This is a genomic window from Tepidiphilus olei, from assembly GCF_006980705.1.
In the GTDB taxonomy this organism is placed as follows: Bacteria; Pseudomonadota; Gammaproteobacteria; order Burkholderiales; family Rhodocyclaceae; genus Tepidiphilus; species Tepidiphilus olei.
Map to the genome: position 1 here is coordinate 113173 of NZ_SBHO01000002.1, position 114220 is coordinate 227392.

The 114220-nt window shown below is 65.3% G+C and carries 103 protein-coding genes, 1 tRNA gene, 2 pseudogenes and 1 riboswitch (2 of these 107 running past the window's edge); of the genes and pseudogenes, 58 read left to right on the plus strand and 48 right to left on the minus strand.

The window, feature by feature from the left end; genetic code table 11:
• The 3 genes in view from EPD80_RS03670 to fdnG are tightly spaced (at most 10 nt apart) and all read right to left on the minus strand, a layout consistent with a single transcriptional unit that may run on beyond the window.
• On the minus strand, positions 1-175 hold the 5' portion of the coding sequence (locus tag EPD80_RS03670) for a formate dehydrogenase subunit gamma (protein WP_142803967.1). Its footprint begins 461 nt before the window's first position; only the first 175 of its 636 coding nucleotides appear in the window; the start codon lies at positions 173-175; its stop codon lies beyond the left edge, outside the window.
• Complete coding sequence (gene fdxH / locus EPD80_RS03675; protein WP_142803968.1) at positions 168-1067, minus strand: formate dehydrogenase subunit beta; 900 nt, start codon at positions 1065-1067, stop codon at positions 168-170. Before fdxH ends, EPD80_RS03670 begins: the two co-directional genes overlap by 8 nt.
• Positions 1068-1077: 10 nt before the next feature.
• On the minus strand, positions 1078-4143 hold the full coding sequence (gene fdnG / locus EPD80_RS03680) for a formate dehydrogenase-N subunit alpha (RefSeq protein ID WP_142809531.1): 3066 nt from the start codon (positions 4141-4143) through the stop codon (positions 1078-1080).
• Between the two features lie 232 nt (positions 4144-4375).
• On the opposite strand from fdnG, the gene EPD80_RS03685 reads away from it, so the two are divergent.
• Positions 4376-5362 (plus strand): zinc-dependent alcohol dehydrogenase family protein, encoded by a 987-nt coding sequence (locus EPD80_RS03685; protein ID WP_142809533.1) that lies wholly within the window; start codon positions 4376-4378, stop codon positions 5360-5362.
• Positions 5363-5498: 136 nt separating this feature from the next.
• Here the strand turns inward: EPD80_RS03685 and fdhD are convergent, their stop codons facing one another.
• The 7 genes from fdhD to EPD80_RS03725 are packed head-to-tail and all read right to left on the minus strand — an operon-like array spanning position 5499 to position 12185.
• Positions 5499-6323 carry a formate dehydrogenase accessory sulfurtransferase FdhD gene (fdhD, locus tag EPD80_RS03695; protein ID WP_221928825.1) on the minus strand — a complete coding sequence of 275 codons (825 nt, stop codon included), beginning with the start codon at positions 6321-6323 and terminating at the stop codon, positions 5499-5501.
• A 3-nt stretch (positions 6324-6326) separates the two neighbouring features.
• Positions 6327-7100, minus strand: coding sequence for a LamB/YcsF family protein (locus tag EPD80_RS03700; protein WP_221928826.1), 774 nt, complete (start codon positions 7098-7100; stop codon positions 6327-6329).
• Positions 7066-8913 (minus strand): 5-oxoprolinase subunit PxpB, encoded by a 1848-nt coding sequence (gene pxpB / locus EPD80_RS03705; RefSeq protein WP_142809537.1) that lies wholly within the window; start codon positions 8911-8913, stop codon positions 7066-7068. The genes EPD80_RS03700 and pxpB overlap by 35 nt, the downstream gene beginning before the upstream one ends.
• 24 nt (positions 8914-8937) lie before the next feature.
• Positions 8938-10233: a TRAP transporter large permease gene (locus EPD80_RS03710; protein WP_142809539.1), complete on the minus strand. Its 1296-nt coding sequence runs from the start codon at positions 10231-10233 to the stop codon at positions 8938-8940.
• Positions 10223-10750 (minus strand): TRAP transporter small permease, encoded by a 528-nt coding sequence (locus EPD80_RS03715; protein WP_142809541.1) that lies wholly within the window; start codon positions 10748-10750, stop codon positions 10223-10225. Before EPD80_RS03715 ends, EPD80_RS03710 begins: the two co-directional genes overlap by 11 nt.
• Positions 10751-11725: a TRAP transporter substrate-binding protein gene (locus EPD80_RS03720; RefSeq protein WP_390613069.1), complete on the minus strand. Its 975-nt coding sequence runs from the start codon at positions 11723-11725 to the stop codon at positions 10751-10753.
• Entirely contained in the window at positions 11715-12185 is a 471-nt protein-coding gene (locus EPD80_RS03725) for a hypothetical protein (protein WP_142809545.1), read from the minus strand. Before EPD80_RS03725 ends, EPD80_RS03720 begins: the two co-directional genes overlap by 11 nt.
• Positions 12186-12336: 151 nt before the next feature.
• On the opposite strand from EPD80_RS03725, the gene EPD80_RS03730 reads away from it, so the two are divergent.
• Positions 12337-13275, plus strand: a complete 939-nt coding sequence (locus EPD80_RS03730; protein WP_142809547.1) for a hypothetical protein — start codon at positions 12337-12339, stop codon at positions 13273-13275.
• Between the two features lie 167 nt (positions 13276-13442).
• Positions 13443-14093, plus strand: a complete 651-nt coding sequence (locus tag EPD80_RS03735; RefSeq protein ID WP_142809549.1) for a DUF2238 domain-containing protein — start codon at positions 13443-13445, stop codon at positions 14091-14093.
• On the opposite strand, the gene mnmA is transcribed toward EPD80_RS03735, so the two are convergent.
• Both mnmA and EPD80_RS03745 read right to left on the minus strand, forming a co-directional pair.
• Positions 14053-15225 carry a tRNA 2-thiouridine(34) synthase MnmA gene (gene mnmA, locus EPD80_RS03740; protein ID WP_142809551.1) on the minus strand — a complete coding sequence of 391 codons (1173 nt, stop codon included), beginning with the start codon at positions 15223-15225 and terminating at the stop codon, positions 14053-14055. The genes EPD80_RS03735 and mnmA overlap by 41 nt on opposite strands.
• Positions 15226-15234: 9 nt before the next feature.
• On the minus strand, positions 15235-15696 hold the full coding sequence (locus EPD80_RS03745) for an NUDIX hydrolase (protein ID WP_142809553.1): 462 nt from the start codon (positions 15694-15696) through the stop codon (positions 15235-15237).
• A gap of 218 nt (positions 15697-15914) precedes the next feature.
• Here EPD80_RS03745 and EPD80_RS03750 point away from each other — a divergent pair, with 218 nt between their 5' ends.
• A complete protein-coding gene (locus tag EPD80_RS03750) occupies positions 15915-16544 on the plus strand; it encodes a glutathione S-transferase family protein (RefSeq protein ID WP_142809555.1) in 630 nt (209 codons plus the stop codon).
• 15 nt (positions 16545-16559) lie between these two features.
• On the opposite strand, the gene EPD80_RS03755 is transcribed toward EPD80_RS03750, so the two are convergent.
• Positions 16560-17135, minus strand: coding sequence for a chalcone isomerase family protein (locus tag EPD80_RS03755; protein WP_185957696.1), 576 nt, complete (start codon positions 17133-17135; stop codon positions 16560-16562).
• A gap of 188 nt (positions 17136-17323) precedes the next feature.
• On the opposite strand from EPD80_RS03755, the gene ylqF reads away from it, so the two are divergent.
• Entirely contained in the window at positions 17324-18232 is a 909-nt protein-coding gene (gene ylqF / locus EPD80_RS03760) for a ribosome biogenesis GTPase YlqF (RefSeq protein WP_142809558.1), read from the plus strand.
• On the opposite strand, the gene EPD80_RS03765 is transcribed toward ylqF, so the two are convergent.
• Positions 18214-19098: an energy transducer TonB gene (locus EPD80_RS03765; protein ID WP_142809559.1), complete on the minus strand. Its 885-nt coding sequence runs from the start codon at positions 19096-19098 to the stop codon at positions 18214-18216. The genes ylqF and EPD80_RS03765 overlap by 19 nt on opposite strands.
• A gap of 116 nt (positions 19099-19214) precedes the next feature.
• Here EPD80_RS03765 and EPD80_RS03770 point away from each other — a divergent pair, with 116 nt between their 5' ends.
• Complete coding sequence (locus EPD80_RS03770; protein ID WP_142803660.1) at positions 19215-19781, plus strand: hypothetical protein; 567 nt, start codon at positions 19215-19217, stop codon at positions 19779-19781.
• A gap of 3 nt (positions 19782-19784) precedes the next feature.
• On the opposite strand, the gene EPD80_RS03775 is transcribed toward EPD80_RS03770, so the two are convergent.
• Positions 19785-20657, minus strand: a complete 873-nt coding sequence (locus EPD80_RS03775; RefSeq protein WP_142809562.1) for a 23S rRNA (adenine(2030)-N(6))-methyltransferase RlmJ — start codon at positions 20655-20657, stop codon at positions 19785-19787.
• Positions 20658-20676: 19 nt separating this feature from the next.
• Positions 20677-21657 carry a cysteine synthase A gene (gene cysK, locus EPD80_RS03780; RefSeq protein ID WP_142809564.1) on the minus strand — a complete coding sequence of 327 codons (981 nt, stop codon included), beginning with the start codon at positions 21655-21657 and terminating at the stop codon, positions 20677-20679.
• Between the two features lie 270 nt (positions 21658-21927).
• Between cysK and EPD80_RS11450 the strand changes: the two are divergent.
• Positions 21928-22211 (plus strand): annotated as a pseudogene (locus EPD80_RS11450) (hypothetical protein); the annotation flags it as partial.
• 54 nt (positions 22212-22265) lie between these two features.
• Positions 22266-22341, plus strand: a tRNA-Asn gene (locus tag EPD80_RS03785).
• A 165-nt stretch (positions 22342-22506) separates the two neighbouring features.
• Here EPD80_RS03785 and EPD80_RS11455 read toward each other — a convergent pair.
• A pseudogene (locus EPD80_RS11455) lies at positions 22507-22694 on the minus strand (IS481 family transposase); the annotation flags it as partial.
• A gap of 403 nt (positions 22695-23097) precedes the next feature.
• Here EPD80_RS11455 and EPD80_RS03795 point away from each other — a divergent pair.
• The 4 genes from EPD80_RS03795 to ttcA all read left to right on the plus strand — a co-directional run bounded on the left by EPD80_RS03795 (position 23098) and on the right by ttcA (position 26887).
• On the plus strand, positions 23098-24510 hold the full coding sequence (locus EPD80_RS03795; RefSeq protein WP_142803698.1) for an NfeD family protein: 1413 nt from the start codon (positions 23098-23100) through the stop codon (positions 24508-24510).
• A gap of 101 nt (positions 24511-24611) precedes the next feature.
• Positions 24612-25403 carry a slipin family protein gene (locus tag EPD80_RS03800; protein ID WP_142809566.1) on the plus strand — a complete coding sequence of 264 codons (792 nt, stop codon included), beginning with the start codon at positions 24612-24614 and terminating at the stop codon, positions 25401-25403.
• 117 nt (positions 25404-25520) lie between these two features.
• On the plus strand, positions 25521-25949 hold the full coding sequence (locus tag EPD80_RS03805) for a pyrimidine dimer DNA glycosylase/endonuclease V (protein WP_142809568.1): 429 nt from the start codon (positions 25521-25523) through the stop codon (positions 25947-25949).
• Positions 25950-26005: 56 nt separating this feature from the next.
• Positions 26006-26887, plus strand: a complete 882-nt coding sequence (ttcA, locus tag EPD80_RS03810) for a tRNA 2-thiocytidine(32) synthetase TtcA (protein WP_142809857.1) — start codon at positions 26006-26008, stop codon at positions 26885-26887.
• Here the strand turns inward: ttcA and EPD80_RS03815 are convergent.
• Positions 26877-29189, minus strand: coding sequence for a TonB-dependent receptor (locus tag EPD80_RS03815; protein WP_142809570.1), 2313 nt, complete (start codon positions 29187-29189; stop codon positions 26877-26879). The two genes, ttcA and EPD80_RS03815, sit on opposite strands and share 11 nt — an antisense overlap.
• A 374-nt stretch (positions 29190-29563) precedes the next feature.
• Here EPD80_RS03815 and EPD80_RS03820 point away from each other — a divergent pair, with 374 nt between their 5' ends.
• The 3 genes from EPD80_RS03820 to EPD80_RS03830 all read left to right on the plus strand — a co-directional run bounded on the left by EPD80_RS03820 (position 29564) and on the right by EPD80_RS03830 (position 31207).
• Entirely contained in the window at positions 29564-30163 is a 600-nt protein-coding gene (locus EPD80_RS03820; RefSeq protein WP_142803702.1) for an SCO family protein, read from the plus strand.
• 62 nt (positions 30164-30225) lie between these two features.
• On the plus strand, positions 30226-30708 hold the full coding sequence (locus EPD80_RS03825) for a copper chaperone PCu(A)C (protein ID WP_260677371.1): 483 nt from the start codon (positions 30226-30228) through the stop codon (positions 30706-30708).
• The gene (locus tag EPD80_RS03830; RefSeq protein WP_142809572.1) at positions 30698-31207 is read left to right on the plus strand and encodes a Crp/Fnr family transcriptional regulator; all 510 of its coding nucleotides are present in this window, start codon (positions 30698-30700) and stop codon (positions 31205-31207) included. The genes EPD80_RS03825 and EPD80_RS03830 overlap by 11 nt, the downstream gene beginning before the upstream one ends.
• Here the strand turns inward: EPD80_RS03830 and cfa are convergent.
• A complete protein-coding gene (cfa, locus tag EPD80_RS03835) occupies positions 31200-32393 on the minus strand; it encodes a cyclopropane fatty acyl phospholipid synthase (RefSeq protein WP_142809574.1) in 1194 nt (397 codons plus the stop codon). The two genes, EPD80_RS03830 and cfa, sit on opposite strands and share 8 nt — an antisense overlap.
• A gap of 54 nt (positions 32394-32447) precedes the next feature.
• Complete coding sequence (locus EPD80_RS03840) at positions 32448-33914, minus strand: catalase (RefSeq protein WP_142809576.1); 1467 nt, start codon at positions 33912-33914, stop codon at positions 32448-32450.
• A 279-nt stretch (positions 33915-34193) separates the two neighbouring features.
• On the opposite strand from EPD80_RS03840, the gene EPD80_RS03845 reads away from it, so the two are divergent.
• Positions 34194-36083, plus strand: a complete 1890-nt coding sequence (locus EPD80_RS03845) for a potassium transporter Kup (RefSeq protein ID WP_142809578.1) — start codon at positions 34194-34196, stop codon at positions 36081-36083.
• A gap of 58 nt (positions 36084-36141) precedes the next feature.
• On the opposite strand, the gene ahpF is transcribed toward EPD80_RS03845, so the two are convergent.
• Positions 36142-37722: an alkyl hydroperoxide reductase subunit F gene (gene ahpF, locus EPD80_RS03850; protein ID WP_142804235.1), complete on the minus strand. Its 1581-nt coding sequence runs from the start codon at positions 37720-37722 to the stop codon at positions 36142-36144.
• 157 nt (positions 37723-37879) lie between these two features.
• Positions 37880-38443, minus strand: a complete 564-nt coding sequence (gene ahpC / locus EPD80_RS03855; protein ID WP_116491858.1) for an alkyl hydroperoxide reductase subunit C — start codon at positions 38441-38443, stop codon at positions 37880-37882.
• Positions 38444-38710: 267 nt separating this feature from the next.
• Between ahpC and EPD80_RS03860 the strand changes: the two genes are divergently transcribed.
• Positions 38711-42607, plus strand: coding sequence for a DUF3683 domain-containing protein (locus EPD80_RS03860; RefSeq protein ID WP_142809860.1), 3897 nt, complete (start codon positions 38711-38713; stop codon positions 42605-42607).
• 40 nt (positions 42608-42647) lie between these two features.
• On the opposite strand, the gene EPD80_RS03865 is transcribed toward EPD80_RS03860, so the two are convergent.
• Positions 42648-43178, minus strand: coding sequence for a hypothetical protein (locus EPD80_RS03865; protein ID WP_142809580.1), 531 nt, complete (start codon positions 43176-43178; stop codon positions 42648-42650).
• A 126-nt stretch (positions 43179-43304) separates the two neighbouring features.
• Positions 43305-43940, minus strand: coding sequence for an orotate phosphoribosyltransferase (pyrE, locus tag EPD80_RS03870; protein WP_142809581.1), 636 nt, complete (start codon positions 43938-43940; stop codon positions 43305-43307).
• 88 nt (positions 43941-44028) lie between these two features.
• Between pyrE and EPD80_RS03875 the strand changes: the two genes are divergently transcribed.
• Genes EPD80_RS03875 through EPD80_RS03885 form a run of 3 tightly spaced genes read left to right on the plus strand, consistent with a single transcriptional unit; the run spans position 44029 to position 45741 of the window.
• Positions 44029-44823, plus strand: coding sequence for an exodeoxyribonuclease III (locus EPD80_RS03875; RefSeq protein WP_142809863.1), 795 nt, complete (start codon positions 44029-44031; stop codon positions 44821-44823).
• A gap of 27 nt (positions 44824-44850) precedes the next feature.
• On the plus strand, positions 44851-45408 hold the full coding sequence (locus tag EPD80_RS03880; RefSeq protein ID WP_142803710.1) for a hypoxanthine-guanine phosphoribosyltransferase: 558 nt from the start codon (positions 44851-44853) through the stop codon (positions 45406-45408).
• Positions 45409-45420: 12 nt separating this feature from the next.
• Entirely contained in the window at positions 45421-45741 is a 321-nt protein-coding gene (locus tag EPD80_RS03885) for a DUF1840 domain-containing protein (protein ID WP_142803711.1), read from the plus strand.
• 4 nt (positions 45742-45745) lie between these two features.
• Here the strand turns inward: EPD80_RS03885 and murB are convergent, their stop codons facing one another.
• Together murB and EPD80_RS03895 are read right to left on the minus strand one after the other, a co-directional pair.
• A complete protein-coding gene (gene murB / locus EPD80_RS03890; RefSeq protein WP_142809583.1) occupies positions 45746-46792 on the minus strand; it encodes a UDP-N-acetylmuramate dehydrogenase in 1047 nt (348 codons plus the stop codon).
• A complete protein-coding gene (locus tag EPD80_RS03895; RefSeq protein WP_142809584.1) occupies positions 46777-47262 on the minus strand; it encodes a PACE efflux transporter in 486 nt (161 codons plus the stop codon). The genes murB and EPD80_RS03895 overlap by 16 nt, the downstream gene beginning before the upstream one ends.
• Before the next feature lie 256 nt (positions 47263-47518).
• Between EPD80_RS03895 and EPD80_RS03900 the strand changes: the two genes are divergently transcribed.
• The 5 genes from EPD80_RS03900 to EPD80_RS03920 all read left to right on the plus strand — a co-directional run bounded on the left by EPD80_RS03900 (position 47519) and on the right by EPD80_RS03920 (position 52188).
• A complete protein-coding gene (locus EPD80_RS03900) occupies positions 47519-48292 on the plus strand; it encodes an ABC transporter ATP-binding protein (RefSeq protein WP_142809865.1) in 774 nt (257 codons plus the stop codon).
• Positions 48289-49023 (plus strand): ABC transporter ATP-binding protein, encoded by a 735-nt coding sequence (locus EPD80_RS03905; protein ID WP_142803715.1) that lies wholly within the window; start codon positions 48289-48291, stop codon positions 49021-49023. Before EPD80_RS03900 ends, EPD80_RS03905 begins: the two co-directional genes overlap by 4 nt.
• 10 nt (positions 49024-49033) lie before the next feature.
• The gene (locus EPD80_RS03910) at positions 49034-49900 is read left to right on the plus strand and encodes a branched-chain amino acid ABC transporter permease (RefSeq protein WP_142809586.1); all 867 of its coding nucleotides are present in this window, start codon (positions 49034-49036) and stop codon (positions 49898-49900) included.
• An 11-nt stretch (positions 49901-49911) separates the two neighbouring features.
• Positions 49912-50871, plus strand: a complete 960-nt coding sequence (locus EPD80_RS03915; protein WP_142803717.1) for a branched-chain amino acid ABC transporter permease — start codon at positions 49912-49914, stop codon at positions 50869-50871.
• A gap of 114 nt (positions 50872-50985) precedes the next feature.
• Entirely contained in the window at positions 50986-52188 is a 1203-nt protein-coding gene (locus tag EPD80_RS03920) for an ABC transporter substrate-binding protein (RefSeq protein WP_142809588.1), read from the plus strand.
• A gap of 40 nt (positions 52189-52228) precedes the next feature.
• Here the strand turns inward: EPD80_RS03920 and EPD80_RS03925 are convergent, their stop codons facing one another.
• Complete coding sequence (locus EPD80_RS03925) at positions 52229-53833, minus strand: peptide chain release factor 3 (protein WP_142809590.1); 1605 nt, start codon at positions 53831-53833, stop codon at positions 52229-52231.
• A 50-nt stretch (positions 53834-53883) separates the two neighbouring features.
• On the opposite strand from EPD80_RS03925, the gene EPD80_RS03930 reads away from it, so the two are divergent.
• The 4 genes from EPD80_RS03930 to EPD80_RS03945 all read left to right on the plus strand — a co-directional run bounded on the left by EPD80_RS03930 (position 53884) and on the right by EPD80_RS03945 (position 60675).
• A complete protein-coding gene (locus EPD80_RS03930; protein ID WP_142809592.1) occupies positions 53884-55089 on the plus strand; it encodes an exo-beta-N-acetylmuramidase NamZ family protein in 1206 nt (401 codons plus the stop codon).
• 72 nt (positions 55090-55161) lie between these two features.
• Positions 55162-57222, plus strand: a complete 2061-nt coding sequence (locus tag EPD80_RS03935) for a diguanylate cyclase (RefSeq protein ID WP_185957697.1) — start codon at positions 55162-55164, stop codon at positions 57220-57222.
• Positions 57219-58193 carry an ABC transporter substrate-binding protein gene (locus EPD80_RS03940; RefSeq protein WP_185957698.1) on the plus strand — a complete coding sequence of 325 codons (975 nt, stop codon included), beginning with the start codon at positions 57219-57221 and terminating at the stop codon, positions 58191-58193. Before EPD80_RS03935 ends, EPD80_RS03940 begins: the two co-directional genes overlap by 4 nt.
• 16 nt (positions 58194-58209) lie before the next feature.
• Entirely contained in the window at positions 58210-60675 is a 2466-nt protein-coding gene (locus EPD80_RS03945) for a putative bifunctional diguanylate cyclase/phosphodiesterase (protein WP_185957699.1), read from the plus strand.
• On the opposite strand, the gene EPD80_RS03950 is transcribed toward EPD80_RS03945, so the two are convergent.
• Positions 60666-61334 carry a hypothetical protein gene (locus EPD80_RS03950; protein ID WP_142809600.1) on the minus strand — a complete coding sequence of 223 codons (669 nt, stop codon included), beginning with the start codon at positions 61332-61334 and terminating at the stop codon, positions 60666-60668. The genes EPD80_RS03945 and EPD80_RS03950 overlap by 10 nt on opposite strands.
• A gap of 127 nt (positions 61335-61461) precedes the next feature.
• On the opposite strand from EPD80_RS03950, the gene EPD80_RS03955 reads away from it, so the two are divergent.
• The 5 genes from EPD80_RS03955 to EPD80_RS03975 all read left to right on the plus strand — a co-directional run bounded on the left by EPD80_RS03955 (position 61462) and on the right by EPD80_RS03975 (position 71002).
• Complete coding sequence (locus EPD80_RS03955; protein ID WP_142809602.1) at positions 61462-62094, plus strand: TetR/AcrR family transcriptional regulator; 633 nt, start codon at positions 61462-61464, stop codon at positions 62092-62094.
• Positions 62091-63215, plus strand: coding sequence for an efflux RND transporter periplasmic adaptor subunit (locus tag EPD80_RS03960; RefSeq protein WP_142809604.1), 1125 nt, complete (start codon positions 62091-62093; stop codon positions 63213-63215). The genes EPD80_RS03955 and EPD80_RS03960 overlap by 4 nt, the downstream gene beginning before the upstream one ends.
• Before the next feature lie 11 nt (positions 63216-63226).
• A complete protein-coding gene (locus tag EPD80_RS03965) occupies positions 63227-66349 on the plus strand; it encodes an efflux RND transporter permease subunit (RefSeq protein WP_142809606.1) in 3123 nt (1040 codons plus the stop codon).
• Positions 66342-67814, plus strand: a complete 1473-nt coding sequence (locus EPD80_RS03970) for an efflux transporter outer membrane subunit (protein WP_142809608.1) — start codon at positions 66342-66344, stop codon at positions 67812-67814. Before EPD80_RS03965 ends, EPD80_RS03970 begins: the two co-directional genes overlap by 8 nt.
• Before the next feature lie 95 nt (positions 67815-67909).
• Positions 67910-71002, plus strand: coding sequence for an EAL domain-containing protein (locus tag EPD80_RS03975; protein ID WP_142809610.1), 3093 nt, complete (start codon positions 67910-67912; stop codon positions 71000-71002).
• 24 nt (positions 71003-71026) lie between these two features.
• On the opposite strand, the gene metH is transcribed toward EPD80_RS03975, so the two are convergent.
• From metH to EPD80_RS04005, 6 genes are all read right to left on the minus strand, one after another.
• Positions 71027-74710, minus strand: a complete 3684-nt coding sequence (gene metH, locus EPD80_RS03980; protein ID WP_142809612.1) for a methionine synthase — start codon at positions 74708-74710, stop codon at positions 71027-71029.
• A gap of 52 nt (positions 74711-74762) precedes the next feature.
• Positions 74763-74829: riboswitch (S-adenosyl-L-homocysteine riboswitch) on the minus strand.
• 9 nt (positions 74830-74838) lie between these two features.
• Entirely contained in the window at positions 74839-75984 is a 1146-nt protein-coding gene (hemW, locus tag EPD80_RS03985) for a radical SAM family heme chaperone HemW (RefSeq protein ID WP_221928832.1), read from the minus strand.
• Positions 75981-76592 carry an RdgB/HAM1 family non-canonical purine NTP pyrophosphatase gene (gene rdgB, locus EPD80_RS03990; protein WP_142803732.1) on the minus strand — a complete coding sequence of 204 codons (612 nt, stop codon included), beginning with the start codon at positions 76590-76592 and terminating at the stop codon, positions 75981-75983. The genes hemW and rdgB overlap by 4 nt, the downstream gene beginning before the upstream one ends.
• The gene (gene rph / locus EPD80_RS03995; RefSeq protein ID WP_142803733.1) at positions 76589-77302 is read right to left on the minus strand and encodes a ribonuclease PH; all 714 of its coding nucleotides are present in this window, start codon (positions 77300-77302) and stop codon (positions 76589-76591) included. Before rph ends, rdgB begins: the two co-directional genes overlap by 4 nt.
• Before the next feature lie 3 nt (positions 77303-77305).
• Complete coding sequence (locus tag EPD80_RS04000) at positions 77306-78223, minus strand: PP2C family protein-serine/threonine phosphatase (RefSeq protein ID WP_221928833.1); 918 nt, start codon at positions 78221-78223, stop codon at positions 77306-77308.
• Positions 78223-79161: a serine/threonine protein kinase gene (locus EPD80_RS04005; protein ID WP_142803735.1), complete on the minus strand. Its 939-nt coding sequence runs from the start codon at positions 79159-79161 to the stop codon at positions 78223-78225. The genes EPD80_RS04000 and EPD80_RS04005 overlap by 1 nt, the downstream gene beginning before the upstream one ends.
• A 62-nt stretch (positions 79162-79223) precedes the next feature.
• Between EPD80_RS04005 and EPD80_RS04010 the strand changes: the two genes are divergently transcribed.
• The 10 genes from EPD80_RS04010 to EPD80_RS04055 all read left to right on the plus strand — a co-directional run bounded on the left by EPD80_RS04010 (position 79224) and on the right by EPD80_RS04055 (position 87247).
• The gene (locus EPD80_RS04010) at positions 79224-80075 is read left to right on the plus strand and encodes a YicC/YloC family endoribonuclease (protein WP_221928834.1); all 852 of its coding nucleotides are present in this window, start codon (positions 79224-79226) and stop codon (positions 80073-80075) included.
• A complete protein-coding gene (locus tag EPD80_RS11560) occupies positions 80072-80398 on the plus strand; it encodes a nucleotidyltransferase family protein (RefSeq protein WP_142809616.1) in 327 nt (108 codons plus the stop codon). Before EPD80_RS04010 ends, EPD80_RS11560 begins: the two co-directional genes overlap by 4 nt.
• On the plus strand, positions 80364-80738 hold the full coding sequence (locus tag EPD80_RS04020) for a HepT-like ribonuclease domain-containing protein (protein WP_142809618.1): 375 nt from the start codon (positions 80364-80366) through the stop codon (positions 80736-80738). The genes EPD80_RS11560 and EPD80_RS04020 overlap by 35 nt, the downstream gene beginning before the upstream one ends.
• Complete coding sequence (gene gmk, locus EPD80_RS04025; RefSeq protein ID WP_185957700.1) at positions 80735-81355, plus strand: guanylate kinase; 621 nt, start codon at positions 80735-80737, stop codon at positions 81353-81355. Before EPD80_RS04020 ends, gmk begins: the two co-directional genes overlap by 4 nt.
• Positions 81356-81359: 4 nt before the next feature.
• Entirely contained in the window at positions 81360-81578 is a 219-nt protein-coding gene (gene rpoZ, locus EPD80_RS04030; RefSeq protein WP_142809620.1) for a DNA-directed RNA polymerase subunit omega, read from the plus strand.
• 5 nt (positions 81579-81583) lie between these two features.
• Positions 81584-83812, plus strand: coding sequence for a RelA/SpoT family protein (locus EPD80_RS04035; protein ID WP_142809622.1), 2229 nt, complete (start codon positions 81584-81586; stop codon positions 83810-83812).
• Between the two features lie 358 nt (positions 83813-84170).
• Positions 84171-85220 carry an ABC transporter substrate-binding protein gene (locus EPD80_RS04040; RefSeq protein WP_142809624.1) on the plus strand — a complete coding sequence of 350 codons (1050 nt, stop codon included), beginning with the start codon at positions 84171-84173 and terminating at the stop codon, positions 85218-85220.
• A gap of 9 nt (positions 85221-85229) precedes the next feature.
• A complete protein-coding gene (locus tag EPD80_RS04045) occupies positions 85230-86033 on the plus strand; it encodes an ABC transporter ATP-binding protein (RefSeq protein WP_142809626.1) in 804 nt (267 codons plus the stop codon).
• Positions 86014-86793 (plus strand): ABC transporter permease, encoded by a 780-nt coding sequence (locus tag EPD80_RS04050; protein WP_142809628.1) that lies wholly within the window; start codon positions 86014-86016, stop codon positions 86791-86793. Before EPD80_RS04045 ends, EPD80_RS04050 begins: the two co-directional genes overlap by 20 nt.
• Before the next feature lie 136 nt (positions 86794-86929).
• Positions 86930-87247 (plus strand): hypothetical protein, encoded by a 318-nt coding sequence (locus EPD80_RS04055; protein ID WP_142803972.1) that lies wholly within the window; start codon positions 86930-86932, stop codon positions 87245-87247.
• A 9-nt stretch (positions 87248-87256) separates the two neighbouring features.
• Here the strand turns inward: EPD80_RS04055 and metW are convergent, their stop codons facing one another.
• Together metW and metX are read right to left on the minus strand one after the other, a co-directional pair.
• A complete protein-coding gene (metW, locus tag EPD80_RS04060; RefSeq protein WP_142809630.1) occupies positions 87257-87886 on the minus strand; it encodes a methionine biosynthesis protein MetW in 630 nt (209 codons plus the stop codon).
• A gap of 2 nt (positions 87887-87888) precedes the next feature.
• Entirely contained in the window at positions 87889-89016 is a 1128-nt protein-coding gene (metX, locus tag EPD80_RS04065; protein WP_142809632.1) for a homoserine O-succinyltransferase MetX, read from the minus strand.
• Positions 89017-89250: 234 nt separating this feature from the next.
• Between metX and EPD80_RS04070 the strand changes: the two genes are divergently transcribed.
• The 4 genes from EPD80_RS04070 to EPD80_RS04085 are packed head-to-tail and all read left to right on the plus strand — an operon-like array spanning position 89251 to position 92823.
• Positions 89251-89679, plus strand: a complete 429-nt coding sequence (locus EPD80_RS04070; RefSeq protein ID WP_142803975.1) for a MarR family winged helix-turn-helix transcriptional regulator — start codon at positions 89251-89253, stop codon at positions 89677-89679.
• Positions 89672-90775, plus strand: coding sequence for an HlyD family secretion protein (locus tag EPD80_RS04075; protein WP_142809634.1), 1104 nt, complete (start codon positions 89672-89674; stop codon positions 90773-90775). The genes EPD80_RS04070 and EPD80_RS04075 overlap by 8 nt, the downstream gene beginning before the upstream one ends.
• Positions 90762-92315: a DHA2 family efflux MFS transporter permease subunit gene (locus EPD80_RS04080; protein ID WP_142809636.1), complete on the plus strand. Its 1554-nt coding sequence runs from the start codon at positions 90762-90764 to the stop codon at positions 92313-92315. The genes EPD80_RS04075 and EPD80_RS04080 overlap by 14 nt, the downstream gene beginning before the upstream one ends.
• 58 nt (positions 92316-92373) lie before the next feature.
• Positions 92374-92823: a universal stress protein gene (locus EPD80_RS04085; RefSeq protein ID WP_169115431.1), complete on the plus strand. Its 450-nt coding sequence runs from the start codon at positions 92374-92376 to the stop codon at positions 92821-92823.
• Here EPD80_RS04085 and EPD80_RS04090 read toward each other — a convergent pair.
• Complete coding sequence (locus EPD80_RS04090) at positions 92820-93695, minus strand: ribose-phosphate diphosphokinase (protein ID WP_142809871.1); 876 nt, start codon at positions 93693-93695, stop codon at positions 92820-92822. The two genes, EPD80_RS04085 and EPD80_RS04090, sit on opposite strands and share 4 nt — an antisense overlap.
• Before the next feature lie 65 nt (positions 93696-93760).
• Between EPD80_RS04090 and EPD80_RS04095 the strand changes: the two genes are divergently transcribed.
• Positions 93761-94579 (plus strand): acyl-CoA thioesterase, encoded by an 819-nt coding sequence (locus EPD80_RS04095; protein WP_142809637.1) that lies wholly within the window; start codon positions 93761-93763, stop codon positions 94577-94579.
• A gap of 8 nt (positions 94580-94587) precedes the next feature.
• Here EPD80_RS04095 and EPD80_RS04100 read toward each other — a convergent pair whose 3' ends face one another.
• From EPD80_RS04100 to EPD80_RS04115, 4 genes are all read right to left on the minus strand, one after another.
• On the minus strand, positions 94588-96120 hold the full coding sequence (locus tag EPD80_RS04100; RefSeq protein ID WP_142809639.1) for a thymidine phosphorylase family protein: 1533 nt from the start codon (positions 96118-96120) through the stop codon (positions 94588-94590).
• Positions 96121-96202: 82 nt separating this feature from the next.
• Positions 96203-97210: a TRAP transporter substrate-binding protein gene (locus EPD80_RS04105; RefSeq protein WP_142803981.1), complete on the minus strand. Its 1008-nt coding sequence runs from the start codon at positions 97208-97210 to the stop codon at positions 96203-96205.
• A gap of 53 nt (positions 97211-97263) precedes the next feature.
• Positions 97264-98547 carry a TRAP transporter large permease gene (locus EPD80_RS04110; protein WP_142809641.1) on the minus strand — a complete coding sequence of 428 codons (1284 nt, stop codon included), beginning with the start codon at positions 98545-98547 and terminating at the stop codon, positions 97264-97266.
• The gene (locus EPD80_RS04115; RefSeq protein ID WP_142809643.1) at positions 98544-99179 is read right to left on the minus strand and encodes a TRAP transporter small permease; all 636 of its coding nucleotides are present in this window, start codon (positions 99177-99179) and stop codon (positions 98544-98546) included. The genes EPD80_RS04110 and EPD80_RS04115 overlap by 4 nt, the downstream gene beginning before the upstream one ends.
• A 383-nt stretch (positions 99180-99562) precedes the next feature.
• Here EPD80_RS04115 and EPD80_RS04120 point away from each other — a divergent pair, with 383 nt between their 5' ends.
• The 5 genes from EPD80_RS04120 to EPD80_RS04140 are packed head-to-tail and all read left to right on the plus strand — an operon-like array spanning position 99563 to position 106553.
• Positions 99563-100036, plus strand: a complete 474-nt coding sequence (locus EPD80_RS04120) for a formate dehydrogenase subunit gamma (RefSeq protein ID WP_221928836.1) — start codon at positions 99563-99565, stop codon at positions 100034-100036.
• The gene (locus EPD80_RS04125; RefSeq protein WP_142809647.1) at positions 100033-101589 is read left to right on the plus strand and encodes a formate dehydrogenase beta subunit; all 1557 of its coding nucleotides are present in this window, start codon (positions 100033-100035) and stop codon (positions 101587-101589) included. The genes EPD80_RS04120 and EPD80_RS04125 overlap by 4 nt, the downstream gene beginning before the upstream one ends.
• Before the next feature lie 28 nt (positions 101590-101617).
• Positions 101618-104635 carry a formate dehydrogenase subunit alpha gene (gene fdhF, locus EPD80_RS04130; protein WP_142809649.1) on the plus strand — a complete coding sequence of 1006 codons (3018 nt, stop codon included), beginning with the start codon at positions 101618-101620 and terminating at the stop codon, positions 104633-104635.
• A 60-nt stretch (positions 104636-104695) separates the two neighbouring features.
• Positions 104696-106096 (plus strand): class II fumarate hydratase, encoded by a 1401-nt coding sequence (gene fumC / locus EPD80_RS04135; protein WP_142809651.1) that lies wholly within the window; start codon positions 104696-104698, stop codon positions 106094-106096.
• A gap of 25 nt (positions 106097-106121) precedes the next feature.
• Entirely contained in the window at positions 106122-106553 is a 432-nt protein-coding gene (locus tag EPD80_RS04140; RefSeq protein WP_142809653.1) for an A1S_2505 family phage non-structural protein, read from the plus strand.
• 9 nt (positions 106554-106562) lie between these two features.
• Here the strand turns inward: EPD80_RS04140 and EPD80_RS04145 are convergent, their stop codons facing one another.
• Positions 106563-107093 carry a DOMON-like domain-containing protein gene (locus EPD80_RS04145; RefSeq protein ID WP_142809655.1) on the minus strand — a complete coding sequence of 177 codons (531 nt, stop codon included), beginning with the start codon at positions 107091-107093 and terminating at the stop codon, positions 106563-106565.
• A gap of 146 nt (positions 107094-107239) precedes the next feature.
• Entirely contained in the window at positions 107240-107656 is a 417-nt protein-coding gene (locus tag EPD80_RS04155; RefSeq protein ID WP_037990295.1) for a hypothetical protein, read from the minus strand.
• A gap of 92 nt (positions 107657-107748) precedes the next feature.
• Between EPD80_RS04155 and EPD80_RS04160 the strand changes: the two genes are divergently transcribed.
• From EPD80_RS04160 to nusB, 4 genes are read left to right on the plus strand one after another with little or no spacing between them, the layout of a single operon-like run.
• Positions 107749-108372 (plus strand): riboflavin synthase, encoded by a 624-nt coding sequence (locus tag EPD80_RS04160; protein WP_142809657.1) that lies wholly within the window; start codon positions 107749-107751, stop codon positions 108370-108372.
• Entirely contained in the window at positions 108369-109511 is a 1143-nt protein-coding gene (gene ribBA / locus EPD80_RS04165) for a bifunctional 3,4-dihydroxy-2-butanone-4-phosphate synthase/GTP cyclohydrolase II (RefSeq protein WP_142809659.1), read from the plus strand. Before EPD80_RS04160 ends, ribBA begins: the two co-directional genes overlap by 4 nt.
• Positions 109512-109514: 3 nt before the next feature.
• Positions 109515-109985, plus strand: coding sequence for a 6,7-dimethyl-8-ribityllumazine synthase (gene ribH / locus EPD80_RS04170; protein WP_142809660.1), 471 nt, complete (start codon positions 109515-109517; stop codon positions 109983-109985).
• On the plus strand, positions 109982-110464 hold the full coding sequence (nusB, locus tag EPD80_RS04175; protein ID WP_142809662.1) for a transcription antitermination factor NusB: 483 nt from the start codon (positions 109982-109984) through the stop codon (positions 110462-110464). Before ribH ends, nusB begins: the two co-directional genes overlap by 4 nt.
• A 13-nt stretch (positions 110465-110477) precedes the next feature.
• Here nusB and EPD80_RS04180 read toward each other — a convergent pair whose 3' ends face one another.
• The 5 genes from EPD80_RS04180 to EPD80_RS04200 form a co-directional block, all read right to left on the minus strand.
• On the minus strand, positions 110478-110831 hold the full coding sequence (locus EPD80_RS04180) for a DUF5368 domain-containing protein (RefSeq protein ID WP_142809664.1): 354 nt from the start codon (positions 110829-110831) through the stop codon (positions 110478-110480).
• A gap of 27 nt (positions 110832-110858) precedes the next feature.
• Positions 110859-112214, minus strand: a complete 1356-nt coding sequence (locus EPD80_RS04185; protein ID WP_142809666.1) for an NAD(P)/FAD-dependent oxidoreductase — start codon at positions 112212-112214, stop codon at positions 110859-110861.
• A 339-nt stretch (positions 112215-112553) separates the two neighbouring features.
• Positions 112554-112802 (minus strand): sulfurtransferase-like selenium metabolism protein YedF, encoded by a 249-nt coding sequence (gene yedF, locus EPD80_RS04190; RefSeq protein ID WP_142809667.1) that lies wholly within the window; start codon positions 112800-112802, stop codon positions 112554-112556.
• On the minus strand, positions 112799-113983 hold the full coding sequence (gene yedE, locus EPD80_RS04195; protein ID WP_142809670.1) for a selenium metabolism membrane protein YedE/FdhT: 1185 nt from the start codon (positions 113981-113983) through the stop codon (positions 112799-112801). Before yedE ends, yedF begins: the two co-directional genes overlap by 4 nt.
• A gap of 75 nt (positions 113984-114058) precedes the next feature.
• Positions 114059-114220, minus strand: partial view of a DEAD/DEAH box helicase gene (locus tag EPD80_RS04200; RefSeq protein WP_142809873.1) — the 3' portion only. It continues 1353 nt past the right edge of the window; the window shows 162 of its 1515 coding nt (coding positions 1354-1515); its start codon lies beyond the right edge, outside the window; it ends in the stop codon at positions 114059-114061.

Below are 114220 nucleotides of genomic sequence, written 5' to 3' on the forward strand. Positions count from 1 at the left end.
GCACCCTCGCCCAGTACCCGCCACCGAGCAAATGGCTCAGGAAGAAAAAAGCCGGGTGATAGAAAGCCAAACCCGAGAGCGCGAGCAAGATGAAGGTGATCGCCACCACCCAGTGATTGCTGCGCTCGCTGGCGCTGTAGCGCGGTAGGGTCCGCGGCCGGGCCGTCTCACTCATGGGACACCTCCTTCTCGGCGTTGCGCTCGTCTTCCTCGCTCGTCTCGGCCGGACCGACGCGCATGTAATGGAAAAACCCGACCAAGGCGGCGAGCGCCATCGCCGCCATGCTCAAGGGCTTGGCCACCCCTTTCCACAGCGACACGGCCGGGCTGATCTGCGGATCCTTCGGCAGCCCGCTGTAGAGGGTGGGCTGGTCTGCATGGTGCAGCACGTACATCACGTGCGTACCTCCCACGCCGGCGGGATCATAGAGCCCGGCGTTGGCGTAGCCGCGGGATTTGAGGTCGGCGATGCGCGCCTGAGCGTGCTCCGTCATTACCTCTTTCGTGCCGAACTCGATCGCGCCCGTGGGACAGGTCTTGACGCAGGCCGGCTCCTGCCCCACGGCGACGCGATCGGAACACAGGGTGCACTTGTACGCCTTGTGATCCTTCTTCGAGATGCGCGGTACGTTGAAGGGGCAGCCGGTGACGCAGTAACCGCAGCCGATGCAGTGCTCCTGGTGGAAATCCACAATGCCGTTGGCGTACTGCACGATCGCCCCGGGCGAAGGGCATGCCTTCAGGCATCCCGGATCCTCGCAGTGCATACAGCCATCCTTGCGGATGAGCCACTCGAGATCCCCTTGAGGAGTCTCGTATTCGGCAAACCGCATCACCGTCCACGAATGCTCGGTGAGATCGGCCGGATTGTCATAGACGCCGACGTTGGTACCGACCTCGTCGCGCAGGTCGTTCCACTCCATGCACGCCGTCTGGCACGCCTTGCAGCCGATGCACTTGGAGACGTCGATGAGCTTGGCCACCGCGCCCACGCTCGGCTCGCGCACCGAAGGGGTGGGCGACGTGGTGGCGGAGCGCCGCTTGATGTCGAGAGATTGCAATGCCATGGCTGCGCTCCTATGCCTTTTCCACTTTCACGAGGAAGGACTTGAATTCCGGCGTCTGGATGTTGCCATCGCCCACCGACGGCGTGAGCGTGTTCGCCAGAAATCCCGGTTTGGTGAGGCCGGTAAACCCCCAGTGGATCGGGATACCCACCTGATGCACCGTCTTGCCCTCGATCGTCAGCGGTCGGATGCGCTTGGTCACCAAAGCGACCGCCTTGATGTAGCCGCGCTTGGAAGAGACCTTGACCTGCTGACCATTGGTGATGCCCAGCTCCTTGGCGAGCGCCTCGCCGATCTCGACGAACTGCTCCGGTTGGACGATGTTGTTGAGCAACACGTGCTTCGTCCAGTAGTGGAAGTGCTCGGTGAGCCGGTAGGTGGTCGCCACGTGCGGAAATTCCTCCACCTTGCCCATGTCGGCGAGGTCGCGCGCGAACACCCGAGCCGCCGGGTTGCTGGTGGCCGCCGGCGTGTTCGGATGCAACGGGTTGTAGCCGAGCGGCGTCTCGAACGGCTCGTAGTGCTCGGGGAACGGCCCCTCGGCCATGCCGGCGCGGGCGAAGAAGCGCGCCACCCCTTCCGGGTTCATGATGAAAGGCCCCATGCCCGAGTCGGGCGGCTCGTCGGCCTTGAAGTCCGGCACGTCCGCCCCGGTCCAGGCCCTCCCGTTCCAGTAGATGAGCTTGCGCTGCGGATCGAACGGACGCCCTTGCAGGTCAGCCGAGGCACGGTTGTAGAGGATGCGCCGGTTCGCCGGCCAGGCCCAGGCCCAGCCGAGCGTCTGGCCGATACCGGTGGGGTCGCTGTTGTCGCGCCGCGCCATCAGGTTCCCGTTTGGCCCCCAGCACCCTGCGAAGATCCAGCAGCCACAGGCGGTGCTGCCGTCGTCGCGCAACTCGGCGAACCCGGCGAGCTGCTCGCCGGCGCGACGCACGATCTTCGTCGGATCCTTCGCGTCGGGCAGATCGACCAGCGCCTTGCCGGAGTACTCCTTGGCGAGCTCCTCGGGCGTAGGACGGGCTGCGTTGACGTAAGGCCACGCGAGATCGAGGATGGGGTCGGGAAAGACCCCGCCCTCGCGGCGGTAGCGCTCGCGGATGCGCAGGAAGAGCTCGGCCATGATTTCGATGTCGCTGCGCGCCTCGCCCGGTGGTTCCGCCCCCTTCCAGTGCCATTGCAGCCAGCGCCCGGAATTGACGAGCGAGCCGTCTTCCTCGGCGAAACAGGTGGTGGGCAACCGGAACACCTCGGTCTGGATCTTCGAGGGATCGACCGGGTTCGATTCGCCCGCGTTGCGCCAGAACTCCGAGGTCTCGGTGGCCAGCGGATCCATCACCACCAGATACTTGAGCTTGGCGAGCCCCTCCAACACCTTGGCCTTGTTCGGCGCCGCCGCCAGCGGGTTGAACCCCTGACAGATGTAGCCGTTCATCTTGCCCTGCGCCATGAGCTCGATGACTTGCAGCAAGTCGTAGGGCTTGTCCAGCTTGGGCAGGTAATCGTAGGCCCAGTTGTTCTCGGCCGTGGCGGCTTTCCCCCACCAGGCTTTCATGAGGCTCACGAAGAACTTGGGATAGTTCTGCCAGTAGCTCATCTGGTTGGGGCGCAGCGGCTTGAGCGTGCGTGCAGCCAGATACTGCGGCAGTTCCTGCTCGGCTTCGTTGGGCAGCGTGAGATAGCCGGGCAGGAGGTTGGACATCAACCCCAGGTCGGTGAGCCCTTGGATATTGGAGTGCCCGCGCAGCGCGTTGATCCCTCCGCCGGGCATGCCGATGTTGCCCAAGAGCAACTGCATCATCGCCGCCGTACGGATGATCTGCGCTCCGATCGAGTGCTGCGCCCAGCCGAGTGCATAGAGGATGGTGGCAACGCGGTTGGCCGGCGCGGTGGAGGCGAGCATCTCGCAGATCTGCAGGAATTTCGCCTGCGGCGTACCGCAGACGCGCTCGACCATTTCCGGCGTGTAGCGCGCATAGTGCTGCTTCATGAGCTGATAGACGCAGCGCGGATGCTGCAAGGTGGGATCGGTTTTGACGTAACCGTCCTCGCCGCGCTCATAGTCCCAGCTCGATTTGTCGTAGCGGCGCTTTTCGGGGTTATAGCCGGAGAAAAGGCCGTTCTCGAACGAGAAGTCTTCCCGCACGATGAACGACAGATCGGTGTAATTGCGCACGTATTCGTGCTGGATCTGGTCTTTTTCCAGCAGATAGCGAATCACCCCACCGAGGAAGACGATGTCGGTGCCAGTGCGGATCGGCGCATAGACGTCGGCCACCGAAGCCGAACGCGTGAAGCGCGGATCGACGACGATGAGCTTGGCACCACGGTGCGCCTTGGCTTCGGTCACCCATTTGAATCCACAGGGGTGCGCCTCGGCGGCGTTACCGCCCATGATGAGGATGATGTCGGCGTTCTTGATGTCGACCCAATGGTTCGTCATCGCTCCACGGCCGAACGTCGGGGCAAGACCTGCCACCGTCGGGCCGTGTCAGACACGCGCCTGGTTGTCGAACGCGAGCATCCCCAAACTGCGCACGATCTTGTGCGTCAGATAGGCGGTTTCATTGCTGGACGCCGAAGCCGCGAGCATGCCGGTGGTGAGCCAGCGATTGACGGTCTTGCCCTCGGTCTTTTCGACGAAATTGGCGTCGCGGTCGGCTTTCATCAACGCGGCGATGCGATCGAGGGCTTCGTCCCAGGAGATCGTCTGCCATTTGTCCGAACCCGGCGCACGGTACTGCGGCTGCTTGAGCCGGTTCGGGCTGTGAATGAAATCGATGAGCGAGGCGCCTTTCGGGCACAGCGTGCCCCGATTGACCGGATGGTCGGCATCCCCCTCGATGTGCACGATGGTGGCCTTGGCGTTCTTCGCGCCATCACCCAAGCCGTACATCAGGATTCCGCATCCCACCGAGCAGTAGGGACAGGTGTTGCGCGTCTCGGTCATGCGCGCGAGCTTGTATTGGCGAACTTCGGCCAGAGCCGTCTGCGGCGCCAGGCCCAGCGCCGCCATGCTCGATCCCGATAGCATGGCGGCGCTGACCTTGAAGAACTGCCTTCGGTTCATCCCGTTCATGGGTCTCCCCTGGGGTTGTTTTTTTACCCGTGGCGGTCCGTTTTGGGTACCGCCCCCTTTACTCGCCCGAACGGCCCCGCCAGGGAAGTCCGCCAAGGTCGAGTCGCGATCGACACTGCCGCGATTTTCGCTTTGTAGGGCATCGCTCGGACCCTGTCAACCCCGCGCCAAGTAAGGAAAACCCTGAGACCCAGGCCTATACTGAGTATCTCGTCGCCTTGGGAGAACACCGATGAAAGCGATGCTCCTCACCCGTCCCGGCGCGGCGCTCGAATGCGTCGAGCGCCCTTCCCCTCGGCCCGGCCCTGGTGAGATCCGGCTGAAAGTGCTCGCCTGTGCCATCTGCCGTACCGACCTGCACGTGATCGACGGCGAGCTGCCCCACCCCAAGCTGCCGCTCGTACTCGGCCACGAGATCGTCGGGCGCGTGCTCGAAGTGGGCGCCGGAGTGACGCGCTTTCGCGTGGGCGATCGCGTGGGGGTGCCCTGGCTCGGAGGCGCCTGCGGGCATTGCCGCTACTGCCGGCGCGGGCAAGAGAACCTGTGTGAATCGGCCGTCTTCACCGGCTACACGCGCGACGGAGGTTTTGCCGAGGAGACGCTGGCCGACGCCCGCTTCTGTTTTCCCATCCCCGAACGCTATGGCGACGCCGAGGCCACGCCTCTGCTGTGCGCCGGGCTCATCGGCTGGCGTACCTACGCCAAGGCGGGTGCGAATCCCGAACGCGTCGGTATCTACGGTTTCGGCGCGGCGGCGCATCTCATCGCCCAGGTGGCCATCCACCAAGGCAAGCGCATCTACGCCTTCACCCGCCCAGGAGACGTCGCCGCCCAGGAATTCGCCCGCCGTCTGGGTGCGTGCTGGGCTGGAGGTTCGGACGAACCGCCGCCCGAGCCGCTCGATGCCGCGCTCATCTTCGCGCCGGTGGGCGAGCTCGTACCGCAGGCGCTGCGCGCTACCGACAAAGGCGGCACGGTGGTGTGCGGCGGCATCCACATGAGCGACATCCCCTCCTTTCCCTACCGCTGGCTGTGGGAAGAGCGCACGCTCACGTCGGTGGCCAATCTCACGCGCGCCGACGGCGAGGCGTTCATGCAGCTCGCCGCCGAGGTGCCGCTGCATCCGGCCGTCACGTGTTACCCCCTGACGGCGGCCAACGAGGCCATCGCCGACTTGCGCGCGGGTCGCGTGAATGGCGCGGCGGTGCTCATTCCGTAGCTGGGGAGACGCTGAAGAAATGAGCGAGCGGGATGAAGCGCAAGGCGCACGGAGCACAGCGACCGAGACATATCGAGTAGATAGGCGAGGGAGCGAGCACCGCGCAACGCAGCGATTCGCCCGCGCAGCCAATTATTCAGCGTCTCCCCAGACGATCCACCCGGCTATAGACCGTCGCCTCTCGGCCGCGCACGAAGCCCAGCAGCGTGATGCCCGCCTCCTCGGCCAAGCGCACCGCCAAGGCCGTGGGCGCGGACACCGCCGCGAGCACGCCGATGCCGGCCACCGCCGCTTTCTGCACCAGCTCGAAACTCGCTCGGCTCGACATCAGCGCGATCGCCGCGCCCCCCGGGCGGAGCAACCCGGCGCGCGCCGCCGCTCCGATCGCCTTGTCGAGCGCGTTGTGCCGACCCACGTCCTCGCGCACCACCAAGAGCGCGCCATCGGCCGCGGCAAGCGCCGCCGCATGGGTCGCACCGGTGGCCCCATGGAAGGGTTGACGTGCGCGTAGGGCATGCATGGCCGAGAGCACGGCCGCAAGCGGCACCACTCCGCCCTGCGGCACGCGCGGCACCGGCCGCACCGCCTCGGTGAGCGACTCGATGCCGCACAGGCCGCAACCCGTACGCCCACTCAAGGCACGTCGCCGCGCTTTGAGGTGCACGAAGCGCTCGCTGGCGATTTCCAGCCGTACGATCACGCCCGCTCGATTCGATTCGAGTTCGAGCTCGTAGAGCTCGGCCGGCGCCTCGACGATCCCCTCGGCGAGCGAGAATCCCAGGGCGAAGTCTTCCAGGTCGGCAGGCGTGGCGAGCATCGTTGCATAGGCGATACCGTTGTATTCGAGCGCCACCGGCATTTCCTCGGCGAGCACGTCGTGCTCGGGGAAATGCTCGAGCCGAGCGTCGTGCACCCGGTGCACCGCCCGCACTTCGAGCGCGGGATTCTTACGCTCGTCCACGCTTCAGCCTCCGACGAGTTCGGCAAGCGGTGCCAAGGCGATGCCCTGTGCCTCGAGCCATCCGTGCAAAGCGCGGGCCGTCGCGATCGCCCCGGGCGAGTCGCCATGCACGCACAGGCTATGAAATGGCATGCGCAGCACGCTTCCATTGGCGGTGACGATGCCGCCCTCTGCGAAAAACCGTGCCACCTGGGCCACACACTCGGCTGGATCGTGCAGCAGGGCATCGGGGTGCGAGCGCGGCACGAGCGTGCCGTCAGCGGCGTAGCGCCGGTCCACATAGACCTCATACGCGACACGCAAGCCCCGCTCCTCCCCCGCCTTCGCGAGCTGTGAAGCCACCGGCGCGAGCAGGATGGACGACCGATCCCAGGCGGCTATCGCCTCCACCACCGATTCGGCCACGGCGCGGTCGACACAGGCCAGGTTGTTCAAGGCGCCGTGCGGTTTGACGTAGGCGAGTTTCATTCCCTCGGCGCGAGCGATCGCCTCCAGCGCGCCGATCTGCGCGAGCAGCATGGCGCGTATTTCCTCGGCTGACATGGGAATGACCCGGCGCCCGAACCCCTGGAGATCGGGATAACCGGGATGGGCCCCGACCTCCACCCCCAGCGAACGCGCCAGGCGCACAGTATGCGTCATCACCATAGGATCGCCCGCATGCCCGCCACAGGCGACGTTGGCGCTCGCCACCAGCGGCAGGAGCGCCGCGTCGTCACCCATGGCCCAAGGACCGAAACTCTCACCGCAGTCCGCATTCACGTTGATCGCGTGCATCACACACCCCATCGATGAGATTGAGTTCGAGCAGCCGCTCCGGGCTCAGGAAATCCAAACCGCCGCGACGAACCTGCCGAATCAAGGACTCCTGCGCATGATGCCACTGCCGGCGCAGCTGCAGCGCCTCCTCGACGTCCACCGCCACGAAACGCACGCGCCGTCCGGGAAGGGCGAGGGCCAAGCGCTCGAGATCGGGTTCGATCACCGTGGCGATCTTCGCATAACCGCCAATGGTCTGGGCATCGCGCAGCAACACGATGGGCTGCCCGTCGGCCGGCACCTGTACACAACCGGCCATCGAAGGCTCCGAGACGATGCCGTGCGCCGCCGGAGTCTCCGCCCGCAGCGCCGGCCCTTCGAGCCGAACCCCCATGCGGTCGGCGCGGGCAGTCACGGCAAATTCTTCACTCGTCCACGTGGCTCGCATGGCCTCGGGGAAACGATGGGCCTGCGGTCCCCACACGAAGCGAAGCCGCAGCGGTTCCTCGCCTTCGATCTCCGCCAACAAGGGATCCGGAGCCACCAAACGCCCCGGTACCCCCTCGCCGTCTGCCGCAAAGGTCGCACCCGGCGTGATCGCCCCCCAGCCGAGCCATCGATCGCTCGCGGCACTGCCCAGCACCGTCGGCACCTGCAGGCCAGCGACGGCGAGATACACCGCCCGCATCGCGCCCAGGCGCTCGATCACCAGGCGCTCGCCCGCGGTCAGGGTAAGCCCCTCGTGCCGCAACCAGCGCGCTGGCCGTGCACCCTCGGCCCCCTCGACGCGTACGCGCGCCACCCCGGCGATCCCTATCGTCAAATCGCCCCCCTCGGCACGCAGCACCGAGCCGGGCAGGCTCATTTCAAAGGCAAGGCCGAGCGCCGGATCGCCGGCGAGCGCCGCCGCCAATGCGAGCCAGCTCGGCGCCAACGCCCCGGCGGAGGAAACGCCCAGATGCCGCCAACCGAAACGGCCCCGATCCTGCAGCGTCGTTCCCGGCGCGACGCGCTCCCATACGAGCCGTGCCCCTGCGGGCGGCGGTACCTCCGCCGGCGTCCGAACTGCGGCCGGCGTGCCCCCCGTGCAAAATTCCTCGGGCCAAGAAGGGACCTCACCGCCATAGCGCGCCGCCAGCGCGGCAAACGTGGCGGCGTCGACCGGCTCGAAGCGGATCTCGTCACCCGGCGCGAATAGCCCCGGCGGCGACCAGGCCAGGGAAAAGAGTGGCAGAGGACAACGCCCCAAGAGATGCCATCCCCCCGGACTCGGCGAAGGATAGATCGCCGTATAGGCATCGGCCACCGCCAGACTGCCCGGCGGTACTTGCGTGCGTGGCGTCTCGCGCCGCGGTAGGCGCAAGCGCTCGGGCAGACCGCCCATATAGGCGAATCCCGGCAAAAAACCGATCGCCTCGACGCGATAGCACCCATCGGCGTGCGCACGCACCACCGCCTCCGGGCTCATGCCCAGACGCTGCGCAACTTCACCAAGATCCGGTCCGAATTCCGGCACGACATCCCCATAGCAGACGGGAATGCGCCAGCGACGTCCGGGCTCTGCGGACTCCTCGCCCAGTGCCGTGGCGACCTCGAGCATGGCCTCGATGCGCTGCCGCACCGTGCGCGGATCGGTTCGTTCGGGATCGAAGAAGATTCCCAGGGAACGCATGGCCGGCACCAGATCGAGGATGCCGTCGAGCTTCCCCGCCATCCAGGCCCGATGCAAAGCACGATAAAACGCAGGGACACGCGCCCCCTCATCGATCCGAATCAACCAAGCAGAGTCGGCGTAGGGGAACCAGCGAAGTATCTTGTCGTTCGAAAGCAAGGCTCATCTCTGGGGCAAACCGTGTCAGGGCCCGACCATGGTGGTCGGCAGCCAAGTCACCATGCGGGGAAAAACCGTGATGCCCATCAAGGCCAGCCCCAAAATCAAAAAAGAAGGAATCGCATAGCGTATGATCCGTCCGAGACGCACACGGGTGATCCCTTGGAGCACGAATAGATTGAATCCCACCGGTGGCGTAATCTGGGCCAATTCCACCAAAATCACCGCAAACACCCCGAACCAGAGTAAATCGATGTCTAGGGCTTTGAGGGCTGGCAACAACAAAGCAATAGTGAGCACCACCATGGAGATCCCATCGAGGACACAGCCCAGCAAAATATAGAGCAGAGCCACGGCAAGCAGAAAGCCCGAAGGTGAAAATTCCTGGGCACTGACCCATTGCGCCAAGGCACGAGGCAGACCCAGGTAGCCCATGGCCAGAGTAAGGTAGGCGGAACCGAAGAGAATCAAGGCGATCATGCCGTAGAGCCGAACTGCTGCGTTTATGCTTTCGAGCAACCCTCGCCACCCCAAGGATCCCTGGGCCGCTGCAATGAGCAGACTGCCCAGGACGCCCAACGCCGCCGCCTCGGTGGCCGTAGCAATGCCCGTATAGATGGAAACGACGACCATCGAGATCAGCGCGAGCACTGGCAGGATACGCAGCGACGTTCGTATGGCGTCTCGTTTCTCCTCGACCTCGGCACAAGGTATGTCATTAGAATTGATCACCCCCCACCAGGCTACCCAGCCATGAAACAGAAGGGCGATCATCAGGCCGGGAACGATCCCGGCGATGAAGAGCTTACCGATGGAGACGTCTGTCGCAACACCGTAGACGATCATGATGATCGAAGGCGGTATCAACAATCCCAAGGTACTGGCACCGGCAAGCGTGCCGATTACCATGCTATCCGGGTATCCTCTTTTAGTCAATTCCGGTACGCAGATGCGACCGATGGTCGCACAAGTGGCAGCCGAAGATCCAGAAACGGCAGCAAAAATGGTGCATGACAGAACATTTACATGCAACAGTCGACCTGGCACGTATTGAAGCCACGGGGCCAATCCTCGAAACAGATCGGCCGCCATGCGCGTTCGCAGCAAGATTTCACCCATCCACAGAAAAAGCGGCAAGGCGGTAATCGTCCATGTCGCGCCCATGCCCCAGAACGAGATCGCCAACACCGCCAGAGGATCTCGCCCCATCCACCACAGAGCGATGACACTCGCAGCCACCAAGGCGAGTCCAACCCACACCCCCCCAAGGAGCAGAAAAGCAAGCGCAATCACCGCCACCCAGGAGGCTTCATTGCCCATGCACGGACTCCTCCCCGGTGCCGTCTAGGCTCGCCCCGGGGGTACGCCATGCCGACAAAGCGCTGTCCCATACCGCCAAAGCGAACATGACCGCCCCTCCCGCCAGCCCCAGTTGTGGAATCCACAACGGCGTGGCGTCCACCCCTGGAGAGACGTCATGGATCATCCAGGATTGCCAGGGCAAACGCAGACACGACCATGCGATCAGCGTGGCAGTCAATGCCGCCACGCCCAGGATCGCTCGCTCCCACCACTGCGATGCTCCCCCCTTCAAGCGATCGACGAGCACCGTGATACGGATGTGTGCTCCAGCCCGCCAAGCCGGGGTCAATGCGAAAAAACCCGCTGCGCCCACCGCATAAGCCGCATAGTCGTCGGCGCCACGCAGGTACCATCCCATCGGTCTCAGGAGAATCCCCGAGGCCACCAGCAATAGCGTCACCACCAACGCGCCACCGGCCAGCCATCCACTGAGTGCATAGAGGAAATTCAAGACCCCCCGCAAGCTGGCCGACATTCAACGGCTCCTGTAGGCATCCAAGATTTTCTTGCCAGCTTCACCAGCCTGTTCCAACCACTCTTGGGCCATGCGCATACCGATTTCATCCAATTCCCTACGCAAGGTCTCGCTCGGCTCGACCACCTTCATCCCGTTTGCCTTCAACTGCTCCACATACCAGGCAGTTTTTTCCTCCGAAATTTTCCAACCTCGTTCCTCGGCCGCTTTGGCCGCCTCGAGCACCGCTCGTTGCGCATTTGGGTCGAGCTCCATGAAAGCGCGTTGTGACACGAACACCACGTTTTTCGGCAACCATGCTTTGACGTCATAAAAATACGAAAGATACTCCCAACTCTTACGGTCGTAACCGGTAGCCGAAGAAGTGAAATTGGCATCCAACATGCCCGTGGCCAATGCTTGCGGCAGATCGGCCTCCTGAATGGTGACCGGCTGCGCCCCCATGTGCTCGATCATCTTGGCCACCGTGGGACTGTAGGCGCGGATCTTCCACCCCTTGAGGTCGGCGAGCGAATTCACCGGCTTCTTTGTGTAGAGCCCTTGAGGCGGCCACGGTACGGCATAGAGAATTTTCATGCCCTGCTTGGCAAAGGCCTCTTCGATCGCCGCGCGGGAAACTTGCCACAAGCGCTTGGCGTCAGCATAGCCGGTAGCCACGAAAGGAACGGTGTCCAATGCGAACAAGGGATTTTCGTTGGCCAAGCTTGAAATGATGACTTCACCAATCTGGGCTTGACCGGTTTGCACCGCTCGTTTGATTTCATTGGCTTTGAATAAAGATCCGCCCGGATGGACCTGGATACGTAGCGCACCATCCGTTGCCGCTGCGACATCCTCGACGAAACGCTGGATGTTTTCAGTGTGCAAGTTTCCCGGCGGATATGGAGTTGGCATATCCCAGACGGTCGATCTGGCCATTGCCGAACCCAGGGAGAAACAACCCAAAAGGATCGAAATGAACAAATTACGAATCATGGTCGACTCCATCAATAATCTCCCGAAAAAGATTAGAGTAATTTTTCTTTGTTTGCAATGTTGCTCGCAACACCGCACAGAATACCGGTCGTGACCGAGCACTGGAGATACCTCTGCGTAGCGCATGGCGCGGTGTCCCTGCCATGCGCACGATATGGCATTGCCGCCCGAAGGACAGTATCAGACCCTTGGTGCGTTTGCGGCGGTCATGCATGGGGTCGTGCATGGTACAGCAGCGCGCCAGCTCCTCGGCCTTGCCCGCGTAGGGAAGATGTGCCTCGTCGGGCTCTGCCGCAGTCACCGCAAAGCAGGCATTGTGCTGGGCGAAGTACCGCGCCAGGAAGGCATTGGCGCTGGCCAGGGTGCGCTGGAACTGCGTCGGCGCTTCGTCCTGCGGATCGTGCCGGGTGAAGCTGCCGTGCTGGTCGCTGGTCGCTGTAGAGCGCCGCCGGGCGGCCATGGACAGACGCGCAACACCTCCGCATCGACCCGATGCGGACATTTTTGCCCAGAGCGGACATTACTATTTTGCTCTTACACCCTCGCCACCCCCTATTGCAGTGCATCAAGCATGGGATTACACTCATTTCTTTTCGCAACAAGTTGCAACAATGGCTCAAGATACCGTAACCTCACCACCCAACGGTATGCGGCGCGTCATCGATGGCGTCGAGCGGGTCTATTACGACGGTTACTGGGTCAAGACCTATCCCATCCCCAAAGACACCGTCCAGGCCAAACGCACCCTCATCGCGGCCCTCACCCGGCGGCTCTTCAATCACGTCGAACACGGCCTGAACGTGCCCGGAAAACGGCTCGACGAGGCCCGTGCCGCCTATGAAGCCGAAACCAATCCACAGAAGAAACGCGTCAAAGGCGCGATGCTCGCCGGGGCGCTCTTCAATCGCGCCACCGATATCTTCACCAAGCTCACGGAGCTCGAAGAGCTCGGCGTCAAGATCAAGCCCGACAACGAACTGATGCGTGAATGCGGCCGCTGCCTGCAAGAAGCGCTCTCCTTAGGGCGGCTCGTGCTCCACCGTAGCGGCGAAGAGGGCATCGACGAACTCTGGGGCGAACCCTTCCGCGCCTTCTCCATCCCCATCGAAGATTTCTACGAAAGCCGCTACCTCAAAATCGCCTGGTCGATGCGCGACATCGACCGGATCGCTCAAGTGATGTCCGCCACCATCGGACACCACCCTTTCTTCCAGGGCGTCACGCCCTACGTCGAAGCCTACGCCCGCGCCGCTAAAATCAAGACCGAAACACTGCGCACCGACAAAGAAATTTTCGACGTCTGGGCCGACTTCGTCGTCGCTGGCGAAAATCTCACCAATTACAAGCCCAAGCTACCTGCCCCTCCCACGCGTGAAGAGCTGCTACTCATCACCGATGGAGAGCGCCTCATACTCGATGGCAAGGAACTCATCGGCCACATCACCCGCGCCCGAACGCCCATGCCCAAGAGCACGCAAAACTACATCGCCCGCTGCGAACATTTCGCCACGGGGGCGCTTGCCATCACCCGGCACCGGCTGGTCGCCTGAAACAACCGGGCACCACGAAAAGCCGTTGCCAGCGGCTGCAGGGCAAGGCATCCGGTGCACGGAAGATGACGTCGATCACACAGCGAGACGAGCGTCCGAGCCCCGGAGAACGCCGCCATACAGCCGCGCAGCAGCTTATTCGAGCCGCCTACAGGGAACACCCGGAAATGAGCACTTCGATTCTTCCCAAGCCTCTCATCGCGCTCCTGCTCATCGTCCTGCCGGTGCTCGCCTGGTCATGGCACGAACCCGCCGATCGCCTCACCTGGTGGCTCGAAGCCATGCCGGTCGTGCTCGCGCTGCCGCTGCTGCTAGCCACCGGCCGGCGCTTCCCCCTCACGCCGCTGCTGTATGGGGTCATCTCGATTCACATGGTCTTCCTGCTCGTGGGCGCACACTACACCTATGCCCAGACCCCTGTCGAATTCTGGCTCAAGGATCTCCTCGCGCTGGAGCGCAACCCTTACGATCGCCTCGGCCATTTTCTACAGGGTGCCACGCCGGCCCTGCTCGCCCGCGAACTCTTCGTGCGCCTGGCGATCGTGCGCGGCAGAGGCTGGCAGCAATTCCTCGCCATTGCCGTCGCACTCGCCTTCAGCGCCTTCTACGAACTGCTCGAATGGGGCGCCGCGGTGGCCTATGGCGCCGAAGCCGAACACTTCCTCGCCATGCAGGGTGACATCTGGGATACCCAATGGGACATGGCTACCGCGCTGATCGCCGCCATCTCGATCCTCCCGCTCAGTGATAGGCTGCACCGTCGGCAGATATCCACCCTCACCGTTCAGTCGGATCCTGCCGCCCCACCGTCTCGATGATCCCCCCGCCCAGACACACGCGGGACTCATACACCACCACGCTCTGCCCCGGCGTGAGCGCCCACTGCGGCTGCGCGAATACGATCTCGGCGCAATCCCCCTCCACCCGCTCGATCTCGCAGGGGGCATCGCTCGAGCGGTAGCGCGGTTTGGCCGTATACACCCAATGCGTGTGCGGCGCACGGCCCGCGATCCAGTGGCAGCGCACCGCCGTGAGCCGATCGTGCCACAGCGCCGGGTGCTCGCGCCCCTGCACCACGTAGAGCACGTTGGCCGCCACGTCCTTGGCCGCCACGTACCACGCCTCGTGCTCGTCGGGATTCGCCCCCCCCTTCACCCCGCCGATGCCCAACCCCTTGCGTTGCCCCAATGTGTAGTACATCACTCCCTGGTGCGTCCCCAACACGCGCCCATCGTCGAGCGAGCGGATCTCGCCGGGGCACGCCGGCAGGTAGCGCTGCAAGAACTCCCGAAACGGCCGCTCGCCGATGAAACAGATCCCCGTCGAATCCTTCTTCTCCGCCACCGGCAGCTCCAGCGCCCGGGCGATTCTGCGCACTTCACGCTTGTAGAGGCGCCCCAACGGAAACATCGAGCGCGAAAGCTGCGCCTGGTCAAGCCGGTAGAGGAAATAGCTCTGATCCTTCGTGCCGTCCTCCGCCTTGAGGAGTTGATACGTCGCCCCCTCCTCGTCCTCCCAGCGCCGCACCTGCGCGTAGTGCCCCGTGGCGATGCGCTCGGCCCCCAGCGCCATGGCATGATCGAGGAAACAGGCGAACTTGATCTCGGCGTTGCACAGCACGTCCGGATTGGGCGTGCGCCCCGCCGCGTATTCGGCGAGGAATTCCGAGAAGACCCGCTCCTTGTATTCCTTGGCGAAATTGACGACTTCCAGCTCGACGCCCAGCAGGTCGCACACGCTCACCACGTCGATCAGATCCTGGCGCGTGGAGCAATATTCCTCGTCGTCATCGTCTTCCCAATTCTTCATGAACACGCCCGTCACACGCCAGCCGCGCTCCTTCAGAATCCAGGCCGCCACCGACGAATCCACCCCGCCCGAGAGCCCAACCACCACGTGGCGCCCTTCGCCCGGCTCGACGCCGATCGCATCCCAATCGAGTTGCTCCATCACGGCTCCTCAGCCCGCCAAATGGCGGATCAGATCCAGGCTGTAACGCCGCCCCTCGCGCCAATCGCGCACGCAGGAAAGCACCATGGGGCTGCGCAGACGCTCTTCGCGCCCCGCCGCCTCCACTTCTTCCGGCGACAGCCACAGCGTGCGCAAAATCCCCTCGTCCAGCGCGCGATCGGGCTCCTCGCCCGTCACCTTGCCGGAAAAGGCGAAGCGCAGATAGGTGAGCGCCCCGTCCGGTCGGGTCCAGTGATACACCCCCACCACGGCGTTGGGCACGAACCGCAGACGGGTCTCTTCCAGTGTTTCACGCGCCACGGCGTCGACGAGCGACTCCCCCGGCTCCAAATGTCCCGCCGGCTGGTTCAAGCGCACGCCGAACTCCGTCTCTTCCTCGACAAACAAAAAGCGCCCCTCGCGCTCGATCACCGCCGCCACCGTCACGTGCGGCCGCCACACTTCGCCCATCGCGCGCCTCAGACTTTACCGAAAAGAGCATTATATAAGACCGGCGAAGCAGCCTATGGGCGCCCGAACGACCGCCCGACACGGCTACAGGACGGCGTCGTGCGGTGCTCGAACGCCCCCCGATCGGAGGGCTTCGCAACCGACCCCGCTCGTAGTGGTTTTTCGCGAGACTCGGAAGTGTGCGATCATCTTCTACTCCAACACGTGAGGAGACGACGATGAAACTCTATGACTATCCGCCTGCGCCGAACCCCCGACGCGTTCGCATCTTTCTCGCGGAGAAAGGCATCGAAGTGCCGACCGAAGCCGTGGATCTACGTCAGGGGGCGCAACTCAGCGAAGCGTTTCGCCGAATCAACCCGCAGTGCGTGGTCCCCTACCTCGTGCTCGACGACGGCACCGGCATCAGCGAATCGATCGCCATCTGCCGCTACTTCGAAGCGCTGCAGCCTGACCCGCCGCTCTTCGGCAAGACCCCGCTCGAGCAGGCTCTGGTGGAAATGTGGAGTCGGCGCGCCGAGTTCGAAGGCTTGCTCGCCGTCGCCGATGCCTTGCGCAATTCCGCACCGGCTTTCAAGAACCGCGCACTCCCAGGCGCCGATGACTTCGAGCAGATTCCGGCCCTCGTCGAACGCGGACAGCGCCGCACGAAACGCTTTTTCGATGTACTAGAAGAGCGTCTCGCACACTCGACTTTTCTGGCGGGCGATTTCTTTTCAGTAGCCGACATCACCGCGTTCGTCACGGTAGACTTCGCCGGCTGGATCAAGCTCACCCTGCCAGAAACGCACATCAACGCTCGACGCTGGTACGAGACGGTACGGGCACGGCCGAGCGCGTCCGCCTGAGCGTCACGAACGAAATCACCGACCGACCAAAGCCCCCTTCAGGGACTCCTGCGCAGGCGAAGGACCCAGCCAGATCGCCAGCAGTACCGGGAAGAAACCCGGCTCACGCACCGGCTCCATCAACGCCTGTCCATCGACGAGAATGGAAGTTTCTCCATGAAGGTTCTCGGTGATTTCCACGGCGGTCCCTGCTTTCATCTCGCCTGCCGCTTCCATCGCCGCCCTGAGTCTGGCCAAAGGATCACGAAACGGGGCGAGCGCATCCGGCGCATGATTCTTCTCGAGTCCCTCCCACAGCGCTTCGGCAAAGGTGCGTCCGTCCAAGCGTCGCAGCAAGCGAATCGCAATCACCCGCGGCGGTGGAGACGACAATGCCGCCTCGGCCGTTTCCGCCCGCTGCGGCAGATACAAAGCGATGGCATAGACGTCGAAGACGAGTCTCGTACGCACCCCCGAACCGTTGCGCACGAGCACCTGTCCTTCACGTTCGAGGGTTGGTGCGAATTCCCCCTGCCCCTCTCCGCCCCAAGCCAATGACCCGAAGCACGACAAACCGCACAAGATGAGCATCCAGCGGCGCAAGGTATCCATACAAAACTCCAACAAACGTTTGAATCGAATAAATGCTAGTGACAATGCTTTCATTCGTCAACGCCCTCATGCGTAGGGTAGCTCGCAGAATCATCGCACCAAGATAGGCGAGCATCCGAGCACCGCGCAACGCCGCCATACGGCCGCGCAGTAGGTCATTCGCGACGCTCCGTAGTATGATCGGCCCCATGCCCATCCAATGGTTTCCCGGCCACATGCACGCGGCGCGGCGCAAGCTCGAAGAGACGCTTGCCGACGTCGACGTGCTCATCGAAGTGCTCGACGCGCGCATTCCCGCAGCGAGCCGCAACCCCGTGCTCGAGACGCTGCGCCGCAGCCGACAGCGCCCCTGCCTGAAACTGCTCAACAAAGCCGACCTCGCCGATCCGGCCCGTACCGCCGAATGGATCGCCGCCTTCGAGCGCGAAGAGGGTGTGCGCGCGCTCGCCGTCTGCGCCAAGAATCCAGCCGACGTACGTCGCATCCTGCCCGCCTGCGAGCGGCTCGCTCCGCACCGCAGCGAACCGACCAAACCGCTGCGCTTGATGATCGCCGGCATCCCCAACGTCGGCAAATCCACGCTGCTCAACGCCCTCCTCGGGCGCAAAGCCGCCAAGGTCGGGGACGAGCCGGCGGTGACGAAAAGCGTGCAACGCTACGATCTGCCGGGCTTGCGCAGCATCACCGACACCCCCGGCCTGATGTGGCCCAAGATCGAATTCGACGCCGACGGTTACCTGCTCGCCGCTTGCCACGCCATTGGGCGTAACGCCGTGGCCGAAGAGGAAGTCGCGGCCTTTCTCGCCGAGACCCTGATCGCCCAAGGCTACGCCGATCGGCTCACCGCACGCTATCGTCTCGACCCCACGGGGATGAACGGCGACGAGATCGTTGCAGCCATCGGCGAGCGGCGCGGCTGCCGACGCAAGGGCGGCGAACTCGACCGGGAAAAGGCGGCCAATATCCTCCTGCAGGATTTTCGCGAGGGCAAGCTCGGCCCCCTCACCCTGGAGACACCCGCCTCACGCGCCGCCATGATCGCCGCGCACGAGGCGGCCCTGCTCGCCGAAGCGGACGATCAGCCGACCAGGCGATAGCCGATCGGCACCGTGAGTTCACCGTGGGCACACACGGCTGCGTCCCCCTCTAGCGCCGCGAGCCCCTCCCGCACGAGCGCGAGCGCCGCATCGTCGAGCCAGGGCGAACCCGACGAGCGCTCGAGCCGCACGAGCGCTTTCCCATCGCTACAGGAGAGCCGCACCCAGACGGTGCCCTCCACACCCAGACGGCGCGCCTTGGGCGGATAGACCTTGTGGGCTTCGAGCCAGGCGCGCAGCCGCTCGGCCCAAGGCGCCCCTCCTTCGGATTCACCGTCGCCTTTCCCTTTCCTGCCACCGCCGACCAACGAGCCGCTCATCGCCCCTGCCGGTGGCGTCGGCGCGCCCTCCCCCTTCGCACCCGCAATCTCACCGCCGCCCCGCGCCCCATCGCCCTCCAAGGGATCCTGCACCGACACCTCGCCTTCCTCGCCAGCAAGCGCCGCCGCAGGTTGCTTTTCCTTTTCTGGTCGGGGAGCGTGAATCCTGGGCGATGGCACCTGCTCCGGCCTCGCTGCCGTGGCGCGCGCGCGAGGGGCCTCGATGGAACGTACCGCCGCCAGGGGTTCGGCAGGCGGCTGTCGTCGTGGCTCCTGGACCGGCGATTCCGCGGCAGCTGTCTCACGCCCCTGCTCCCCGCTCACCGGTTCTCCCCCCGCGACCCCCGTCGGCTCCTCCGTAAACGGCCCGATCAAGGACACGGCAAACGGCGGCGGCTCCCGAGGAGGCCAAGCGGACGAAAACCCCAGCGCCAGCAGTCCGTAGGCGAGCACGTGAAGCGCGAACGTCGCCACCCAGGCCGCCAACACGAACCGCCACTGCCCCGCCGCGCGTCGACGCTTTCCGCCGAACGAATCTTCTCGCATGATGCGTTTCAAAGAAAGCCAAACGGGAATTATCGCATCCGCAAGGTACGCACAGGCGCTCCATCGGCGTCCTGGATTTACGCTATCATTGAACATACCCCAGAGGGAGCGAGACCATGACCGACAAAATCCCCGATCCAGTGCCCCAACACCCGCTGCTCGAGGGAAAACCCGAGATCGCGCGGGGGCGCTACAGCATCGTGCTCGACAAGGGGGACGGCGAGCGCGTCTATAAAATCATCACCCATCCGGACGAATACCTGCTCTACGCCGCCGACGACCGCCCTCAAGGGCCGCACTTCCCCATCGTCTACACCTATCACGGCATCATCGGACGCGCCAGCAACGGCTTTCCCATGCACCTCTTCGAGGTGGAGAAACTCTACCCCATCCCCGAGACGAGCCCCGCCGCCGACACCGCCCGGCGCCTGGTCCACGCCTGGTGGGACCTATGCCAGCAGTGGCAGCAGCTCGGCCAGATAATGGGCCGCATCGCCTTGCAGCAGCTCACCGAGCTCAAACCCCCGCCGTTCGACGCCGGCATGAAACAGGCTGTCGAAGCGCTGGCGCGATTCGCCGAGACCTACCGCGTGATTCCCGACCTCCTCAGCCGTGACAACCTCATGATGCGCAAGGACGGCACGCTCGTCTTTTCCGACCCCATCCGCCCCGGCAAGGATTGACGCTCACGTAATTTTTGCCTCGAGCGTCCACCGCCCCTGCCCTGGCGCCGCCTCCAGCCGGCCGCTGAGCCAGGGCAGCCCCTCTTGCAGGCGTTGTGCCAACACATACGGCGGATGCAGCACCACGAGGCCGCTCACCGTCATGCCGCGGCCGCCCACGGGTGGCGGCGCCACCTGCAGTTCCACCCGCAGATGATCTTCCGGCGCCAGGTTCGCCAGACGCCGGCGCAGCTCCTCCGCCTCCACCCGCCGCAGGCGCGGATACCATACGAGCACCGTCGCCTGCGGAAATTTCGCCAGCATCGCCCGCACGGCGGGGATGAGCCGCACGTAGTCGCCGCGCACTTCATAGGGCGGATCGACGAGGATCACCCCCCGACGCGAGGGCGGCGGCAGCACCTGCAATGCCCCGGCAAAACCGTCGGTCGCCAGGCAGCGCACCTGCGCATCCCCGGCGAAGAGCCGCTCGAGCGCGGCGAAATCGCGCGGATGACGCTCGAAGCACACCAGACGATCGCCCCCCTTGCCACGGGCACCGGCGCGGGCGAACTGCCGCGCGATCGCCGGCGAGCCGGGGTAGAGCTCCAGTCGCCCGGTGGGGTTGAACGCCGCCACGGCCTTCAGATACGCGGAGAACACTGCCGGTGCCTCGGCGCGCGCCGCCCACAGGCGCGCGATCCCTTCGCGGAATTCATGACTCGCCTGCGTACCCCCCACCCCAGCGCCCAGCCGATAGAGGCCCGCGCCGGCGTGGGTGTCGACGTAGGTCCAGGGCGCGGGCTTGGCGTTGAAGTAGGTCAATACTTCGGCCAGCACCCAGTGCTTGAGCACGTCGGCGTGATTGCCCGCGTGAAAACCGTGGCGATAGCTCAGCACCGTTTCGTCTTTTCACTCGTCATCGAATCGGCAAGCCCGAGGCATCGAACATTCCCTCGAAAAGCGCCGAGCTCAGGTAACGCTCGCCCGAATCGGGCAGGACGACGACGATGGTCTTTCCGGCGTATTCGTCCCGTTTGGCCAGCCGCAGCGCCGCTGCCACCGCCGCGCCGCTCGAGATGCCGGCGAGGATTCCTTCCTCGCGGGCGAGTCGCCGGGCAGTCTCCATGGCCTCTTCGTCGCCCACCCGCTCGATCAAGTCGATGAGTGACAGGTCCAGCACCTCCGGCACGAACCCCGCACCGATGCCCTGGATCTTGTGCGGCCCTGGCTTGATCGGCAAGCCTTCACGCGCCTGCGTGAGCACGGGACTACCCGCCGGCTCCACCGCCACCGACACGATGGGTTTGCCCCGAGTCTTCTTCAGGTAACGGCTCACGCCGGTGATGGTGCCACCGGTGCCCACGCCGGCGACGAAGACATCCACCTGCCCGTCGGTGTCCTTCCAGATCTCGGGTCCCGTGGTCTGCTCATGAATGGCCGGGTTGGCCGGATTGCGGAACTGCTGCAGCATCACGTAGCGCTGGGGGTCGGAAGCGGCGATCGCCTCGGCACGCTCGATCGCACCCTTCATGCCCTTGGCCCCTTCGGTGAGCACCAGCTTGGCGCCAAAGACGGCGAGTAGTTTCCGGCGCTCCAGACTCATCGTCTCGGGCATGGTGAGCGTGAGGGGAATCCCCTTGGCCGCGGCCACGAACGCGAGCGCGATCCCCGTATTGCCACTCGTGGGCTCGATGAGCTCCTTGCCCGGACCGAGCAACCCCTGGCGTTCGGCATCGGCCACCATGGACGCACCGATGCGGCACTTCACGGAAAACGCGGGATTGCGCGCCTCGATCTTGGCGAGCACCGTCGCCTTGGCCCCGGCGGTGAGGCGGTTCAAGCGCACGAGCGGCGTGCGCCCAATAGATGCGGGATTGTCGGCAAACCAGTTGGCCATCACTCCGTCTCCTTTGACATGCGGTGCCCCCATGATACCGCGCGCCGTACCGTCGCCCTACAACCCACCGCTCGAAGCTCATGACGGTTCGGGCATAACGCCAAAGGCGTACAATTTGCCGTAAAGGCAAAATGGAGGAACCTCGATCAACCTCCATTATTCAGGAAATTTCGAGCTAGGGAGACGCTGCCAGGTCTTTTTTGACGGCGTTTTGCAGGCCCATATTCCAGGAGCATGGATTTTTTGCGCCACGAATGCCTACAACAGTACGATACCCATCGCCTGGCCCAGGCAGTACGGTCGCACTGGGCTGTCGAGAACAGTCTGCATTGGGGCATCGATGTCGCTCTTTCCGACATCAGATGCGCGCCCGTACCGGCCATGCCGCTCATAACCTCGCCATGCTCAAGCACGTCACCCTCAATCTCATCCGCCTCGATCAACCCCCGCGCATGGGTGGCATCAAGGCTTGCAGACTCATCGTCGCTACCTCAGACTCCTACCGAGCTCATTTGTGTTCCAATTGGCGTAACGTTCATGCGATTGCCCTGTAAGATGTGCGATTTGCTTGACACTGGCAGACTGTGCGCTATAATTCGAAGCTCTTTTCCCCGATAGCTCAGTCGGTAGAGCAACGGACTGTTAATCCGTGGGTCGCAGGTTCGAGCCCTGCTCGGGGAGCCAACAAAATCAATGGCTTACGTGCTTGCCGTCATACTCTCAAAAGGGTAGTGTAGGGCAACACAAATTTTCCCAACGCGACTGCTTTGCTTCGGCGTATCGTTTCCCCTACGCAAAATTCAGAACTGCCCTACCATTTCGGCTACGAAACCGACCGAGTGCTGCCCAGCTCTCGAAGCGGTGAGTGGCAAGCATCTCGTCGAAGCGTTCGACCATGCCGTTCGTTTGCAGACGGCGAGGTTTGGTCAGCCGATGCTCGATCTCGAGCGCCTAGCACAGAACATCGAAGGCATGCGTTCCCGCGGGAGTGCGTTCTCCGCGGATAATGTGAAGCGGTCGGTGAATTCCTCGCGGTTGTAAAAGTGAGGATCGTACGCAAGCGAAAGGGGCTGCCTCGAGGAGCGAGCGCAGGAAGCGCTAGGTCTTCAGCGTCGGTACCCGTTGTTACGTCGAATGGTGTCCTCCGACACCCCCGAGTTTCCGGGCAAGGCGGCGCACCGTCAGGTTCGAGCTTTGGATATGGCGCCGGGTCGCAGGGGTCGTGGTGACGCTCTCGTACAGTCGGACCCTCATGACTTTTGCCTCTCGATCGCTTCGCTCGACTCGCGCATCACCTCACGACCCAAGAATGATGCACGACGTCGCGGGTCGATGCGATCGTCCGGGGCCCGACATGCGATTGCCCTGAGCATGATTGCTGGCAAAGCCCGCACGCCTGCACTATGATGACAAAGTTTCGGGCTTTCGACGGCGGCACTCATGGTCAGACGGCTGCTCTCAACGGCGATCCTCTTCTTCTCAGGGGTGATCTTGCTCGGCCTGTCGCTGGCGCACTCGCCAACGACGGCCACCGTCGTGAGCCTGCGCATCGACGGCCCCATCGGCCCGGCAACGGCCGATTTCATCACCCGGGGATTCGCGCTCGCTGTCGAACGCCAGGCGGGGTTGATCGTGATCGAAATGGACACGCCCGGAGGGCTGGACACCTCCATGCGCGCGATCATCAAGCAAATCCTCGCCTCTCCGATCCCGGTCGCGACCTATGTCAGTCCCGAGGGCGCGCGAGCGGCGAGCGCGGGCACCTTCATCCTCTATGCCAGCCACATCGCCGCCATGGCTCCGGCAACCAATTTGGGCGCCGCCTCACCGGTGGCGATCGGCGCACCTCCCGCGGCCTCCGATCCCATCGAACCAGGCTCGAGCGACAGAGCGAAAGCGCCTGGCTCTCCCGCAGACGACGAGGAAGGAACGGCGCAAAACCCCAGAGGAAACAAAGCGCCTGCGCGCGCCAACGTCTTGATGGAGAAAGCAACGAGCGACGCCGCGGCCTACCTACGCAGCCTGGCGCAGTTGCGCGGACGCAACGCGGATTTCGCCGAGCGGGCGGTGCGCGAAGCAGCGAGCCTCTCGGCCAACGAAGCCTTGGAAGCAGGAGTGATCGACCTCATCGCCGTCGACCTCCCCGAACTGCTCGCTCAAATCCATGGCCGGGAGATTCGGCTCGATTCCGGCAACATCGTCACGCTCGCCACTGCCCAAGCCCAGATCGAACGCATCACCCCAGACTGGAAGAATCAGATTCTGTCGCTCATCTCCAATCCTCAGGTCGCGCTGGTCCTCATGATGATCGGCATCTACGGCCTCTTTTTCGAGCTCACCAGCCCTGGTTTCGCCGTTCCCGGCGTGGCGGGACTGATCTGTATCCTGATCGCGCTCTATGCTTTTCATCTCTTGCCGGTGAATTGGGCTGGGGTCGCACTCATTGCGCTGGGCACCATCCTGATGATCGCAGAAGCCTTCGTCCCCAGTTTCGGCGCGTTTGGCATCGGCGGGATGATCGCGTTCATCGTCGGCGGTCTGTTCCTGATGGATAGCGGCGTTCCGGGCTTCGACATCCCGATCGCTTTTCTCGTCGCACTGGCCCTGTTCAGCGCCTCGATCCTGATCGCGATCGGCTATTTCGCCGTGCGCGTGCGTAAGCAACGGGTGAAAAGCGGCCCCGAGGAGCTCGTCGGGGCCGAAGGGGTGGTAATCAGCACGGGGCAAGACGGTACGTATGCGCGCTTGCACGGGGAACTCTGGCGCGTCGAGAGTCCGGTCGCCCTGCAACCCGGACGACGCGTCAGGGTAACCCGCGTGAACGGCCTCGTGCTCGAAGTGGAACCCGCATAGCGCCAACGGCCTCCAAAACGCCACGAGCGGCAGGCTTGGCATCCCGCGATATGCCTGTCATTTTCCTCACGAATCCCCCCGACGACATCCAGGAGCGCGACATGATCCCAAATCTCGATTTCATCTTTAGCAGCCTCGTCGTTTTGTTCCTAGCACTGCTCGGCGGTTCGCTGCGCATCCTGCGCGAGTACGAGCGCGGCGTGATTTTCATGCTCGGCCGATTCTGGAAAGTCAAAGGCCCGGGCCTCATCATCGTCATCCCAGGCATCCAGCAAATGGTCCGGGTAGACCTACGCGTCGTGACGATGGACGTCCCCAGCCAGGACGTGATCTCGCGCGACAACGTCTCGGTCAAGGTCAATGCGGTACTCTACTTCCGCGTCCTCAATCCGGAACGCGCCATCATCCAGGTCGAAAACTACTTCGACGCCACGAGTCAGCTCGCGCAAACGACCTTGCGTGCCGTATTAGGCAAGCACGAGCTCGATGAAATGCTGGCGGAGCGGGAAAAGCTCAACCTCGACATCCAGCAAATCCTCGATGCCCAGACCGACGCCTGGGGAATCAAGGTGACCAACGTCGAAATCAAGCACATCGACCTCAACGAGAGCATGATCCGCGCCATCGCCCGCCAAGCGGAAGCCGAGCGCGAACGGCGCGCCAAGATCATCCACGCCGAAGGGGAAAAACAGGCCGCCGAGACCTTGTTGGCCGCCGCCGAAATGCTGGCCAAACAGCCCATGGCGATGCAGTTGCGCTACTTGCAGACCCTCACGCAGATCGCCGGCGACCGGACCTCGACCGTGGTTTTCCCGGTACCGATCGAACTCATGAACCTCATGGGGCACAAGATCACCCAGCCGGAATCGTCTGAAAGTCCGGCTCGTCGATAGGCGCATCGCGTGGGGGTGCCTGGCAGGGTCCACATCGAGAAAAGGGAAGAGCATCCAGGCACCGGCAAACGCCGCTGCGCCGTAGATCATTCGCGTTGCCCCGGGTATAATCCGAGCATGCGCCTGTGGTCCCTACACCCATCGCTACTCGACGTCAAAGGGCTCGTCGCCCTGTGGCGCGAAGGGCTGCTCGCGCAGGCGGTGCTCGCCGGCGCCACGCGCGGCTATCGCCACCATCCGCAGCTCGTGCGCTTTCGAACCCATCCCATGCCGCTCGCGGCGATCGCGGCCTACCTGCACGCGGTGGTCGACGAAGCCGAGCGCCGCGGCTACCGTTTCGATCGCGCGAAGCTGCCGCACCGCGAAGACGTCGCCCCGATCGAGATCAGCGAGGGGCAGCTCGCCCATGAGTTCGCCCATCTATTGCGCAAACTCGAACAGCGCGACCCGGAGCGCGCGGCCCGGCTCGACGGCACTGCGCCGTTGCCGCATCCGCTGATGCGCGTGGTGCCCGGCCCGGTGGCCGAATGGGAAATCGTGCGCTGAATCGGGCGCCGGCTCGTGCTATCCTCGCAAGCCCCGTCGTTTCCTCCCTCTTGCCGATGATCCCCGAGCATTCCGACACGCCCTCGCAAAAACTCCTCAAGCTGGAAAAACGCCTGCTGCGCCAGGTGGGGCAGGCGATCGCCGACTTTGGCATGATCGACGAAGGCGACACGGTGCTGGTGTGCGTCTCCGGCGGCAAGGATTCGCTTGGACTGCTCGCGCTGCTGCAAAAGCTCCAGGCGCGCGCGCCGGTGCGCTTTCGCCTCATCGCCATGAACCTCGACCAGCGCCAGCCGGGATTTCCCGAGGACGTGCTGCCGCGCCATTTTGCGCAGGTCGGCGTGGAATACCGCATCGTGCGCGAGGATACCTACTCCATCGTCAAGGAGAAGATCCCCGAGGGGAAGACCACCTGTTCGCTGTGCTCGCGGCTGCGCCGCGGCCTCATCTACCGCACGGCACGCGAACTGGGCGCGAACAAGGTGGCGCTAGGGCACCACCGCGATGACATCCTCGAGACTTTTTTCCTCAACCTCTTCTTTGGTGGACGCCTGAAGGCGATGCCTCCCAAACTGCGCAACGACGACGGCGACCTGGTGGTGATCCGGCCGCTCGCCTATTGCGCGGAAGAGGATCTGGCGCGCTACGCCCGCGGGATGAATTTCCCCATCATTCCCTGCTCGCTGTGCGGCACCCAGGAAAACGCCCAGCGCCGGCAGGTAAAGGCCATGTTGCGTGCATGGGAACGGGAAGACCCGCGCCGCATCGCCTCGATCTTCACCGCGCTCGGCCACGCCGTGCCCTCGCACCTGCTCGACCGCGCGCTCTTCGATTTCTCCGCCCTCGACACGGAGGCCGGAAACACGGAAGCGGCGCCCGACGAAGCCGTCGGCGCCGCGCCCGTGCATTTCTTTGGTACCCCGACGATCAGAACTTGAGGTTGATCGCGGCGTAGAGCGAACGCCCCATACCCGGCACGGCGATGCCCCAGGAGGGTATTGTGGGGTTGATGCTCATGGTACGCCCTTGGCCGACGTAGGCCCCGCCGGTGGGCAGGTAATAGAGCTTGTCGAAGAGGTTCTCCACGCCCAGGTCGAGCCGCACGTCTTTCCAGGCATGGCTCGCGCGCAGGTGCACCAGACCATAGCCCGGCGTCTTGATCTCGTTGCGCGCGTCCGACACGTCGTCCTTGCGCGAGACGAGTTCCCAGTCGAGCGCGTTGCTCCAGCCGGCGAGCTGGTGCGTGAGGGTGAGCGTGGCGTGCCAAGGCACGACGTTGTAGAGATCATCACCCGTGTCGCGGTTCTCGCCGTTGGTGTAGCTCAGCACCCCCTCGAAGCCGAAGGCACCCAAGCCGGTGCGCGCGAGCGGCATCTTGCCCGAGAGATCAAACCCGTAGAGGCGCGCCGACTGGTTCTCGTAGCGCAGCACGACGAACTGGCGACGGGCAAGCGAGGTCGCCGGGGCGTTCTTGGTCGCGTCCCACTGCACGGCGTCGATGTAGTCGTCGACGTAGCTCAGATACGGGCTGAAGCGCAGGCCCCATTGGCGATCGGCAGAGTGCCAGTCGACCGTACCCGAGAGGGTGTAGGCTTTCTCCGGTTCGAGGTCGGGATTGCCGACGTAACCGTTGCCGTCGCCGACGAAGTTGTTCATCACCGCCGCCATGGCCCAGGTCGACCACGGATAGCGCTCGTAGAGGCTGGGCGAGCGGACCTTGCGCGCGAAGCCGAGCTCGAACTCGCGTGTCTCGTCCAGCGTATAGCGCGTGAGCGCGGTGAAGTCGAGGTTGTCGTCGGTACGTTTGCGCTCGCGCGCGTTGAAGGCGGCCGCATCACGCATCTGATTGCCCATCATGTTGCCGTAGCCATGCACGGGATCGGCGTCGGTGGTGACGTGTTCGTAGCGCACGCCGGCAAGCGCCATCCAGCGGTCGTTGAGTTTCGTCTCCCACTCGCCGAAGAGGCCGGCGCGGTCGCGCTCGCCGTTCTTGATGTTCCAGAAGGTGCCGGGCCACATGCCGCCGCCGGAAGGCGGCCACCAGTCATCCAGCGTGTAGTGCTGGTACTCGCCCCCCACCCGCAGCACGTCGCGCTCGCCCAGGGTGATGTTGGCGGTGAGTTTCGCCCCCGTGGTCTTGCTCTCGGTATTCATCGGCATGCCGGCGGCGCAGGTGCCATCGATCGGCGAACACGGTCGTCCATCGGTCTCATTGTTCGGAATCATGGAGCGCTGGCTGTACCAGTAGCGCTTGTCCTTGCCGAAATCCATGGAGTGGTCGACGCTCTGGTGATAGACCCGGCCATCGAGCGAGCCCCAGCCGAACTGCCCGAGATAACGCAGGTTGAAGAGATTGGAATCGTTGTCGAGCATGTCCATGCGTTGGTTGGGATAGAGCTGATCGGCGACGTTCTGGATGGCGACCGAGGCATCGACGAGGTGCGCGCCGTTCTTCAGCGCGAAACCCACGAGGTGGTTGCTCAGCTCATAGCTGGTGGAGCCGACTTCGTCGCGGGCGAGCGTGTGACCGAGGCGGCCGGTGGCGGTGAAGTCCTTGAAATCGCCACCTGCAGAGTAATTGTTGGCTTTGGCATAGGCCCCGAGATAGCGCACGCTCACCTGCTCGCCGGCGATCGTGGCCGCGCCATGGACCCCGAAGCCATCGCCGTTGCTGCGGTAATAGGTACCGGCCTCGCCGGTGACGAGCGTGCCCTGGCCGGGCGCAGCAAAGCGCGGTTTGGGCGTCTCGACGACGATCGCCCCGCCGATCGCGTCGCCCCCCACGCTCACCGGCGTGACCCCGGTCCACACCTGGATGGTCTCGACTTGGCTCGGAGCGAGATAGGAGAAGGCCGGGTTCATGTGGTTGGGGCAGGCCGAGAGCAGGTCCATGCCATCGACCTGAAGCCGCAGCCGCTCGTCGGCCAGCCCACGGATCGCCGGCAGGCTGGAAGCGCCCCCTGCGCCATAGAGCGTCACGCCCGGCACCTTACGCAACAGGCTCGCCGTGTCAGCGGTGGCGGCGCGCAGCGGGGCGAGCTCCTGCGGGCCGAGCATCGTCGTCGGCGGGGCAGCCTGTTCCCGGGTGTCGGAGACGATCACCGGCGCGAGCACCTTGCCTTCCGGCGAGGCCGTTTCGCTCTGGGCCCAGGCCGAAGGCAGGCCGGCGAAGACGAGCGCTAGGGCGAGCGACAGGGCTCTGCGCCGCGGCGGATACGAAGAAACGGGAGAGGCGGTCATGAAACGAGGCTCCTTTCGATGCAGCAACAAACGGGGTCGCCGGCAAAGCAGCGACGGGCGGCGCCATCGTAACGTTTCGTTTCCCGCGGCTCAATTGAGAATCGTCAACTTTCGCCGTCATCGGGTTGACTTCGCGCAAACTCCCTGCGCGCACGCATTGTCAATACCGTGGATTCCCCCTAACATGCGCTCATCGACACGACCTTGCGTCGGGCAAGACCCGGGGACGTGGTGCGTGCAGGGCGAAGTCCCACACACACGGGACATGCGGGACGACGCACGAGCAGCGACGGGCATCCGGGCAGCGGAGCGCAACGGCATGCCGCCACGCCGTAGGTCATGCGAGACGCCCACGAGGAGAGGTCCAAGACACGATGACGATACGCCCTGGCCTACGCCGATGCTTCTTGCTCGCACTGCTGCCCCTCATGCTGCTGGCGGCCTGCGAGCAAGCCACCACGACTGCATCTTTTCACGCGACCGAGATTCGCGACGCCTCGTTCGGCCGCGAGCTGCAATTGCCCGACACGGAGGGACGTCTGCGCACGCTCGCCGACTTCCGCGGTGAAGTCGTGGCGGTCTATTTCGGCTTTCTGCAATGTCCCGACGTATGTCCGACGGCGCTGTCGCGTGCGGTGGCAGTGAAGCAGTTACTGGGCGAAGACGGCAAGCGCTTTCGCGTGGTCTTCATCACGGTGGATCCCGAACGAGACACGCCCGAAGTCGTGCGGGCCTATCTCGATGCCTTCGACCCCTCCTTTGTCGGCCTGGTGGGTAGCCCGGAGGAAGTGGCCCGTACTGCCAAGGAATTCCGCGTCTATTACCGCAAGGTGCCCACAGGGAGTTCGTACACGATGGACCACACCGCCACCACTTTCGTCTATAATGCCGATGGCAAACTTCGGCTAGCCGTGCCCCATGCCCTGTCGGCAGAAGATTTCGCCGCGGACGTGCGGCGCCTGCTCGCCGAATGAACGGCCATGCCGTCTTTGCCTTGAGGGAATCTGTGTCTTCACCACAAAAGAAGGAGTCGACGATGCTGACCACCAAAACCCGCCGTTCTCTCGGTCTCGCGCTGATGTTCGGTGCGTTCACGCTGCCCGCCTGGGCGCAGACGGTCAAGGTCGAAGACCCTTGGGTCCAAGCCACGGTGGCCGGGCAAAAAGCCACGGCCGCGTTCATGAAGCTCACCGCCGATGCGCCGGTCAAACTCACCGGCGGCAAGACGCCGGTCGCCCCCGTGGTGGAAATCCACGAAATGGTGATGGAAGGCGAAGTCATGAAGATGCGGGCCATCGACGGCGGGCTGCCGCTGGAGGCCGGCAAGACGATGGAGCTCAAACCCGGTGGTTACCACGTGATGCTCATCGATCTGCCCAAAGCGGTAGAGGTCGGGCAGAGAGTGCCGCTCACCCTCATCTTCACCGATACCGAGGGCAAGGAATTCACGGTCGAGGTCGAGGCGCCGGTGCGCCCACTCAAACGCGATCACGGCAAGAAATCCGGCCATGAAATGTGAGACCCTCCTCACCGAACGGCGCACGGGCAGGCGCGGTCAGTGCCTGCTCGGTGCCGGAGAGAGCGGCCCGGCCTGGCGCGTCGTCGAGGGAATCGTGCGGCTCGATCTACCCGTTGCCTTCGGCGACGAGCCCGACGAGGAACATTTCGTCGGCATCGCCTACGGGGGCGACCTGATCGGAGCGGAAGCACTCATGTTCGGCCGCTATGCGTACACCGCCACGGCCGTCACCCCCGTCGTGCTCGAAGGCTGGAGCCAAACGGCGGCCAAGGAGCCCACGGCCCTGCTCTATGCCCGCTTCGAGCACCGTATGGGGGAAGTGCTGCGCCTGCGTGTAGGCAAGGCCCCCGAGCGTATCGCCCGGCTCTTCACGCTCGCGCAGGCAGCCGGAGCCGAGCCACCGCACCTGCGCCTGCGTGACATCGCCGCCATCACCGGCTTGCGCATCGAAACCGTGTCGCGTACCCTCAAAGCCATGGAGGCCGGCAGCCTCAGCTGAGGCGCCGGTAGCCGCCGGGCACGCCGTTCGGCGAGAAAACGAACTGCCACAGCTGGTTGGTACGGGCGCGGAAGGTGCCGGCGCAGGCGAGCAGGTAATAGCGCCACATGCGATAGAAGCGCTCGCCGTAGCGTTCGCGAAAGCGCGGCCAGGCGGCTTCGAAGCGCTCGTACCAGGCCATCAGGGTCTTGTCGTAGTCGGCGCCGAAGTTGTGCAGGTCTTCCATCACGAACCAGTGCTCGCTTGCATCCGCCACCTCGCCGATCGAAGGCAATTCCCCGTTGGGGAAGATGTATTTCTCGATCCAGGGGTCGGTGCCCCCACCGCGGCGGTTCTTGCCGATGGTGTGCAGGAGGAAGAGCCCGTCGTCGCGCAGGCTGCGGCGCGCCATGGCGAAATAGGCTTTGTAGTTGCGCACTCCCACGTGCTCGAACATCCCCACCGAGGCGATGCGATCGAACCGTTCCTTGCCGTCGACGTTGAACGTGCGGTAATCCGCCAGGATGAAACGCACCGGCAGTCCCGTGCAGCGCTTCTGCCCCCAGGCGGCCTGTTCTTTGGAGATGGTCAGCCCCACGCATTCGACGCCATAGTGCTCGGCGGCATAGCGCATGAGGCTACCCCAGCCGCAACCGATGTCGAGCAGCCGCATGCCCGGCTCCAATCCCAACTTGCGGCAGATGAGGTCGAGCTTGGCGACCTGCGCCTCTTCCAGCGTCTTGGCGTTGGCCCAATAGCCGCAGGAATAGGCCATGTACGGATCGAGCATCGCCTCGAAGAAGTCGCTGCCCAGGTCGTAGTGCACCTCGCCCACGTGCCAGGCGCGGCGCACGGACTGCAGGTTGATGAGTCGCGCTTTCAACGCCCGCCACACGAGCGAGGGATTTTTCACCCGCTCGTCGAGCCGCGCGCGCAGCACCCGCGCGAAGAATTCGTCGAGCCGCTCGCATTCCCACCAGCCGTCCATGTAGGCTTCGCCCAGGCCGAGGCTGCCTTCGGCGAGCACCCGTTCGAGCACTTTGGGGTGTTTGATCTGAAAATCCCACGGCCGATCGCCGTCGAGCGTGACATCGGCCTCCTCGAACCAGGACTGCACCAGGGCCCGCAAACGGTCGGCATTACGCAACTGCCCCCTCGTCGGCTTTGATCGTTCTTCGACGACGCCTTGCTGTTGTACTGTCGCCATACGCCCCTCCAAGATGGAACGAAAGGCGGAGCGCTTCGGCCCCGCCTTCCTTCATCATAGACGATCGAGCGCGCGCCGCACGCCGTCGGCGTAGGCCGGGTCGATCCGGGCAAAGAGCGCGAGCTGGCGCTCGATGATGTGCTCCGGCACTCCTCTCATCGAACGGGCGATGTTGCCGTAGAGCCGCTCCTTGTGCGCCTCGTCGAAGAGCGCCCACAGGGCGCGCGGCTGCGAAAAGTCGTCGTTGCCGTCGCGATGGCTGTAGCGGTCGATCATCCCCTGCACCGCGAGCGGCGGCTCCTTGACGTCTGGCCGCTCGACCGGGCCGCCGAAGGAGTTGGGCTCGTAGTAGGCGTCCGGGTTTTCGTGGAAGTTGTCGAAGAAGCGCATCGACCCGTCCTTGTGGTAATGATGCACCGGGCAGCGGGGACGATTGACCGGCAGCGCCTCGTAGTGCGTCCCCAGGCGGTAGCGGTGGGCGTCCGCGTAGGAAAATATCCGCGCCTGCAGCATCTTGTCGGGCGAAAACCCGATGCCCGGCACCACGTTGGAGGGCGAGAAGGCCGCCAGCTCGATCTCGGTAAAATAGTTGTCCGGATTGCGATCGAGTTCCATCACACCCACTTCGATGAGCGGAGCGTCGCGGTGCGGCCAGACCTTGGTGAGATCGAAGGGGTTCCAGCCGGTACGCTCGCTCCAGGCGTCGGCCTCTTTCTCGCTCATCACCTGCACGTACATCGTCCAGCGAGGGTATTCACCGCGCTCGATCGCGCCGAAAAGCGCCTCCTGGTAGCTCTCGCGCGTCTTGCCGATGATGGCTTCGGCCTCTTCGTCGGTGAGCGTCTCGTGCCCCTGCTGCGTTTTGAAGTGAAACTTCACCCAGAAACGCTCGCCGGCTTCGTTCCAGAAACTGTAGGTGTGGCTACCATAGCCGTTCATGTGCATGGGCGAGCGCGGGATGCCCCGGTCGGAGAAGAGGATGGTGAGCTGGTGCAGGCTCTCGGGCGAAAGCGACCAGAAGTCCCACATGGCCGTGGGCGAACGCAAATTGGTGCGCGGATGGCGTTTTTGCGTGTGGATGAAGTCGGGGAATTTGTAGGCGTCGCGGATGAAGAAAACCGGCGTGTTGTTGCCCACGAGATCCCAGTTGCCTTCGTCGGTATAGAACTTGAGGGCGAATCCGCGCACGTCGCGCTCGGCATCGGCCGCGCCCATTTCGCCGGCCACCGTCGAGAAGCGCGCGAGCATGGGGATCTTCGCCCCGATCTGGGAGAATACCTTGGCACGGGAATACTTGCGGATATCGCCGGTGATGGTGAGCGTGCCGAATGCCCCCCAGCCCTTGGCGTGCACCACGCGCTCGGGGATGCGCTCGCGGTTCTGATGTGCGAGCTTTTCGAGCAGCACGTAGTCTTGCAGCAGCGTGGGGCCGCGCGGCCCAACGGTGAGCGAATTCTGGTTGTCGGCCACCGGCGCGCCGGCCGTGGTGGTGAGATGATAGGGGCACTTCTGCTCGCTCATGGCGTTCCTCCTTGCAGGGTCGAATGGCCGAACCGCGTGGACCAAGACAGAAGAGACCACGAGCCACGGATCCGGCTAAGGGACGGCGCGTCCTCGCCGCGCCGTCCTGAACATTATAGGTGAGGAGCACGCTCGATCCAATCGTTCCTGTCTATCGGGGCAATCGATGCAATGGCCGTGCTCGTTCCCACCCATGTACCGGTCACGTTCCCAAACCCCATACGATGTCTTATGATGCACACCGATCCCCGGGTGGGGTCACGCAAAAAGGAACATTCCATGGAACATCGACCGTCGAGCGAAGTCCGCGGCAAGGAACTGGCGCTCTTGTGCCTGGGCGCGTTGGGGGTCGTCTACGGCGACATCGGCACGAGCCCGCTCTACGCGATGAAAGAGGTCTTCGCCGGCAACCACCCCATCGCCCTCGAACCGGGCAATGTGCTCGGCAGCTTGTCGCTCTTTTTCTGGGCGCTGGTGATCATCGTGGCGGTGAAGTATGTTTCATTCATCATGCGGGCCGACAACCGCGGCGAAGGCGGCATCATGGCCCTCATCGCCCTGGCGCTGCGCGATGCCGCCCCCGGCACCCGCACCCATCGCATCGTGCTCGTGCTCGGCATCCTCGGGGCGGCCATGTTCTACGGCGATGGCATGGTCACTCCGGCCATCTCCGTGCTCTCGGCCGTGGAAGGGCTGCAGATCGCTGCCCCGGCGCTGGAACATGCCGTCCTGCCGGTGTCACTCCTCATCCTTTTCCTGCTCTTCTACTTCCAGCATCATGGCACGACCCTGGTCGGACGGGCCTTCGGCCCCGTGATGCTGATCTGGTTCTCCGTGCTCGCGCTGCTGGGGGTGAGACAGATCTTGGCTTCCCCTTCGGTGTTGGCGGCGTTGAGCCCGACGTACGCGCTCTCTTTCCTCTTTCATCACCACGAGATGGCCTTGGTGGCCATGGGCAACGTCGTCCTCGCCGTCACCGGCGCGGAAGCGCTCTACGCCGACATGGGGCACTTCGGCAAAGAACCCATCCGGCGCAGCTGGTTCCTGTTCGTGCTGCCCGCTCTGGTGCTCAACTATTTCGGGCAAGGCGCGCTGCTGCTGCGCGATCCTGCCGCAATGCAAAACCCGTTCTACCTCATGGCTCCCGAATGGGCCCTCTACCCCATGCTGGCACTGGCGACGATGGCCACCGTCATCGCGTCCCAGGCGGTGATCTCGGGCGCTTTCTCCATCACGCGACAAGCCATGAAGCTCGGCTTTCTGCCCCGTCTCGAAGTGCGTCATACCTCCGAGCGAGAGCAAGGGCAAATCTACGTGCCTGCGCTCAATTGGGCCTTGATGGCGGCGGTGATGTTGCTGGTGCTCGGCTTTCGTTCCTCGAACAACCTCGCGGCGGCCTACGGGCTGGCGGTGACGGGCGACATGGTGATCACCTCGCTTCTGGCCACCGTGGTGGCCGCCCGCGTCTGGGGTTGGGGATGGGCGCGTGCCGTGGCGCTCTTTGCCTGTTTCCTCGTGGTGGAATCGACCTTCCTCGCTGCCAACGTCCTGAAAATCCCCGATGGCGGCTGGTTCCCGCTGCTCGCTGGCGTCGTCGTCTTCATGGTCATGCTCACGTGGCAGCAGGGACGAGTGCTGCTCTTGGAGCGGCTCGAAGGGGGTCGGATGCCTTTGGTGCGTTTCATCGAATCCCTGCGCGGCGGCATGCCGCTGCGGGTACCGGGAACGGCAGTCTTTCTCAACGCCAATCCCGAACGAGTGCCGCACGCCCTGCTGCATAATCTGATGCACAACAAGATCCTGCACGAGCACGTGGTCGTGGTCAGCGTGCGCTTCGAGGACGTTCCCTACGTGCCGCCGACGGAACGGCTGGAAATCCGGGAGCTGCCGGAGAACTTCTGGCAGGTGATCGTGCGCTATGGCTTCATGGACGAACCCGATCTGCCGGCCGCGCTCGCCGGCGCCGCGCCCATGGGGCTGGAGTGCGCGCCGCTGGCCACTTCGTGGTTCCTGGGACGCGAAACGGTCATTCCCCGCCCCAGTCCCGAGATGCGGCTGTGGCGCAAACGGCTCTTCGTCGCCCTGCACCGCAATGCCGGCAGCGTCACCGCCTTCTTCAAGATTCCGCCCAACCGCGTCGTCGAGCTCGGCACCCAGGTGCTGCTGTAGACGAAAAAAAACCTCCCGTCGGCAAGGACGGGAGGTACGCCGCACCGCCGGGGTTGCCTTACTGCGCCGGCGCGAGCCGGATGAGGTAGTCGAACGCCGACAGCGCCGCCTTCGCCCCCTCGCCCATGGCGATGATGATCTGCTTGTAGGGCACGGTGGTGCAGTCGCCCGCGGCGAACACCCCTGGGGCGGACGTGCCGCAGCGCGCGTCGATCTCGATCTCGCCGAAGCGGTTGCGCGCCACCACCCCTTCGAGCCAGTCGGTGTTGGGCACGAGCCCGATCTGCACGAACACGCCAGCCAGTTCCACCGTCTGCTCCTCGCCGCTGGCGCGGTCGCGGTAGCGCAGGGCGTTGACCTTCTGCCCGTCGCCGAGGATTTCCAGCGTCTGGGCATTGGTGACGATGGTCACGTTGGGCAGGCTCTTGAGCTTGCGCTGCAGCACGGCATCGGCGCGCAGGGCTTCAGCGAACTCGATGAGCGTGACATGATCGACGATGCCGGCCAGATCGATCGCCGCCTCCACCCCCGAGTTGCCCCCGCCGATCACCGCCACTTTCTTGCCTTTGAAGAGCGGCCCGTCGCAGTGCGGGCAGTAGGCCACGCCCCGGCCGCGGTATTCCTTCTCGCCGGGAACGCCCAGCTCGCGCCAGCGCGCGCCGGTGGCGAGGATCACCGCCTTGGCGCCGAGCTCGGCGCCGTTGGCGAGCGCCACCTTCGCCGCCTGGCCCGGCGCGGCGGGAACGTCGAGGCGCACCGCGCGCTGATGGTTCATGATGTCCACATCATAGACCTTGACGTGCTCTTCCAGCCCGGCCACGAGCTTGGGCCCCTCGGTCTCCTTCACCGAGATGAAGTTCTCGATGGCGAGCGTGTCCATCACCTGGCCGCCGAAGCGCTCGGCCACGATGCCGGTGCGCAATCCCTTGCGCGCGGCATAGATCGCCGCCGCCGCTCCGGCCGGCCCGCCGCCGACGATGAGGATGTCGAATTCGCCCTTTTGCGCGAGCCGCGCCCGTTCGCGTTCCTCGGCGTGCGTGTCGACCTTGGCGAGGATCTCCGGCAGCTCCATGCGCCCCTGGCCGAAGAGCTCGCCGTTGAGATAGACGGTGGGTACGGCCATGATCTGCTTGGCCTCGACCTCGGCGGGGAAGCTCGCCCCGTCGATCATCACCGCCTGCACCCTGGGGTTCAGGGCGGCCATGGTGTTGACCGACTGCACCACTTCGGGGCAGTTGTGGCACGACAGCGACACGTACACCTCGAAGCGCAGCGGCGAATCCAGGCTCTTGATCTGCTCGATCACGTCCGGCTCGACCTTGGGCGGATAACCGCTCACCTGCAGCAGCGCCAGGATGAGCGAGCCGAACTCGTGCCCCAGGGGCAAGCCGGCGAAATGCACCCGCGGCGCCTCACCGGGGCGTGCCACCGCGAACGCCGGGCGACGCCCACCGGCGACTTCTTCGCCCACCGCTTCGCGCACCGTCACCTTGCCGCCGCCAGCGGCGACGATCTCCTGCACCAGCTCGGCCAATTGCCGGGCGCGCTCGCTGTCGTCGAACGCCGTGACGAGCTCGATCGGCCCGGCCAAACGTTCGAGGTATTGCGCCAAAGCGCCCTTCGTTTCTTGATCCAACAATGCCATGACACACCCTCCTTCGTCGAAACTTTGGACGAAAAAAGCCCCACGGCCTCTTTCGACCGACGTCTCGTGCTCGGGGAAAGGAGCGCCGCGCGAGGCGGCGCCGGAATACCTGCCGGCCGGAACACACCCCGACCGGTCTTCGCGCGAAAAATCAGATCTTGCCGACCAGATCGATGGAAGGCTTGAGCGTCTCGGCGCCTTCGTTCCACTTGGCCGGGCAGACTTCACCCGGATGCTCGGCCACGTACTTGGCAGCTTTCACTTTGCGCAGCAGCTCGGCGGCATTGCGGCCGATGCTGTTGTCGTTGACCTCCATCCCCTTGATGACACCGTTGGGGTCGATGATGAAGGTGCCGCGCAGCGCCAGGCCTTCTTCTTCGATGAGCACGTCGAAGGCGCGCGCCAGTTTCTGCGCCGGGTCGCCGAGCATGGGATAGCGCACTTTCTTGATGGCGGGAGAAGCCTCGGCCCACGCCTTGTGCGTGAAGTGGGTGTCGGTCGACACCGAGTAGATCTCGCAATTGATCTTCTTGAATTCATCGTACAGATCGGCGAGATCCTCGAGCTCGGTCGGGCACACGAAAGTGAAGTCGGCCGGGTAGAACACGAACACCGACCAATGACCGCGCAGATCGGCGTCGGTGACTTCGATGAATTTACCTTCCTTGTAAGCCTGGACTTTGAACGGAACGACTTGGGTGTTGATCAAGCTCATAGCGCTTCCTCCTGTCAGGGTCGAACATCTCACGCACCGGCCTTGTGACCGGCGGCGGTCCGGCACGGCGTGCCGGTCACCACGCGAATCATTCTAGGTCAGCCCCCGGGCAAAATCCAATCGTCCCTGGCAAACGTCATCATAGATGAAAGCTATCAATAAGCACGGTCAATTCAAAATCGTGTCAATGACCCACACTCCCGTCGTGGGCGACGACCGTGGACACATGCGCTAGAATTGTCCCTCGAACCGTGCCCGGAGAGGATGATGGACCCGCGTCTGCGCGAAATTCCTTACAACTACACCTCCTTGTCCGACCGTGAGATCGTGATCCGGTTGTTGGGCGAGGAAGCCTGGGCGATCCTGGAGGCCCTGCGCGGTGAGCGCGTCACCGGGCGCTCGGCGCGCATGCTCTTCGAGATCCTCGGCGACATCTGGGTGGTGCAGCGCAATCCCTTCCTGCTCGACGATCTGCTCGCCAACCGCAAGCGTCGCCAGGCGCTGGTCGAGGCTCTGCGCCATCGGTTGGACGAAGTAGAGAAACGGCGCATTGCCAACGCCGCCGCCGATGCCGAGCGCGCCGCGCGCGTGGCGCGTCTGGTCGAACTCACCGCCGCCGCGATCGACGTCTTCGAGCGCTCCTTCCCTGAAACCGAGCGGCTGCGCAAGGACGTGCTGCGGGTGCTGTCGCGCCACACTCGGCGCGACAACATCCGCTTCGACGGGCACGCACGCGTCTCGCACGTCACCGACGCCACCGACTGGCGGGTCGAACTGCCCTTCGTGGTGCTCACGCCGGACACCGAAGAGGAAATCGCCCCCTTGGTGCGCGGCTGCATCGAACTGGGGCTCACCATCATCCCGCGTGGCGGCGGTACCGGCTACACGGGCGGCGCCGTGCCGCTCGATGCGCGCTCGGCCGTCATCAACACGGAGAAGCTCACCTCGCTCGGCCCAGTCGAAGAAGTCGAATTGCCTGGACGCGAAGGGCCGCTGCCCCAGCGCTATCCCACCATCCGCACCGGCGCCGGCGTCGTCACACAGCGCGTGGCCGATGCCGCGACCGCCGCCGGGCGCGTCTTCGCCGTCGATCCCACCTCGGCCGAAGCCTGCTGCATCGGCGGCAACATCGCCATGAACGCCGGCGGCAAGAAGGCAGTGCTGTGGGGCACGGCGCTCGACAACCTCCTGTGGTGGAAAATGGTCACGCCCGACGGCAACTGGCTCGAAGTCGAGCGGCTCGAGCACAACCTCGGGAAAATCCACGAACAGGAGACGGTCTACTTCCGCCTGCGCCGCTTCGACGGGCTCACCTACGCGCCCTTGGGCGAAGAGATCATCAGCGCGCCGGGCGCGACGATGCGCAAACCGGGCCTGGGCAAGGACGTCACCGACAAATACCTGCACGGCATCCCCGGCATCCAGAAGGAAGGCACCGACGGCCTCATCGTGGCCGCCCGCTGGGTGCTGCACAAGATGCCGCCGGTCACGCGCACCGTCTGCCTCGAATTCTTCGGTCAGGTGCGCGACGCGGTGCCGGCCATCGTCGAGATCACCGACTATTTCAAACCCGGCGGCGGAGGGCACGCGGCCGGGGTGCAACTGGCCGGCCTCGAGCACCTCGACGAGCGCTACGTCAAAGCCGTGGGCTATACCACCAAGGCCAAGCGCCGCGGCCGCCCGAAGATGGTGCTGGTGGGCGACATCGTCGGTCACGACGAAGAAGCAGTGATGCGCGCCGCCTCCGAAGTGGTGCGGATGTGCAACAAGCGCGATGCCGAAGGGTTCATCGCGGTGACCCCGGAGCAGCGCAAGCGATTCTGGCTCGAACGTTCCCGCACCGCGGCCATTTCCCGGCATACCAACGCCTTCAAGATCAACGAAGACGTCGTCATCCCTCTGCCCAAGATGGGCGAGTACTGCGACGCCGTCGAGCGCATCAACATCGAGCTGTCGCTAGACAACAAGCTCGCCCTGTGCGACCGGCTCGAAGCCTTTCTGCGTGAACCCAAACTGCCGCTCGATCCGGGCGATGCCGATGTGCCGCCGGAGACGCTCATCGGCGAGAAGCGCGAGCTCGCGCTCGAGCTCGTCGACGCGGTGCGCCGGCGCTGGCGCTGGCTGCGGGACAACCTCGACCTGCCGCTCGCCGAGGCCGAACGGCACTTCGCCGAATACGGCATCGAGGCGGGCGAGCTCACCAACCGCGCCGAAGCGCCCACGCTCTTCCACCGCCTTCAGGATTATTCCATACGCATATCCTGGAAGCGCGAGCTGCGCCCGGGGCTCATGCGCCTTTTCGACGGCGACGTCTTCCGCCCCACTCGCGAGCGCATCCTCGAGCTCCACCAGCAGGTCAAACGCGGACGGCTCTTCGTGGCGCTGCACATGCACGCCGGCGACGGCAACGTGCACACCAACATCCCGGTCAATTCCGACGATTATGAAATGCTGCAGACCGCCAACCGCGTAGTCGACCGCATCATGGCGGTGGCGAAGTCACTCGGCGGGGTCATCTCCGGCGAGCATGGCATCGGCATCACCAAGATCGACTATCTCGACGAGGAGCAGCTTCGCCCCTTCTGGGACTACAAACGCCGCATCGATCCCAAAGGCGCGTTCAACCGCGGCAAGCTCATGCCCGGCGGCAACCTGGCCCGCGCTTATACGCCTTCTTTCAACCTGCTCGGTCACGAATCGCTCATCATGGAGCAGACCGAGATCGGGGCGATCGCCGACGACATCAAATCCTGCCTGCGCTGCGGCAAATGCAAGCCCGTGTGCTCGACGCACGTGCCGCGCGCCAATCTCCTCTACAGCCCGCGCGACAAGATCCTCTCCACCTCGCAGCTGATCGAGGCGCTGCTCTACGAGGAGCAGACGCGCCGCGGCGTGTCGCTGGCCCACTGGGCCGAGTTCGAGGACATCGGCGATCACTGCACCGTCTGCCACAAGTGCGAGAAACCCTGCCCGGTCGACATCGACTTCGGCGACGTCTCCATCAAGATGCGGAACCTCCTGCGCAAGCAGGGGAAAAACTCCTTCAACCCGGGCACGAAGGCGGCGATGCTGCTGCTCACGGTCAAGGATCCGACCACGGTCAAGCTCGTGCGCAAGACCATGGTCGAGTGGGGCTACAAGGCGCAGCGCCTGGCACACCAGTGGGCCAAGCGCCTCGGGCTCATCCAGGAGCAGACGCGCCGCCCGCCGCTCACGGTGGGCAAGCCGCCGATCCGCGAGCAGGTGATCCACTTCGTGAACAAACCGATGCCGGGTAATCTTCCCAAGCGCACGGCGCGGCAACTCCTCGACATCGAGGATCAGACGGTGATCCCCGTGATCCGCAACCCCCAGGTGCCGGCGAGCGACTCGGACGCCGTTTTCTACTTCCCCGGTTGCGGCTCCGAGCGGCTCTTCAGCCAGGTGGGGCTGGCCACCCAGGCCATGCTCTATCACGTCGGCGCCACCACGGTGCTGCCGCCGGGCTACCTCTGCTGCGGCTACCCGCAGACCGCCGCCGGCAACGACGACAAGGGGCAGCGCATCACCACCGAGAACCGCGTGCTCTTCCACCGGGTGGCCAACACGCTCAACTACCTCGACATCAAGACGGTGGTCGTCTCCTGCGGCACCTGCATGGACCAGCTGCTCGACTACCACTTCGAGCAGATCTTCCCCGGCTGCCGGCTGCTCGACATCCACGAATACCTGATGGAGAAAGGCATCCGGCTCGACGGCATCCCCGGCGTGCGCTATATGTATCACGAGCCCTGCCACACGCCGATGAAGCAATACGCGGGCATCGAGGTGACGAAAAAGCTGTTGGGCACGGAGGTCGCACTCAACGACCGTTGCTGCGGCGAATCGGGAACGCTCGCCGTCACGCGGCCGGACGTGTCGACGCAAGTGCGTTTCCGCAAGCAGGAAGAACTGGAGAAGGACGCCGCACGGCTTCGCGCCGACGCCGCGCCCGGCACCCCGGTGAAGGTGCTCACTTCCTGCCCCAGCTGCCTGCAGGGGTTGCACCGCTTCAGCAACGACGCCGGGGGGCTCGATGCCGACTACGTGGTGGTGGAACTCGCCAAGCACCTGCTCGGCCCCGATTGGCTCGAGCGCTATGTCGAATCCGCCAACCGCGGCGGAATCGAGCGCGTGCTCCTGTGAGCCTCGGCAGCCCGTCCCACCCGGACGGGCTGCGAGGGGATCATCGCCCCGGCTGGCGCGCTTTCAGGGCCTCTTCGAGCTCGCGGCGCTCGGCGGCGAGGCGTTTCGCCGCTGCCTCGCGCTCTTCTTGCAGGCGCCGCACCGCCGTTTCCACCGCTTCAGGGTCCGCCTTTTCCGCCGGCATCTCGCGTATCTGGTCGATCTGCCGATCGTAGCCGGCCAGCTGCGCATCGCGCCAGGCATCGAACGCCTCTAAGGTGGGGAATGCCTGTAGCAGGCGCTCGTGCTTACGTCGCAGCATCCGTTCCTGCGCCGAGAGATCCTCCGAATCGTCCGACATCCGATGGCGCGCCCGCTCGGCATCCGGATCGACTACTTTGCGTACCACGCCGCTGGCATCGATCAGCCAGTATTTGCGTCCATAACACTCGGCGGGCAGAGGATTCCCACACACTCTCCGTCCGTTGACGTCGTCACAGCACGCCACTCCCTCCCGCGCACTTGCCGTCCCGACGACGAGCATGCCCAACAATCCCCCAGCCAACACCCCGCGCCAGATTCGCCGCCCCATCGCTCTCAGCCCTCATGGCCCCATCCAGGCATGATATGCGAAACAGGCGATCCATGCCATGCCTGAACGATCACGCCGGCGCATTTTTTCGGATCCACGCTCGGTCATGCGCGGCGCGCCGCCACCCTACACGCCGTAACGCTCACGATACGCCCGCACCGCCGGCAAGTGCTCGCGCAGCCGTGGATCGTCGGCGAGCAGCGCGAGCAGATCTTCGAGCGTGGCCACGGCGATCACGGGGATGCCGAAGCGCCGACTCACTTCCTGGGCTGCCGACTCCTCGCCTTCGCCACGCTCCATGCGGTCGAGCGCGATCACGACGCCCGCCGGCTCCGCGCCGTGGGCCCGGATGAGCTCTATCGAGGCGCGCACCGAGGTCCCCGCCGAGATCACGTCATCGACGATGAGGATGCGGCCGCGCAGCGGCGCGCCGATGAGCCGCCCGCCCTCGCCGTGGTCCTTGGCTTCCTTGCGATCGAAGGAAAAAGGCTTGTCGAGCCCCCGCTCGGCGAGCCGGATCGCCACGCCCGTCACCAAGGGGATGCCCTTGTAGGCCGGCCCGAAGAGGCCGTCGAAGGCGATGCCGCTCGCAAGGATCGCTTCGACGTAGAAGCCGCACAGTGCGCGAAACGAGGCGCCGTCATCGAAGAGCCCCGAGTTGAAGAAGTAGGGTGAATGGCGCCCCGCCTTGGTGACGAATTCGCCGAAGCGCAGTACCCCCTTCTCGCAGGCCAGGCGCAGGAATTCCCGGCTAAAATTCACGGATTTCCCCTTTTTTACTAGATGTGACGGGCGGCAATGGTACGCGCCCACCCGCCTCGCCGCAAGCCATCCCGGAGACGACATGACGCTGCGCATCCTCACGCTGAACCTCAACGGCATCCGTTCCGCCGCCGACAAAGGCTTCTTCCGCTGGCTGCCCACCCAAGATGCCGACATCGTCGCCGTGCAGGAGCTCAAGGCGCAGGAAAAAGACCTCAGCGAAGAGATGCGCCACCCCGACGGCTACACCGGGTACTTCCATTTCGCCGAGAAGAAGGGGTACGCCGGCGTCGGCCTCTACCTGCGCCAGCCCCCGCTCGAACTCGTCGCTGGCATCGGCGAGCCGGAGTTCGACGCCGAAGGGCGCTATCTCGAAGCCATCTATCCCGGTCTCTCGGTGGTCTCGCTCTATCTGCCCTCCGGCTCGGCCGGCCCGGAACGGCAGGCGTCCAAATTCCGTTTCATGGACGCCTTCTTTCTCAAGCTGCGCGAACTGCGCCACTGCGGCCGCGAAGTCGTGATCTGCGGCGACTGGAACATCGCCCACACCGAGAAGGACCTCAAAAACTGGCGCAGCAACCAGAAACACTCCGGGTTTCTCCCCGAAGAACGGGCCTGGCTCAGCCGCGTGTTCGACGAGCTGGGCTGGATCGACGTCTACCGTCACCTCTACCCCGAGGCCACCGAAGAAGGCTACACCTGGTGGTCCAACCGCGGGCGCGCGTGGGAAAAGAACGTCGGCTGGCGCATCGACTACCAGATCGCCACCCCCGGCATCGCCGCCACCGCCCGCGCCGCCCGGGTCTACAAGGACGAGCGCTTCTCCGATCACGCCCCGCTCATCGTCGACTACGACTTCGCACTCGCGCAAAATCCGCGATAATTCCCCTTTTTTCTTACGGGACCCTCGATGAACCCCAAAGTCGAAGCCATGCGCCGCGTGCTCGCCGAGGCTGAGTGCATCGCCGATTCCAGCCAAGTGCAGCGCGCCATCGACCGCGTCGCCGCCGAGATCACGGAAGTGCTCGCCGAACGCGACCCGCTCGTGTATGTGGTCATGAAAGGCGCCGTCGTCTTCGCCGGCCAGATCCTGCCGCGGCTGCGCTTTCCGCTGGAAGTCGCCTATCTGCACGCCACGCGCTACCATGACACCACCGCCGGCAGCCGGCTGGAGTGGCGGGTGGAACCCACCGCGCCCATCGAGGGACGCCCCGTGCTCGTGCTCGACGACATCCTCGATGAAGGCTATACGCTCGCCGCGGTGATGCAGCGGCTGCGCGACGAAGGCGCCGAGGACGTCTATCTCGCGGTGCTCTGCCACAAGCTGCACGAACGCAAAGCCTATCCCGGCATGCGGGCCCACTTCACCGGTCTGGAAATCCCCGATCGCTACGTCTTCGGCTACGGCATGGACTATAAAGGGTACTGGCGCAACGCCGACGGCATCTACGCCGTACGGGAATCGTAAGGAAAACTCGCCATGCTCGTCACCTTCAAATCGGAAGCCGACGCCGACATCGTCATGTACCGCAAGCACGCCGAGCCCATCCTGCAGATGCTCGGCAAGGACGTCGAACGCGGCATCCTCACGCCCGAAGAGTTACCACGAGCCATCGCCCAGCTCGAAGCCGCGATCGAGGCCGACCGCCAGGCGCACCCTGGCCTGGACGAGACCGAGGAAGAAAAGGCCAAGGAAGAAGGCAAGGAGCCGCCGGTGGAATTCCACCGCCGCGCTTGGCCGCTGCTGCAGATGATGAAGCGCGCACTCGCCGAGAAAAAGCCCGTCGTCTGGGGCGTGTGAGCGTTCACGCTCGCTCGAGCGAACGCACCCCTTCCCGCCCGACCAGCACCGGTTCCACCTCCAACTCCACGCCGAAGCGCTCGGCCACCGCCTCGCGCACGCGCCGCGCGAGCGCGAGAAAATCCGCGCCCGTCGCCCCGCCTGCGTTACACAGCACCAGCGCCTGGCGCTCATGCACCATCGCCCCGCCTTCGCGTACCCCCTTGAGGCCGCAGCGCTCGATCATCCAGCCCGCGGCGAGCTTCACGCGCCCATCCGGCTGGGGATGGCGCGGCAGATCGGGATGGAGCGCCGCCAGGCGTTCGGCTACTGCGGGCGAGACCAGCGGGTTCTTGAAGAAACTGCCGACGTTACCCTGCACGCGAGGATCGGGGAGCTTGCGCGCCCGGATCTCGGCCACCGCCGCATAGACGTCCGCCGGTGAGACGCGTTGCGCTCGCCCGCCGAACCACCGCTGCAGGTCGGGATAGTCGAGCCGCGGCGGCTCGTCCCGCGGCAGGCGAAAAACCACGGCCGTGATCACGCGTGAGGATTCCTCCGCCGCCTTGAAGCGGCTCGTGCGGTAGCCGAAGCCGCACTCGTCGGCAGAAAGCGTCCACGCCAGCCCCGTGTCGCGATCCACCCCCTCGACCCAGGCGATGCGCTCGCCCACCTCCAGCCCGTAGGCACCGACGTTTTGCACCGGCACGGCCCCCACGCTACCGGGAATGGCCGCGAGGTTCTCCAGGCCACCCCAGCCTTGCGTCACGCACCAGCGCACGAACCCGTCCCACGGCTCCCCGGCGGCGGCGCGCACGAACCGCGCTCCGCCCTCCTCGCCCAGCAATTCACGTCCGCGGGTGGCCAAGCGCACCACCCGGCCAGCGAAATCTTCGAGGAAGACGACGTTACTGCCCCCGCCGAGCACGAGCTCCGGCATCGGCGCGGCTTCGCGTCGTTCCAGCCAGCGGGCGATATCCGCTTCGTCTTCCAGCACGAGCAGCTCCTGCGCCCTGACGGGCACCCCGAGGGTGGTCCAAGAAGAGAGATCGACCTCTACGAAGCGCTGCATCGCCGCTCCTGATCCGGCGCGATCGGGAAGATCCGGTCGTAACACCAGTTGAAGACGTAAGCATAGACGGTGTAAGCGAGCGCCAACCCCAGGTCGGCGACGAGCGCCTCGAGCCACCCCATGTCGGTCCAAGCGACGATCACCGGCAAGGTGAGGAACAAGAGCCCGCCCTCGAACCCGAGCGCCTGCACGAGGCGCCACAGAGGCGGACGCTGGTCGGCACGACGCCGCAAGAAGCGCGCCTCCAAGCGGTCGAACATCGTGTTGTAGCCCGCATTCCACAGCGCAGCGATGAGCGCGAGCAGCGCGAGCAAACCCAAGGAGTCGAGCACCGGCTCACCGCTCGCCCAGGCAAATGGCGGCGTGATCAGCAAGAGGCCACCCGCCTCGAACGCCAACACCTGGCGCACCCGATCACGCCAGGTGCGCAAGGGAACGCGTTCGTGCTCGGTCCTAACCGTTCGTTCCATCTCTTCCCACGGGAATCTTGAGGGGGAGTCTCTTTCGAATGCATTGCTGCGTAGCTTCCTCGCGGCGCGACGCGGCGCTCGGATACGCACCCGCCGGCGCGGCCGAATCCCTCGTCCCGCGCCCCGGGCGCCTTGCCCGGCAAGTGCTCGCAGAGCCCAGATTGTACCGCCCCCAGGTAAACCCTAGTTTGCAAGGAAAAACTTTTCCGCTATCCTGCCCCGCCAAGATCGGGATCCCGGGAGAAAAAGGGTGGCGATGCTCGAATTGGAAGGCATCGTGATGGCTTTCGGCGGATTTCATGCCGTCGATGGTGTTACGCTCAGCGTCGAGGAAGGGCAAGTACTCGGGCTCATCGGCCCCAACGGTGCCGGCAAGACGACGCTCTTCAACGTGATCGCCGGGGCCTATGCCCCCACGGCCGGCACCATCCGTTTCCTGGGGGAAGACATCACCCGGCTGCGCACCGACGAGCGCTTCCACAAGGGGCTGGTGCGCACTTTCCAGATTCCACACGAATTCCATCGCTTGAGCGTGCTGGAAAACCTCATGGTGGTGCCGCCTCGCCAGCCCGGCGAGAACCTCTTCGCCAACTGGTTCGACTGGCGCCGGGTGCGCCGCGTGGAAGAAGAAGTGCGGCAGAAAGCGATCGAGGTCCTCGCCTTTCTCGAACTCACCCACGTGGCCAACGAGCGCGCCGGCCACCTCTCCGGTGGGCAGAAGAAACTGCTGGAGCTCGGGCGTACCATGATGACCGACGCCAAGCTGGTGCTGCTCGACGAACCGGCCGCCGGAGTCAACCGCACGCTACTGCGCAAGCTCGAGGAGAAGATCCAGATCCTCAACCGGGAGTGGGGCTACACCTTCATCCTCATCGAACACGACATGGAGATGATCGCCAAACTCTGCCACCCCGTCGTCTGCATGGCCGAGGGCAAGGTGCTCACGCAAGGCGAATTCCTCGACGTGCGCAACGATCCGCGCGTGCTCGAAGCCTACCTGGGCGAGACGGTGACGGAGGAGCCCGCATGACCCACACTCCCTCCCTGGATCGTCCTCAGCCCATCCTCATCATGCACCAGGTGCGCGGCGGCTATGGCGATGCCGACATCCTGCAGGGCGTCTCGCTCACGGTGATGCCGCAAGAGATCGTCGTCATCGTCGGGCCCAACGGCGCGGGCAAATCGACGGCGATGAAAGCGGTGTTCGGGCTGGTGCGCATCCGCAGCGGGGCCATCGTCTTCGAAGGCGAAGACATCACCGGCTGGAGCCCGGATCGCATCGTGCGCCGCGGCATCTCCTACGTACCCCAGGTCGACAACGTCTTTCGCGAAATGACGGTGCATGAGAACCTGGAAATGGGTGCTTTTCTCGCCAAAGGGGATCTGAGCGCGGCCTACGATCGCATCTATGCCCTTTTCCCCGATCTGAAGACCAAACGCCACGCGCTCGCCGGCGACCTCTCGGGCGGACAGCGCCAGATGGTGGCCATGGGCCGCGCGCTCATGCTCGACCCCAAGCTCCTGCTGCTCGACGAACCCACCGCCGGGCTCTCCCCCAAGTACATGGAGCAGATCTTCCAAATCTGCCGTGACGTACGCGACTCGGGCGTCTCGATCCTGCTCGTGGAACAGCACGCCAAGCAGGCGCTCGCCTTCTGCGATCGCGGCTACGTGCTCGCCACCGGAGCCAATCGTTTCGAAGGCTCGGGCCGCGCGATCCTCGAAGATCCCGAAATCGCCCAGATGTTCCTCGGAGGATGAAGGGTTCCTCATGCTCGAATTCATCAATTTCTACATCATTCCCGGGATCGTGATCGGCGCGATCTATGCGCTGGGCGCCATCGGCATCACGCTCATTTTCGGCATCCTGCGCTTTGGCCATTTCGCCCATGGCGACCTCGCCACCACCGGGGCCTATCTCGCGCTAGGCGTGACGACCCTCATCGGGCTCACCCCCTGGCTCTCGCTGCCGGTGGCGATGATCCTCACGGCGCTGCTCGCCTACGGCATCCACCGCCTCTTCTATCGTCATCTCGAAGCCCGGCCCAAGATCCTCACGGTGATGGCCTCGCTCGGCATCGGCATGATGCTACGCTCGGTCGTACAGGTGGCTTGGGGCGTGGATCCACTCGCCTACGGTAGCGGCATCGCCCGGGCCCAATCCTTCGCGGGCCTGATGCTACGCCCCCGCGAGATCGCCACCCTCGCCCTCACGCTCGCCCTGGTGGCGACACTGCTCGCTTTCCTGCGCTACAGCAAATGGGGCAAAGCGATGCGAGCGATGTCGGACAACCCCGACCTCGCGCGCCTGTGCGGCGTCGATAACGACCGGGTCACGCGGCTCACTTGGTTCATCGTCGGTGCGCTCGCGGCCGCCTCCGGTTTCTGCCTGGGCATCAACACCGAACTCACCACCATGATGGGCTGGTCGGCGATGCTGTCGATGTTCGCCGCGGCGGTGCTCGGCGGCGTGGGGCGCGTCGAAGGCGCGGTGGTGGGCGGCCTGGTGATCGGGCTCGCCGAAGAACTCTCGGTGCTCCTCGTACCCAGCCCCTACAAATCGGCCACCGCCTTCGTCATCCTGCTCGCCATCCTGCTGCTGCGGCCGCAGGGCATCTTCAAGGGCAAAGTGCTGTAAGGAGCGACATCATGGCCTCGATCGGCCTCATCAACTACGCCACCTTCATGGGCACCATGATCGGCATTTACGGCATCCTCGCCCTGGGCCTGAACGTGCAATGGGGCGTGACCGGGCTCTTCAATGCGGGCATCGCCGGATTCTTCGCCGTGGGTGCCTACCTCTCGGCGCTCCTCACCGCCCCGCCCTCGCCCGAGCGCATCATGGGCTGGGAGCTCCCCGTGCTCGTCGGCTGGCTCGGCGCCATGGCCGGCGCCGCCCTCATCGCCTGGCCGATCGGACGCGTCTGCCTGCGTTTCCGCTCGGATTACCTGGCGATCGCCACCATCGGCGTGGCCGAGGTGATCCGCCTGGTGCTGCGCACCGAGGAAACGCTCTCCGGCGGCGCCCGCGGCATCACCGGCGTTCCTCGTCCCTTCGGCGGCCTCGAATACTCGCTGTCGCAATTCGCCTATTTCGCCTTGGTGATCGCCGTACTCCTCATGGTCTACTGGGCGCTGGAGCGGCAGCTCACCGCCCCCTGGGGAAGGATGATGAAGGCGATCCGCGACAACGAGCAGGCCGCCGCCGCCATGGGTAAGGACGTCGAACGCCGCCGACTGGAATCCTTCGTGCTCGGCGCAGCGATCATGGGCCTGGCCGGGGCGCTCTACGTCCACTTCATGCGCGCGATCACGCCCGAGGCCATCGACCCCATGATTGCCACCTTTCTCGTGTGGATCATGCTGATCCTGGGCGGCTCGGGCAACAACCGCGGCGCCATTCTCGGGGCCGTGATCATCTGGCTCATCTGGTCGATGTCGGAATTCATCACCGACCAGCTCCCCGCCGACGTCGCCACTCAGGCGAAATACGTGCGCGTCTTCCTCATCGGTTTGATGCTGCAGCTCATCCTGCGCTTCCGTCCGGAAGGATTGCTCCCCGAGGAGAGCGTACAGCGGACTTCGCATCTTGCCCCGCCACGATCCTAGGCGCTTCGAGCAAGCCGCACGAGCGGACATCCAAGGCTCGACGCGCGATGGGTTCTTCGAAACGCCCTCTCGTCTAAAATGATTGTGCTGACCAACCCCGGAAGGAGACCCGAAATGAACAAAACCCGCGCTTCGATCCTCACGCTCGCGCTTGCTGGAGCGCTCGCCACCGCCCCGGCATGGGCTCAGAACGTGAAAGTAGCCTATCTCGTCGGCATCACCGGACCGATCGCCGGCATGGCGCCCACCATGGTGCAATCGATGAAGTTCGCGGCCGAACAGGTCAATGCCCAGGGAGGCATCGGCAATGGCGGCAAGATCGACCCGCAGGTGTACGATTCCGGCTGCAACCCGCAGCTCGCCACCGACGCGGCCACCAAGGCGGTCAACGTCAACGGCGTGATCGGCATGGTCGGGCCGTCATGCTCCGGACCGGTGATCGCCGTGGCCAATTCCGTCACCGTTCCGGCCGGAGTGCTCCTCATCACCTCGTCGGGCACTTCACCCAAGATCAGCACGCTGGACGACAAGGACCTCGTCTTCCGTACCGTCGCCTCCGACGACTACCAAGGACGGGCGTTGGCGCGCACGCTCAAGGCCCGAGGCACCGACAAGGTGGCCGTAACCTACCTCAACAACGACTACGGCCTGGGGTTGGCCGAGGCATTCAGCGACGAATTCAAGAAACTCGGCGGCACGGTCACGGCCAGCCGGGCGCATGAGGACAAGAAAGCCTCCTACCGTTCGGATCTGGCCGAGCTCGCCAAGGGCGGTGCCGACACCCTGGTGGTGTTCGCCTATGGCAACTCCTCCGGGCTCACCATCGTCCGTCAGGCACTGGAAAACGGATTCTTCAAGAACTTCGTCGGCGCCGACGGCATGCGTGACGAGAACATGATCAAGACCCTGGGTGCGGAGAACCTCAAAACCTTCCTCGTCTCCGCACCGGCCGGGGCGACGGGCGCCGGGTTCGAGAAGTTCAGCAAGGACTTCAAGGCCGCCGGTGGCGACCCCAACGGAACCTTCGCCGCCACGAGCTACGACGCAGCCTTCCTGATGGCGCTGGCGATCGAGAAGGCCGGGGGCGACAAGGCCAAGCTCTCCCAGGCGCTGCGTGAAGTCGCCACCGCCCCAGGCGAGCCCATCCTCCCCGGCGAGTGGACCAAAGCGAAGCAACTGATCGCCGAAGGCAAGGACATCGACTACAAAGGAGCCGCCGGCGATCACGAGTTCGACGCCAACGGCGACGTGCCGGGCGACTACATCCTCTACAAGGTGAGCGGCAATACCTTCGCCGAGATCGAACGCATGAAATGATTACCCGCACCGCCGTGGCGCATACGCCCGCGGCGGCGGGTCAACCGAATACCTGACGGTGCTCGCGCGTGGCGCGGAACTGCACCGTCGGGTATTTTTCCATCGTCACCTCCAGGTTGTAGCGCGACGAGGCGAGATACACCGGGTTGCCGTCGATGTCGCGTGCAAGGCGCATGGCTTGTTCCCGCTCGAAGCGCGCGCGCGTGGCCTCGTCCGGATACACCAGCCAGCGGGCGGTGTGGATCTCCGCCGGCTCGAAGAGCGCCTGCACCCCGTACTCGCTGCGCAGCCGCTCGGCCACGATCTCGAACTGCAGCGTCCCGACCGCGCCGAGCAGGAGCTGCCCGCCCTCGAGCTCGAACACCTGGATCGCCCCTTCTTCCCCCAGTTCCTTCAAGCCCTTGTGCAGCTGCTTGGCCTTGAGGGGATCGCGCAGCCGCGCCATGCGAAAGAGCTCCGGCGCGAAGTAAGGAATGCCGGTAAAGCCGAGCATTTCGCCTTCGGTGAGGGTGTCGCCGATCTGCAGCTGACCGTGGTTGTGGATGCCGATGATGTCGCCGGCAAAGGCCTCTTCCTGGATCGCCCGCTCGTTGGCCATGAAGGTGATGGCGTTGGCGAGCCGCATCTCGCGCCCGGCGCGCACGTGCCAGGCTTTCATCCCGTTGCTGTAGCGTCCGGAGCAGACACGGAAGAATGCGATGCGGTCGCGGTGCTTCGGATCCATGTTCGCCTGAATCTTGAACACGAACCCGGAGAACTTCTCCTCGGCGGGCAGGACCAGCCGCACGCCGGCGTCGCGCGGCTGCGGCGGCGGGGCCCAGTCGATGAGCGCTTGCAGCACTTCCTGCACCCCGAAATTGTTGATCGCCGAACCGAAGAAGACCGGCGTCTGTCGCCCGGCAAGGAATTCGCCCAGGGCGAAGGGTGAGAGCGCCTCGCGCGCGAGCGCCACCGCCTCGCGCATCGCCCCCACTTCGGCGGGAAAGCGCGCATCGAGCTCGGGATTGGCAAGCCCTGTGATCACCTCGGCCTCGACGCGCTTCTCCTCGCCTGGGCGAAACACGAGCGTACGGTCGTGCAGCAGGTGATACACCCCGCGAAAAGCCTTGCCGCTGCCGATGGGCCAGGTGATGGGGGCGCAGTCGATTTTGAGCACCGACTCGATCTCGTCGAGCAGCTCGAAGGGCTCGCGCACCTCGCGGTCCATCTTGTTGATGAAGGTGATGATGGGCGTGTCGCGCAGGCGGCACACTTCCAGCAGCTTGATCGTCTGCGCCTCCACCCCCTTGGCCGCGTCGATCACCATCACGGCGCAGTCGACCGCGGTGAGCACGCGGTAGGTATCCTCGGAGAAATCCTGGTGACCGGGGGTGTCGAGCAGGTTGATCACATGCCCGTCGTACTCGAACTGCATCACGGAGGAAGTCACCGAGATGCCGCGCTGTTTCTCCACCTCCATCCAGTCGGAGGTGGCGTGCCGCGCCGACTTGCGCGCCTTCACGGTACCGGCCAGTTGAATCGCTCCGCCAAAGAGGAGCAGCTTCTCGGTGAGGGTGGTCTTGCCCGCGTCCGGGTGCGCGATGATGCCGAAGGTACGCCGCCGTGCCACCTCCTGCGCCAGCCGTTCTGCCAATGCGTCGCCCATGTCCGTCTTTTCTGGGAAAATCGCTCATTTTAGCAGCAGGAACGTCCACCATGATCCGCTTCGGCCTCGACCGACTCCTCGCAGAACCCGAACTGCGCCGCCCGCTCGCTGGTCGACGGGTGGCGCTCCTGGCGCACCCGGCCTCCGTCACGCGCGACCTGGTGCACGCCGCCGACGCCCTCGCGGCGCTGCCGGAGGTGCGGCTCACCGCGCTTTTTGGCCCGCAGCACGGCGCGCGCGGCGACAAGCAGGACAACATGGTCGAGTCGCCCGACGAGTTCGACGCGCGCCTGGGCATTCCCGTCTTCAGCCTCTACGGCGCGGTGCGCCGCCCCACCCCGGCGATGATGGACACCTTCGACGTGCTGCTGGTCGATCTGCAGGATCTCGGCTGCCGCGTCTACACCTATCTCACCACCCTGCGCTACGTGCTGGAAGCGGCCGCCGCGCACGGCAAGAGCGTGTGGGTGCTCGACCGGCCCAATCCGCTCGGGCGCGGCGTCGAGGGGGGGCTGCTGCAGCCGGGCTGGGAGAGCTTCGTCGGCGCCGGGAGCCTTCCCATGCGCCACGGCCTGACGTTGGGCGAGGCCGGGCGCTGGTTCATCGCCACCCTGGGGCTCGACCTCGACTATCGCGTGGTATCGCTCGAAGGCTGGGACCCGGACGCCGCCCCCAGCTACGGCTGGCCGCTGGGCGAGCGCACCTGGATCAATCCCAGCCCCAACGCCCCTACCCCCTGGATGGCGCGCTGCTATCCCGGTACCGTGCTCATCGAGGGCACCACGCTCTCCGAAGGGCGCGGCACCACCCGTCCCTTGGAAGGGTTTGGCGCCCCCTGGATCGATCCCTGGCGGCTGCTCGCAGAAATGGAAACGCTCGCCCCGCAGTGGCTGGCAGGCTGCCGCCTGCGCCCCTTTTTCTTCGAGCCGACTTTCCACAAATACGCAGGCGAGCGCTGCGGCGGAATCATGATCCACGTGGAAGACCCGGCGCACTACGATCCCCGCCGTTTCCGCCCCTGGCGCCTGGTAGCGCTCACCCTCAAGGCGCTGCGCCGGCTCCATCCGGATCGGCCGCTCTGGCATGCCGACCCCTACGAGTACGAATACGAACGCCTGGCGATCGATCTCATCGACGGCGGTCCGCGCCTGCGACAGTGGATCGAGGACGAAGCGGCCGCGCCAGCCGATCTCGACGCGATGATCGAGCCGGAAGAGCGCGCCTGGGCCGAGATTCGTGCCCCTTTCCTGCTCTGACGCCATTCGCTCTATGCTTCCCCTATAATGAGGGGACGGCGCATTCCGCGCCCTGGCGAGCGGCCCATTCATATGCGCTTCCTTTTTCCGCTCCTTCACCGTGCCGCACGCGCCTCGCCGCGGCGCGAACGGCCCCGAGGCCGCGCCAACGATCCCTCACGGCTGGCGTGGCGCCTGGTCGGGCTTTTCGTCCTCTCACTCGTCATCGTCGCCTCGGCGCACGCCGACTACCGTCTGGGCGTTTTCGGCCATCGCCCGCAAGAGACGCTCCAGCGTCAGTGGCAGCCGCTTGCCGACGAACTCTCGCAAGCGCTCGGCGAGCCGGTCATCCTCGAAGTGCTCACGCCCGAGTCGCTCGATCGCGAGATCGCTGCCCGTCGCATCGACTTTCTCTTCACCAACCCCGTTCACTATATCCAAGAGAAATACCGCCACGCATTCTCCGGCCCCATCGCTACGCTCATCACGGTCGAGCACGGCATCAAGACCGCGGCGCTGGGTGGGGTCATTCTCGTGCGCCGCGACGGCCCCATCCGCCGGCCCGAAGACCTCAAAGGCAGGCGTATCCTCATCCCGGGCGCCAAAGGGTTGGGAGGCTACCTCGCCCAGGCCGGTTGGTTGCTCGAGCGCGGCGTACGGGTGCCCGACGACGTCACCCTCCTGCCCCAGGGCAATCACGACGCGGTCGTCCAGGCCCTGCTCGAAGGCAAAGGGGAAGCAGGCTTCGTTCGTACGGGACTGCTCGAAGCGCTCACGCGCGAGGGACGGCTCGCGCCCGAGGACGAAGCGCGTCTCATGATGCTCGGCCAATGGCACCCGCCAGGTTTCCCCTACAAGGTCACCACCGCGCTCTACCCCGAATGGGCGTTCGTCGCCCTGCCCCACGTCCCGCCCGATGTCGCCCGCAAGGTCGCGCTCGCCCTCTACCAGCTCACCGACCGGCTCGAAGCCGCGCCCGACCCCCGCTTCACCGCCGCAGGCATCGGCGGCTTCACCGTTCCGGCCGACTACGCCGGCGTGGAACGCCTCGCCCAGCGGCTTCGCGTGCCGCCGTTCGAACACGTGGAAGTGGAGTTGCGCGACGTGCTGCACCAGTACACCCTGCCCTTGCTGCTGCTCGTCCTCTCGGGCGTTCTGCTCGCCCTGCTCACGCTGCGCCTGTGGCACACCCGGCGCCAGCTCGAGCACCAACGCGCACGACTCGCCTCTGCGCTCGTCGAGACCCAGACCATCCTCGAGACGGTGGATGAAGCCATCTACGGCACCGACGCACAGGGCCGCTGCATCTTCTTCAACCGCGCCGCCTCCGAAGTGCTCGGTTTCCGGCCGGAAGAAGTCTTGGGTAAGGATCCGCACGAGCTCTTTCACGCGCGGCGGCCGGATGGGCAGCCCTATCCGGCCGAGCACTGCCCCTTGCACCGCGCGCTCGAGGCGGGGCAGAAGGTGCGCCAGGACGACGTCTTCTGGCGGCGCGACGGCCTGCCGGTGCCGGTGCACGTCTCCGCCAGCCCCCGCGTCGAGCACGACCGCGTGATGGGCGCCGTCGTCGCCTTCCACGACATCACCGAGGAAATGCGTCTGCTCGAAGAACTGCGCCGCCTCGCGGCCTACGATCCGCTCACGGGCCTGGCCAACCGCGGCCACCTCGAACAGCGTCTACAGGAAGCCCAATCGGCGGCGCAGCGCCACAAGCGGCCGGCGGCGCTCCTCATGTTCGACCTGGACCACTTCAAGAAGGTCAACGACACCTACGGGCACGCCGTGGGCGACCGCATGCTGCAAGCCTTCGCCCGCGTGCTGCGCCACAACCTGCGCCCTACCGACTTCATCGCCCGCTATGGCGGCGAAGAATTCATCGCCATCCTGCCGGATACCTCCCTCGACACGGCGGTCAAGGTGGCTGAACGGGTGCGGCAGTCCTGGGCCCACACCCAGCTGCCGCTCGACGATCCAGGAAAGGTCCTCAGCGGCACGGTGTCGATCGGTGTCGCCCCCCTCGACCCCGACGCTCCCTTGGACGAGAGCCTGGCACGGGTCGACGAGGCCATATATCGCGCCAAGCGCGAAGGCAGGAACCAGGTCGCCTTGCCTCCCACGGGAAACAAGCGGCTAAAAGCCGGGGGCTGCTCGTGAAACTGCCCTTCGACCGCGCCCGTCGCCGCTGGCTCGGCACCCTCGGTGCGGGGGCGCTCGCCGCCGCCGCTGGGATCGGCGGCTGTACGCCCGAACCGCCCCTGCGCGTCTCCTACCATCTCTGGGCGGGCTACGAGCCGCTGCGCCTCTATGTCGACGCTGCTCCCAGCGCAACGGCCGGCCTGCAGCTCGTTGAAGTCGCGGACGCCGAAGCGCAGCTGCAGCTCCTGCGCCTCGGGCGGGTGGAAGCGGCCATGCTCACGCTCGACGAAGTCCTCCTCGGCCGGGCGCAGGGTCTGGATCTGACGGTCGTGTGCATTCTCGACGTCTCGGCCGGCGCCGACCACGTCATGGCACGCGGCCCCTGCCGCGATGCCTCTGGCTGGCGCGGCGCCCGCGTGGCCGTGGAGCGCATCGGCCCCGGCCGGGTCCTGTTGCAGGCCTGGTGCGAGCACCTCGGGCTCGATCCCCGGCACCTGCAGCGTATTCCCTATTCGCCGCCGCGCCAACTGGAACCCTGGGCGCGGCACGAATTCGACCTCGCCGTGACCTACCAACCCTACGTCGAGCGCCTGCGCCGCCTGGGGGCCGTCTCATGCTTCGATTCCGCCGCCCTGCCGCCGGTCGTGCTCGACGTCCTGGCCGTGCGCAGCGCCGTCCTGCACACGCACGGGAAAGCGATCGAACGCCTCGTGCGGGCCCACTTCCTCGGCCTCGAGTGGATGCGCGACAACGCGATCGACGCGCGCCACCGTCTCGCCCGGCGCTTCGGCCTGGCGCCCGAAGAGGCCTTCACCCCCTTCGTCGGCCTCGTCTTCCCGCCGCTCACGCAGCAGCGAGACTGGCTCGAACGCATGCTCGCCGACTCCGTCGCCACGATCGCGGGGCTGCTGCAGCGCGCCGGGCTGCTCCATGCGGCAGCTCCGCCGGTTCCGGCCTCGGCCCGTTTCCTCCCCCACCCCTCGCCGTGATGCAGGAACGACGCCGATGCAGCCCCCTTTTCGCCTCTCCCTCGCCCTGCGCCTCGCCGCCCTCTTTCTCGGGCTGATTCTGATCGTGCTCGCGGCCGAGAGCTGGCTCGCCTGGCGCAACGCCCGCGAACGCACGCTGGCCGACGCGCAAGAGCATCTGCTGGGGATCGCCGCCACCCTCGTGCGCGCCGCCGAACGCCGCTGGAGCGAGCGCCCCGACGAAGTGCGCGCCGACATCGAATTCCAGGCCACATCCCCCGGGCACCGTGCCACCCTGCTCACCGATGGACAGGGTCGCATCCTCGCCGCCCATCGCCGGGACTGGGAAGGGCTGAGCCTGCCCGACGTCCTGCCAAGCCTTTCCCTGCCGCTTCCGCCGCCTGCGCTGGATGCCTTGCGCTGGCAGATCCAAGGCGATGCGATGCTCCTGGCGGTCCCTTGGATGCTGCCCGAAACCGCGGACACGGCCCCGGGAACGCCGCCCGGGTGGCTGATCCTCTCCTACGATTTCCACACGCTCCTCGCGCAGCGCCTCGCCGAGCACCGCCGCGCTCTGGCCTGGCACGCCGCCCTGCCGGTGAGTGTGATGCTGCTTCTCGGGCTCTATATCCACTATCGCGGTGCCCGCCCTCTCGAAACCCTCACCCGCGCCCTGCGAGCGGTCGCCTCACCCGGGGGCTACCGTCCGCCCGAGCTCGACGGCGCCATCCCCGAAGTTCGCGCCCTGGGCGAGGCGATCGCGCGGACCATGGCCGCACTCGCGCGCCAGCAGGAACGCCTGCGCCAGCTCGACGTCGCCATCGACGCCAGCCCAGCCCAGCTCGTCATCACCGACACCCAGCCCGCCATCCTCTACGTCAATCGCGCCTTCACCGAAGTCACCGGCTACCGCGCCGACGAAGTGCTGGGCAAGAATCCGCGCCTCCTCCAATCCGGCAAGACCCCGCGCGAAACCTACCTCGACCTGTGGACCCACCTGAAGAACGGCCGCCGCTGGAGCGGCGAATTCATCAACCGGCGCAAGGACGGCAAGGAATACGTGGAATTCGCCCACATCGCCCCCGTCTTCGACGACGAAGGAAGCATCACCCATTACGTCGCCGTCAAGCACGACATCACCGAGCAGCAGCGTCTGTCCGAACGTCTGTCCTACCTGCTCACCCACGACCCCCTCACCGGGCTCGCCAATCGCCAACTCCTGCTCGAGCGCATCGCTCTGCGCTTGGTGCAAGGGCAGCACTCCCACGAAAGTTTCGCGCTCATCGTGTTCGACCTCGACCACTTCGCCGCGATCAACGATCGTCTCGGCAGCCATGCCGGCGATGCGATCCTACGGCGGATCGCGCACACGCTCGTCCATAGGCTGACGAACTGTGACACCATCGCCCGGCTCGAATCCGACGAATTCGCCGTGCTCACCGACGCCCAGCCGAGCGCATCCAAGGCCACGGAACTTGCCTGGGAGCTCGCACGCACCATTGCCCATGATCTCGATCGAAGCACTCAGCCACTGCTCGCCGAGCGTTTTCCTCCGACTCGCCTCACCGTCTCCACCGGCATCGTCGTCTTCCCCGACGAGTTCGGGAATGCGCAGGAAGTCCTCGCCGCCGCGGCCCTCGCCCTGCAACACGCATTGCAGTCGCAGGAACCCGGGGCCATCCGCCTCTACGAGAGCCTCAGTGCCGATCTCCTTGCCCGGCGCGGCACCATCGAGCAGGGTCTCAGGGCAGCGCTCGCAGGATCGGACGAGCATCGCCTCGAAGTGCACTACCAGGGGCAATTCGATGCGGCACGCCGGCTCATAGGCGCCGAAGCGCTGTTGCGCTTCACCCACGCCCGGCTCGGGCGCATCCCACCATCGGAGTGCATCGCCGTGGCCGAGCGCAGCGAGCTCATCTTCCTTCTCGGCGCTTGGGTCCTACGCCGCGCGCTCAGCGACGCCATGCGCTGGCGGCAAGAACTGCACTGGGACGGCACTCTGTCGGTCAACGTCTCGGCCCACGGCCTGCGCGACCCCGACTTCGTCGATCGAGTACTCGCACTGCTCGCCGAGACCGGCTACCCGGCCCAGCGCCTGGTGCTGGAGCTCAAGGAAACCACGGCGCTCTCCTACCTGGGTGGCCTGGAAAGGGTCATGCGCCGGCTGGCCGAAGCGGGCGTACGCTGGTCGATCGACGACTTCGGTACCGGGATTTTCGGGCCGCACTATCTCGCCCGTCTCCCCTTGTCGGAGATCAAGATCGACCAATCCTTCATCCAGCGCGCCCCCCACGAAACGCGCACCCAGCGGCTCATCCACGCCATGGTGGAGATGGCGGGCGCTTTCTCGTTCCGCACCATCGCCGAAGGGGTGGAAGACGACGACCAATTGCTGACGCTGCGCGCCTACCCGGAACTGGTGCTCCAGGGCTGGCGCCTGGCCCGCCCCGAACCCGCCGAAGCGTTCGCGCAGCGTCTGGCACAAGCCGCCGGTCAGCGGTAACGCCGATTGCAAATATCCACGCAGATCAGATAAACCCGCATACAATCGACGTTGATCTCGCCCACTCGCCCGCCGGCAGCTCGACACCCGACCATCTGCTCGCCGCACACCTCGACGCATCGGCTCCAGTCGCGGCGCTTTCCTTCGGCCTCCTCGGCCATCGACTCGATGAAACGCTGGTAGCAAGCCGCCAGTTCGACGCGCCTGGGTTCGCCTGGCACCTGGCGCCATTGCGCGCGGCTCAGGGCGCCGATCGCCTGCTCGATGAGCGGGACGTCGTCGCCCTGCACCCAGCCGCCCCGAGCGAGCCATTCCAGCGCGTCACAGTCGATCAGCCGATCCTGGGCCAAGGTGCGCGGCGTCGGCGGCAGGAATCCCGCCTGGATGCGCGCGCATTCGTGCGCAAAGAAAAAAAGCCGCGCCTTGGGCCACAACTCGGGCAAACGCTTCGGGTTGTGCACGATCACCGGCTCGCCGTCGACCACGCGCGTCTCGAAGATCTTGCGCGCGGAAGGATCCTCGCGCACCGCCACGACCCGCTCGCTGGCATCCGTACACGCCGCGAACGGGTCGCCGCCCTCGGACGCTCCTGCCCATGCCGTCACCGACAGGGACCAACCGATCAGTACCGCCGCTACCCACCGCATGTCCGCTCCCATGACCGTCCTCGCCTCATTCACTATAACAACGATTGCCGCGTTCGGCGGGCAATACCTTCACAGCAGTACTTGTCAGTCCTGTGCATTCGGTTTAGACTAGACGGACTAGTCTAATCCAAATCGGCACGTGAGCGACGACAACCGACAAAAAATCCTCGAGGCGGCCTGTACCGTCTTCTCCGAACGCGGCTACCGCGCCTCGCTCGACGAGATCGCGCGTCGCGCCGGCGTCGCCAAGCAAACCGTATACCACTATTTTCCCAGCAAAGACGAACTCTTCGCCCACGCCGTCGAGGCCATGGGAGAAGGCATCCTGGTCTCGCTCGCTCCGCTCGAGGGCGAAACGCTGGCCGACACACTCGCTCGTTTCGCCCAGACGTTCCGCGAACGCGTGCTCGCCGAGCCCTGCATCGCCCTCCATCGCCTGCTCGTGACCGAAGCGCCCCGTTTCCCGGAACTGGCCCGCACCGTCTACGAAGCCGGCATGGGCGAGACGACCCGCCATCTGGCCGCGCTGCTTGCCCGCGCCATGAACGAAGGCCGCCTGCGTCGCGACGACCCTCTCTTTGCCGCCGAACTGCTGTTGAGCATGCTCACCAGCGCCGAGCGCAACCGCCGACTCTACGAATCGCAACACCCCGAAGACGCCCTGCCCGAGCGGGCCGATCGCGTCGTCTCGTTCTTTCTTCGCGCCCTAGCCCCAGAAAAACCAATGACATCGGCCCTCTCGCCGGCCTCCTCCAGGAGCACCACCCCATGAAACCAAGCACCCGCATGCGGCTGGCTCTGACTGCCGCCCTCGTTCTGTCGACTGCCGCCTGTAGCCGCGACGGCGGCGACGCCGCCACGGCTCAGACCGCCCCGCCGCCGGAAGTCGCGGTCCTCGAGGTCCGTTACGGTAGCGCCGTGCTGCGCCGAGAACTCCCCGGCCGGCTCGAAGCCTACCGTACGGCCCAGGTACGCGCCCGCGTCGAAGGCATTCTCGAAAAACGCCTCTTCGAAGAAGGCAGCGACGTCAAGGAAGGGCAGCTCCTCTACCGCATCGACCCGCGCACCTACCAGCGCGCCTTTGAAGCTGCCAAGGCCGACGTCGCCGCCACGAAATTGCTGGTCGACCGCTACCGCCCGCTGGTGAAGATCAACGCCATCAGCCAGCAGGAATTCGACTCGGCCGAGGCCGCCTGGAAGCAGGCCGAAGCGCGGCTTGCCCAGGCCGCGCTCGATCTGGAAAACACCCGGGTGCCTGCCCCCATCGCCGGGCGCATCGGCCGCTCGCTCGTCACCGAAGGAGCGCTGGTGGGCAAAGGCGAGCCGACGCATCTGGCCACCATCGAGCAGATCGACCCAATCTACGTCAATTTCACCCAGCCCAGCTCCGAGCTGCTCGCGCTGCGCGAGGCGCTGCGCTCCGGCCAGTGGAAAGAGGCCGACCGCAGCAACGTGGAGATCGTGCTCGACAACGGCAAGACCTATCCCATCCCCGCCAAGCTCCTTTTCGAGGACGTCTCGGTCGACCCCGCCACCGGTGCCGTGCTCATGCGCGCCCTGGCGAAGAACCCCGAGCACGTGCTGCTGCCGGGCATGTTTGTGCGCGTGCGCCTGCCGCAGATGCAGATGGACAAGGTGATCACCGTGCCCCAGCGCGCCGTGCAGATCAACCCGCAGGGGCACTTCGTGCTGGTGGTCGACGCCAACAACGTGGTCAACCCGCGCGCCATCCGCGTCGGCGGCATGAGCGGTACCGACTGGGTCGTGCTCGAAGGGCTGCAAGAAGGCGAAAAAATCATCGTCGAAGGCTTGCTGAAGGTTCGCGCGGGAGCGCCGGTCAAACCCGTGCCCTGGCAGCCCAAAGACGCGCCCACCGCGGCCGGCGCCAAGTGAGGGTCTGAGCCATGTCCGTCAATTTCTTCATCGACCGGCCAGTCTTCTCTTGGGTCATCGCCATCGTCATCATCCTCGCCGGCGCCCTGGCGCTGCGTTCCTTGCCGATTGCGCAGTATCCCGAAGTCGCCGCGCCCGCGCTGGCGATCTCCGCGAACTACCCCGGCGCATCGGCCGAGGTGATCGAGCAGACCGTCGTCGCCCTCATCGAGCAGGAGCTCAACGGCATCGAGAACCTCATCTACATGGATTCCCAGTCCGAACTGGGGCAAGCGACCATAAACCTCACCTTCTGGCCTGGCACCAACCTCGACATCTCCTCGGTCGAGGCGCAAAACCGCATAAAACGCGTCGAAGCGCGCCTGCCCGACGAAGTGCGCCGGCTCGGCGTCACCGTCAAGAAGATGCGGCGCAACTACCTGATGTTCGTCTCGCTCTTCTCGCCGGACAATTCGCTCGACAACGTCGACCTCGCCAGTTTCGCCTCCACCACCATCCTCGATCCGCTGCGGCGAGTTCCCGGCGTGGGCGATGCCGAGCTCTTCGGCGCCGAATATTCTATGCGCATCTGGGTTGCCCCCGAAAAACTCGACAGCTACCAGGTAACGCCCGGCGACGTCATCAACGCGGTGGCTGCGCAGAACGTGCTGCTGGCGGTGGGCGAGGTCAATGCGCCCCCGGCGGTACCCGGGATGGAATTCGCCGCCACGGTGGTCACGCGCGGGCGCCTGAAAACACCCGAGGAATTCGGCGATATCATCGTGCGGGCCAAACCGGACGGCTCCATCGTGCGGGTGAAGGACGTCGGCCGGGTCGAGCTCGGCGCGCAGGGCTATGAAGTCTTTGCCCGCCTCAACGGCCAGCCCAACGCCGCCATCGGCATCAAGCTCGCCCCCGGCTACAACGCGCTGGAGACGGCGCAGCGCGTGCGCGCCCAACTCGAGGATCTCGCCCAATATTTTCCGCCGGGCATCGACTGGATCGTCCCCTACGACACCACGCCCTTCATCGAGATCTCGATCCGCGAGGTGGTGAAGACGCTGTTCGAAGCGGTGATCCTCGTCTTCATCGTGATGTACCTCTTCCTCGGCAACCTGCGCGCCACCATCATCCCCACCATCGTCGTGCCGGTGTCGCTGCTGGGCGCTGCCGTCGGGCTGTGGGTACTGGGTTACTCGATCAACGTGCTCACGCTCTTCGCCATGGTGCTGGCGATCGGCATCGTGGTCGACGACGCCATCGTGGTGGTGGAAAACGTCGAGCGCGTGATGGCCGAGGACAAGCTCCCGCCCCGCGAGGCAGCGCACAAGGCGATGTCGCAGATCGTGGGCGCCATCATCGGCATCACCCTGGTGCTCACCTCGGTCTTCATCCCCATGGCGTTCTTCCCCGGCTCGGTCGGCGTGATCTACCGCCAGTTCGCGATCACGCTCGTGCTCGCCATGGCGTTCTCGGCGCTCATGGCGCTCACCCTGACCCCGGCGCTGTGCGCCAGCATGCTCAAACCGCACAAAGAAGGCCATGGGGAAAAAGGATTCTTTGGCTGGTTCAACCGCGGCTTTCAAGCCACCACGCGCGGCTACGTCACCGGCGTACGCCGTGTCATCACCCGGCCTTGGCGCTGGATGATCCTCTACGCGCTCATCATCGCCTGTGCCGGATGGCTGTTCGCGCGCCTGCCAGGCAGCTTCCTGCCGGAAGAAGACCAGGGCTACTTCATTACGATGGTTCAGCTGCCATCCGGCGCCACCCAGGAACGCACGCAGGAGATCGTCACTCTGGCCGAACAGTACTTCCTCTCTCAGCCGGAAGTCCAGAACACGATCGGGATCGTCGGGTTCTCCTTCCTCGGTCGCGGACAAAACGCCGGCCTCCTGTTCGTGCGACTCAAAGACTGGAGCGAGCGCACGGCGCCGGAATCCTCGGCCCATGCCCTCATCCAGAAAGCCAACCGACATTTCTTTCCCCTCAAGGAAGCGATCATCTTCGCGATCAACCCGCCGGCCATCCCCGAAATGGCCGCGATCGGCGGGTTCGATTTCCGGATGCAGGATCGCGCCGGTCTCGGTCGCCAAGCGCTCGACGCCGCCAAGGATCAGGCGCTCCAACTCGCGGCTCAAGAACCGCGCCTGACCAACGTGCGCCTGGAAGGGATGCCCCCCGGACCGCAACTGATGCTCGACATCGACCGCGACAAGGCCGAAACCCTGGGCGTATCCTCCGCCGTGCTCAACCAGACGCTACAAGCGATGTTCGGCGTGGCCTACATCAACGACTTCGAGCGACAAGGACGCATCCTGCGCGTGCAGCTGCAGGCCGACGCCCCGGTGCGCATGAGCCCCGAGAACATGCTGCAGGTTTCGGTACGCAACCGCGACGGCAACATGGTCAAGCTCTCCGAGATCGTCAAGACGCGCTGGATGGTCGGCCCTCCCCGGCTCGATCGTTACAACGGCGTGCCGGCGCTCAAGCTCACCGGCTCGCCCGCACCGGGCGTATCGAGCGGCGAGGCGATGCAGGCGATGGCCGCGATCGCCGCCGAACTGCCCACCGGCATCGGCTACGAGTGGTCCGGCACTTCCTTCGAGGAGAACCTCTCCGGCTCGCAGGCGCCGATGCTCTTCGCCATCTCGCTCATCGTCGTGTTCCTGTGCCTGGCGGCGCTCTACGAGAGCTGGTCGATCCCCTTCTCGGTGATGCTGGTGGTGCCGCTCGGCGTGTTCGGTTCGCTGCTGGCCGTCACCTGGCGCGGGCTGCCCAACGACGTGTACTTCAAAGTCGGCCTGGTGGCCATCATCGGGCTCTCGGCGAAGAACGCCATCCTCATCATCGAGTTCGCCCGCGAACTGCACGAAAGCGGCAAGAACCTGATGGAGGCCACGCTGGAAGCCGCCCGCATGCGCTTCCGTCCCATTCTGATGACCTCCATCGCCTTCATCGTCGGCGTATTGCCGCTCGCCCTCTCCACCGGCGCCGGCGCCCAAAGCCGGCACGCGATCGGCACCGGCGTGATCGGCGGCATGCTCGCCGCCACCGTGCTCGCCGTCTTCCTCGTCCCCGTCTTTTTCGTGGTGGTTCGCCGCATCTTTCCCCCCAAGGACGAACACCCCGCCCAGGAGCCCCGTCATGCGTAAGCTGCGCTCTTCCCCCTTGGCGCTCGCCCTGCTGCTGAGCGCAACGGGCTGTTCGATGATGCCGGACTATTTCCGTCCTGAACCGCCGGTCGCCGCGCAATGGCCGGCCTCGGTCGACCCGCGCGGCGAGCGCGACATCGCCGACATGCCCTGGCAGGAATATTTTCCCGATCCGCGCATGCAGGCGCTCATCGCCGCCGCGCTCGAGAACAACCGCGACCTGCGCGTGGCCGTGGCCCGCGTCGAAGAAGCCCGGGCGATGTACCGTATCCAACGAGCCGACCGTCTGCCCAACGTCTCCCTCGACGCCGCCGAGCAGGCTGCCCGTACGCCGGCAGACCTCTCGGCCAGAGAGCGATCCACGACGTCGCACCGCTACGACGTGGGTCTGGGGCTGCTCTCCTTCGAACTCGATTTCTGGGGTCGGGTCGCCAGCCTCACCGAAGCCGCGCGCCAGCAATTCCTCGCCACCGACGAAGCCCAACGCGCTTTCCGTCTCTCGCTCATCTCGGACGTGGCCAATGCCTACCTCTCGCTCAAGGAAGCCGAGGAGAGCCTGGTGCTCGCCAAGGAAACCTTGCGCACCCGCGCCGAGATGCTGACCCTGGTCGGCGAGCGACGCAACGTCGGCGTCGCCTCCGAACTCGACTACCTGCAAGCGCTCGCCTCCTACGAAACCGCGCGCGTGGCCGCCGAGCAGCTCGACCAGCAGCGCGTGGCCGCGGAAAACTACCTGCGCCTGGTCGTCGGTACCGATCGCCACGACTGGCCCGAGGGACGCAGCCTGCGCGAGCAGGATCTGATCGGCAATTTCGCCGTCAACGTCCCCTCCGAAGTGCTCCTGCGCCGTCCCGACGTGCGCGCCGCCGAACGGCAGCTCATCGCCGCCAACGCCAACATCGGCGCGGCGCGCGCCGCCTTTTTCCCGCGCATCACCCTCACGGGGATGTTCGGTACCGCCAGCGCGGCCTTCAGCGGGCTGTTCGACGCAGGCAGCGCCGCCTGGACTTTCCAGCCGATGCTCACCCAGCCGATTTTCGACGCCGGCCGTACCCAGGCGAACCTCGACCTCGCGCTGGTGCGCCAGAACATCGCCGTGGCGCAGTACGAGAGCACCATCCAGCAGGCCTTCCGCGAGGTGGCCGATCTGCTCTCGGCGCGCGAGCGCATCGCCCGCCAGCTCGAGGCCCAGATGGCACTCGAGCGCACCCAACTGCAACGGTTGACGCTCACCGAGGCGCGCTATCGTGAAGGCATCACGAGCTTCCTCGAAGTACTCGACGCGCAACGCGATGCCTTCTCCGCCTCGCAGGCGGTGATCTCGACCCGACGTCAGCTGCTCTCGGCCGCGGCCCAACTCTACAAGGCACTAGGCGGCAGCAGGGAATTCGAGGGAGAACCGATCGTGGCCGCCGCGAACGCTGCGGATGCCCAGGAAATGAAGCAGAGCGCAACCGGCGAGTAACCCCCTCTCCGCGTCCCGAGCGCAAGGGCGCTCGGGCACGCCGGCCCCGGCTTGTCCTCGCCTATAATGGGGAAAAGCATGAGAAAGAGGGGACGATGACCAGCCACCGCCCGAGGCCATCCCGGTATGCGCTTTGCTCGCGGCTGCGCCGCTGCGTCGTCCGATGCTCGATTCTGCCGGCGCTGTTCTTCGTACTGCGCCCCATCTGGGCACAGCAGCTGCCAGACCCTCTGCGACAGCATGCCGTGCCGGCCCTCCTCATCGCGCCCGACGATGGACGCATCCTCGATGCGAACGAAGCTGCGATCGCCTTCTACGGCTATCCCGCCGAGCGGCTGCGCGGCGGCATGACGATCCGTGAGATCAACCAACTCTCGCCCGAAGAAGTGCAGCACGAGATGGCAGACGCGCGGCGGCAGCAGCGCAATTTCTTCGTCTTTCCCCACCGCCTCGCCTCGGGACGAATCGTGGCCACCGAGGTCTATTCGAGCCCGGTGCAGATCGACGGGCGCACCTACCTCCTCTCGCTGATCCTGCCCGAGACGCGGGCAAGCCTTCTGCAGTCTGAACTGGAGCGCTACCAGAACCGGCTCGAGGAGCTCGTTGCCGAGCGCACGGAGGCGCTGCGGCGCACCGAGGCGGCGCGCCGGGAGATTCTCGGCTGGGCAGTGATCGGCCTGGGGCTGCTGCTGCTCCTGCTCGGGGCGGCCTATCTGCGGCTGCGGCGCGCCCAGCATCGGACGCGGCAGTTGGCCGAGGAGCTCGAACTCGCCCTCGAAGGAGCGGGGCTCGGCCGCATCCTGTGGGACGTGGAGCGGCGCGTCGCCACGTTCTGCCCACGGAGCCAGCGCATCCTCGGCCTGCCGGGAGAGCGCCCGATCGACGTGCCGCTCGAAGAATGGGTAGCGATGATCCACCCCGAGGATCGGGAACGGGTGCATCAGGCAGTCGTCGAACATCTCAACCGCAACCGCCCCAACGTGGATCTGCGCTACCGCATCCGCCACGCCGACGGCGGCTGGCGCTGGATCGAGACCTGGGCCCGCGCCGTCGACGGCAACGCGGAAAACCGCCGGATCCGGCGTATCGCCGGGCTGGTGCGCGACGTCACCGATGCCGTGCAGCTGGAAGAATCCCAGCGCATCGCCGCCAGCGTCTTCCACGCCCTCGCCGAGGGCGTGGTGGTCACGGACACCAATCTCGTGATCCTCGAGGTCAACGATGCCCTGCTGCGCATGACCGGTTTTTCGCGCGAGGAAGTGATCGGTGTGCGCATCGCCCCATGGCGCTCGCACCGGCACGACAAGGCCTTCTACGATGCGATGTGGGCCACGCTGCGGGCAAGTGGCAGCTGGCACGGCGAAGTGTGGAATCAGACCAAATCCGGGCAGCCGCTGCCGACGCTGCTTACCATCTCCGCCGTCTACGATGAGCAGCGCCGACCGATCCGCTACGTCGCGGCGATGCAGGACATCACCGCGCTCAAGGCACAGCAGCAGATGCTCGAGCGTCTGGCCTACCACGACGAACTCACGGGTCTGCCCAACCGCGTGCTCCTCAACGACCGCTTGGCGCAGGCACTGGCCGCCGCCCGCCGTCACGACACCGCGGTGGCCGTGGTCTATCTCGATCTCGATGGATTCAAACCGGTCAACGACCGCTGCGGCCACGAGGTCGGCGACGAGGTGCTGCGGCTCACCGCCCGGCGCCTACAAGGAGCACTGCGCGAGACCGACACGCTCGCGCGCATCGGCGGCGACGAGTTCGTCGCCGTGATCACCGATCTCCCTTCGGCCGAAGCCTGGGTGCCGATCGTCGAGCGCATGCTCACCGTCACCCGAATGCCGATCAAGTACGGCGATGAAAGCCTGCAGCTCACCACCAGCATCGGCGTCACCGTCTACCCCGAAGACGACGCCGACCCAGAAGTCCTCCTGCGTCACGCCGACCTCGCGCTCTATCAAGCCAAGCAAAGTGGCAAGAACCGCTATTGTCGTTTCGACGCCCAGCTCGATCGCGAGCAACGCGCGCGCCGCTCGCTGAGCCAGGCGGTGATCGAAGGCATCGAGCGGGAAGAACTGCGGCTCTATCTGCAACCGCGCGTGGAACTGGCGAGCGGGCGCATCGAAGGCGCGGAAGCCCTGGTGCGCTGGCGCCATCCCACGCGAGGATTGCTTGCCCCCGGCGCCTTCATCCCGGCGATCGAGAACGACGAAGCGATCGTGCGGCTCGGCGACTGGGTGCTCGAGCGGGCGTTGGCCCTGCTCACCGACTGGACTCGCCAGGGGCGGGACTGGCTCGTCTCGGTCAACGTCGCCCCCCGCCAACTGCTCGATCCCACCTTTCCCCACCAGCTCGCGGAGCGGCTCGAGCGCTATCCGGACGCCGCCCCCTCGCGCTTAGAACTGGAAATCGTCGAATCGAGCGCGCTCGACGCCGGCCTGGGCATCGAACAGCTGATGACGCAATGCCGCACGCTGGGCGTGCGCCTGTCGATCGACGACTTCGGCAGCGGCTACTCTTCGCTCGCCTACCTCAAGCGTGTACCGGCCCATGCGATCAAGATCGACCAGGCCTTCGTCATCCACTTGCTCGACGAGGCCGACGACTATCGCATCGTCGAAGCGGTGCTGGAACTCGCCCGCACCTTCGACCTGCACTGCGTCGCCGAAGGGGTGGAGACGCTGGAACACGGCGAATACCTCTTGCGGCTCGGCGCCGACGTCGCCCAGGGGTATGGCATCGCCCACCCCATGCCGAAGGCCGACTTTGCCAACTGGGCAATGCGCTGGCAGCACCCGCCCCAGTGGGCACGCTGGCGCGACACCCTGAGCAATCCCCTGTGCCGACGACTGACCCGATTCGAGCTGAGCCACCGTCACTGGTTCGCCCGCCTCGAATACCACCTGCGCGATGGCATCGCGACACCGCCCCCGCAGCTCGATCCGCATCGCTGCGACTTCGGTCATTGGCTCGACGGCGAGGGGCGAGAAATCCTGGCCACCCGGACCGAATTCCCCGCCATCGTGAACACACACGAGGCGATGCACCGTGCGGCGCAAAAACTGGTCGCGGCGGCGAAGACCGGAGCCCCACCCCCCGAGCTGCGAGAGGAAGTCACGGCCCTTCACCGCGAACTCCTTGCCCGCCTGCAAGCGCTCGCGCTCGCCATTCCCCGGCGTGGCTAAACTACTCAGTGCCTCGGCTGACCTCTACACAATGGGCGCGAGCCAGCGCCGCGCCTCCTCGAGCGCCATGCCGCGCCGCCGCGCCCAGTCAGCGAGTTGATCTTCCCCGATCTTGGGAATGGCGAAGTAGCGCGACTCGGGATGGCTGAAGTAGAACCCGGCCACGCTCGCGGCCGGGCGCATGGCGTAGTGCTCGGTGAGCGTCATGCCGGCGCGCGCGGGCGCATCGAGCAGCGCGAACAAGTCGCCCTTCACCGTGTGGTCGGGGCAGGCCGGATAACCCGGCGCCGGGCGGATACCGCGGTAGCGCTCGGCCACCAGCTCTTCGGGCGAGAGCCGCTCCTCGGGCGCGTAGCCCCAGTCTTCCCGCCGCACCCGCTCGTGCAGCCACTCGGCGCAGGCTTCCGCCAGCCGGTCGGCGAGCGCCTTCAAAAGAATGGCGTGGTAGTCGTCGTGCGCCGCCTCGTACTCGGCCAGTTTCTCCTCGATGCCATGCCCCGCGGTCACGGCAAACGCCCCGATCCAGTCCGGCACCCCCGTCTCCTTCGGCGCGATGAAATCGGCCAAGCACAGGTTTGGCTGCCCCGGCGGGCGCTCGTGCTGCTGGCGCAGACCGTTCCACACCATGGCGAGTGCATGGCGCGATTCGTCGACGTAGATCTCGATGTCGTCGCCCAGGCTCGCCGCCGGGAAGAGCCCCCACACGGCGCGTGCCGTGAGCCACCCTTCGCGCACGAGCACCTCCAGCAGGGCGCGCGCCTCGCCATAGACCTGGCGCGCCGTCTCGCCCACCACCGGGTCTTCCAAAATCTGCGGGAAACGACCGGCCAGATCCCAGGTCTGGAAGAAAGGCCCCCAGTCGATGTAGGGCACGAGCCGCTCGAGCGGCACCTCCTCGGCGAATACCCCCAAGCGGTGCGGGCGCGGTGGGGTGTAGGCCGTCCAGTCGGTGCGAAACGCGTTGGCGCGCGCGGCCTCCAGCGGCAGCAGGGTGTAGCCGGTCTTGGCAGCATGCCGCTCGCGGATGCGCTCGTAGTCCTCGCGCACCTGGGCGACGTAGACCTCGCGCTCGCCGGGCGAGAGCAGCGCCGAGACCACCCCCACCGCCCGCGAAGCATCGGGCACGTACACCACCGGCCCCTCGTAGTGCGGCGCGATCTTCACCGCCGTGTGGGTGCGGCTCGTCGTCGCCCCCCCGATGAGCAGAGGTACCGTAAAGCCCTGCCGCTGCATCTCGGCGGCCACGTGCGCCATCTCTTCGAGCGAAGGGGTGATGAGGCCGGAGAGCCCGATCGCATCCGCCTTCAGTTCACGCGCCGCGGCGAGGATCTTCTCGCACGGCACCATCACGCCCAGGTCGTGCACCTCGTAGCCGTTGCAGGCGAGCACCACGCCCACGATGTTCTTGCCGATGTCGTGCACGTCCCCCTTCACCGTGGCGAGCACGAGGCGCCCTTTGGTATGCCCGCCCGTCTTCGCCTTCTCCGCCTCGATGTAGGGCAGCAGGTGCGCCACCGCCAGTTTCATCACCCGGGCGGATTTCACCACCTGAGGCAGGAACATCTTGCCCGCGCCGAAGAGATCCCCCACCACGTTCATGCCGGCCATGAGCGGCCCCTCGATCACCGCGAGCGGCCCCTTTCCCTCGGCGGCGAAGCGCGCGCGCAGCTCCTCGGTGTCCTCGACCACGTGCTCGGTGATGCCCTTGACGAGCGCATGTTCCAGACGCTTTTCCACCGGCCAGGCGCGCCATTCCTGCACTTCTTCCGCCCTGGCCTCGCCCGTCTGCAGGGTCTGGGCGTAGGCCACCAGCTCCTCGGCCGCGCCGGGGCGGCGGTTGAGCACCACGTCTTCGACGAGCGTGCGCAGCCGCGGCTCCAGCTCGTCGTAGATGCCCAGCTGCCCGGCATTGACGATGCCCATGGTGAGTCCGGCGCGGATGGCGTGATAAAGGAAGACCGTGTGGATGGCCGCGCGCACCGTTTCGTTGCCGCGGAAGGCGAAGGAGACGTTGGAGATGCCGCCGCTCGTCTTGGCGTGCGGCAGATGCCCGTGGATCCAGCGCACCGCCTCGATGAAGTCGACGGCGTAGTTGTCGTGCTCGGCAATCCCCGTGGCGATGGCGAACACGTTGGGATCGATCACGATGTCCTCGGGCGGAAACCCGTCGGCCACCAGCAGCCGATAGGCGCGCTCGGCGATCTCGATCTTACGCGCGAAGGTATCGGCCTGGCCGCGCTCGTCGAAGCACATCACCAGAACCGCCGCGCCATGGCGCCGCGCGAGCCGCGCCTGCGCGAGGAACGTCGCCTCTCCTTCCTTGAGCGAGATCGAATTGACGATGCCCTTGCCCTGCAGGCATTTGAGCCCCGCCTCGATCACCTCCCACTTGGAAGAATCGACCATCACCGGCACGCGCGCGATGTCCGGCTCCACGGCCACGAGCCGCAGGAAGCGCGTCATTGCCGCGGCGGAATCGAGCATCGCCTCGTCCATGTTGACGTCAATCATCTGCGCGCCGGCCTCCACCTGCTGGCGCGCCACCGACAGCGCTTCATCGTACTTCTCTTCGAGGATGAGGCGGGCGAACTTCTTCGAGCCGGTGACGTTGGTACGCTCGCCCACGTTCACGAAGAGCGAATCCGGCCCGATCTCGAAGAGATCGAGCCCCGCGAGCCGCATCACGGGCTTCGCCTGGGGCAGCGGGCGCGGCGCGCGGCCTTCCACGGCCTGCGCGATCGCCGCGATGTGCGCCGGCGTCGTGCCGCAGCAGCCGCCTACCAGATTCACCCAACCCGCCTCGACCCAAGAGACGATCTCCGCGGCGAGCGCCTCGGGCGTCTCGTCGTAGCCGGTGGGCGAGAGCGGATTGGGCAGCCCCGCGTTGGGATGGGCCGAAACGAAGGTGGTGCAGATGCGCGCGAGCGTCTCCACGTGCGGACGCAGCTCGCGCGCACCCAGGGCACAGTTGAGCCCGAAAGTGAGCGGGCGCGCGTGCGCGAGCGAAGCCCAGAAGGCTTCCGGCGTCTGCCCCGAGAGCGTGCGCCCGGCCGCATCGGTGATGGTGCCGGAGATCATCACCGGCCAGCGCCGGCCATGCTCTTCGAAGAGACGCTCAAGCGCAAAGACCGCCGCCTTGGCGTTCAAGGTATCGAACACCGTCTCGATGAGCAGCAGGTCCGCTCCGCCCTCCACCAGAGCGCGCGCCGACTCCAGATAGTCGGCCGCGAGCGTGTCGAAGTCGATGGCGCGAAAGCCGGGATCGTTCACGTCGGGGCTCAGCGACAGCGTCTTCGAGGTCGGGCCGATGACGCCGGCCACGAACCGGGGCTTGTCCGGCGTGCGCGCGCTGTACTCGTCGGCGAGCGCGCGAGCGAGCCGCGCCGCCTCCCGGTTGATCTCGTAGGCCAGATGCGCCAGACCGTAATCCGCCTGCGAGGCGCGCGTGGCGTTGAAGGTGTTGGTCTCGATCACGTCCGCCCCGGCCTCCAGATAGGCGCGGTGGATCTCGCCGATCACCTCCGGGCGCGTGAGCACCAGGAGATCGTTGTCGCCCTTGAGCTCCACCGGGTGATCCTGCAGCCGCTCGCCGCGAAAATCGTCCTCGGTGAGCCGATACTGCTGGATCATGGTACCCATGGCGCCGTCGAGCACCAGCACGCGCTCGCGCAGCAGGCGCGCGAGTTCCTCGGTCCGGTCCGCTTGCATGCCTCTTTCCTCCACAAAAAGCGAAACGCCCGTGAAGCCAGCCGGCGGCGGGGCCTCACGAGCGTCGTTGTCCTGTCCGAGCCTGGCGGCGGGGCGCCGCTGCAACGCTCCTCGGAAAGTCTCGTATTTTACGGCAAGAATTCCTCGAGCAGGGTGTTGAGCAAACGCCAGCCGCGTTCGGTAGGAGCGATGCGCCAGGCAAGCGGCTCGACCAGACCTTGGGCTTCGAGCCGCGTCCAGCGCGGTGCGAGCGCCTCCAAAGACAGCCCCGTGCGCGCCGCGAACCACTCCCGCGGCACCCCCGCGCGCAGCCGCAGCGCGTTCATGAGGAACTCGAAGGGCAGCGCCTCGGGTGCCACCCTCGATTCCTCCTGCACGAAGGGCGCACGCGCGGCGAGGTAACGGCGCGGATGCTTGTGCTTCATACGCCGCACGATGCCCTCGGGCGTGCTGAGCTTGCCGTGCGCCCCCGGCCCCACGCCCAAGTAATCGCCGAAACGCCAGTAGTTGAGGTTGTGCCGGCAGGCTTCGCCTGGTAGGGCCCAGGCCGAGACCTCGTAATGGACGAAGCCGGCACGCGTAAGGCGATTTTCCACTGCCTCCTCGATCGCCGCCATCTCCTCGTCGGCAGGAAGCGGCGGGGGCGATGCGGCAAAAGGCGTGTTCGGCTCGATCGTGAGCTGATAGCAGGAAAGATGCGTCGCCCCGCCGGCGAGCGCCGTCTCCACGTCCGCGAGCGCCGCCGCCGGGCTCTGGCCGGGCAGGTCGATCATCAGATCGACGTTGACGCGCGCGAAGGTACGCACCGCCGCCGCGAGCGCGGCGCGCGCCTGGGCGCCGTCGTGGATGCGTCCCAACCGGCGCAAGGCGGCATCGTCGAAACTCTGCACCCCCAGCGAGAGCCGGTTCACCCCGGCCTGCGCGTAGGCCGCGAAGCGCGCCGCTTCGAAGGTGCCGGGATTCGCCTCCAGCGTGACCTCGGCGTTTGGCGCGAGCGGCAAGCGCCGTCGAATCGCCGCCATGAGCCGCGCGAGCGCCTCGCCCGAGAGCAGGCTCGGCGTGCCGCCGCCAAAGAAGATCGTGTCGATCGGCCGCCCGCCGGCGCGCTCGGCCTCGGCCTCGAGGTCGGCTTCCAGCGCCGCGAGGAATTCCGCCTCGGGCACCTCGCCTGCGAGCGGATGCGAATTGAAGTCGCAGTAAGGGCACTTGCGCACGCACCAGGGCACGTGCACGTAGAGCGACAGCGGCACCCGCGCCGGATCGAGCGCGCTCAAGCGCCCTCCCGCGCGAGCCGCGCCCGCAGCCGGCGCAAGGCCCGGCCGCGGTGGCTCAGGCGATTCTTCTCCTCGGGGGCGAGCTCGGCCGCGGTCTTGCCCCATTCGGGCAGATAGAAGAGCGGATCGTAGCCGAATCCGCCCTCCCCGCGCGGCGCCGTGAGGATCTCTCCCCACCAACGTCCCTCGGCCACGAGCGGCAGGGGATCGTCCGCCGTGCGCAGAAAGACCACGCAGCTATAGAAAAACGCCCGCCGCGCCGCGCCTTCCAGGTCCTGCATCGCCGCGAGCAGCGCCGCGTTGTTGCGCGCATCCGACCGGGGCTCTCCCGCGAAGCGCGCCGAGTGCACCCCGGGCGCCCCGCCGAGCGCCGGCACCGCCAGGCCCGAATCGTCGGCGATCGCCGGCAGGCCCGCAGCGGCCGCCGCGTGTCGCGCCTTGGCGAGCGCATTTTCCAGGAACGTCGGATGCGGCTCCTCGGCCTCCGTAATGCCCAGCGCCCCTTGCACCAACACCTCCCAGCCGAGCGGCGCGAGCAGCGCCTCGAGCTCGGCCGCCTTCTTCGCGTTGTTGCTCGCGAGCACCACCCGCCGCTTGCCCGAACTCACGCCCGGCTCTCCCGCTGGGCGGCGAGCAGCTCGCCGATGCCTTTCTCGGCGAGCGCGAGCATCGCCTCGAGCGCACCCCGACCGAATGCCCCATGCTCGGCCGTGCCCTGCAATTCGACGAAACCGCCCGCGCCGGTCATCACCACGTTCATGTCGGTGTCGCAGGTGGAATCCTCGGCGTAATCGAGGTCGAGCAACACCTCGCCCCCCACGAGCCCCACCGACACCGCCGCCACCTGGTCGCGCACGGGCGAAGCCTCGAGCACCCCACGCGCCACCAGCGCATCGCACGCATCGGCGAGCGCCACCCAGGCCCCCGTGATCGCCGCCGTGCGCGTGCCGCCGTCGGCCTGCAGCACGTCGCAATCGAGCACGACCTGCCGCTCCCCCAGCGCCGCCAGATCCACCACCGCGCGCAGCGAGCGCCCGATCAGGCGCTGGATCTCCAGCGTGCGCCCGCCCTGTTTCCCTTTGGCCGCCTCGCGCGGCGTGCGCGTGTGCGTAGCGCGCGGCAGCATGCCGTATTCAGCCGTCACCCAGCCCTGCCCCGTCCCCTTGAGGAAAGGCGGCACGGATTCTTCCACGCTCGCGGTGCATAGCACCCGCGTGCGCCCGAAAGATACCAGCACCGAGCCTTCGGCATATTCCGTAAACCCCCGTTCGATGCGCACCGGACGCAGTTCGTCGGCGCGCCTACCATCATGCCTCATGCATCATCCCTTGAATTTCTGGATCGTCTCGTTGATCTCGCGGATCGCCCGTTCGATCTCCTCGGCGTCCATGGGTTCGGCCGAAAAAGTCGGCTGATGCGGCACGGAAAAAGCCGTGGTCACCTGGTCGAGCGCCATGGTCTCGGTGGAAACCGTGTCCGGCGCCAAGGAGGGTTCGCCCTCCTCCCAACGCATGGCGATGAGCGAGACGTTGTCCGAGTTGGGCCCCGCCTCCATCTCCGCCTGCTCCACCAGTTCGGGCACCACCTGCACGAGCGGTCCGCGCGCGAGGCGCTCGGCGATCTCCTCGTCGTCGAGCACGCCCCACAGGCCGTCGGAACACAGCGCGATCACGTCCCCAGCCTGCAACACCGTCCGCCGGCCGAAGTCGATGTGCGGCAAAGTCTCCCCGCCGAGCGAACAATAGAGGCGGTTGCGGCTGTCGTGCGTGCGCAACTGGGCTTCGCTCAGCACCCCCTGATCGATCAGAAGTTGGGCGTGCGAATGGTCGATCGTGCGGGCGAGCACCTTACCTCGGCGAACGTGATAGAGCCGCGAGTCGCCCACGTGCGCCCACCAGGCATACCCCCCTTCCTGCACGAGGCAGGTGACGACCGTGGCCCGAGGATTGCCGGCGATGTGATTCACCCGGGCGTATTCCAGGATCGCATAGTGCGCATTGATGATCGCCTGCGACAAAAAACTCAGAGGATCGTCGACTCGGGGCTTGGCGTGGAGCCGAAACGCCTGGATGAGGCTCTGCAGCGCGATCTGGGCCGCCACTTCGCCGGCCGCGTGCCCCCCCATCCCGTCGGAGAGCACCATGATGAGCGCCTCGCGCGAATAGGCGTAGCCCACCCGGTCCTCGTTCACCGGCCTTCCACCCACGCTCGTGGCCTGATGGATGGAGAATTTCATCATTAGGCTCCTTCGTGCAGCGAGGGCATCATCGACCGATACTCGGTGGCGGCCACGAGGAAGGGCACGTAAGCCGAGAGTACCTTCTGCACCGCATAAGCGCTCTGCGGCCGCTGCTCGGGCTCGAGCTGCATCAAGTCGACGATGAGATCGATCAACTCCGGCGTATAGCGCTCACGGTACGGGGCGAGCCGCTGCGGCAAATCGTCTTTCTCTTGCCGCGCCTCTGCGCGCGGCGGCGCCTGCCCGGTGACGCAGGTATAGAGCGTGGCGCCGAAACTGTAGAGATCGGTCCATGGTCCGATGAGCTCACGCTTGCCGCTGAGCTGCTCGGGCGGCGCGTAGCCAGGCGTAAACATCGTGCGCACCCATGCCTGGTCGGACGACAAGCTCTGACGCGCCGAACCGAAGTCGATCAATACCGGGTCGCCATTGCGGCGCAGATAGATGTTGGCCGGCTTCAGGTCGAGGTGCAACAGCTTGTGCGTATGCACCTCGCGCAGCCCCGAGAGCACCCGCAAACCCATCGCCCGAATGAAGCTCTCGCGCAGTCCCCCTTTTTTCTGCCGGACGTACTGCAAGAGGGTGCGCCCCTCCTCGTACTGCATCACCATATAGACGGTCTGGTTTGCCCGAAAGAAGTTGAGCACCCGGATCACGTTGGGGTGGTTGATGCGCGCGAGCGACCGCCCCTCCTCGAAGAAACACTTCAACCCGAAGAGAAAGGCCCGCTCACAATCGGGCAGGATCTCCGGCTCGATCTCACCCTCTTCCCGTCGCGCCAAGGTATGCGGCAAATACTCTTTGATCGCCACCGTCTTCCCCTCGCGATCGCGAGCGCGATAGACGAAGGAAAATCCCCCCTTGGCGAGCAGATCGACGATGCGGTAGCCCTCCACGAGCCACCCAACGGGCAACGGAGCGTTTTCTTGTGTCGACATGGTCTGACCGGGTATGATAAACCGCCTCGGACGAAGCGTGGAATGACTCAATGATACACAGTATGACAGGGTTTGCCAGCGCGCAAGCCCAAATCGGCTCTCGGCTCCTGCGCCTCGAACTGCGCAGCGTCAACGGCCGATTTCTCGATCTCCATTTCCGCCTACCCGAGGACTGGCGCGCCTTCGAGCCGCTGCTGCGCGAACGCCTGCAAAAGGCGCTCGGTCGCGGCAAGGTCGAATGCCGGCTCGACGTACAAAGCGCCCCGGTGCAAGCAGCGCTCACGCTCGACCCCACCGCCCTGCAGGCGCTCGCCCTCACCCAGACCGAGATCCATCGATTCCTCCCCGAAGCGGCCTCCCTCACGGCGGGCGAGATCCTACGCTGGCCCGGTGTGGTGCGCGAACCCGAGCTCGATCCCGAGGAAACGCAACGGCGCCTGCTCGAGCTGCTCGAGACGGCGCTCGCCGAACTCCTCGCACACCGCGCCCGCGAGGGCGAGGCGCTCGCCGCCGCCATCCGCGAACGCGCCACGGCCATCGCCGAGCTCGTCGAACGCGCCCGCGCGCTCGCACCCGAAGCCGTCGAAGCGCAACGGCAAAAGCTCCTCGATGCCCTCGCCGCCCTGGGCCAGACCCCCGATCCCCAGCGCGTGGAACAGGAAGTCGCCCTCGTCGCCCAGCGCCTCGACGTGATGGAAGAACTCGACCGCCTCTCCTCCCACCTCCAAGAGCTCGAACGCACGCTCACGCGCGGCGGCCCCGTCGGCAAACGGCTCGACTTCCTGCTGCAGGAATTCAACCGCGAAGCCAACACGCTCGCCGCCAAAGCCGGCAGCCTGGCGCTGTCGCGCCTCGCACTCGAGATGAAAGTACTCATCGAACAGATCCGCGAACAAGTGCAGAACCTCGAATGAACGAGCAGCCGCTAGCCGATCTCCCGAAAACCGAGCTCGACATCCTCTGCCGTCGTTACCACGTGCGTCGACTCGCTTTTTTCGGTTCTGCCATTCGGGACGATTTCGGCCCTACCAGCGATATCGACGTCCTCGTCGAATTTCAACCCGGCTGCACCCCAGGCTTCGCCTTTGCACGCCTGCAACGCGAGCTCTCCCGCTTGCTCGGACGACCGGTCGATCTCCACACCCCCCGCAGCCTGAGCCGATATTTTCGGGACGAAGTGCTGCGCACCGCCCAGATCCAATATGAAGCGCCCTCCGAGTCGCCCCAAACTCGATGATACCGCCCGCATCCGCCACATGCTGGATGCGGCTCGACGCGCACTCGAGCTGGCTCGGGGCAAACCGATCGCCGACCTTCTGCCGGAAGACGAAACTGCCCTGGCCTTGGCCCGCCTCCTCGAAATCCTGGGTGAAGCCGCCCGCCAGGTCACGCCGGCCACCCGTATTCGCCACCCCGCCATTGCATGGCGTGACATTGCCGATACGCGCAACCGCATCATCCACGAATACTTCGACGTCGATTTGGAAATCATCGCCTCCATCGTCGAACATGATCTACCCGAGCTGATTCCCGCGCTGGAGGCAGTCTTGAACGAACTGGCGGAACGCAATCCATGATCCCCCTTGGCACCCTCTACATCGTCACCGCCCCCTCGGGCGCCGGCAAGACCACCCTCGTACACGCCGTGCTCGAGCGCGAACCGGGGCTCGCCCTCTCCATTTCCTACACCACCCGCCCCCCTCGGCCGGGCGAAATCGACGGGCGCGACTACCGCTTCATCGACCGAGAAGAATTCCTGCGCCTGCGCGATCGCGGCGAACTTCTCGAATGGGCCGAAGTCCACGGAAACTACTACGGCACCTCCCGTACCTGGATCGAAGACCAATTGCAGCAAGACCGCGACGTGCTGCTGGAAATCGACTGGCAGGGAGCACGCCAGGTGCGGCGGATATTCCCTCAAGCCGTGAGCGTATTCATCCTGCCGCCCTCGATCGCAACGCTGGAAGCCCGACTGCGCGGTCGCGGCACCGACAGCGAAGCCACCATCGCCCGGCGGCTGGCCGCCGCCCGTGAAGAAATGCGCCACGTCGAAGAATTCGACTACGTTATAATCAACGATCGACTCGAGCGCGCCATCGACGAGCTCACCGCCGTCGTACGCGCCGTCCGCCTGCGGCTACCGGTGCAAAAGCGCCGCCACGCCGCCTACTTCACCCAACTCCTACAGGAATGACCCCATGGCCCGCATCACCGTCGAAGATTGCCTCAAAAACATCCCCAACCGCTTCGAGATGACGCTCGCCGCCGCCGCCCGCGCGCGCCAGCTCTCCATCGGCGCCGAGCCCCTCATCGCCCTGGACCGGGGGCGCGAGCGGGACAAGCCCACCGTCATCGCGCTGCGCGAGATCGCCGCCGGCAAGGTCGGCCGCGACATCCTCGAACGCGCCCAGAACTGACCGCCATGCCCACCGCCGAGACCGCCTGCCAGCCCACTGCAGCCCCCTCGGCGGAAGCGCCGTTCGTCGACGTCGAGATCCCTGAAAGCTACGGCGCCCTGCGCGACAAGCTCCTCGGCTACCTCCCCCCCGCCGAAGTCGAGCGCATCGACGCCGCCGCCCGCTTCGCCGCCTGGTCGCACCAAGGCCAGAAGCGCGCGAGCGGCGAGCCCTACGTCACCCATCCCATCGCCGTCGCCTCCATCGTCGCCGACTGGAAGCTCGACGCCTCCGCCATCATCGCCGCGCTGCTGCACGACGTGATGGAAGACGCCCATATCCGCAAGAGCGAGCTCGCGCACCACTTCGGCCCCGTGGCGGCCGAGCTCGTCGATGGCCTCACCAAGATCGAGCAGCTCGAGAGCCAGAGCCTCGAAGACAACCAAGCGGAAAATTTCCGCAAGATGCTGCTCGCCATGGCGCGCGACCTGCGCGTCATCCTCATCAAGCTGGCCGACCGCACGCACAACATGCGCACGCTGGGCGCCGTCGCCCCCGCCAAGCGCCGCCGCATCGCCCAGGAAACCCTCGAAATCTACGCGCCCATCGCCAACCGGCTCGGGCTCAACACGCTCTACCGCGAACTCCAGGATCTCGCCTTCCAGCACCGCCACCCTTGGCGCCATGCCGTACTCGCGCACGCCGTCGAAGCCGCGCTCGGGGCACGCGACGAACTCCTCGACAAAATCCGCGCGCTCATCGAACGCCAACTCGTCGTCTGGGGGATCCAGGCCCAGATCAGCAGCCGACGCAAACATCTCTACTCCATCTACCAGAAGATGCGCACCAAGCACCTGCGTTTCGAGCAGGTGCTCGACCTCTTCGGCTTTCGCATCGTCGTGCCCGACGAAAAAAGCTGCTACCTCGCCATCGGCGCGCTGCACGCCGCCTTCAAGCCGGTGCCCGGCAAATTCAAGGACTATCTCGCGCTGCCCAAGCCCAACGGCTACCAGTCGCTGCACACCACCGTCATCGGCCCGCAAGGCATTCCCGTCGAAATTCAAGTACGCACCCAGATCCAGCACCGGCTCGCCGAAGACGGCGTGGCCGCCCACTGGATCTACAAGGATGCCGGCGAGCGCGTCGACGCCTTCGAACGCCAGACCCACGCCTGGCTGCAATCGCTCGTGCAACTGCAATCGAACGACCCCGAAGCGCGCGACTTCCTCGAAAGCTTCAAAATAGACCTGTATCCCGACGAAGTCTTCGTCTTTTCCCCGCGCGGCGAGATCTTCGCCCTGCCACGCGGCGCCACCCCCGTCGATTTCGCCTACGCCATCCACACCGACGTCGGCCACCGCTGCATCGCCTGCCGCATCAACGGCGAGCTCATGCCGCTGCGCACCGAGCTCGACAACGGCGACCGGGTCGAGATCATCACATCCTCCTATCCCAGTCCCAACCCCGCCTGGCTCAACTACGTACGTACCGCCAAGGCCCGCGCCGAGATCCGCCATTTCCTGCGCCACCAGAAAAACGAGCAAGCCGTCTCGCTCGGCGAACGCATGCTCGACCAGGCACTGCGCCCGCACGGCCTCACGCTCGGACAAATCAGCGTCTTCGCCTGGGACCGGCTCCTGCGCCAGCACACCGGCCGCAGTAAGAAACAACTCCTCGAAGACATCGGCCTCGGGCGCATCAACCCGGCGCAGATCGCCGAAGAGCTCACCCACGCGCAAGACCTCGAATCCGGCCGTCCCGGCGTGCTCAAACCCCGTGCCTCCGGCCCCGTGCTCATCCGCGGCGACGAGGGCCAAGCCGTCGTTTTCGCCCGCTGCTGCCATCCCCTGCCCGGCGACCCCATCGTCGGCCTCCTCAGCAAAGGGCAAGGGCTGGAGATCCATCGCCACGACTGCCCCCGCCTGCGCCGCCAGGGTGGCGAGCGGCGCTGGATCGACGTCGACTGGGACCCCAACCGCCCCGAAACCACCCGCTTCGAAGTGGGCCTACGCGTGCTCGCCCGCGACGCCGTCGGCATGCTCGCGCGCATCACCGCCGCCATCGCCGCCGAGCACGGGCACATCCTCGCCGTACAGATGGAAGCCCATCAGGGACTATATCTCGCCATCTCCTTCACCCTCCAAGTCGCCGACCGCATCCACCTCGCCCGCATCATGCGCGCGATCCGTCGCGTGCCTGAAGTCGTTCGCCTACAGCGCGACCTCGACGCCCAGAGGGGACTCCAGCGCACCTGAACCCAAGCCGAGCGATCACTACGCCCCTCGGCGGCCTGAGGTATTGGCATCCCACCCGGTGATGTATTACATTTCACACACCACGCCCATCTGATCCCCTTGCGCGCAGTAAGCTAGGGAGACGCTGAAGAAATGAGCGAGCGGGATGAAGCGCAAGGCGTTTGGTGCGCAGCGACCGAGACATATCGAGTGGATAGGCGAGGGAGCGAGTACCGCGCAACGCAGCGATTCGCCCGCGCAACCAAATATTCAGCGTTTCCCTAGAGTGAGCGCAGGAACATACTGCCATGGCAGTTTCCAGCAGGGCGCCCAAAGTAGCATAACCATTCGCCATCAAAACATCACGGAGGAGACATCCATGCACGAACCCCTTCGCCTGCGCCACATCGTGGCCAGAATTTTTTTCGCCTTGGTGACATGGCTTGCTTTGGCCACGGTACCGCTTCACGCCGCTCCTCCGGAAAAATCCAAACTGACCATCGCCGTCGGCGGCAAGCCCCTCTTCTACTATCTTCCGCTCTCCGTGGCCGAGCGCCAGGGCTACTTCAAGGATGAAGGGCTCGACGTCACCATCACCGATTTCCCCGGCGGCAGCAAGGCCTTGCAATCCCTGATTGGCGGTTCGGCCGACTTCGTCTCCGGCGCCTACGAACACACCATCGCCCTACAGGCGAAGAACCAGTTCATCCGTTCTGTCGTCGTGCAAGGCCGCTACGCTGGTATCGCCCTGGGCATCCGCAAAGACAAGGCCGCAAATTTCCGCTCGATGAAAGATCTGCAAGGCATGAAGGTTGGCGTGTCCGCGCCCGGTTCCTCCACCCATATTTTCCTGAAAGCCCTGCTTGCCCGTGAAGGACTGCCCCCCGATGCCGCCGCGGCCATCGGGGTCGGCACGGGCAGCAGCGCGGTCGCTGCCGTGCGCAGCGGCAACGTCGATGCCGTCGCTTCCCTCGACCCGGTCACCACCCAACTCGAAACTGCCGGCGACGTCACCGTCGTATACGACACCCGCAAGGAAAGCGATCAACGCGCCCTCTATGGTGACGATTACGCCGCAGCCGTCATCTACACCACCGAAGCCTTCATCGAGCAGAACCCACAGACGGTGCAGGCCGTGGTCAATGCCATGGTGCGTGCGCTGCGCTGGATCCAGCAGGCCACGCCCGACCAGATCGCCGACATTATGCCAAAAGAGTATTACGGCGGGAATGAAGCCCTCTATCGCCAGGCGCTGGCGAAGAACTATGCCTCTTTCTCGCCGGACGGGCGCATGACGCTCGCTGCGGCGCAAAACGTCCATAAAGTGCTCGCCACCTTCGACCCGGCCGTCCAGCAAGCCGGCAAGCTGGATCTCGAACGCACCTTCACCAACCGTTTCGTCGACGCCGCGCTGAAGAAGATCCCTTGAGCGTCCGAGATGACTGCTGCCATCGAATTCGATCAGGTGAGCGTCGTTTTTCCGGCGCGCGAACGCGGCGGCGCCCCATGGCGGGCGATCGCCCATACCTCCTTGAGCGTCGAAGTGGGTGAATTCGTCTCGGTCGTCGGACCCACCGGCTGCGGCAAGAGTACGCTGCTCAACCTTGCCGCCGGGCTGCTTGCGCCGTCCGCGGGAACGGTACGCGTCTTCGGGCAGCCGCTCATCGGCATCAACCGCCGCGCCGGCTACATGTTTCAGACCGATGCCCTGTTGCCCTGGCGCACCGCCCTCGACAACGTCACGTTCGGCTTGGAACTGCGCGGTGTGCCGCGAACCGAAGCAAACGAACGCGGCCGCTACTGGCTCGCCAAAGTGGGGCTCGCGCACGCGGCCGAGCGCTATCCGCATCAACTCTCTGGGGGAATGAAAAAGCGCGTCGCCATGGCGCAGACGCTCATCGTCGAACCCGATATCCTGCTGATGGACGAACCCTTCTCGGCGCTCGACGTACAGACGCGGCAACTCATGGAAAACGAGCTGCTCGCGCTGTGGCAAGCCGAGCGCCGCAGCGTGCTTTTCATTACCCACGACCTGGAGGAGGCGATCGCCCTCTCGGATCGCGTCGTCGTGCTCTCGGCCGGTCCCGATACGCATCCCATCGGAGAATTTCCTATCGATCTCGCGCGTCCCCGCGACGTGGCCGAGATTCGCCTCACCCCTGAATTTCTCGGCATCCATGAACGCATCTGGGCCGTCTTGCGCGACGAGGTTCTCAAGGGTTATGTCCAAACGACCACCTAAACTCTGGCCCTGGCAGGTGGCGCTCGCACTCTTCGTCTTTGCCGCCTGGTGGGGGCTCACCGCCACGCACATCCTCTCGCCCTTCTTCTTCGGCGAACCGCTCGTGGTACTGCAGCGCATCGTTCAGTGGTTCGCCAGCGGCAGCATCTGGCCCCACTTGGGCGTGACGCTCTTGGAGACCTTGCTCGCCTTCGTCCTAGGCACGGTGCTCGGCGTGGCCATCGGGCTATGGCTCGCGCTTGCCCCCGTGGCCTCGGCCCTCGCCGATCCCTATATCAAAGCGGCCAACGCCATGCCGCGTGTGATCCTCGCGCCGATCTTCTCGGTCTGGTTCGGCCTGGGCATCGCCTCGAAAGTGGCGCTTGGAGTGACGCTCGTCTTCTTCATCGTGTTTTTCAACGTCTATCAAGGCATCCGCGAAGTAAGTCCGGTGATCCTCGCCAACGCCCGCATGCTCGGCGCCAACCGCCGTCAGCTATTGCGTCACATTTACCTGCCGTCGGCCACCGCGTGGGTTTTCTCTTCGCTTCATACCTCGGTGGGCATGGCTTTCGTCGGCGCGGTAGTGGGAGAATACTTGGGATCGGCCAAGGGTGTGGGTTATCTGATCCTGCAAGCCGAAGGCACTTTCGACATCAACTCGGTCTTTGCCGGCATCCTCGTGCTGACGGCCTTCGCATTGCTGCTCGATGCACTCGTGACGCTGACCGAACGCCGTCTCCTCAAATGGCGCCCACCAACCATCGCCGAAACCCTCTGAGCCGCGCTTTCTGGCGCGGGGCAGGAATTGGTTGCCCCCTACGCCCTTCGGCTGCGCCATAGACTACAATGCAACACGATCCAGAATGTACACGAAAACGACTTATCCATTCATCATCGAAACAGGAGAAGTTTCCATGTCCCACGTCGTCAAAGTAGTCTTCGGGCCCGGTCGCGAATACGAGTTCTACACCAATTCGGAGGCCGTCGAAGCGCTCGATCGCAACGTCGCCAAAGAATGGCTGGTGCGTGAGATGGAAGCGCTCGAGTGCGATCAACCCAACCCGATGGGCAAGGTGCTCGTGGTCGACCTGATTCTCAACCTCGCCAAATGCGCGGGTGAAGCACGCTTTGCCGAGGGGGGCGAATGGGCCCAGACCTTCGCGCAGGTCGTGGCGCGCCTGCTTGATCGCCCTGTCTCGCGCATCGACGTCGAGAACTTCACCGTGGGGTGATGCACCCGCTCAAGGTGCGGCGCGGCCGATGCGGGCAATCGCCAGGGCGGCAAGAAAATTCAGATCTTCCTGCACCGGCCGCCCCTGATCGTCGAAGCCGCGCCATTCGCGCACTTCGATGTCGAGCAAGCTGCACAAGGTGGTGAAATCGGCCACGGTGAAGAAACGCACATTGGGCGTATTGAACCACTGATGCGGCAGGCTCTCCGACACGGGCATGCGTCCCTCGAGGATGCTCTTGCGGTGTTTCCAAAACGCGAAGTTGGGGAAGCTCACGATCGCTTCGCGCCCCACACGCAACATCTCCCGCAAGATGCCTTGGGTATTGTGCATGGCCTGCAGCGCCTGGCTCATGATGACGTGGTCGAAATGCCCGTCCTGCAGGTCGGCGAGCCCCTCGTCGAGGTCGCTCTGGATGACGTTGATGCCGCGCTCGATGCAGGCGACGATGCGGGCCGGATCGTTCTCGATGCCATAGCCGACCACCCCCTTGGTGTCGATGAGATGGCGCAGCAGCACCCCGTCGCCGCAGCCCAGGTCGAGCACGCGCTCGCCCGGCGCGATCCATTCGGTGAGCGCCAACAGGTCGGGGCGCAGCGTCGGCGCACGGTGCACGGTTTCGCGGTCGGAAGTCGCCATGGTCACACCTCGATCCGATTGAAATAAGCGCGCAGCACCGCATGGTAGCGCGGATGCTCCAGCAGGAAGGAATCGTGCCCGGCCTTGCTGTCGATCTCGGCGTAGCACACGTCTTTTCCCGAGTGCACCAGGGCCGAGACGATCTCGCGGCTACGCGCTGGCGAGAAGCGCCAGTCGGTGGTAAACGCCACCACGAGGAAAGCCGCCTCGGCACGCGCGAGGGCCGCCGCCAGATCGCCGCCGTAGTCGGCCGCCGGATCGTAGTAGTCCAGCGCCCGCGTGGTGAGCAAATAGGTGTTCGCATCGAAGAACCGGGCGAACTTGTCCCCTTGATAGCGTAGATAAGATTCGATTTCGAATTCGGTGTCGTACGAATAGCGGGTGATCCCATGGCGCAAGGCACGCCCGAATTTCTCGGCCATGGCGTCGTCGGAAAGGTAGGTGATGTGCCCGATCATGCGCGCCAGCCTCAATCCCTGCTTGGGCACCACGCCGTGCTCGTAGTAGTTGCCGCCGTGGAAATCAGGGTCCGAGAGGATGGCCTGGCGCGCCACCTCGTTGAAGGCGATGTTCTGCGCCGAGAGCTTGGGCGCGGTGGCGATCGCCAGCACGTGGCGCACACGCTCGGGATGCTGCAGCGACCAGGAGAGCGCCTGCATGCCGCCGAGCGAGCCCCCGATCACCGCGGCGAAGCGCTCGATACCCAGCCGATCGGCGAGCCGCGCTTGGGCATTGACCCAATCCTCCACCGTCACGAAGGGGAAGTCCGCCCCCCAGGGTTTGCCGGTGGCCGGATTGATCGACACCGGCCCGGTCGAGCCGAAACAGCCTCCGAGATTGTTCACCCCGATGACGAAGAATTTCTCGGTGTCGAGCGGCTTGCCCGGTCCGACGAGGTTGTCCCACCAGCCGACGTTGTGCGGGTCGTCACGATAGACCCCGGCGACGTGGTGCGAACCCGACAGCGCATGGCACACGAGCACGGCGTTGCTGCGCGCGGCGTTCAGCGTCCCGTAGGTTTCATAGACCAGGTCGTACTGCGGCAGGACCCTTCCGGCCTTGAGTGGTAGCGGTTCGTCGAAATGCGCTTTTTGCGCCTCGACGAACCCCACGGAACGAGGATGCTTCATGCGGCGGCTCCCGTAGACGAAAAAGCCCAGCGACATGCGGGCGCCGGGCGATCCCGCTTTAGCTGCATTTGTAAGGCGCCCGCAAGCTGAGGCTCAAATCGGCGCCATGTGGATCGAACCATAGCGCGCCCCCCGGGCGATGTCAAGGTGAGCGCACGACGCTGACGCAGCATGGTTTGACACTGCGACATCACGATCATTATAATGAACCTTGTTAGCTAGCCAATAATTACGATGAACACTACCAACAATTTCGGCGTTCTGCTGCACGAAGTCGCCCGCTATTGGCGGGCCGAGCTCGACCGACGTCTGCGCCATCTGGGCCTGTCGCAATCGCAATGGCTGGTGCTGATCAAGCTGCCCGACGAAGGCATGACGCAGACTGTGCTCGCGCGCAAAGTCGGCATCGAAGGCTCTACGCTCGTGCGCCTGCTCGATCGTCTGCAGGCCAACGGCTGGATCGAGCGGCAAGACGTCCCCGGCGATCGGCGCGCCAAGCGCGTCGTCCCAACAGCCAAGGCCAAGACGCTGCAGCATGAAGTCGCCGTGATCGCCCAGGAGCTGCGCGAGCAGTTGCTCGAAGGCATCGAGCCGGAGTGCGTCGCCATCGCCGCCAAGGTGCTATCGCAGCTGCGCCAGAAGCTCGAGAACCTCCATGATTGACCGCGTCAAATCCGTCTTTGCCGGGCATCCCCGGCTGCGTCGCGTGCTGTTGATCCTCGTCTCGCTCGTCCTGCTCGCGTGGATCGCCAGCATCGTCCACTACCGCCTCACCCACATCAAAGAGACCGACGCTCGCGTGGCGGCCGAAATGATCACCATCGCCCCACGCTTGGCGGGCTGGCTGGTCGAACGCCCCGTGATGGAAGGCGATCTCATCCGCAAAGGTCAAGTACTGGCGGTGCTCTATCGTGAGCCCTCCCACTTGAAGGTCCGCGCGCAAGAAGCGGCGCTGGCTGCCACCGAAAAGGAAATCGAACGCTTGGAGAGCCTGCTCGCCGAACGGCGTGCCGTGACCCGAGCCGCCGTACAAGAAGCCGACAGCGGTGTGAAGACGGCCGAAGAGGCGCTCAAGGCGGCACAGATCGAGCGCAGCAACGCTGAGAGCGACTATCGGCGCAACGCGGCCCTGGTAAAACTGCGCGCCGTTCCCGAGCAGCAGGCCGAACACGCCGAGAACGCCTACAAAATCGCCACACAGAACGAAGCCAGCGCCCGGGCCCAGCTCGACGCAGCCAAGGCACGGCTCGCCAAGGCCCAAGCCGACGCCTTGCTCGGCTCGCTCGAGCGGCAGCTCGAACAGGCGAACGTGCATCGCGATCAAGTACGCGCCGAACTCGACCTCGCCCGGCTCGATCTCGAAGACCTCATCCTCACCGCCCCCGTCGATGGCGTAGTCGACCGCACTTTCGCCAACGTGGGTGATTATGTCGCGGCAAGCCAGCGCGTGATGCTCATCCACGATCCCGACAATGTCTGGGTGGAAGCCAACATCAAGGAGACCAAGATCGCCGACGTGCGCCCCGGTCAAGCGGTGGACGTGACGGTCGACGCGCTGCCCGGCCGGGTCTTCCACGGCGAAGTCTGGCTCATCGGCAACGCCGCCACCAGCGCCTTTCAGCTCTTGCCCAACCCCAATCCTTCGGGCAACTTCACCAAGATCACCCAGCGCATCCCGGTACGCATCCGCGTGAAGCAGGAAGACGGACTCCTCAAGCCCGGCATGATGGCCGTCATCTCGATCGATGTCCGCCACTGACGAACTTTCCGGTTTCTTCGAACGGTTTGGGTCGGCCTATCGCTGGCTCGTCATCACGACCACGCTCATGGGCACGATCACGGTCGTGCTCTCCTCGACCATCGTCAACGTGGCGCTACCCGACATCATGGGCGCTTTCGGCATCGGCCAGGACCAGGCGCAATGGATGTCGACCGGGTTCCTCGCGGCGATGACCGCCTCCATGCTCATCAACGCCTGGCTCAACGACGCGATCGGCATCCGCGCCACTTTCGTCGGTTCGATGGCGCTCTTCGCCGCCGCCTCGGTGCTCGGCGGACTCGCTCCCAACGAGAACGTGCTCACCTTCGCCCGCGTCGCCCAGGGGGTCGCGGCCGGCATCATCCAGCCGCTGGCGATGATCATGATCTTCCGCGTCTTTCCGCCGGAAGAACGCGGTACCGCCATGGGCATCTACGGCATCGGCGTGGTGCTCGCCCCGGCGATCGGCCCCGTGCTGGGTGGCTGGCTCATCGACAACTACGACTGGCGCTACGTCTTCTACATGGGCCTGCCCACCTCTTTCCTGGGCATGCTGTTGGGCACCGTCTTCCTGCCTACCCGACTGAGCGGCGTCAAGCGCCGCAGTTTCGATGCCTTCGGCTTCGTGCTGCTCACCGCCTTCCTCGTCACTTCCCTCTATGCGCTCGCCAATGGGCAACGCGAAGGATGGGATTCTGATGTCATCGTCGGTACGGCAACGCTGAGCGTGGCCTTTTTCCTCGCTTTCGTCGCCTGGCTCGCGCGTCGCGCCGAACCTCTGGTGAGCCTGCGCGTTTTCTCGTTCGGTCGCTACAGTGCCGCCTCGCTCGTCGCCTTCCTCTACGGGGCCGGGCTGTACGGGTCGACCTACCTCGTTCCGCTCTTCCTGCAGACCGTGCAGGGCTATACGCCCACGCGCTCGGGACTCCTGCTGATGCCCGCCGGACTCATCCTCGGTCTCGTTTTCCCTATCGCCGGCCGGCTCACCGACCGCTTACCCGCCTATTGGCTGGTGTGCGCCGGCCTCTTCCTCTTCGGGATTTCGAACCTCCTGCTCTATGAAATCGACGTCGACGTCTCCTTCTGGGACATGGCGCTGATGGTGCTGCTGGGACGCGTCGGGCTCGGGGTGATGATGCCGGCCTTGAACGCCGGGGCGCTGTCGGCGTTGCCGCCGGAGCTGCTCGCGCAAGGCACGGGTACCATCAACTTCATGCGTCAGCTGGGCGGCGCTTTCGGCGTGAGCCTCTTGTCGGCGGCCGTCGAAATCCGTTTCGCTTTCCATTCCGCCGCCCTGACCGCCACCCAGACCGAGGCCAACGGCACGACGCGCTACGTGATCCAGATGCTCGAGCAGATTCACGCCGTCGCCGGCGTTCCGCCCTCCCATGCCTATCAGGCGGGCGGCGCCTTGAACTTTCTCGACAAGGTGCTCGCGGCCAAAGCCCAGAGCATGGCTTACAGCGACGGGTTCGCCCTCGTCGGCATCGTCTTCCTGCTCTCCCTGTTGCCCGGTTATTTGATGAAAGGCCGCCGCTGAAACGCCCATGCAATGCCGCACCGATTACACTGAACCCAGGCCAGCCAGAGGGGTCGCCATGACCTACCGTACCATCGTCTTCGCCTACGACGGCAGCGCCGAAGGGCAAGCCGCATTGTCCGAAGGAATCGATCTCGCCGGCCTCGTCGGCGCGCGCTGCCACCTACTCGCGGTGATGGCGGTTCCACCCGAAGCCAAGTATTCCCAAGTAGTGGTTCCGGAAGACTGCCTCGACGAAAACTACGCCCGCATCAATCACATCCTGGAAGAAGGCATCGAGCGCTTCAGAAATGCCGGATTGGAAGTCGACGGAGTCGTCCGAGTGGGCGAAGCGGCACCGGTGATCGGGGAGTATGCCGAAGAAGTGCATGCGGACCTGGTGGTCGTCGGTCACCGCCGGCGTGGCCCCCTCGATCGCTGGTGGCACGGCTCGGTGGGGCACTCGCTGCTCGATACACTGCCGTGCAGCCTGCTGGTGGCGATGAAGCACCAGGAAGCGAACGCCTAAAAGGCGGCAAGAATCGCCTGCGCCATCAGCGGCACCACGCTCACCGCGTTCGTGGGGTGCGCGATCGTGTCGGTGCTCCAGATCGCCTGGGCACCGGCTGCACGCACGGTCTCGAGCGCATCCTCGACGAAGAGCGCGTGCGTCACCGCCACGTCCACCGATGCCGCCCCGGCCGCGCGCAGGGTTCGCACGGTTTGGGCGAGCGTACGCCCCGTGCTCGCCACATCGTCGAGCACCACCACCGCCCGGCCACGGACGTCCAGCCCCTCGGGCAAGGTCACCTCGACGTCCCGGTCGCCGCGCCGCTCCTTCCGCCCCACGGCGTAGTCCAGGCCGACGGCCCGCGCGGCCGCCTCGACCCAGGCGCGCGACTCTTCGTCGGGGCCGACGAGGAGCGGTCGCCCCCGCTCGCGCGCCGCGAGTTCCCCCAAAAGCGGCGCCGCACACAGAGCGAGCGCTGGCGAGACCGGCACGGCCTCGTCGAGGCGGGCGATGCGGTGCAGGTGCGGATCGACGGTGACGAGCGCCTCGACGCAGGACGCGACGAAACGTCCCACCACGAAGGCGCTCGCCACTTCTCCGGGAGCAAACGCCTTGTCTTGACGCAAGTAGGGAAAATACGGTGCCGCCAGCACGATGCGCCGCACCCCCGCCTCGTGCAGCCCCGACCCGGCGAGCAGCAGCTCGACGAGCTTTTCATTGGGATGATCGAGGCCGCGCAGCAGCACGACCTTGTCGGGCAGCCGCTCCGGCAGGCGCAGCTTGATTTCGCCATCGGGGAAACGGTGGCGCTCGATCGGCACCGGTTCGCAACCGATCGCCGAGGCCAGCCGCCGCGCGAAAAGCTCCTCTTCGGGGAAAAACAACAACATCGCCTCGTCGCTCAAGGGTTGACTCCTTCATGATAGAATTTTTTCATCGCCAGGAGAAAAAAATCATGCACGCAACCTCTTCACGTCACCCCTTCGACGAAGCGATCGCCCTCGAGACCATCGGCGAAGACCGTTGGCGTGGATCGACCCATCCAGACTACCGCAATATGGTCGGACCTTACGGCGGCATCACCGCTGCGGTCGCACTTGCGGCCGTCCTTGCCCATCCCCAGTGCCAAGGCGATCCCGTCGCCCAGACGGTGCATTTCGCCGCCCCCGTGGCCGACGGACCCTTCGAGATGCATGCCCGACCCATTCGCACCAACCGTAGCAGCCAACACTGGCTGGTCGAGATGAGGCAAGGGGAGGTGATCCCGGTGTTTGGTACGGCCGTCACGGCCCTCGAGCGCGATACCTGGGAAGCGACCGATGTCATTTTTCCCCAGGTACCCCCCGCTTCGGCCCTCGCGTCGCTCGACACCAACGTGCTCCCTCTGCCCTGGATCCAACGCTACGACATGCGCTTCGTACGCGGCATGATCGGCCAAGATCCCGACCCCGCCCATCCTTCCGAGAGTCTCCTCTGGGTACGCGACGAGCCGCCCCGACCGCTAGACTTCATCGCCCTCGCTTCCCTGTGCGACGTCTTCTTTCCCCGCCTCTACCTCCGTCGCCCACGGCGCGTACCGATCGGCACGGTCACTTTGACCACATACTTTCATGCCAGCGAAGCCATGCTCGCCCAGGTCGGTGACGCCCATGTCCTGGGGATCGCGCGGGGATTACATTACGGCAAAGGATTTTTCGATCAACGCGCCGAAATCTGGAGTCCCGAAGGAAAACTGCTGGCGAGTTCGACCCAGCTCGTGTACTTCAAAGAATGAAACACGCCTCAGAATTCGGTGAAGACCTCGACCACCTCTGACGGGGCCCCGATGCGATAGCCCGTGGCCCGCTCACAGCTGCGCCGCGCGAACAGTAAATCCGCCGGATATTGGGCATAGACGCGGTAGAGCGGCTCGCCTCGGGCAACGGGATCGCCCAGTTTCTTGAACAGATCCACGCCAGCACCCTTGACCTTTGGCGCCCCTGCCTGCCGAGCGATCTGGGCCAGGTGCAAGTTGTCGATTTCGGTGACGACTCCCTCGACGGGCGCCGTCACCTCGAACCATTGCGTCGCAAGCGGCGGCGCATTGTGATCGAACGGTTTTTCTCCCTGCGCCTTGACGATGGCGCGCATCTTGGCCAAGGCGCGTCCCGAATCGAGGATGTCCCGGGCGATGGAGAATCCCTCCCCGCCGCGCACGTCGGGATCGAATTCGATCACTCGGCCGGCGAGCCGCAGAGCTTTCTGCCGCAGATCGATGGGCGCGCGCGGGTCGTTTTCCAACACGCGCATCACGTCGCGCGCTTCCAGTACCGGGCCGATGCCGAATCCCACCGGCTGGCGCCCGTCGGTGATGACCACGTCGATCACCAAGCCCAGCCGGTGCGCCACGTATTCGAAGAGCTTGCGCAGCTGCAGCGCCTCACGCATCGAGCGCACTTTGGCCGTCGGCCCCAAGGGGATGTCGAGCACGAGGTGGGTCGAGCCCGCTGCCACTTTCTTCGAGAGGATGGAGGCCACCATCTGCCCTGGCGCATCGATTGCCAGAGGCCGCTCCACCGAGATGAGCACGTCGTCGGCAGGAGAAAGATTCGCCGTCCCGCCCCAGGCGAGGCAGCCGCGGAGCTGGCGCACGATCCGCTCCATCTTCTCGATGGATAGCTCGACCTCGGCCAGCACTTCCATGGTGTCGGCGGTACCAGCCGGCGAGGTGATCGCCCGGGAGGAGGTCTTGGGGCAGAGCATCCCGTGCGCGGCGACGATGGGCACCACCAGCATGGAAGTACGGTTGCCCGGAATGCCGCCGATGCAGTGCTTGTCGACCACGGGGCGTTCGTGCCAGTCGAGCCGCCGGCCGACCTGGGTCATGGCATCGGTGAGGAAATACACTTCCTCGCGATCGAGCTCGTTGTGGTGCGTGGCCACCACGAAGGCAGTGAGCTCGATCTTGGAATAATGCCGTTCGGCGATGTCCCGAACGATGCCCAAAAACTCCTGCGGACGCAGACGCTCGCCGGAGAGCTTGCGCCGCAGCGCCCCCATGGATTCCGGCGGCTCGGCCTGCGCCACCGTCACCTTCGCCCCTTCGGGCAGGCCCAGCTGGGTGAAAGCCTCGAGCGAAAGCCCGACCTCTGCCACCCCGACGAGGTTCGCGTCATCGACCACGTTGAGCGTGGCGAGGATGTGCCGCTCGCCATTCTGCCCTACTTCGATCTTGGCCAGCGCCTGGAATCCCTCGGCGCGCACGACCGAACACTCCCGGTGCAGATAGGCGACGTTTTCGCGGTAGGTGTCGATGGCCACGCGACGCAGGGCCAACGTGACCGGGCCACCCGATTTGCCGCCGGACGGGGCGGGCGGATGCCCCTCTCTTCGCCCCGTCCCCTGAGTTCCCGCCACGTCAGCGCAAGGATTTGGGATCGAAGCCGGTGGCCTGATAGACCTCTTCGATCACCGAGCGACCGATACGCCCGCTCATCTGCTCATGCACCGGCACGAGCGCCTTCTTCAGCGCCAGCTTCTCCTCGGCGCTCAAGGTGATGATCTCGCTCGTCCCTGCGGCCTTCACCGCCTCGATCGCCTTGGCATTCTCTTCCGCAGCGATATCATTGGCATAAACGGTGGCCTCCTCCATGGCCTTCTCCAGCGCCGCGCGCACCTCATCGGGCAAGCCATCCCAGAAGCGCTTGTTGACAATCACGGCGTAGCCGAGGTAGCCATGATCCGACAGGGTGACGTACTTCTGCACCTCGTGCATTTTTTGGGTATAGAGATTGGAGGGCGGATTTTCGGTCCCATCGACCACCCCGGTCTGCAGGGCCTGATATACCTCGGAGAACGCCATCACCTGCGGGATGGCGCCGAGGGCACGCATCTGCGCCTCGAGCACCTTGGAAGATTGGATGCGCATTTTCAACCCTTTGAAGTCTTCGGGTTTGCGCAGCGGCCGGTTGGCCGAGAACACCTTGAAGCCGTTGTCCCAGTAAGCCAACCCCTTGATGCCCTTCGGCTCGAGCTCGGCGAACAGTTTCTTGCCCACGGGGCCGTAGGTCACCTTGTGCAGGTCTTCATAGCCCTCGAAGATGTAAGGCAGATCGAACACCTCGAACTGACGCACCCCCAAAGGACCGAACTTCGCCAACGAGGGCGCCAGCATCTGCACCGCCCCCATCTGCAGCGCATCGAGTTCTTCCTTGTCCTTGTAGAGCGTACTGTTGGGATAGACCTCGACCTTGACCTTCCCTTCGGTGTATTTTTCGGCCAGCTCCTTGAATTTCAGCGCTCCCTTGCCCTTGGGGGTATCTTCGGCCACCACGTGGCTGAATTTGAGCAGGATGGGTTCGGCCGCCTGCGCCACCCCCATCGTCGCCACCAGCGCCAGCGCGCCGATCATCATTTTCAATTTCATGTTTTCCCTCCCGATGGCATGGAAAATGGACGATGCGAAATCGTCATCACACTTTACATCATTCCCAGCGCCTGGGGCAACGCCAGCGACAAAGTCGGCCAGTACGTGACCAAGACGAGAAAGACGAGCATGGTCAGCAGCCAAGGGATCACGGCACGCGAGGTCTCGCCCAAGCCGGCGCCGGTGATGCCGCTGGCCACGAAGAGATTGAGCCCCACTGGGGGGGTGATCATGCCGATTTCCATGTTGACGGTCATGATCACGCCGAAGTGGATCGGATCGATGCCCAGTGCCACCGCCACCGGAAAGAGAATGGGGGCGAGGATGAGGATGATCGAAGAGGGCTCCATCAGATTGCCCGCCAGGAGCAACAGCACGTTGACCACCAGCAGGAAGCCGACCGGCCCCAACCCCAGATCGATGATCGCCTGCGCGAGCATCTGAGGGATCTGCTCGCTGGTGAGGATGAAAGAAAAGAGCGAAGCCGAGGCGATGATGAAGAAGAGCATGGAGGACATGTTGGCCGAGTCGACCAAGACCCGGGGTACGTCGCGCCAAGTCATGTCACGATAGACGAAAAGCGCAATCACTGCGGCATAGACGGCACTCATGGCCGCGGCCTCGGTGGCAGTGAAGATGCCGGCGTAGATCCCCCCCATGACGATGACGATGAGCAGCAGGCCCCAGAAAGCCTCACGCAGGGCCTGCCATCGCTCGCGCCAGGAGACCTTCGCTTCGCGCGCGAAACCGTGTTTCCTGGCCTGCCAATACGTGATGGCCCCGAGCATGAGCACCAGCACGAGCCCCGGCAGCACGCCAGCCATGAAGAGGGCCCCGATCGAGGTATTGGTCGTGACCGCGTACATCACCATCACGATGGACGGCGGAATGAGGATCCCCAGACCACCGGCCGAAGCCACGGTACCGATCGCGAAACGGCGCGAATAACCCTGTTTGAGCATGGCCGGAATGAGGATGGAACCGATGGCCAGTACCGTGGCCGGAGAAGATCCCGAAACGGCCGCGAAGAGCGCGCAAGCGAGTACCGCCGTCATCCCCAGGCCGCCGGTGACGTGCCCGACCATGGAATTGGCGAACCGGATCATGCGCCTCGCCACCCCGCCGCTCGTCAAGAAGGTGCCAGCCAGGATGAAAAATGGAATGGCGAGGAGCTCGAATTTCTCGATGCCGGTAAACATCTTCAGGGCTACGGATTCGAGCGGCACCGGCGTCCAGAACGCCATATACGTGATGACCGTCAGCCCCAGCGCCACGCCGATGGGCATGCCCACCAGCATGAGCACGAAAAGCATACCGAAGAGAATGGCGGCGCTCATCGGCTCGCTCCCTGCTCGATCGAGGGCGGCACCCCCTCACCCTCGTCCAGCCCCTTGACGTGCGCCACGCGATGCTGCGGCAAGGTGCCGTCACGCCAATAGCCGAGCAAGACTTCGAGGAAACGCCAGCCCATCAAGGCACTGCCCAAGGGGATGGCGAGATATACCATCCAGGAAGGCCATTCCAGATCGGCCGTGAGCGGACCCTCGAAATAGGGCCCGGGATCTCGCCCCAAACCGGTATACCAGGCGTATGCCGCGCCGTTTTCCCATACCAAACGCACACCGTACCACACGAGCAAGCCGCAAAAGAGCAGGCCACATAGCAGCCCCAGAGTGATGCACGCGCGGCGTGCACCGCCATGCAGGCGCATCACCAGTAGATCTACCCCCACGTGAATGCCGGTACGCACGCCATAAGCCGCCCCGAACTTCGCCATCCACACGGCACAGATCATGGCGAATTCCTGCGCCCAGCCGAAATGGAATCCTAAAAGCCAATCTTGCAGGTAAGGGATGGAAAAACCCGCAAGATAGCGATGCGCCACGGCCAGAAAGATGACCAGGGTCGAGATGGCCAGCAGAGCGCCGATGGTGAATTCTTCGAGTCGATCGAGCAGGCGGCGAAACATCCTCCCTCCCGGCAGGGGCGCGCTTGGGCAAAGGCGCGCAGTGTAGCGATCTCCATGGCCGGGCGCCACTAGGGAAACCCCTATAGGGCAGCGCAGCACGTGTCCTCCGACCGTCAGTGGGCATTATAACGGCAGCGCGAACAATCGTCGCGAACGGTTGCAGGACGAGAACGCCCAGAGCGCCAGATGCCAGACTGGTCAAAGGATCGGGGCAGGGGGTAAGGCGGCGTCCGAGCATCGGAGAAGGCCGCCCTGTCCTCGAGCCGCTCATTCGCGTAGCCCCTGGGGTATCCGCCGCGCTCGGCAGAGATCACTCCATCCTCTTGACACAAAAACGGTTTATGCCTCTAATCGAAATTATTGGCTTTTCCGTGGAGCGCGGCATGACCCCTTCGGCGTGGGATGAAACCACCGTCCGGCGCGTGATCGACGCGCACAAAGAGCGGCCCGGTGCGCTGCTGCCCATCCTGCACGCGCTGCAAACCGAATTCGGTCACGTGCCGCGCGGCAGCGTCCCGTTGATCGCCGAGGCGCTCGATCGCTCGCGCGCCGAAATCCACGGCGTGATCAGTTTTTATCCTCATTTTCGCGAGCAAGCGCTCGGGGCGCACGTGCTGCAGATTTGCCGTGGCGAATCCTGCCTGGCCATGGGGGGCGAGCATCTGGCCGAGCATGCCAAGGAACGGCTCGGGTGCGAGTTCCATGGCACGCGCGCCGACGGGGCGGTGACGCTGGAGCCGGTGTATTGCCTGGGGCAATGCGGCTGCTCCCCGGCCCTGCAGTTCGACGGCGAGGTCTACGGGCGTATGACGCCGGCGCGCCTGGACGAACTCTTGCGCGAGAAGGGGTTGGTATGAGCGTGACCGTCTATGTGCCGCGGGATTCGAGCGCACTGGCCGTGGGGGCCGAAGCGCTCGCCGAGGCGATTCAACGCGAAGCCGCGCAGCGCGGGGTCGACCTGCGGCTCGCGCGCAACGGCTCGCGCGGTCTGTTCTGGCTCGAACCTTTGGTCGAAGTCGCCACGCCCGCTGGACGCATCGCCTATGGGCCGGTGCGGGCGCAAGACGTCCCGGAGCTCTTCGATGCGGGGTTTCTCGCAGGAGGGGCGCACCCCACCCGACTCGGACCCATTGAGCAGATCCCCTACCTGCAACGTCAGCAGCGACTGACGTGCGCCCGGATCGGCCTCATCGATCCGCTCGATCTCGACGATTATCTCGCCCACGGCGGCTATCGTGGCCTGCACCGTGCGCTCGAACATGCCCCGGAGGAAATCGTCGCGGCGATCACCGCCTCCGGCCTGCGCGGACGCGGCGGCGCGGCCTTTCCTGCCGGTATCAAGTGGAACACGGTCCGTGAGGCTCCGGGAAACGTCAAATACGTCGTCGCCAATGCCGACGAAGGGGATTCCGGCAGTTTCGCCGATCGGCTGATCATGGAAGGCGACCCCTTCGCCTTGATCGAAGGGATGACCATCGCCGCGCTCGCCGTCGGCGCGACCCAAGGCTATATCTACCTGCGCGTCGAATATCCGCACGCCCACGCTACGTTGGAGCGCGCCCTCGCTACCGCCTACCGCGCCGGCTATCTGGGCGCGGACGTCGCCGGCAGCGGCAAACGTTTCGATTTGGAAGTGAGACTCGGTGCCGGAGCCTATGTCTGCGGCGAGGAGACGGCGCTACTCGAGAGCCTCGAGGGCAAGCGCGGCATGGTGCGCAGCAAACCGCCGCTGCCGGCGCTGCGCGGTCTCTTCGGCCAACCCACGCTCGTCAATAACGTCTTGACGCTTGCCACCGTCCCTTACATCCTCGCCGAAGGGGCCGAAGCCTACCAGCAGCTCGGTGCCGGCCGTTCGCGCGGCACGCTGCCGATCCAGCTCGCGGGCAACATCGCCCGGCCAGGCCTCATCGAACAACCCTTTGGCATCAGCCTGCGCGAGATCCTCTACGACTATGGCGGCGGTTCGGCCACGGGGCGGCCGCTGCGCGCCGTGCAAGTCGGTGGCCCGCTCGGCGCCTATGTACCGGCCGCGCACTTCGACCTCCCCCTCGACTACGAAGTCTTCGCCGCCCAGGGCGCGGTCCTCGGACACGGCAGCATCGTGGCGTTCGACGACACCGTCGACATGGCCCGGATGGCGCGGCACGCCCTGGCGTTCTGTGCCGCCGAATCGTGCGGCAAATGCACGCCCTGCCGCCTCGGTTCGACTCGCGGCGTCGAAGTGATGGACGATGTGCTCGCGGGCCGCCAGGTGGAGACCAAGCTCGCCCTGTTGCGCGACCTCGGCGAGACGATGCGCCTGGGATCGCTCTGCGCGCTGGGTGGCATGACGCCTTATCCGGTGCTCAGCGCCTTGGAGCACTTCCCCGAAGATTTCACGGCCGCCGCTGCCCGCAGTAGGCTGGGCTAGGCTACGTCCGGCCGTCCTGGAGACCTCGATGCCTTTTTCCCCTCTGTCAGCCGAGGAAACTACCCCGTCCCAGGTCACGCTCTCGATCGATGGTTTTCCGATCCGGGTCCCAGCGGGCACGACCATCCTGCAAGCCGCCGACCGGCTGGGTCTGCGCATCCCGCGGCTGTGCGCCTGCGACCGCCTCGAGCCCTATGGTTCTTGTCGGCTGTGCCTGGTGCAGATCGAGGGGGTGCGCGGCACCCCGGCCTCCTGCACCACGCCGGTCGCCGAGGGCATGCGGGTGCAGACGCAAACCGAGACCCTGGCGCGGCTGCGCCGGGGCGTGATGGAACTCTACCTCTCCGAGCATCCGCTCGACTGCCTCACCTGCAGCGCCAATGGCGACTGCGAACTCCAGGAGATGGCGGCGCTCGTCGGCGTGCGCGAAGTGCGCTATGCCCGCCCCGAACCAGGCTGCGCCTCGCCCATGGACACGAGCAATCCCTACTTCCGTTTCGACCCGGACAAATGCATCGTCTGCGCCCGCTGCGTGCGCGCTTGTGGCGAAATCCAGGGTACGTTCGCGCTCACGCTCGACGGGCGCGGCTTTGCCACCCGCGTGGCGGCAGGGCAGGCGGAGCCTTTTCGCGACTCCGAATGCGTCTCCTGCGGCGCCTGCGTCCAGGCTTGCCCGACCGCGGCCTTGAACGAAACGGCGGTGCACGAGAAAGGTCTGCCGGACCGCGCCATCGTCACCACCTGCGCCTATTGCGGCGTGGGTTGCTCCTTCAAGGCCGAGATGAAGGGCAACGAAGTGATCCGCATGGTCCCCGCCGAGTCCGGGCGCGCCAACGAAGGGCATTCGTGCGTCAAGGGGCGGTTCGCCTTCGGTTACGCCACCCATCCCGATCGCATCACCACGCCGCTGATCCGTCAATCGATCCACGATCCATGGCAAGCCGTGAGTTGGAACGAAGCGATCGCTTACGCTGCCGCCGAATTCGCCCGCATACAAGCAAAATACGGACGGGAATCCGTCGGGGGCATTACCTCGAGCCGCTGCACCAACGAGGAAACCTACCTCGTGCAAAAGCTGGTGCGCGCCGCTTTCGGCAACAACAACGTCGATACCTGCGCCCGCGTCTGTCACGCGCCCACCGGCTACGGCCTGAAGCGCACGCTCGGCGAATCGGCCGGAACCCAGGATTTCGCCTCGGTGATGCACGCCGACGTGATCCTCGTGATCGGCGCCAACCCCACCGAAGCCCACCCGGTATTCGGGGCTCGCCTCAAACGCCGTCTGCGGCAAGGCGCACGCCTCATCGTCATCGATCCGCGCGCCACCGAGCTCGTCCGTGGCACCCACGTTCGCGCCACGTATCACCTACCGCTCAAACCCGGTACCAACGTCGCGCTACTCAACGCCCTGTCCCACGTGATCGTCAGCGAAGGGCTGGTCGACGAAGCGTTCGTCGCCGAGCGCTGCGAACCCGAAGCATTTGCCCAATGGCGCGACTTCATCGCTCAGCCCCGCCACAGCCCCGAAGCCAGCGCCGCGATCACCGGCGTGCCGGCTGCGTCGGTCCGCGCGGCCGCCCGCCTCTATGCCAACGCCCCCAACGCCGCAATCTATTACGGCCTGGGGGTGACGGAACACCGGCAGGGCGCCACGGCCGTGATCGCGATCGCCAACCTCGCCATGGCCACGGGCAACTTCGGCCGCCCCGGCGTCGGCGTCAATCCGCTGCGTGGTCAGAACAACGTGCAGGGTTCCTGCGACATGGGTTCCTTCCCCCATGAATTCCCCGGCTACCGCCACGTTTCCGATGCGCCGACCCGCGCCCTGTTCGAAGCCGCCTGGGGCCTGCCGCTGTCGTCCGAGCCGGGACTGCGACTGCCCAACATGCTCGCCGAAGCCCGCGCCGGACGGTTCAAGGGGCTCTACCTCCAGGGCGAGGACCTCGTCCAATCCGAACCCAACCAAAGGCACGTACGGGCGGCGCTCGCTGCGATGGAATGCGTGGTGGTGCAGGACCTCTTCCTCAATGAAACGTCTGCCTACGCCCACGTCTTTCTCCCTGGGGCCTCTTTCCTCGAAAAGAACGGCACGTTCACCAACGCCGAACGGCGCATCTCCCGCGTGCGCCAAGTGATGCCCCCCTTGGCCGGATACGAAGATTGGCAAGTGACGCAAAAGCTCGCCTCGGCGCTCGGTTACCCCATGACCTATACGCATCCTGCCGAGATCATGGACGAGATCGCTCGGCTCACGCCCCAATTCCGCGGCGTGAGCTACGCCAAGCTCGAGGCGCGCGGCAGCCTGCAATGGCCTTGCAACGACGAGGCCCCCGACGGCACGCCGGTGCTGCACGTCGATGGCTTCGTGCGCGGCAAAGGCGCGTTCCTCCTCACCGAGTACGTCCCGACCCCACAGCATCCGGACGCGCGTTTCCCCCTGATCCTCACCACCGGCCGCATCCTCTCGCAGTACAACGTCGGCACGCAGACCCGGCGCACCGCCAATACCCTCTGGGACGACGCCGACCTGCTGCACCTCCACCCCGAGGACGCCGCCGCCCGCGGCATCGCCGACGGTGACCGCGTGCACCTCGAAAGCCAGGTCGGATCGACGATCCTGCGCGCCGTGCTCGACGACCGCCTACAGCCCGGCCTCGTTTTCACCACCTTCCACTTCCCGGAATCGCGCACCAACGCGCTCATCACCAGCAGCTCCGATTGGGCCACGAACTGCCCAGAATACAAAGTCACTGCGGTGCAAGTTCGTCGCGTGGACGCGACCATGGACTTGCCCTCCTTCGTCGATGAATTGCCGCCCGCTTTCGATCTGCCGCACAAACTGGTCGAGATGGCCAACCAGATCGGCGAATTTTTCGCGGCGCAGCCCGAGCGCGAAGCCGCCGTGCGCGCCATCGCCGAGCATCTGGAAAAATTCTGGCACCCGACGATGCGCGAACGCCTCGTGCAGTGCCTACAGACGGAGGAGCATTCCCTCTCCCCTTTGGTGCGCGAGGCAGCCCGGTCGTTGCTTGAACGGGTCACGTGACGACGAAGCGCACTCCACGGACTACAATGGATTCGATTCCGTCCGTTGGAGGCCGTAACCATGGACAAACGCCGCGAAACCGACACGCTGGGGGAAGTCTGGGTCCCGGCCGACCGCTACTGGGGTGCGCAAACCCAGCGCTCGCTGGAGCATTTCCCCATCGGAGTGAAGAACCACCGCATGCCGCTGCCCATCATCCGGGCGCTCGGCATTCTCAAAAAGGCGGCGGCGCAAGCCAATGCCGAACTGGACGAATTGCCGCGGGAACTCGCCGAACTCATCGTGCGCGCCGCCCAGGAAGTGATCGAGGGCAAGCTCGACGATCACTTCCCCCTCGTCGTCTTCCAGACCGGCAGCGGCACGCACAGCAACATGAACGCCAACGAAGTCATCGCCAACCGCGCCAACGAGCTCGCCGGTCAGCCTTTGGGCAGCAAATCTCCCGTTCATCCCAACGATCACGTCAACCGCGGCCAGTCTTCGAACGACACCTTCCCCACGGCGATGTACGTGGCCACGGTGCTGGAACTGCGCCGGCACCTCCATCCCGCGGTGCAGACGCTACGCGACACGCTGGCGCGCAAGGCCGAGGAATACGCCGAACTCGTCAAGACCGGCCGCACACACCTCATGGACGCCGCCCCCATCACCCTGGGGCAAGAGATCGGCTCCTGGGTGGCGCAGATCGAAGACGCCCTCGACTTCCTGCGCATGGCCGAAGAAGGGTTGCACGAACTGGCCATCGGCGGCACGGCCGTGGGCACCGGGCTCAACGCCCATCCCCGCTTCGGGGAAATGTGCGCCGAATACATCGCCCGTGAGACGGGCATCCCCTTTCGCAGTGCCCGCAACCGCTTCGCGGCGCTCGCCGCGCACGACGCGCTGGTCAACGTCTCGGCGGCCCTGCGTACGCTCGCCAATGCGCTCTTCAAAATGGCCAACGACGTGCGCTGGCTCGCCTCGGGGCCGGATGCAGGCATCGGCGAGCTGATCCTGCCCGCCAACGAACCGGGCAGCTCCATCATGCCGGGCAAGGTCAATCCCACCCAGTGCGAGGCGCTCACCATGGTGTGCGTGCGCGTCTTCGCCAACGACACGGCCATCGCCTTTGCCGGCAACCAGGGCAACTTCCAGCTCAACGTCTATAAACCGCTCATGGCGCATGCGGCGCTCGAGAGCATCGAACTGCTGTCGCAGTCCATCCTCGCGTTCGATCGCTACTGTGCCCGTGACATGCAGCCCAACCGCGAGCGCATCCGCGAGCACCTCGAACGCAACCTCATGCTGGTCACGGCGCTCAACCCGCACATCGGCTATGACAAGGCCGCCGCCATCGCCAAGAAAGCCGCGGCCGAGCGCAAGACGCTCAAGCAGGCGGCCGTCGAGCTGGGCTACCTCACGGCCGAGGAGTTCGACCGCTGGGTCAATCCCCTCGCCATGACCCGGCCGGGCATGCACTGAACCGGAGATCCACGGAGGAAACGCCATGAGCCAAGACGACGGCATCACCTTCCACCCCGACGGCAGCGTACCGCAGCACGGCGAAGTCTTCGTCTTCGGCTCCAACCGCGCCGGCATGCACGGGGGCGGCGCCGCCGCCGAGGCGGTGCGCCGCTTCGGCGCGCAGATGGGCGTGGGCTGGGGCTACATGGGTGCCCCGCCGCGGCACTCCTTCGCCATCCCTACGCTGGACGAGCACTTCGAGGTCCTGCCGCTCGAAGAGATCGCGCGCTACGTCGAGCGCTTCATCCGCTTCGTCGCCGAGCATCCGCAGTTGCGTTTCTTCGTCACCCGTGTGGGCTGCGGCATCGCCGGCTACCGCGACGAGCAGATCGCCCCGCTCTTCCGGCCGCTCATCGCCATCGGTCGCTGCTCGTTTGCCGAGAAATGGCGGCCTTATCTTCTTGCGAAAACGTGAGGGGCGGAATCACTCTTCCCAGCGCAGCGCGAATCCCTCGGGCGCATGAAAATCCGGCCGACCCGGCGGGTGCGCCAGCGCCCACCAGGAGAACGCTCCCACCTTTCCTTCGAGCACGGCGGTCAGACCCAGGCGCAGCGCGCCCTCTCCGGCAGGAAGCGATGCAGGGGCGAGCCGAACTCGAAGGCCCAGGCGGCCGGGCGCACGCTGCCAGCGCAGGCGAGGCGCCGGGGGCCGAGGCGCCGGCGTGGGTTCGCGGTAGGCGGAAAAGGCATGGAACGCCCATTGGCCGCTGGGCGAGAAGTTGAATTCGCGGTACCCGCCACTGCCTTCGCGGGCGAAGAAGAGCTCGAAGCAGGTGTGCGCCCACAACCGCTGCGGCGGCAGGACCGCGCCGGCGCCGGGGACGCGCAACCGCTCCACTTCGCCTCGCAGGGTATAGCCAAGCACGAGCGCCCCATCCTGGCGCTCGAGCTCCACCTCCAGGGCGAACTCGCCGAGCGCCGCGGACTCGGGATGGGGGTGAAGCGCGACGCGCATCAGGGAAACGCTGAATAATTGGCTGCGCGGGCGAATCGCTGCGTTGCGCGGTGCTCGCTCCCTCGCCTATCTACTCGATATGTCTCGGTCGCTGCGCTCCGTGCGCCTTGCGCTTCATCCCGCTCGCTCATTTCTTCAGCGTTTCCTTAGGGCAGGATGAGCCCTCCGCCGCCCAGACCGCCCAGACCCCCCGCCCCGCCGCCAGGGCCGCCGCCGCGCAGGTCGGTGCCGGCCAACGCGCTCTGCGCGAGCAGCGAAGACTGCTCCAGCTCCAGGCGGCGTAGCTCGTCCATCGTCTCCTCGATTTTTTTCTCGGCGGCCGCGGCAAAGCCGGCCACCGCCTCGGCGAGCGTCTTCGCCGGAATCTCGAAGCTGATAGGCAAAGCCCCCATGGGGGTCATCACGGTGATCGAGCCGCTGAAGACTTCCGTCCGGGCGGGATCGGGCGCCCCCTCGACGGTGACGGGAATCAGCCGGCGAATCGAGCCGACGCGGCGATCGAGATAAAGCTCCTCACGGTAGAGAGAGGCCGGATCCATCGGCGGAACTTGATTGCGAGCCATGGTTCTACTCCTACAGGGTTTGGCCGATTTTACCCCGCAACCCACTGCTTTCCCGTAAAATCCTTTTTTTTTGCCCGATCTGCGAGGATGCCATGTTTACCGGTATCGTGATGGGCATCGGACGCCTGGTCGACGTCACGCCCCTTGCCGATGGCGTGCACATCGCCGTCGATTCGCGTGCGCTCGAGCTCGAAGACGTCCGCCTGGGCGACAGCATCGCCCACAGCGGCGTATGCCTGACCGTGGTGGCGCGGCAGGGGATGGTGCTCGAATACGACGTCTCGGGCGAGACGCTCGCCTGCTCGGTGGGCTTGAACGAACCCGGCCGCGAGCTCAACCTCGAAAAGGCCCTGCGCCTGGGCGATGCGCTCGGCGGACATCTCGTCACCGGCCACGTCGATGGTATCGGCCTCGTCGAGCGCTTCGCCCCCGTGGGCGATAGCACCCTGCTCGAGATCCGCGCCCCGGCGGCGCTTTCCCCTTTCCTTGCCCGCAAAGGCTCGGTGGCCGTCGATGGCGTGAGCCTCACCGTCAACGCCGTGCGCGACGCGCCCGACGGTTCCTGCATTTTTTCCATCAACCTCATCCCGCACACGCTGGCGCAAACCACGCTGAAGCATCTCGCACCCGGCGCGCGCGTCAATCTCGAAGTCGATCCGCTGGCGCGCTACTGCGCGCGCGTGCTCGAATACGCCGAGAGGAACCCCTCCCCATGAACGACCTCTCCCCGACCACGCCTCCTCTGTCTGCCACGAGCGGAGGAATCAGTCCCATCGAGACCATCATCGACGAGATCCGCCAAGGCCACATGGTGATCCTCGTCGATGACGAAGCCAGGGAAAACGAGGGCGATCTCGTGCTCGCCGCCGAATGCGTCACCCCCGAGGCGATCAACTTCATGGCCAAATACGGCCGCGGCCTCATCTGCCTGACGCTCACCGAAGAGCGCTGCAAGCAACTCGGGCTCAAGCTCATGGTGCAGGACAATCGCTCACCCTATGAGACCGCCTTCACCACCTCGATCGAGGCGGCACGGGGCGTCACCACCGGCATCTCGGCGCACGACCGGGCGCAGACCGTACGTGCGGCGGTGGCCCGCCACGCCAAGCCCGAGGATATCGTCCAGCCGGGACACATCTTTCCCCTCATGGCACGCAAGGGTGGCGTGCTCATCCGTGCCGGACACACCGAGGCCGGCTGCGATCTGGCGCAACTGGCCGGCTTCGAGCCCGCCGCCGTCATCTGCGAGATCCTCAACGAAGACGGCTCGATGGCGCGCCTGCCCGATCTCATCGAATTCGCCAAGAAACACGGCCTGAAGATCGGCGCCATCCGCGATCTCATCGAATACCGTTTGCGTACCGAGACCTTGGTGCGCAAGGCGGCCGAGCGGGCCGTGTCCACCCCCTATGGCGACTTCACCCTCTACGCCTTCCAAGACGAGACCACGGGCGAAGTGCATTTCGCCGCCACCCACGGCACGATCGAGGCGAGCCGCGAAACCCTGGTACGGGTGCACGAACCCATCTCGGTGCTCGACTTCCTCGCTCCCGAAGCTCCCGGACACTCGGTACCGGTGCCCGAGGCGCTGCGCCGCATCGCATCGAGCCCGGCCGGGGTCATGGTCATGCTGCACCGCCCGCAAAGCGGCCAGGAACTGCTCGACGTGCTCACGCAAACGCCGGCGCGCCGACGCGCCTGGGATCCGCGGCTGGTCGGGGTGGGCGCACAGATCCTGCACGCACTGGGCGTGGGCAAGATGCGCCTGCTGTCACACCCGATGAGTTTTCCCAACCTCTCCGGCTTCGGACTCGAGATCACCGGATTCGAAGACCCTCCCGCCGCAAAAGGATGAGCCATGGCCCGTTATGACGACATCTTCGAATACGACGAGAACCTCGACGGTAAAGGTCTGCGCATCGCGGTCGTGATGAGCCGCTTCAACCAGGATATCGGCGAGGGGCTGCTGTCGGCCTGCGTCGCCGAGCTGCGCCGCCTGGGCGTAGCCCCGGCCGACATACGCCTGGCCACCGTCCCCGGCGCGCTCGAACTGCCGCTCGCCCTACAGACCTTCGGTCGCACGGGGCGCTTCGACGCGCTCATCGCGCTCGGCGCCGTCATCCGCGGCGAGACCTACCACTTCGAGCTCGTCTCCAACGAGATGGGCGCCGGCATCACCCGCGTCGCGCTCGACCTGGGACTGCCGATCGCCAACGGCGTGCTCACCACCGACACCGACGAGCAGGCGCTCGCGCGCATGAGCGAGAAAGGGCGCGACTGCGCCCGCGCCGCCGTGGAAATGGCCAACTTGTGCAAAGCGATCCGATGAACGAAGAATCTCTTGCCCCCGCCGAAGAAGACCGCGCCCCACGCCGCCAGCGCCGGCGACTCGCGCGCGAGCTCGCCCTCAAAGGCACCTACCAGTGGCTCTTGTCGGACAACCCGCTCGCCCAGATCGAGGCGCAGCTCGCCCAGGACGAAGACTTTCCTGCGGCCGATCACGAATTGATGCTGGAGCTGCTGCGCGGCGCCGTCTCCCGCGCCGATCTCTGGCGCGCCGAGCTCACCCCTTTCCTGCGCCGGCGCGTCGAAGAGCTCTCGCCGGTGGAGCACGCGGTGCTGCTCATCGCCGCGGTGGAGCTGCACGCCCACCCCGAGACCGCCTACAAGGTGATCCTCAACGAGGCGATCGAACTCACCAAGCGCTACGGCGGCACCGACGGGCACAAGTTCATCAACGGCGTGCTCGACAAATACGCCGCCGCGCTGCGCCCCGACGAAGTGCGCGCCGCGCGACAGCGCAATTGAAGCGCCCCCGGGCTCAGGACTGCCGGCGGAACTGGTCCCACCAGCCCATGAGGGCATACACCAGAATGACGGTGCCGATGAAACCGATGCCGTAGATCACTCCGACCAAAAGCCAGTCGAGCGGACCGCCGGCATCGGTGAAGCCCGACGACGAGACCTTCGCCATGATCACGAGCGCGAGCACTCCGCCCAGCAAGCCGACCGCCTCCGACTGCACCAGACGGCGGCTCACCAGGTGCCGCTCGCGAATCCACAGGGCGAGGAAGGCGACGGTCCCCCCTATGGCCAACAGCAACAGCACCCACAACCAAAATCCCAGCATCTCCTGGAACACAGCCAGAATCACCAGCGGATCGAATTCTTTCATTGCCCTCTCCCGTTGCGCAAGCGCCCTTCAGGCGCGGCCCCGCAGCATCGCCACGTAGGTCGGCTTGAGCGCCATCGTCTTCATCACCCAGGTCACCCACAACTCTTCGAGCGGCGCCACCACGCCGGGAAACGACGGTACGAGGTTGTTCTCGTAGTCGAACTCCACCAGCATCGCGCGCCCCAGCTGCGTGATCAGGGGACAGGACGTGTAGCCTTCATAGCGTTGCTCACTCTTGCCGCCGGCCAGATCGGCAAGCAGATGATCCACCGCCACCGGCACCTGCCATTTCACGCTCGCCGCCGTCTTGCCCTTGGGCACGCCGGCCACGTCCCCCACGCCGAAGACGTTGGGAAAGCGTTTGTGGCGCAAGGTGGCGCGATCGACCTCCATCCAGCCGTCGGCCGCAAAGTCTCCCGTCTGCCATGCCAGAGGGCTGAATCGCACGGGATCGGGCGCACGCATCGGCGGAATGACATTGATGAAATCGTAGGGCTGCTCCACCTTGCCCTGCGGCGTGGTGAACACCGCGATGCGCCGCCCGATGTCGATGCCGGTGAGCACGTGGTCGTAGCGCGTCTTGATGCCGCGCTCGCGAAAGAGCATGCGCACTTTTTCGCTGACGATGGGCACGCTGAACAAGGCTTTGTTGTGCGCGTGATAGATGAGCTCGGCCTTGCCGCGGGTGCCGCGCCGGCGGAAATAATCCTCGGTGATGAAGGTATGCTTGAGCGGAGCGCCGGCGCACTTCATCTCGGTGGCCGGACGGCAGAACACGCCCACGCCGCCGCGGCGGGTGAAATCGTCGACCAGAGCCCAGGTGGCCGCAGCCGCAGCCGGACTGAGATAGACGCTGCCCAGGCCATCCTTGCCGATGCGCGACACGTCCATGCCTTCGAGCGCGTCGTAATCGAGTTTGAGGCCAGCGGTCACGATGAGATAGTCATAATTTATCGTCTTGCCCGAACTCGTGACCACGCGATTGCCTTCCGGATCGAACTCGGCCACGGATTCCTCGAGCAGCTCGACGCCACGCGGCACGAAATCGGCCGTGCGACCAACCACGACGTAATTCTGCGGCTTGATGCCAGCGGCCACCAGCGTGTATCCCGGCTGGTAGAGGTGCTCCTTGCGCGCGTCGATGAGCGTAATCTTGGCCCCATCGAGCCGAGCCGCCAGACGGGCCGCCGCGGCAAGCCCGGCGGCGCCAGCCCCCGCGATCACGATACGCGCCGAGCTCTTCAAGCGCTCGGCAGCCTGCGCCGGGGCGGACAATCCCGCGGCGAGCAGCGCTCCGCCCACGCCCAAGGACAAAAAACGGCGCCGATCGCAGGGCACGTGCCCCTGCGCCAGCACCCCGTCTCGCCATTCTTCGTCTTTCATCCCCCTCTCCTCTCATCGATCGAAGCTTTTTGTTGTTTCAGTATATTACGGAAACGTGGATCGTGCCTCTCCATCAGCGCGATCGCTCACGCAAATGTCGTAGAGCCGGCGTAAAAACCGATCACTTTCGATCCCTCCTGACGTAGGATCGTTTAATCTAGGGAAACGCTGAAGAAATGAGCGAGCGGGATGAAGCGCAAGGCGCACGGAGCGCAGCGACCGAGACATATCGAGTGGATAGGTGAGGGAGCGAGCACCGCGCAACGCAGCGATTCGCCCGCGCAGCCAATTATTCAGCGTTTCCCTAGAGGAATCAGAGCACGGCTCAATCCATATCGCTTACGCCGGCGATGGCACCTCGATGAGGAAGCGAAAGAGCGGCCCATGCTGCTCCACCGCCAGGCAATGGTAGCCATGGCGCGTGGCATCTTCGGGGATGCCATGGAAAGACTGGGAACAATCGGTCACCACCTCCAGGAGTTGCCCCGGCTGCATGGTCCGCAGGGTCTCGAGGGTGGCGATGGCGTTGTAGGGGCAATGCTCGCCGCGCAGGTCGAGCGACAGATCCGGTTTGCGTTCGGTATTCATCGAGTTTTCCTTGCATGAGAGAACCGCCGGGCGTTGGCGGCGACGAGGGCGAGCGAGAGTGCCAGGCCGAGATAGGTGACGAGTAGCCCTCCTACGGGGCCGAAGAGCTCGAGCAGGTTCAGTTTGGGGTAGGGCAGGGCGAGCGCACCGCCCAGTTCGTCCCAGAAGACGGCCACGAGCGTTCCCCCGATCACGTTGCCCACGCCCACCACCCAGAAATGCATCTGCCCTTCCATCGCCCGGTACATCCAACCCGTCTCGCAGCCGCCGGCGAGCACGATACCCAGCCCGAAGAGCACCCCGCCGAGCACGGCGTTCGGCCCCATCCAGAAGATTTTCGGTGCGACTCCAAGGCGGATCGCCGCGAAGGTACCGATGCAGGCGGCAGCCATGCCCAGCAAAATGCCATAAGCGACCTTGGTGCGACCGGTGGTCCACAAGTCGCGCGCGGCACTGGTAAAACAGATCTGCCCACGCTCGATCAGCCCCCCGTAGGCGAGGCCAAAGAGGAACGCCATGCCGAGTACGAGCGAGGCTTCGAAGCGCCAGGCCGCCACGACCAGGGAGAGCAAGAGCAAGACCCAGCCGAGGCGCCATTGTCGCTCGGTTCGCCGCGCGAGCGCTTTCGGGTCGGGCATGGCCGAACCTCCGGCCTGGACGCGCAGGGAGTGGCGCAGAAACGGCAGAAGGGTGATCTTCACCCCGATCCAGGCACCCAGCACGGTCGAGAACATGAAAGCCCACGCGTGCACCGAGAACATGGGGATGCCGGTGAAGAAGGCTGCGAGGTTGCACCCCATCGCCAGACGCGCCCCAAAGCCGGCGATGATGCCACCGACGAGCCCCTGGACGAGTCGACGCAGGCTCGCCGGCCGACGCAGGCCGACGTTTCCCGCCCATAGGGCGCAGCACAGCGCCCCGAGGAACATGCCAAGGATCATCACGCCGTCGACGCGATCGAGCGGCGTGCCTTGCAGCCCCAGGATCTTGAAGTAGCTCCATTCCTGAGGCTTCAGGCCGAACCAGGAGAGTACGTGTCCACCCCAGCGGGTGAACTCGCCGGTGACGGCCCAAAAGGTACCGGTGAGGGCAAAATAATAGGCCGAAGCGACCCCCAACGCGACGAGCGTGGGGATCGGCGGCCAGAAATCGACGAAAAATCGTTGGCGCAGCGAAGACATGGGGCTTCCCCTTCCCGAGGGAGAAGGGCTCTATTCTAGCGCCCCCAGCCTTCGCCGCAAGAGCGGAGCGCGCATTCAGCGATCGCGGCGGCGACGCCCCCAGCCTTCGCCATCACGCTGGGAATGGTGATCCTTGTTTCCCCAGCCGCTACGCGGCTTGCGTTCACCGGATACGCCCAGCGTACGGCGTTCGCCTTCGTCACCCCGCACCCGGCGCTCGAATTCCGAGCGCGGTGC

Coding starts and splice junctions, on each gene's coding strand:
- fdxH (WP_142803968.1), bottom strand. CDS start 1,067: ATGGCATTGCAATCTCTCGACATCAAGCGGCGCTCCGCCACCACGTCG.
- EPD80_RS03685 (WP_142809533.1), top strand. CDS start 4,376: ATGAAAGCGATGCTCCTCACCCGTCCCGGCGCGGCGCTCGAATGCGTC.
- EPD80_RS03700 (WP_221928826.1), bottom strand. CDS start 7,100: ATGCACGCGATCAACGTGAATGCGGACTGCGGTGAGAGTTTCGGTCCT.
- EPD80_RS03710 (WP_142809539.1), bottom strand. CDS start 10,233: ATGGGCAATGAAGCCTCCTGGGTGGCGGTGATTGCGCTTGCTTTTCTG.
- EPD80_RS03715 (WP_142809541.1), bottom strand. CDS start 10,750: ATGTCGGCCAGCTTGCGGGGGGTCTTGAATTTCCTCTATGCACTCAGT.
- EPD80_RS03720 (WP_390613069.1), bottom strand. CDS start 11,725: ATGATTCGTAATTTGTTCATTTCGATCCTTTTGGGTTGTTTCTCCCTG.
- EPD80_RS03725 (WP_142809545.1), bottom strand. CDS start 12,185: ATGGCCGCCCGGCGGCGCTCTACAGCGACCAGCGACCAGCACGGCAGC.
- EPD80_RS03730 (WP_142809547.1), top strand. CDS start 12,337: ATGGCTCAAGATACCGTAACCTCACCACCCAACGGTATGCGGCGCGTC.
- EPD80_RS03735 (WP_142809549.1), top strand. CDS start 13,443: ATGAGCACTTCGATTCTTCCCAAGCCTCTCATCGCGCTCCTGCTCATC.
- mnmA (WP_142809551.1), bottom strand. CDS start 15,225: ATGGAGCAACTCGATTGGGATGCGATCGGCGTCGAGCCGGGCGAAGGG.
- EPD80_RS03745 (WP_142809553.1), bottom strand. CDS start 15,696: ATGGGCGAAGTGTGGCGGCCGCACGTGACGGTGGCGGCGGTGATCGAG.
- EPD80_RS03750 (WP_142809555.1), top strand. CDS start 15,915: ATGAAACTCTATGACTATCCGCCTGCGCCGAACCCCCGACGCGTTCGC.
- EPD80_RS03755 (WP_185957696.1), bottom strand. CDS start 17,135: ATGGATACCTTGCGCCGCTGGATGCTCATCTTGTGCGGTTTGTCGTGC.
- ylqF (WP_142809558.1), top strand. CDS start 17,324: ATGCCCATCCAATGGTTTCCCGGCCACATGCACGCGGCGCGGCGCAAG.
- EPD80_RS03765 (WP_142809559.1), bottom strand. CDS start 19,098: ATGCGAGAAGATTCGTTCGGCGGAAAGCGTCGACGCGCGGCGGGGCAG.
- EPD80_RS03770 (WP_142803660.1), top strand. CDS start 19,215: ATGACCGACAAAATCCCCGATCCAGTGCCCCAACACCCGCTGCTCGAG.
- cysK (WP_142809564.1), bottom strand. CDS start 21,657: ATGGCCAACTGGTTTGCCGACAATCCCGCATCTATTGGGCGCACGCCG.
- EPD80_RS03795 (WP_142803698.1), top strand. CDS start 23,098: ATGGTCAGACGGCTGCTCTCAACGGCGATCCTCTTCTTCTCAGGGGTG.
- EPD80_RS03800 (WP_142809566.1), top strand. CDS start 24,612: ATGATCCCAAATCTCGATTTCATCTTTAGCAGCCTCGTCGTTTTGTTC.
- EPD80_RS03805 (WP_142809568.1), top strand. CDS start 25,521: ATGCGCCTGTGGTCCCTACACCCATCGCTACTCGACGTCAAAGGGCTC.
- ttcA (WP_142809857.1), top strand. CDS start 26,006: ATGATCCCCGAGCATTCCGACACGCCCTCGCAAAAACTCCTCAAGCTG.
- EPD80_RS03815 (WP_142809570.1), bottom strand. CDS start 29,189: ATGACCGCCTCTCCCGTTTCTTCGTATCCGCCGCGGCGCAGAGCCCTG.
- EPD80_RS03820 (WP_142803702.1), top strand. CDS start 29,564: ATGACGATACGCCCTGGCCTACGCCGATGCTTCTTGCTCGCACTGCTG.
- EPD80_RS03825 (WP_260677371.1), top strand. CDS start 30,226: ATGCTGACCACCAAAACCCGCCGTTCTCTCGGTCTCGCGCTGATGTTC.
- EPD80_RS03830 (WP_142809572.1), top strand. CDS start 30,698: ATGAAATGTGAGACCCTCCTCACCGAACGGCGCACGGGCAGGCGCGGT.
- cfa (WP_142809574.1), bottom strand. CDS start 32,393: ATGGCGACAGTACAACAGCAAGGCGTCGTCGAAGAACGATCAAAGCCG.
- EPD80_RS03840 (WP_142809576.1), bottom strand. CDS start 33,914: ATGAGCGAGCAGAAGTGCCCCTATCATCTCACCACCACGGCCGGCGCG.
- EPD80_RS03845 (WP_142809578.1), top strand. CDS start 34,194: ATGGAACATCGACCGTCGAGCGAAGTCCGCGGCAAGGAACTGGCGCTC.
- ahpC (WP_116491858.1), bottom strand. CDS start 38,443: ATGAGCTTGATCAACACCCAAGTCGTTCCGTTCAAAGTCCAGGCTTAC.
- EPD80_RS03860 (WP_142809860.1), top strand. CDS start 38,711: ATGGACCCGCGTCTGCGCGAAATTCCTTACAACTACACCTCCTTGTCC.
- EPD80_RS03865 (WP_142809580.1), bottom strand. CDS start 43,178: ATGGGGCGGCGAATCTGGCGCGGGGTGTTGGCTGGGGGATTGTTGGGC.
- EPD80_RS03880 (WP_142803710.1), top strand. CDS start 44,851: ATGAACCCCAAAGTCGAAGCCATGCGCCGCGTGCTCGCCGAGGCTGAG.
- EPD80_RS03885 (WP_142803711.1), top strand. CDS start 45,421: ATGCTCGTCACCTTCAAATCGGAAGCCGACGCCGACATCGTCATGTAC.
- murB (WP_142809583.1), bottom strand. CDS start 46,792: ATGCAGCGCTTCGTAGAGGTCGATCTCTCTTCTTGGACCACCCTCGGG.
- EPD80_RS03895 (WP_142809584.1), bottom strand. CDS start 47,262: ATGGAACGAACGGTTAGGACCGAGCACGAACGCGTTCCCTTGCGCACC.
- EPD80_RS03900 (WP_142809865.1), top strand. CDS start 47,519: ATGCTCGAATTGGAAGGCATCGTGATGGCTTTCGGCGGATTTCATGCC.
- EPD80_RS03905 (WP_142803715.1), top strand. CDS start 48,289: ATGACCCACACTCCCTCCCTGGATCGTCCTCAGCCCATCCTCATCATG.
- EPD80_RS03910 (WP_142809586.1), top strand. CDS start 49,034: ATGCTCGAATTCATCAATTTCTACATCATTCCCGGGATCGTGATCGGC.
- EPD80_RS03915 (WP_142803717.1), top strand. CDS start 49,912: ATGGCCTCGATCGGCCTCATCAACTACGCCACCTTCATGGGCACCATG.
- EPD80_RS03920 (WP_142809588.1), top strand. CDS start 50,986: ATGAACAAAACCCGCGCTTCGATCCTCACGCTCGCGCTTGCTGGAGCG.
- EPD80_RS03925 (WP_142809590.1), bottom strand. CDS start 53,833: ATGGGCGACGCATTGGCAGAACGGCTGGCGCAGGAGGTGGCACGGCGG.
- EPD80_RS03930 (WP_142809592.1), top strand. CDS start 53,884: ATGATCCGCTTCGGCCTCGACCGACTCCTCGCAGAACCCGAACTGCGC.
- EPD80_RS03935 (WP_185957697.1), top strand. CDS start 55,162: ATGCGCTTCCTTTTTCCGCTCCTTCACCGTGCCGCACGCGCCTCGCCG.
- EPD80_RS03945 (WP_185957699.1), top strand. CDS start 58,210: ATGCAGCCCCCTTTTCGCCTCTCCCTCGCCCTGCGCCTCGCCGCCCTC.
- EPD80_RS03950 (WP_142809600.1), bottom strand. CDS start 61,334: ATGGGAGCGGACATGCGGTGGGTAGCGGCGGTACTGATCGGTTGGTCC.
- EPD80_RS03960 (WP_142809604.1), top strand. CDS start 62,091: ATGAAACCAAGCACCCGCATGCGGCTGGCTCTGACTGCCGCCCTCGTT.
- EPD80_RS03965 (WP_142809606.1), top strand. CDS start 63,227: ATGTCCGTCAATTTCTTCATCGACCGGCCAGTCTTCTCTTGGGTCATC.
- EPD80_RS03970 (WP_142809608.1), top strand. CDS start 66,342: ATGCGTAAGCTGCGCTCTTCCCCCTTGGCGCTCGCCCTGCTGCTGAGC.
- EPD80_RS03975 (WP_142809610.1), top strand. CDS start 67,910: ATGACCAGCCACCGCCCGAGGCCATCCCGGTATGCGCTTTGCTCGCGG.
- metH (WP_142809612.1), bottom strand. CDS start 74,710: ATGCAAGCGGACCGGACCGAGGAACTCGCGCGCCTGCTGCGCGAGCGC.
- rph (WP_142803733.1), bottom strand. CDS start 77,302: ATGAGGCATGATGGTAGGCGCGCCGACGAACTGCGTCCGGTGCGCATC.
- EPD80_RS04000 (WP_221928833.1), bottom strand. CDS start 78,223: ATGATGAAATTCTCCATCCATCAGGCCACGAGCGTGGGTGGAAGGCCG.
- EPD80_RS04005 (WP_142803735.1), bottom strand. CDS start 79,161: ATGTCGACACAAGAAAACGCTCCGTTGCCCGTTGGGTGGCTCGTGGAG.
- EPD80_RS04010 (WP_221928834.1), top strand. CDS start 79,224: ATGACAGGGTTTGCCAGCGCGCAAGCCCAAATCGGCTCTCGGCTCCTG.
- EPD80_RS11560 (WP_142809616.1), top strand. CDS start 80,072: ATGAACGAGCAGCCGCTAGCCGATCTCCCGAAAACCGAGCTCGACATC.
- EPD80_RS04020 (WP_142809618.1), top strand. CDS start 80,364: ATGAAGCGCCCTCCGAGTCGCCCCAAACTCGATGATACCGCCCGCATC.
- gmk (WP_185957700.1), top strand. CDS start 80,735: ATGATCCCCCTTGGCACCCTCTACATCGTCACCGCCCCCTCGGGCGCC.
- rpoZ (WP_142809620.1), top strand. CDS start 81,360: ATGGCCCGCATCACCGTCGAAGATTGCCTCAAAAACATCCCCAACCGC.
- EPD80_RS04035 (WP_142809622.1), top strand. CDS start 81,584: ATGCCCACCGCCGAGACCGCCTGCCAGCCCACTGCAGCCCCCTCGGCG.
- EPD80_RS04040 (WP_142809624.1), top strand. CDS start 84,171: ATGCACGAACCCCTTCGCCTGCGCCACATCGTGGCCAGAATTTTTTTC.
- EPD80_RS04045 (WP_142809626.1), top strand. CDS start 85,230: ATGACTGCTGCCATCGAATTCGATCAGGTGAGCGTCGTTTTTCCGGCG.
- EPD80_RS04050 (WP_142809628.1), top strand. CDS start 86,014: ATGTCCAAACGACCACCTAAACTCTGGCCCTGGCAGGTGGCGCTCGCA.
- EPD80_RS04055 (WP_142803972.1), top strand. CDS start 86,930: ATGTCCCACGTCGTCAAAGTAGTCTTCGGGCCCGGTCGCGAATACGAG.
- metW (WP_142809630.1), bottom strand. CDS start 87,886: ATGGCGACTTCCGACCGCGAAACCGTGCACCGTGCGCCGACGCTGCGC.
- metX (WP_142809632.1), bottom strand. CDS start 89,016: ATGAAGCATCCTCGTTCCGTGGGGTTCGTCGAGGCGCAAAAAGCGCAT.
- EPD80_RS04070 (WP_142803975.1), top strand. CDS start 89,251: ATGAACACTACCAACAATTTCGGCGTTCTGCTGCACGAAGTCGCCCGC.
- EPD80_RS04075 (WP_142809634.1), top strand. CDS start 89,672: ATGATTGACCGCGTCAAATCCGTCTTTGCCGGGCATCCCCGGCTGCGT.
- EPD80_RS04080 (WP_142809636.1), top strand. CDS start 90,762: ATGTCCGCCACTGACGAACTTTCCGGTTTCTTCGAACGGTTTGGGTCG.
- EPD80_RS04085 (WP_169115431.1), top strand. CDS start 92,374: ATGACCTACCGTACCATCGTCTTCGCCTACGACGGCAGCGCCGAAGGG.
- EPD80_RS04090 (WP_142809871.1), bottom strand. CDS start 93,695: ATGTTGTTGTTTTTCCCCGAAGAGGAGCTTTTCGCGCGGCGGCTGGCC.
- EPD80_RS04095 (WP_142809637.1), top strand. CDS start 93,761: ATGCACGCAACCTCTTCACGTCACCCCTTCGACGAAGCGATCGCCCTC.
- EPD80_RS04105 (WP_142803981.1), bottom strand. CDS start 97,210: ATGAAATTGAAAATGATGATCGGCGCGCTGGCGCTGGTGGCGACGATG.
- EPD80_RS04110 (WP_142809641.1), bottom strand. CDS start 98,547: ATGAGCGCCGCCATTCTCTTCGGTATGCTTTTCGTGCTCATGCTGGTG.
- EPD80_RS04115 (WP_142809643.1), bottom strand. CDS start 99,179: ATGTTTCGCCGCCTGCTCGATCGACTCGAAGAATTCACCATCGGCGCT.
- EPD80_RS04120 (WP_221928836.1), top strand. CDS start 99,563: ATGACCCCTTCGGCGTGGGATGAAACCACCGTCCGGCGCGTGATCGAC.
- EPD80_RS04125 (WP_142809647.1), top strand. CDS start 100,033: ATGAGCGTGACCGTCTATGTGCCGCGGGATTCGAGCGCACTGGCCGTG.
- fdhF (WP_142809649.1), top strand. CDS start 101,618: ATGCCTTTTTCCCCTCTGTCAGCCGAGGAAACTACCCCGTCCCAGGTC.
- fumC (WP_142809651.1), top strand. CDS start 104,696: ATGGACAAACGCCGCGAAACCGACACGCTGGGGGAAGTCTGGGTCCCG.
- EPD80_RS04140 (WP_142809653.1), top strand. CDS start 106,122: ATGAGCCAAGACGACGGCATCACCTTCCACCCCGACGGCAGCGTACCG.
- EPD80_RS04145 (WP_142809655.1), bottom strand. CDS start 107,093: ATGCGCGTCGCGCTTCACCCCCATCCCGAGTCCGCGGCGCTCGGCGAG.
- EPD80_RS04155 (WP_037990295.1), bottom strand. CDS start 107,656: ATGGCTCGCAATCAAGTTCCGCCGATGGATCCGGCCTCTCTCTACCGT.
- EPD80_RS04160 (WP_142809657.1), top strand. CDS start 107,749: ATGTTTACCGGTATCGTGATGGGCATCGGACGCCTGGTCGACGTCACG.
- ribBA (WP_142809659.1), top strand. CDS start 108,369: ATGAACGACCTCTCCCCGACCACGCCTCCTCTGTCTGCCACGAGCGGA.
- ribH (WP_142809660.1), top strand. CDS start 109,515: ATGGCCCGTTATGACGACATCTTCGAATACGACGAGAACCTCGACGGT.
- nusB (WP_142809662.1), top strand. CDS start 109,982: ATGAACGAAGAATCTCTTGCCCCCGCCGAAGAAGACCGCGCCCCACGC.
- EPD80_RS04180 (WP_142809664.1), bottom strand. CDS start 110,831: ATGAAAGAATTCGATCCGCTGGTGATTCTGGCTGTGTTCCAGGAGATG.
- EPD80_RS04185 (WP_142809666.1), bottom strand. CDS start 112,214: ATGAAAGACGAAGAATGGCGAGACGGGGTGCTGGCGCAGGGGCACGTG.
- yedF (WP_142809667.1), bottom strand. CDS start 112,802: ATGAATACCGAACGCAAACCGGATCTGTCGCTCGACCTGCGCGGCGAG.
- yedE (WP_142809670.1), bottom strand. CDS start 113,983: ATGTCTTCGCTGCGCCAACGATTTTTCGTCGATTTCTGGCCGCCGATC.